Annotated in this window: 109 protein-coding genes, 1 tRNA gene and 1 other RNA gene; 38 read left to right on the top strand and 73 right to left on the bottom strand. The window is 50.3% G+C overall.

What is annotated here, in order from left to right; all coding sequences use genetic code 11:
• Positions 1 to 172 precede the first annotated feature (172 nt).
• The 8 genes from ABFD83_14100 (at position 173) to ABFD83_14065 (ending at position 9,016) form a co-directional block, all read left to right on the top strand.
• The gene (locus ABFD83_14100; GenBank protein MEN6358203.1) at positions 173 to 628 is read left to right on the top strand and encodes a DUF3788 domain-containing protein; all 456 of its coding nucleotides are present in this window, start codon (positions 173 to 175) and stop codon (positions 626 to 628) included.
• Positions 629 to 1,032: 404 nt separating this feature from the next.
• Complete coding sequence (gene purS / locus ABFD83_14095; GenBank protein ID MEN6358202.1) at positions 1,033 to 1,272, top strand: phosphoribosylformylglycinamidine synthase subunit PurS; 240 nt, start codon at positions 1,033 to 1,035, stop codon at positions 1,270 to 1,272.
• A 169-nt stretch (positions 1,273 to 1,441) separates the two neighbouring features.
• Complete coding sequence (purQ, locus tag ABFD83_14090) at positions 1,442 to 2,131, top strand: phosphoribosylformylglycinamidine synthase subunit PurQ (GenBank protein ID MEN6358201.1); 690 nt, start codon at positions 1,442 to 1,444, stop codon at positions 2,129 to 2,131.
• A gap of 127 nt (positions 2,132 to 2,258) precedes the next feature.
• Positions 2,259 to 4,490 (top strand): phosphoribosylformylglycinamidine synthase subunit PurL, encoded by a 2,232-nt coding sequence (purL, locus tag ABFD83_14085; protein MEN6358200.1) that lies wholly within the window; start codon positions 2,259 to 2,261, stop codon positions 4,488 to 4,490.
• Positions 4,491 to 4,590: 100 nt separating this feature from the next.
• On the top strand, positions 4,591 to 6,021 hold the full coding sequence (gene purF / locus ABFD83_14080; protein ID MEN6358199.1) for an amidophosphoribosyltransferase: 1,431 nt from the start codon (positions 4,591 to 4,593) through the stop codon (positions 6,019 to 6,021).
• Positions 6,022 to 6,413: 392 nt separating this feature from the next.
• Positions 6,414 to 7,451 carry a phosphoribosylformylglycinamidine cyclo-ligase gene (gene purM, locus ABFD83_14075; protein ID MEN6358198.1) on the top strand — a complete coding sequence of 346 codons (1,038 nt, stop codon included), beginning with the start codon at positions 6,414 to 6,416 and terminating at the stop codon, positions 7,449 to 7,451.
• Positions 7,448 to 8,110 (top strand): phosphoribosylglycinamide formyltransferase, encoded by a 663-nt coding sequence (gene purN / locus ABFD83_14070; GenBank protein MEN6358197.1) that lies wholly within the window; start codon positions 7,448 to 7,450, stop codon positions 8,108 to 8,110. The genes purM and purN overlap by 4 nt, the downstream gene beginning before the upstream one ends.
• 24 nt (positions 8,111 to 8,134) lie before the next feature.
• A complete protein-coding gene (locus ABFD83_14065) occupies positions 8,135 to 9,016 on the top strand; it encodes a diacylglycerol kinase family protein (protein ID MEN6358196.1) in 882 nt (293 codons plus the stop codon).
• A gap of 158 nt (positions 9,017 to 9,174) precedes the next feature.
• Here ABFD83_14065 and ABFD83_14060 read toward each other — a convergent pair whose 3' ends face one another.
• The 3 genes from ABFD83_14060 to ABFD83_14050 are packed head-to-tail and all read right to left on the bottom strand — an operon-like array spanning position 9,175 to position 10,969.
• Positions 9,175 to 9,483, bottom strand: a complete 309-nt coding sequence (locus tag ABFD83_14060; protein ID MEN6358195.1) for a cupin domain-containing protein — start codon at positions 9,481 to 9,483, stop codon at positions 9,175 to 9,177.
• A gap of 43 nt (positions 9,484 to 9,526) precedes the next feature.
• Positions 9,527 to 10,408 (bottom strand): M48 family metallopeptidase, encoded by an 882-nt coding sequence (locus tag ABFD83_14055; GenBank protein MEN6358194.1) that lies wholly within the window; start codon positions 10,406 to 10,408, stop codon positions 9,527 to 9,529.
• Between the two features lie 3 nt (positions 10,409 to 10,411).
• The gene (locus ABFD83_14050) at positions 10,412 to 10,969 is read right to left on the bottom strand and encodes a LemA family protein (protein ID MEN6358193.1); all 558 of its coding nucleotides are present in this window, start codon (positions 10,967 to 10,969) and stop codon (positions 10,412 to 10,414) included.
• 432 nt (positions 10,970 to 11,401) lie between these two features.
• On the opposite strand from ABFD83_14050, the gene ABFD83_14045 reads away from it, so the two are divergent.
• The 9 genes from ABFD83_14045 (at position 11,402) to dps (ending at position 21,749) form a co-directional block, all read left to right on the top strand.
• Positions 11,402 to 12,436 (top strand): D-cysteine desulfhydrase family protein, encoded by a 1,035-nt coding sequence (locus ABFD83_14045; protein MEN6358192.1) that lies wholly within the window; start codon positions 11,402 to 11,404, stop codon positions 12,434 to 12,436.
• Positions 12,437 to 12,477: 41 nt separating this feature from the next.
• On the top strand, positions 12,478 to 13,425 hold the full coding sequence (locus tag ABFD83_14040; protein MEN6358191.1) for a bifunctional methionine sulfoxide reductase B/A protein: 948 nt from the start codon (positions 12,478 to 12,480) through the stop codon (positions 13,423 to 13,425).
• A gap of 74 nt (positions 13,426 to 13,499) precedes the next feature.
• Complete coding sequence (locus tag ABFD83_14035) at positions 13,500 to 13,838, top strand: (2Fe-2S) ferredoxin domain-containing protein (protein MEN6358190.1); 339 nt, start codon at positions 13,500 to 13,502, stop codon at positions 13,836 to 13,838.
• 60 nt (positions 13,839 to 13,898) lie between these two features.
• On the top strand, positions 13,899 to 15,683 hold the full coding sequence (gene nuoF / locus ABFD83_14030; GenBank protein ID MEN6358189.1) for an NADH-quinone oxidoreductase subunit NuoF: 1,785 nt from the start codon (positions 13,899 to 13,901) through the stop codon (positions 15,681 to 15,683).
• A 138-nt stretch (positions 15,684 to 15,821) separates the two neighbouring features.
• On the top strand, positions 15,822 to 16,463 hold the full coding sequence (locus ABFD83_14025) for a transposase (protein MEN6358188.1): 642 nt from the start codon (positions 15,822 to 15,824) through the stop codon (positions 16,461 to 16,463).
• Positions 16,456 to 18,600 (top strand): glycoside hydrolase family 3 C-terminal domain-containing protein, encoded by a 2,145-nt coding sequence (locus ABFD83_14020; GenBank protein MEN6358187.1) that lies wholly within the window; start codon positions 16,456 to 16,458, stop codon positions 18,598 to 18,600. The genes ABFD83_14025 and ABFD83_14020 overlap by 8 nt, the downstream gene beginning before the upstream one ends.
• Before the next feature lie 10 nt (positions 18,601 to 18,610).
• Complete coding sequence (locus ABFD83_14015; GenBank protein MEN6358186.1) at positions 18,611 to 20,419, top strand: NADH-dependent [FeFe] hydrogenase, group A6; 1,809 nt, start codon at positions 18,611 to 18,613, stop codon at positions 20,417 to 20,419.
• A 156-nt stretch (positions 20,420 to 20,575) separates the two neighbouring features.
• A complete protein-coding gene (nuoE, locus tag ABFD83_14010; protein ID MEN6358185.1) occupies positions 20,576 to 21,061 on the top strand; it encodes an NADH-quinone oxidoreductase subunit NuoE in 486 nt (161 codons plus the stop codon).
• A gap of 136 nt (positions 21,062 to 21,197) precedes the next feature.
• Positions 21,198 to 21,749 (top strand): DNA protection during starvation protein, encoded by a 552-nt coding sequence (dps, locus tag ABFD83_14005; protein ID MEN6358184.1) that lies wholly within the window; start codon positions 21,198 to 21,200, stop codon positions 21,747 to 21,749.
• A gap of 25 nt (positions 21,750 to 21,774) precedes the next feature.
• On the opposite strand, the gene ABFD83_14000 is transcribed toward dps, so the two are convergent.
• Genes ABFD83_14000 through ABFD83_13990 form a run of 3 tightly spaced genes read right to left on the bottom strand, consistent with a single transcriptional unit; the run spans position 21,775 to position 26,458 of the window.
• Positions 21,775 to 22,164, bottom strand: a complete 390-nt coding sequence (locus ABFD83_14000) for a HEAT repeat domain-containing protein (GenBank protein MEN6358183.1) — start codon at positions 22,162 to 22,164, stop codon at positions 21,775 to 21,777.
• Positions 22,165 to 22,179: 15 nt separating this feature from the next.
• Positions 22,180 to 22,779 carry a TIGR00730 family Rossman fold protein gene (locus ABFD83_13995; GenBank protein MEN6358182.1) on the bottom strand — a complete coding sequence of 200 codons (600 nt, stop codon included), beginning with the start codon at positions 22,777 to 22,779 and terminating at the stop codon, positions 22,180 to 22,182.
• Between the two features lie 40 nt (positions 22,780 to 22,819).
• Positions 22,820 to 26,458 (bottom strand): S8 family serine peptidase, encoded by a 3,639-nt coding sequence (locus ABFD83_13990; GenBank protein MEN6358181.1) that lies wholly within the window; start codon positions 26,456 to 26,458, stop codon positions 22,820 to 22,822.
• A 204-nt stretch (positions 26,459 to 26,662) separates the two neighbouring features.
• Between ABFD83_13990 and ABFD83_13985 the strand changes: the two genes are divergently transcribed.
• The 7 genes from ABFD83_13985 to ABFD83_13955 all read left to right on the top strand — a co-directional run bounded on the left by ABFD83_13985 (position 26,663) and on the right by ABFD83_13955 (position 35,132).
• Positions 26,663 to 27,541 carry an HDOD domain-containing protein gene (locus tag ABFD83_13985; protein MEN6358180.1) on the top strand — a complete coding sequence of 293 codons (879 nt, stop codon included), beginning with the start codon at positions 26,663 to 26,665 and terminating at the stop codon, positions 27,539 to 27,541.
• 220 nt (positions 27,542 to 27,761) lie between these two features.
• Positions 27,762 to 28,910: an ankyrin repeat domain-containing protein gene (locus tag ABFD83_13980; protein ID MEN6358179.1), complete on the top strand. Its 1,149-nt coding sequence runs from the start codon at positions 27,762 to 27,764 to the stop codon at positions 28,908 to 28,910.
• A 185-nt stretch (positions 28,911 to 29,095) separates the two neighbouring features.
• Positions 29,096 to 29,716, top strand: coding sequence for a redox-sensing transcriptional repressor Rex (locus ABFD83_13975; protein ID MEN6358178.1), 621 nt, complete (start codon positions 29,096 to 29,098; stop codon positions 29,714 to 29,716).
• 76 nt (positions 29,717 to 29,792) lie between these two features.
• Positions 29,793 to 30,305, top strand: coding sequence for an NADH-quinone oxidoreductase subunit NuoE (gene nuoE / locus ABFD83_13970; GenBank protein MEN6358177.1), 513 nt, complete (start codon positions 29,793 to 29,795; stop codon positions 30,303 to 30,305).
• Complete coding sequence (nuoF, locus tag ABFD83_13965; protein MEN6358176.1) at positions 30,302 to 32,194, top strand: NADH-quinone oxidoreductase subunit NuoF; 1,893 nt, start codon at positions 30,302 to 30,304, stop codon at positions 32,192 to 32,194. The genes nuoE (ABFD83_13970) and nuoF (ABFD83_13965) overlap by 4 nt, the downstream gene beginning before the upstream one ends.
• An 86-nt stretch (positions 32,195 to 32,280) precedes the next feature.
• Positions 32,281 to 34,305 (top strand): [FeFe] hydrogenase, group A, encoded by a 2,025-nt coding sequence (locus tag ABFD83_13960; protein ID MEN6358175.1) that lies wholly within the window; start codon positions 32,281 to 32,283, stop codon positions 34,303 to 34,305.
• A gap of 287 nt (positions 34,306 to 34,592) precedes the next feature.
• Positions 34,593 to 35,132, top strand: a complete 540-nt coding sequence (locus ABFD83_13955; GenBank protein MEN6358174.1) for an isoprenylcysteine carboxylmethyltransferase family protein — start codon at positions 34,593 to 34,595, stop codon at positions 35,130 to 35,132.
• Positions 35,133 to 35,157: 25 nt separating this feature from the next.
• Here the strand turns inward: ABFD83_13955 and ABFD83_13950 are convergent, their stop codons facing one another.
• The 4 genes from ABFD83_13950 to ABFD83_13935 form a co-directional block, all read right to left on the bottom strand.
• On the bottom strand, positions 35,158 to 35,394 hold the full coding sequence (locus ABFD83_13950; GenBank protein ID MEN6358173.1) for a hypothetical protein: 237 nt from the start codon (positions 35,392 to 35,394) through the stop codon (positions 35,158 to 35,160).
• A gap of 144 nt (positions 35,395 to 35,538) precedes the next feature.
• Entirely contained in the window at positions 35,539 to 36,603 is a 1,065-nt protein-coding gene (locus ABFD83_13945) for an HD domain-containing protein (GenBank protein ID MEN6358172.1), read from the bottom strand.
• A 205-nt stretch (positions 36,604 to 36,808) separates the two neighbouring features.
• A complete protein-coding gene (locus tag ABFD83_13940; protein ID MEN6358171.1) occupies positions 36,809 to 37,015 on the bottom strand; it encodes a hypothetical protein in 207 nt (68 codons plus the stop codon).
• A 37-nt stretch (positions 37,016 to 37,052) separates the two neighbouring features.
• On the bottom strand, positions 37,053 to 37,910 hold the full coding sequence (locus ABFD83_13935) for a CPBP family intramembrane glutamic endopeptidase (protein ID MEN6358170.1): 858 nt from the start codon (positions 37,908 to 37,910) through the stop codon (positions 37,053 to 37,055).
• A 914-nt stretch (positions 37,911 to 38,824) separates the two neighbouring features.
• Here ABFD83_13935 and ABFD83_13930 point away from each other — a divergent pair.
• Both ABFD83_13930 and ABFD83_13925 read left to right on the top strand, forming a co-directional pair.
• A complete protein-coding gene (locus ABFD83_13930) occupies positions 38,825 to 43,123 on the top strand; it encodes a PQQ-binding-like beta-propeller repeat protein (GenBank protein MEN6358169.1) in 4,299 nt (1,432 codons plus the stop codon).
• Positions 43,124 to 43,142: 19 nt separating this feature from the next.
• Positions 43,143 to 43,694 carry a PEP-CTERM sorting domain-containing protein gene (locus ABFD83_13925; GenBank protein ID MEN6358168.1) on the top strand — a complete coding sequence of 184 codons (552 nt, stop codon included), beginning with the start codon at positions 43,143 to 43,145 and terminating at the stop codon, positions 43,692 to 43,694.
• An 85-nt stretch (positions 43,695 to 43,779) separates the two neighbouring features.
• On the opposite strand, the gene ABFD83_13920 is transcribed toward ABFD83_13925, so the two are convergent.
• From ABFD83_13920 to ABFD83_13785, 28 genes are all read right to left on the bottom strand, one after another.
• Entirely contained in the window at positions 43,780 to 44,337 is a 558-nt protein-coding gene (locus ABFD83_13920) for an N-acetylmuramoyl-L-alanine amidase (protein ID MEN6358167.1), read from the bottom strand.
• Positions 44,337 to 44,684, bottom strand: a complete 348-nt coding sequence (locus ABFD83_13915) for a hypothetical protein (protein ID MEN6358166.1) — start codon at positions 44,682 to 44,684, stop codon at positions 44,337 to 44,339. The genes ABFD83_13920 and ABFD83_13915 overlap by 1 nt, the downstream gene beginning before the upstream one ends.
• Positions 44,685 to 44,754: 70 nt before the next feature.
• Positions 44,755 to 45,030, bottom strand: a complete 276-nt coding sequence (locus ABFD83_13910; GenBank protein MEN6358165.1) for a hypothetical protein — start codon at positions 45,028 to 45,030, stop codon at positions 44,755 to 44,757.
• Between the two features lie 6 nt (positions 45,031 to 45,036).
• A complete protein-coding gene (locus ABFD83_13905) occupies positions 45,037 to 55,113 on the bottom strand; it encodes a strawberry notch-like NTP hydrolase domain-containing protein (GenBank protein MEN6358164.1) in 10,077 nt (3,358 codons plus the stop codon).
• Positions 55,113 to 56,693, bottom strand: a complete 1,581-nt coding sequence (locus tag ABFD83_13900) for a hypothetical protein (GenBank protein MEN6358163.1) — start codon at positions 56,691 to 56,693, stop codon at positions 55,113 to 55,115. The genes ABFD83_13905 and ABFD83_13900 overlap by 1 nt, the downstream gene beginning before the upstream one ends.
• Positions 56,693 to 58,126 carry a hypothetical protein gene (locus ABFD83_13895; GenBank protein ID MEN6358162.1) on the bottom strand — a complete coding sequence of 478 codons (1,434 nt, stop codon included), beginning with the start codon at positions 58,124 to 58,126 and terminating at the stop codon, positions 56,693 to 56,695. The genes ABFD83_13900 and ABFD83_13895 overlap by 1 nt, the downstream gene beginning before the upstream one ends.
• The gene (locus tag ABFD83_13890; protein ID MEN6358161.1) at positions 58,127 to 60,961 is read right to left on the bottom strand and encodes a hypothetical protein; all 2,835 of its coding nucleotides are present in this window, start codon (positions 60,959 to 60,961) and stop codon (positions 58,127 to 58,129) included.
• 92 nt (positions 60,962 to 61,053) lie between these two features.
• Positions 61,054 to 61,275, bottom strand: a complete 222-nt coding sequence (locus tag ABFD83_13885; protein ID MEN6358160.1) for a hypothetical protein — start codon at positions 61,273 to 61,275, stop codon at positions 61,054 to 61,056.
• Between the two features lie 9 nt (positions 61,276 to 61,284).
• On the bottom strand, positions 61,285 to 61,704 hold the full coding sequence (locus ABFD83_13880; protein MEN6358159.1) for a hypothetical protein: 420 nt from the start codon (positions 61,702 to 61,704) through the stop codon (positions 61,285 to 61,287).
• Positions 61,705 to 61,712: 8 nt separating this feature from the next.
• On the bottom strand, positions 61,713 to 62,438 hold the full coding sequence (locus ABFD83_13875) for a hypothetical protein (GenBank protein MEN6358158.1): 726 nt from the start codon (positions 62,436 to 62,438) through the stop codon (positions 61,713 to 61,715).
• Positions 62,435 to 62,584: a hypothetical protein gene (locus ABFD83_13870; protein ID MEN6358157.1), complete on the bottom strand. Its 150-nt coding sequence runs from the start codon at positions 62,582 to 62,584 to the stop codon at positions 62,435 to 62,437. Before ABFD83_13870 ends, ABFD83_13875 begins: the two co-directional genes overlap by 4 nt.
• A 127-nt stretch (positions 62,585 to 62,711) precedes the next feature.
• Positions 62,712 to 63,203: a hypothetical protein gene (locus tag ABFD83_13865; protein ID MEN6358156.1), complete on the bottom strand. Its 492-nt coding sequence runs from the start codon at positions 63,201 to 63,203 to the stop codon at positions 62,712 to 62,714.
• A 14-nt stretch (positions 63,204 to 63,217) separates the two neighbouring features.
• Entirely contained in the window at positions 63,218 to 64,243 is a 1,026-nt protein-coding gene (locus tag ABFD83_13860; protein ID MEN6358155.1) for a phage major capsid protein, read from the bottom strand.
• A gap of 36 nt (positions 64,244 to 64,279) precedes the next feature.
• Positions 64,280 to 65,119, bottom strand: a complete 840-nt coding sequence (locus tag ABFD83_13855; GenBank protein MEN6358154.1) for a hypothetical protein — start codon at positions 65,117 to 65,119, stop codon at positions 64,280 to 64,282.
• Positions 65,120 to 65,231: 112 nt separating this feature from the next.
• A complete protein-coding gene (locus ABFD83_13850) occupies positions 65,232 to 67,349 on the bottom strand; it encodes a hypothetical protein (GenBank protein MEN6358153.1) in 2,118 nt (705 codons plus the stop codon).
• Positions 67,349 to 67,603: a hypothetical protein gene (locus ABFD83_13845; GenBank protein ID MEN6358152.1), complete on the bottom strand. Its 255-nt coding sequence runs from the start codon at positions 67,601 to 67,603 to the stop codon at positions 67,349 to 67,351. The genes ABFD83_13850 and ABFD83_13845 overlap by 1 nt, the downstream gene beginning before the upstream one ends.
• A 66-nt stretch (positions 67,604 to 67,669) precedes the next feature.
• Positions 67,670 to 68,929 (bottom strand): phage terminase large subunit, encoded by a 1,260-nt coding sequence (locus ABFD83_13840; GenBank protein ID MEN6358151.1) that lies wholly within the window; start codon positions 68,927 to 68,929, stop codon positions 67,670 to 67,672.
• A 103-nt stretch (positions 68,930 to 69,032) separates the two neighbouring features.
• On the bottom strand, positions 69,033 to 69,494 hold the full coding sequence (locus ABFD83_13835) for a hypothetical protein (GenBank protein MEN6358150.1): 462 nt from the start codon (positions 69,492 to 69,494) through the stop codon (positions 69,033 to 69,035).
• A 628-nt stretch (positions 69,495 to 70,122) separates the two neighbouring features.
• A complete protein-coding gene (locus ABFD83_13830; GenBank protein MEN6358149.1) occupies positions 70,123 to 70,347 on the bottom strand; it encodes a hypothetical protein in 225 nt (74 codons plus the stop codon).
• A gap of 13 nt (positions 70,348 to 70,360) precedes the next feature.
• A complete protein-coding gene (locus ABFD83_13825) occupies positions 70,361 to 70,741 on the bottom strand; it encodes a VRR-NUC domain-containing protein (GenBank protein ID MEN6358148.1) in 381 nt (126 codons plus the stop codon).
• Positions 70,738 to 71,556, bottom strand: coding sequence for an AAA family ATPase (locus ABFD83_13820; protein ID MEN6358147.1), 819 nt, complete (start codon positions 71,554 to 71,556; stop codon positions 70,738 to 70,740). The genes ABFD83_13825 and ABFD83_13820 overlap by 4 nt, the downstream gene beginning before the upstream one ends.
• Positions 71,557 to 71,559: 3 nt before the next feature.
• Positions 71,560 to 72,297, bottom strand: coding sequence for a phage replisome organizer N-terminal domain-containing protein (locus ABFD83_13815; protein ID MEN6358146.1), 738 nt, complete (start codon positions 72,295 to 72,297; stop codon positions 71,560 to 71,562).
• A 287-nt stretch (positions 72,298 to 72,584) separates the two neighbouring features.
• Positions 72,585 to 72,938: a hypothetical protein gene (locus tag ABFD83_13810; GenBank protein MEN6358145.1), complete on the bottom strand. Its 354-nt coding sequence runs from the start codon at positions 72,936 to 72,938 to the stop codon at positions 72,585 to 72,587.
• The gene (locus tag ABFD83_13805) at positions 72,938 to 74,209 is read right to left on the bottom strand and encodes a hypothetical protein (GenBank protein MEN6358144.1); all 1,272 of its coding nucleotides are present in this window, start codon (positions 74,207 to 74,209) and stop codon (positions 72,938 to 72,940) included. Before ABFD83_13805 ends, ABFD83_13810 begins: the two co-directional genes overlap by 1 nt.
• A 65-nt stretch (positions 74,210 to 74,274) precedes the next feature.
• A complete protein-coding gene (locus ABFD83_13800) occupies positions 74,275 to 75,048 on the bottom strand; it encodes a Rad52/Rad22 family DNA repair protein (protein MEN6358143.1) in 774 nt (257 codons plus the stop codon).
• Positions 75,048 to 75,707, bottom strand: a complete 660-nt coding sequence (locus ABFD83_13795; protein ID MEN6358142.1) for a hypothetical protein — start codon at positions 75,705 to 75,707, stop codon at positions 75,048 to 75,050. Before ABFD83_13795 ends, ABFD83_13800 begins: the two co-directional genes overlap by 1 nt.
• 5 nt (positions 75,708 to 75,712) lie before the next feature.
• Positions 75,713 to 75,988, bottom strand: a complete 276-nt coding sequence (locus ABFD83_13790; protein ID MEN6358141.1) for a hypothetical protein — start codon at positions 75,986 to 75,988, stop codon at positions 75,713 to 75,715.
• A gap of 147 nt (positions 75,989 to 76,135) precedes the next feature.
• Positions 76,136 to 76,363, bottom strand: coding sequence for a hypothetical protein (locus ABFD83_13785; protein ID MEN6358140.1), 228 nt, complete (start codon positions 76,361 to 76,363; stop codon positions 76,136 to 76,138).
• A 128-nt stretch (positions 76,364 to 76,491) separates the two neighbouring features.
• On the opposite strand from ABFD83_13785, the gene ABFD83_13780 reads away from it, so the two are divergent.
• Positions 76,492 to 76,896: a hypothetical protein gene (locus tag ABFD83_13780; protein ID MEN6358139.1), complete on the top strand. Its 405-nt coding sequence runs from the start codon at positions 76,492 to 76,494 to the stop codon at positions 76,894 to 76,896.
• Positions 76,897 to 77,226: 330 nt separating this feature from the next.
• Positions 77,227 to 78,633: a recombinase family protein gene (locus ABFD83_13775; protein ID MEN6358138.1), complete on the top strand. Its 1,407-nt coding sequence runs from the start codon at positions 77,227 to 77,229 to the stop codon at positions 78,631 to 78,633.
• 44 nt (positions 78,634 to 78,677) lie between these two features.
• On the opposite strand, the gene ABFD83_13770 is transcribed toward ABFD83_13775, so the two are convergent.
• Together ABFD83_13770 and rnpB are read right to left on the bottom strand one after the other, a co-directional pair.
• A tRNA-Pro gene (locus ABFD83_13770) sits at positions 78,678 to 78,751 on the bottom strand.
• Positions 78,752 to 78,832: 81 nt separating this feature from the next.
• An RNA gene (gene rnpB, locus ABFD83_13765) (RNase P RNA component class A) lies at positions 78,833 to 79,216 on the bottom strand.
• A gap of 84 nt (positions 79,217 to 79,300) precedes the next feature.
• Here rnpB and larE point away from each other — a divergent pair.
• Genes larE through larC form a run of 3 tightly spaced genes read left to right on the top strand, consistent with a single transcriptional unit; the run spans position 79,301 to position 82,183 of the window.
• A complete protein-coding gene (larE, locus tag ABFD83_13760; GenBank protein MEN6358137.1) occupies positions 79,301 to 80,155 on the top strand; it encodes an ATP-dependent sacrificial sulfur transferase LarE in 855 nt (284 codons plus the stop codon).
• Positions 80,156 to 80,920, top strand: coding sequence for a nickel pincer cofactor biosynthesis protein LarB (gene larB / locus ABFD83_13755; protein MEN6358136.1), 765 nt, complete (start codon positions 80,156 to 80,158; stop codon positions 80,918 to 80,920). It abuts the gene before it with no gap.
• Positions 80,921 to 80,938: 18 nt separating this feature from the next.
• Complete coding sequence (larC, locus tag ABFD83_13750; GenBank protein MEN6358135.1) at positions 80,939 to 82,183, top strand: nickel pincer cofactor biosynthesis protein LarC; 1,245 nt, start codon at positions 80,939 to 80,941, stop codon at positions 82,181 to 82,183.
• A 77-nt stretch (positions 82,184 to 82,260) separates the two neighbouring features.
• Here larC and ABFD83_13745 read toward each other — a convergent pair whose 3' ends face one another.
• The gene (locus ABFD83_13745) at positions 82,261 to 83,184 is read right to left on the bottom strand and encodes a hypothetical protein (GenBank protein ID MEN6358134.1); all 924 of its coding nucleotides are present in this window, start codon (positions 83,182 to 83,184) and stop codon (positions 82,261 to 82,263) included.
• A gap of 137 nt (positions 83,185 to 83,321) precedes the next feature.
• On the opposite strand from ABFD83_13745, the gene ABFD83_13740 reads away from it, so the two are divergent.
• From ABFD83_13740 to ABFD83_13725, 4 genes are read left to right on the top strand one after another with little or no spacing between them, the layout of a single operon-like run.
• Positions 83,322 to 84,233, top strand: coding sequence for an ABC transporter ATP-binding protein (locus ABFD83_13740; protein MEN6358133.1), 912 nt, complete (start codon positions 83,322 to 83,324; stop codon positions 84,231 to 84,233).
• Between the two features lie 10 nt (positions 84,234 to 84,243).
• Positions 84,244 to 85,011 carry an ABC transporter permease subunit gene (locus tag ABFD83_13735; protein MEN6358132.1) on the top strand — a complete coding sequence of 256 codons (768 nt, stop codon included), beginning with the start codon at positions 84,244 to 84,246 and terminating at the stop codon, positions 85,009 to 85,011.
• Between the two features lie 2 nt (positions 85,012 to 85,013).
• Complete coding sequence (locus ABFD83_13730) at positions 85,014 to 85,223, top strand: hypothetical protein (protein ID MEN6358131.1); 210 nt, start codon at positions 85,014 to 85,016, stop codon at positions 85,221 to 85,223.
• Complete coding sequence (locus ABFD83_13725) at positions 85,220 to 85,789, top strand: hypothetical protein (protein ID MEN6358130.1); 570 nt, start codon at positions 85,220 to 85,222, stop codon at positions 85,787 to 85,789. The genes ABFD83_13730 and ABFD83_13725 overlap by 4 nt, the downstream gene beginning before the upstream one ends.
• Positions 85,790 to 85,878: 89 nt before the next feature.
• Here the strand turns inward: ABFD83_13725 and ABFD83_13720 are convergent, their stop codons facing one another.
• Together ABFD83_13720 and ABFD83_13715 are read right to left on the bottom strand one after the other, a co-directional pair.
• Positions 85,879 to 86,403: a hypothetical protein gene (locus ABFD83_13720; GenBank protein ID MEN6358129.1), complete on the bottom strand. Its 525-nt coding sequence runs from the start codon at positions 86,401 to 86,403 to the stop codon at positions 85,879 to 85,881.
• Between the two features lie 138 nt (positions 86,404 to 86,541).
• Positions 86,542 to 87,456 carry a hypothetical protein gene (locus ABFD83_13715; GenBank protein MEN6358128.1) on the bottom strand — a complete coding sequence of 305 codons (915 nt, stop codon included), beginning with the start codon at positions 87,454 to 87,456 and terminating at the stop codon, positions 86,542 to 86,544.
• A 198-nt stretch (positions 87,457 to 87,654) separates the two neighbouring features.
• On the opposite strand from ABFD83_13715, the gene ABFD83_13710 reads away from it, so the two are divergent.
• The 3 genes from ABFD83_13710 (at position 87,655) to ABFD83_13700 (ending at position 89,810) form a co-directional block, all read left to right on the top strand.
• Positions 87,655 to 88,287, top strand: a complete 633-nt coding sequence (locus ABFD83_13710; protein MEN6358127.1) for a peptidylprolyl isomerase — start codon at positions 87,655 to 87,657, stop codon at positions 88,285 to 88,287.
• Between the two features lie 116 nt (positions 88,288 to 88,403).
• On the top strand, positions 88,404 to 88,568 hold the full coding sequence (locus tag ABFD83_13705; protein ID MEN6358126.1) for a hypothetical protein: 165 nt from the start codon (positions 88,404 to 88,406) through the stop codon (positions 88,566 to 88,568).
• A 33-nt stretch (positions 88,569 to 88,601) separates the two neighbouring features.
• The gene (locus tag ABFD83_13700) at positions 88,602 to 89,810 is read left to right on the top strand and encodes a molybdopterin molybdotransferase MoeA (protein MEN6358125.1); all 1,209 of its coding nucleotides are present in this window, start codon (positions 88,602 to 88,604) and stop codon (positions 89,808 to 89,810) included.
• A gap of 72 nt (positions 89,811 to 89,882) precedes the next feature.
• Here the strand turns inward: ABFD83_13700 and ABFD83_13695 are convergent, their stop codons facing one another.
• The 30 genes from ABFD83_13695 to hydE form a co-directional block, all read right to left on the bottom strand.
• Positions 89,883 to 90,641: a FliA/WhiG family RNA polymerase sigma factor gene (locus tag ABFD83_13695; GenBank protein MEN6358124.1), complete on the bottom strand. Its 759-nt coding sequence runs from the start codon at positions 90,639 to 90,641 to the stop codon at positions 89,883 to 89,885.
• Positions 90,642 to 90,667: 26 nt separating this feature from the next.
• Complete coding sequence (locus ABFD83_13690; protein ID MEN6358123.1) at positions 90,668 to 90,898, bottom strand: hypothetical protein; 231 nt, start codon at positions 90,896 to 90,898, stop codon at positions 90,668 to 90,670.
• Position 90,899: 1 nt separating this feature from the next.
• A complete protein-coding gene (locus tag ABFD83_13685) occupies positions 90,900 to 91,769 on the bottom strand; it encodes a MinD/ParA family protein (protein MEN6358122.1) in 870 nt (289 codons plus the stop codon).
• Complete coding sequence (gene flhF / locus ABFD83_13680; GenBank protein ID MEN6358121.1) at positions 91,769 to 92,941, bottom strand: flagellar biosynthesis protein FlhF; 1,173 nt, start codon at positions 92,939 to 92,941, stop codon at positions 91,769 to 91,771. The genes ABFD83_13685 and flhF overlap by 1 nt, the downstream gene beginning before the upstream one ends.
• A complete protein-coding gene (gene flhA, locus ABFD83_13675) occupies positions 92,931 to 95,036 on the bottom strand; it encodes a flagellar biosynthesis protein FlhA (GenBank protein ID MEN6358120.1) in 2,106 nt (701 codons plus the stop codon). Before flhA ends, flhF begins: the two co-directional genes overlap by 11 nt.
• A 43-nt stretch (positions 95,037 to 95,079) precedes the next feature.
• Positions 95,080 to 96,141: a flagellar biosynthesis protein FlhB gene (gene flhB / locus ABFD83_13670; GenBank protein ID MEN6358119.1), complete on the bottom strand. Its 1,062-nt coding sequence runs from the start codon at positions 96,139 to 96,141 to the stop codon at positions 95,080 to 95,082.
• A gap of 3 nt (positions 96,142 to 96,144) precedes the next feature.
• Positions 96,145 to 96,921 carry a flagellar biosynthetic protein FliR gene (gene fliR / locus ABFD83_13665; GenBank protein MEN6358118.1) on the bottom strand — a complete coding sequence of 259 codons (777 nt, stop codon included), beginning with the start codon at positions 96,919 to 96,921 and terminating at the stop codon, positions 96,145 to 96,147.
• Between the two features lie 86 nt (positions 96,922 to 97,007).
• On the bottom strand, positions 97,008 to 97,277 hold the full coding sequence (gene fliQ, locus ABFD83_13660; protein ID MEN6358117.1) for a flagellar biosynthesis protein FliQ: 270 nt from the start codon (positions 97,275 to 97,277) through the stop codon (positions 97,008 to 97,010).
• A gap of 159 nt (positions 97,278 to 97,436) precedes the next feature.
• Entirely contained in the window at positions 97,437 to 98,165 is a 729-nt protein-coding gene (gene fliP / locus ABFD83_13655) for a flagellar type III secretion system pore protein FliP (GenBank protein MEN6358116.1), read from the bottom strand.
• A 142-nt stretch (positions 98,166 to 98,307) separates the two neighbouring features.
• The gene (gene fliO, locus ABFD83_13650; GenBank protein ID MEN6358115.1) at positions 98,308 to 98,997 is read right to left on the bottom strand and encodes a flagellar biosynthetic protein FliO; all 690 of its coding nucleotides are present in this window, start codon (positions 98,995 to 98,997) and stop codon (positions 98,308 to 98,310) included.
• Positions 98,966 to 99,475 carry a flagellar motor switch protein FliN gene (gene fliN, locus ABFD83_13645; protein MEN6358114.1) on the bottom strand — a complete coding sequence of 170 codons (510 nt, stop codon included), beginning with the start codon at positions 99,473 to 99,475 and terminating at the stop codon, positions 98,966 to 98,968. Before fliN ends, fliO begins: the two co-directional genes overlap by 32 nt.
• 24 nt (positions 99,476 to 99,499) lie before the next feature.
• Entirely contained in the window at positions 99,500 to 99,946 is a 447-nt protein-coding gene (locus tag ABFD83_13640) for a flagellar basal body-associated FliL family protein (GenBank protein MEN6358113.1), read from the bottom strand.
• A complete protein-coding gene (locus ABFD83_13635; protein MEN6358112.1) occupies positions 99,946 to 100,740 on the bottom strand; it encodes an OmpA family protein in 795 nt (264 codons plus the stop codon). The genes ABFD83_13640 and ABFD83_13635 overlap by 1 nt, the downstream gene beginning before the upstream one ends.
• Complete coding sequence (locus ABFD83_13630) at positions 100,737 to 101,540, bottom strand: flagellar motor protein (GenBank protein MEN6358111.1); 804 nt, start codon at positions 101,538 to 101,540, stop codon at positions 100,737 to 100,739. Before ABFD83_13630 ends, ABFD83_13635 begins: the two co-directional genes overlap by 4 nt.
• Entirely contained in the window at positions 101,531 to 101,794 is a 264-nt protein-coding gene (locus tag ABFD83_13625; protein ID MEN6358110.1) for a flagellar FlbD family protein, read from the bottom strand. Before ABFD83_13625 ends, ABFD83_13630 begins: the two co-directional genes overlap by 10 nt.
• Positions 101,795 to 101,857: 63 nt before the next feature.
• Entirely contained in the window at positions 101,858 to 103,129 is a 1,272-nt protein-coding gene (locus ABFD83_13620) for a flagellar hook protein FlgE (GenBank protein MEN6358109.1), read from the bottom strand.
• Positions 103,130 to 103,238: 109 nt separating this feature from the next.
• Positions 103,239 to 103,622 carry a TIGR02530 family flagellar biosynthesis protein gene (locus tag ABFD83_13615; GenBank protein MEN6358108.1) on the bottom strand — a complete coding sequence of 128 codons (384 nt, stop codon included), beginning with the start codon at positions 103,620 to 103,622 and terminating at the stop codon, positions 103,239 to 103,241.
• A gap of 86 nt (positions 103,623 to 103,708) precedes the next feature.
• Complete coding sequence (locus ABFD83_13610; protein ID MEN6358107.1) at positions 103,709 to 104,533, bottom strand: flagellar hook capping FlgD N-terminal domain-containing protein; 825 nt, start codon at positions 104,531 to 104,533, stop codon at positions 103,709 to 103,711.
• 11 nt (positions 104,534 to 104,544) lie between these two features.
• Positions 104,545 to 106,014, bottom strand: a complete 1,470-nt coding sequence (locus tag ABFD83_13605) for a flagellar hook-length control protein FliK (GenBank protein MEN6358106.1) — start codon at positions 106,012 to 106,014, stop codon at positions 104,545 to 104,547.
• 35 nt (positions 106,015 to 106,049) lie between these two features.
• Positions 106,050 to 106,655: a lytic transglycosylase domain-containing protein gene (locus ABFD83_13600; GenBank protein MEN6358105.1), complete on the bottom strand. Its 606-nt coding sequence runs from the start codon at positions 106,653 to 106,655 to the stop codon at positions 106,050 to 106,052.
• Complete coding sequence (gene fliJ / locus ABFD83_13595) at positions 106,656 to 107,099, bottom strand: flagellar export protein FliJ (protein MEN6358104.1); 444 nt, start codon at positions 107,097 to 107,099, stop codon at positions 106,656 to 106,658. It abuts the gene before it with no gap.
• Complete coding sequence (fliI, locus tag ABFD83_13590; GenBank protein MEN6358103.1) at positions 107,086 to 108,423, bottom strand: flagellar protein export ATPase FliI; 1,338 nt, start codon at positions 108,421 to 108,423, stop codon at positions 107,086 to 107,088. Before fliI ends, fliJ begins: the two co-directional genes overlap by 14 nt.
• Positions 108,392 to 109,078 (bottom strand): FliH/SctL family protein, encoded by a 687-nt coding sequence (locus ABFD83_13585; protein ID MEN6358102.1) that lies wholly within the window; start codon positions 109,076 to 109,078, stop codon positions 108,392 to 108,394. The genes fliI and ABFD83_13585 overlap by 32 nt, the downstream gene beginning before the upstream one ends.
• Positions 109,071 to 110,006: a FliG C-terminal domain-containing protein gene (locus ABFD83_13580; GenBank protein ID MEN6358101.1), complete on the bottom strand. Its 936-nt coding sequence runs from the start codon at positions 110,004 to 110,006 to the stop codon at positions 109,071 to 109,073. Before ABFD83_13580 ends, ABFD83_13585 begins: the two co-directional genes overlap by 8 nt.
• Positions 110,007 to 110,018: 12 nt before the next feature.
• Entirely contained in the window at positions 110,019 to 111,641 is a 1,623-nt protein-coding gene (gene fliF / locus ABFD83_13575) for a flagellar basal-body MS-ring/collar protein FliF (protein MEN6358100.1), read from the bottom strand.
• A gap of 112 nt (positions 111,642 to 111,753) precedes the next feature.
• Positions 111,754 to 112,134, bottom strand: coding sequence for a flagellar hook-basal body complex protein FliE (fliE, locus tag ABFD83_13570; GenBank protein ID MEN6358099.1), 381 nt, complete (start codon positions 112,132 to 112,134; stop codon positions 111,754 to 111,756).
• An 11-nt stretch (positions 112,135 to 112,145) separates the two neighbouring features.
• Positions 112,146 to 112,565, bottom strand: a complete 420-nt coding sequence (gene flgC / locus ABFD83_13565; GenBank protein ID MEN6358098.1) for a flagellar basal body rod protein FlgC — start codon at positions 112,563 to 112,565, stop codon at positions 112,146 to 112,148.
• Positions 112,566 to 112,568: 3 nt separating this feature from the next.
• Positions 112,569 to 112,952: a flagellar basal body rod protein FlgB gene (gene flgB / locus ABFD83_13560; protein ID MEN6358097.1), complete on the bottom strand. Its 384-nt coding sequence runs from the start codon at positions 112,950 to 112,952 to the stop codon at positions 112,569 to 112,571.
• 183 nt (positions 112,953 to 113,135) lie between these two features.
• Positions 113,136 to 113,819, bottom strand: coding sequence for a prepilin-type N-terminal cleavage/methylation domain-containing protein (locus ABFD83_13555; GenBank protein MEN6358096.1), 684 nt, complete (start codon positions 113,817 to 113,819; stop codon positions 113,136 to 113,138).
• 237 nt (positions 113,820 to 114,056) lie between these two features.
• Entirely contained in the window at positions 114,057 to 115,100 is a 1,044-nt protein-coding gene (gene hydE, locus ABFD83_13550; GenBank protein ID MEN6358095.1) for a [FeFe] hydrogenase H-cluster radical SAM maturase HydE, read from the bottom strand.
• Between the last annotated feature and the right edge of the window lie 243 nt (positions 115,101 to 115,343).

The following is a 115,343-nucleotide window of genomic DNA, read 5'->3' as shown; positions in this document are numbered from 1 at the left end:
TTTTCAAGCGGCGGACGGTTATGTAGTGTTGTAAATTCCAGAACCGCTGAATGGATGAATGAAATGAAACGCTGAAAATGACGCTTGTGCAAGGTTTCAGCGATTCAGCTTTTTCAGTGTCTCAGCGGTTCAAAAAGCAGATTTCTCGCATTCGCTCGAAATGACAGGATTAATGATGACCGAACAAGATGCGCGAATGATAAATCGAGATATCCAGCCTGACAACGCGTCTCTGGCTGATTGGATGGGCCAGGACGGCTATAAGCGCTGGGCAGAGTTGGTCGAGTATATCGAGGTCAACTATCCGGGTGTATTTGAACCGGACTGGCTCTTCGGCGGAAAGAAACACGGCTGGTGCCTGCGCTATAAGAAATCGAAGTCGTTTTGCACTCTCATTCCGGAAAAAGACCGGTTGGTGATCGTGATAGTATTCGGCGCGCAGGAACGAGCCAAGGTTGAGGAAACATTACTGGACTTGGTTTCGCACGCTCGCGAGGACTATGAGGCGGCAACCACTTATCACGACGGCAAATGGGTAGCGCTTACAATCGATAACGATGAAGTGTTTGATGATGTGAAGCGGTTTTTGTATATCAAGAGAAAACCAAAAGAACCGCTGATAAGATGAATTATATGAAACGCTGAAGATGACGCTGGTGCAAGGTTTCAGCGTCTCAGCGGTTCAAAAAGCAGATTCCTCGCACTCGCTCGGAATGACGGGGTGCGTGACGCTTTCTGATCGTTCGGGGTTTGAACCCCGGACGCAAGTCTCGCGGACTCAAGTCCGCAGCGCACATTTATATCTGGGGCTTAAGCCCCGGGAACGTTGGAACGGGATTCAAATCCCGTCCCGTCATAATTTCGCGTTTTCGCTCTTTCGTGTTTTCGCGATAAAGAAAGCTCTATTTACCCTCAAGGTAAGATACCTGGAGGGATAACATAAGTGTCGGGACTAAAGTCTCGGTACACTCTATAACTTTTTGACTTTCTAACTTTTGGACTTTTCGACTAACCTAACAACTGAGGAAATTAATGGCTAAAGTAAACGTATATGTAACTCTCAAGCCCGCCCTGCTGGATGCGCAGGGTAAGGTAGTCCAGGGCGCTCTCGAAAACCTTGGCTTCGACAAGGTGCAGAGTGTGCGCATGGGCAAATTCATCGAAATCGAGGTAGACGGCAACGGCAATCTCGAAAATGACGTAGAAGAGATGTGCAAAAAGCTTCTCGCAAACCCAAACACTGAGAATTATAGGTTCGAAATAGTCAAGTAGGGCCGAAGCATTTGCCGTTCAATTTCTGAAAAAGTGTTGAATCATAATCGCAAATGCTTCATCCGTAAGCGTGACGGGTTAGGCATTCGCGACAATAAATGATAGGCTGCAAAAACTTAAGGGGCGAATGCTTAACCCCTACAACAGACTAAATAAAGGCAGAAAACATATGAAATTCGGAGTAGTCATATTCCCCGGGTCCAACTGCGATCAGGACGCGTATTTCGCCGTGCGCGACGTCCTGAAACAGCCGGTGGAATACATCTGGCATCAGGAAACGGACCTCGACGGGTATGATTGCATTATCCTGCCCGGCGGGTTCTCATACGGCGATTATCTGCGCACCGGCGCAGTGGCGAAGTTCAGCCCCGTCATGAATGCCGTGAGCGAGCATGCGGCCAAAGGCGGACGATTGATCGGAATCTGCAACGGGTTCCAGATACTGTGCGAATCGGGCCTGCTCCCCGGCGCTCTGATCTCCAACAACGGCCTGCGCTTTATCTGCAAATACGTCAATGTGCGCGTAGCGAACAATAAGACGGACTTTACCAACCTTTGCACCGATGGGCAGGTCCTCTCGATCCCTATCGCCCATCATGGCGGCAATTATTACGCCGACCCCGAGACCATTAAGAAGATCGAGGACAACAATCAGGTCATCCTGCGCTATTGCGATGAGGCCGGAAATGTCACTGCAGAGGCTAACCCTAACGGATCGATCAACAACATCGCCGGGATCATCAACGAGAAGGGCAATGTCGCGGGTATGATGCCCCACCCCGAGCGCGCAGTCGAGAGCATTCTGGGAAGCGATGACGGGAAGCTGATTTTACAATCTATAGTGGAACGCTTGTCATAAGAACAGACTCATTCCCTCTCCTGGGGGAGAGGGTTAGGGTGAGGGCGCAGCCTGGCTGCGAAGAGTTGACTCCTCACCCCGGCCCACCCTATGGGAGAGGGGGAATTGCAGCGGAACAGAGGTAAAAATGCCTATAACAAACACAAAACCAATTGAGCCGTCCGTCTACCGTGAGATGGGGCTTAATGATGAAGAATACGGAAAAATAACCAAAGTGCTCGGGCGGCATCCGACATATACCGAAGTCGGAATGTATGCGGTTATGTGGAGCGAGCACTGCGGCTACAAATATTCTCGCCCGATCCTGCGATACTTCAGCAAATATAAAGAGGCTATCGACGGCGCGGGTCTTGAAAATGCAGGGATTATAGATATCGGCGGCGGATATGGTGTGTGCTTTAAGATCGAAAGCCACAACCACCCATCGGCGGTCGAGCCGTTCCAGGGCGCTGCGACAGGCGTCGGCGGAATTTTGCGCGATATCTTCACCATGGGTGCTCGGCCAATCGCATCTCTGAACTCACTGCGGTTCGGCAGCCTCGATGATGCGCGAACTCGCTATCTATTCGAGCATGTAGTCGGCGGGATAGCGTTCTACGGCAACTGCGTAGGCGTGCCGACAGTCGGCGGCGAGGTCTACTTCGAGGACTCTTATGCGGGCAATCCACTGCTTAACGCGATGGCAGTCGGCATTATGAAGCATGAAGATGTAGCTTATGCCCGCGCTGAGGGAGTCGGAAACCCTGTGCTCATTGTCGGATCGCGAACAGGACGAGACGGCATTCACGGCGCAACGTTTGCATCGGTCGAGCTTACTGAAGAGTCCGAGAGCCGGAAGTCCAATGTGCAGATGGGCGACCCGTTCACCGAAAAGCTGCTTATCGAGGCTACTCTCGAAGCTCTCAAAACGGGCTACATAACCGGAATCCAGGATATGGGCGCTGCTGGGATCACCTGCTCGACATGTGAGACCAGCGCCAAGGCCGACACCGGTATGACAATAGATGTCCGCAAAGTGCCTCTGCGCGAGACCGGCATGAGCGCGTATGAGATCATGCTCAGTGAATCACAGGAGCGCATGCTGGCGATTGTGAAGAAAGGCCATGAGAACGACGTCATGGCGATCTTCAAGAAGTGGGGGCTAAATGCGGTCGTGGTCGGTGAAGTCACTGGCGACGGTCTGGTCCATGTATATGACAATGGCGAGCTGGTAGCGCAGGTCCCCGCGAAGTCTCTCGCGGATGAGGCCCCGACCTATTATCTCAAAGCCGAAGAGCCTGCCTACCTGAAGGACGCTCAGAATTACGACCTCTCGAATATCCCGGAGCCGCAAGATTACACCGAGGCGCTCTTCAAACTGATCGAATCGCCGTCTATCTCCAGTAAAGAGTGGGTCTATCAGCAGTATGACCATATGGTCCAGACAAACACCGCCATATTGCCCGGATCGGACGCAGCAGTGCTCAGGATCAGAGAGACTCCAAAAGGCATAGCTGTAACGACTGACTGTAATGGACGATATGTCTATCTCGACCCGTACATGGGCGCGCAGATAGCAGTAGCCGAGGCGGCACGAAACCTGGCATGCTCAGGCGCAAGACCAATAGGCGCTACGGACTGTCTCAACTTCGGCAACCCCGAAAAGCCTGAGGCTTTCTGGCAGTTTGAGCGAGCAGTAAAGGGTCTGGCGGATGCATGCGATTTCTTCGGCGCGCCGGTAGTAAGCGGTAATGTCAGCTTCTATAATGAGACACCGGAAATGGCGATCTACCCTACCCCTGTTATCGGGCTGCTTGGCTTGATAGACGATGTCCAGAAGCGCTGCACGTCCGAGTTCAAGAATGATGGTGATGTAATCGCTTTGATATCGAATACATGTGAGAGCGAATCGCTGGGTGCAAGTGAGTATTTGAACACCATCCATGGACTAGCTGTGGGCAGGCCTCCGAAGCTCGATATGGAACGCGAGAAAAAAGTCCATGAAACGCTTATCAGGGCAATAGGCAGAGGACTTTTGAGTTCTGCGCACGACTGTTCGGATGGCGGCCTTGCGATTACCCTGGCTGAATCGTGTATAATGGGTAAGGTAGGGGCTGACATTTCCCTGCAGACAGATTGTAAACCATCGGAAGCGCTGTTTGCCGAGACTCAGTCGAGAGTAGTGGTTTCGCTTCAGGCTGGCAAGTTGGAAGACCTTACCAAGATCGCTAAAAGTCTGGAAGTCGAGTGCACCGTTATAGGCAAGGTCGGCGGTAAATCGCTCAAGATCGCTGTCAACAATAATTCGATAGTCGATGCATGTGCGGGCGAGATGGAATCGCGTTGGCGCTCGGTTATCGGCAAAAAGATGGAAAGCTGAAATCAGGTGACGGGTATTAGGTGTTAGGTGTCGGCTTTCCTTCCCTAATACCCATCACCCAACACCTATCACCTATCATAGCTCGATCAAAGGAAGTACGATGATCTACATAGACAGGCCCGAGATTGCGGAAGAATGCGGAGTATTTGGAATTTGCAGCGGCGGTGAGGATGTAGCAAGGCTTGCATTCTTCGGCATTTTCTCACTGCAGCACCGCGGTCAGGAGAGCGCGGGGATAGCTGCATCTGACGGCAAGTGTATCCGCATGCACCGCGATATGGGTCTTGTTACCCAGGTCTTCCACGAAGAAGCTCTCACCGCGCTCAAAGGGCACATTGCAATTGCCCATACCCGCTACTCCACAACCGGATCGAGCGTATTACGCAACGTACAGCCGATGCTCTGTGAATGTGACTTCGGCACCATAGCTCTTGCGCATAATGGCGACCTGGTGAATGCGGGTCCTCTGCGAGATGAACTGGAGGCATCGGGTATAAAACTCGAGACCACCAATGACAGCGAGGTTATCCTCAAGCTCATCGCAACATCCGGCGCAAGCACGATAGAAGACGCAATCAAATATGCCATGAGCAAGATACGCGGCGCATATGCTGTGGTAGTGCTCACTAAAGATAAGTTGATAGCTTTTAGAGACCCGTTCGGAATACGGCCTCTGAGCATTGGACGGCTGAACGGATCGCACTATGTAGTCGCATCAGAAACGTGCGCATTCAACACTATAGGCGCACAGTTCGTCCGCGAGGTCGAACCGGGTGAGTTGATTGTCATAGATGAGAACGGTCTTGCCGAATATCAGGCGATCCCGGTTGAAGGCCGCGCGCTGTGCATATTCGAATATGTCTACTTTGCCAGGCCGGACAGCCGCATGTATAACCGGACGATGCACGAAGCCCGCAGGAGGATGGGCCATGAGCTTGCAAAAGAGCATCCCTGCCCCGGCGCGCACATCGTATTTCCTATCCCGGACACGGGAATCCCCGCAGCAATCGGTCTTGCTGAAGCATCCAGAATCCCCTACGCAGAAGGCGTAATCAAGAACCGATACATTCACCGAACATTTATCCAGCCGGACCAGCGCATGCGCGAGATGGGCGTTAGAATGAAACTTTCGCCGCTTAAAGAGACGCTTGCCGGCAGGCGTGTGGTTATGGTGGAAGATACGATTGTTCGCGGCACAACCAGCGCCCCTACTATCAAGATGATACGCGAGGCCGGTGCAGTCGAGGTGCATGTACGCATCGCATGCCCGCCGATCAAATACCCATGTTTCTATGGGATCGACACGGCAAACCAGGACGAGCTAATCGCCTCAAGGCTCTCCATTGAACAGATCAGAAAACATATCGGCGCAGACAGCCTGGGATATCTAAGTCTTCCGGGGCTTGTGCGGGCAATAGGCGTAAAGAAAGACAAACTCTGCTGCGCATGCCTTGACGGCAAGTATCCCGTAGATGTCTCGAAAGAGGCTAAGATGAGCAAGTTTGTATTTGAAAAAACGCCAGCCCTATGATTTAGTATTTGATATTTTGTATTGAGTATTTCTCATCCGTTCGGGTGCTCCGTTCGGGCGCGATATCTGATCGTGCCCGCAGAGAAAACTGCGATGGTCCGGGATTTGAATCCCGGACTACTGTATCAGGGATTTTAATCCCTTGTATTTAGTCAGATAGCACAGGACTCAAGGACTAAAGTCCTACATACGTGCATCGGGGATTAAAATCCCCGACGATCAAAATCAGGATAATGTTCGATGGTCCGGGATTTGAATCCCGGACTACTGTATCAGGGATTTTAATCCCTTGCATTTAGTCAGATAGCACAAGACTCAAGGACTAAAGTCCTACATTCATGCGCGGGGATTCAAATCCCCAACGATCAAGATCAAGATAAGGAGGATTATTTATGGCCGACGGAAGCGCAACCTACAAAGCAGCAGGTGTGGATATAGAAGCAGGCGAAGAAGCCGTCTTTCGGATGAAGGAATACGTGCAATCGACCTATAACGAGAACGTGCTCACCAACATCGGCACGTTCGGTGGAATGTTCCGGCTCGACACAACCTCCATGGCCGAACCCGTGTTAGTATCGAGCATCGACGGCGTAGGCACCAAAGTCAAGATCGCCGCTATGATGGACAAATACGATACGGTGGGCCAGGACATTGTAAACCACTGCATCAATGACATACTCGTCCAGGGCGCCAAGCCGATGCTCTTTTTGGATTACTTCGCCACAAGCAAGCTTGACCCGAAGATAGTCGAGCAGGTAGTCAAGGGCATGTCGGACGCCTGCCGTGAAGCCGGGTGCGTGCTGATCGGCGGCGAGACTGCCGAAATGCCGGGCGTATATGTGCCGGGTGAGTTCGATATCGCAGGGTGCATCGTCGGAATAGTGGACCGGGCAAATGTTATTGACGGCTCGAGAGTCCAGCCGGGTGATGTGCTCATAGGGTTGGCGTCCTCTGGCCCGCATACCAACGGCTACTCTCTGATTCGCAAGATTCTCTTTGAAGATAATGACTATAAGGTAGACCAATATACTCCCGAGATCGGCGCGACCCTGGGTGATGTGCTGCTCGCCCCGCACAAGTGCTATCTCAAGCCCGTATCGGCTATAATGGCAAACCATCCGGTGCATGCGATGGTCCATATAACAGGCGGCGGGTTCTATGGAAATATCCCGCGCGTACTTCCGAGCGACTGCCAGGTGAGTATCGAGCGCCGCGCATGGGTCGTCCCACCGATCTTCCAGCTTATTGGGGACAAAGGCGGAATCGAGCCGATGGAGATGCACCGAACGTTCAACATGGGCGTCGGGATGGTGCTGATCGTACCGAAAGAACACGGAATTGAAGTTGTCCGACAGATGGAAGAGATGGGTGAGACCGCCTGGATAATCGGTAAGGTCTACAGGGGCGGCCGAGAGGTCAATGTGATATGACACGCATTGCAGTGATGGTCTCGGGCGCAGGGCGCGGGAGCAATATGCAAGCGATCATCGACGCATGCGCATCCGGTCAAATCGACGGCGAGGTTGCGGTCGTGATCGGTGTAAAAAACGATGCCCCCGCCATGGAGCGCGCTCGCAGCCAGTCCGTCAAGACAGTCTCAATCTCGCCAAAGGGCTTTGAGAATACGCAGGATTACGACGATGCCGTCCTCAAGACTCTGCAAGAAAACAGGATCGACCTGATCTGCCTTGCCGGGTATATGCGCATTCTGGGTCAGAACATAATCGACACCTATAGAAACGCAATTATGAACGTCCATCCGGCTCTGATACCATCATTCTGCGGCAAGGGAATGTATGGGCATCACGTCCATGAAGCAGTGATCGCGCGCGGAGTGAAGTACACCGGCGTAACGGTGCATTTCGTGGACGAAGACTACGACTCAGGGCCGATAATCGCGCAGACAGTCGTCCCCGTTGAGCAGGACGATACCCCGGATACAGTCGCGGCCCGTGTGCTCGAAAAAGAGCACGAGACCTACGCCTATGCGGTCTCACTGTTTGCTCAGGGCAGGCTGCGGGTAGTTAATCGTAAGGTTATTTTATCACCTGAAGAAAGCTCGACGGGAGCCTCGCCCTCCCCCAAGTGATCTGCGCCCTATAGAGGTGTAATCATGCGCTCACTGCTCATTATCAATCCCATATCAGGTCAGGGAAAAGCGGCAAGAGAGAAGAGAAAACTGCTGGATTATGCATCAGCAGCCGCTCATATGCGCACTGTGATCACCTCAGGGCCTGATGATGCAGCCGAAACCGCTCAGAAAGCCGCGCATGACGGCTACGACCTCATCATAGCTGCGGGCGGTGACGGCACGATCAATCAGGTCATAAACGGCATAGGCGATATAGGCATTCCACTTGGAATCGTGCCTCTGGGTACAGGTAATGTCCTCGCTCACGATCTCGGCATCCCTATTCACAACACCGAGAAAGCCCTTGAGATCATCCGCAGAGGTAAGACTCGAAGGGTGGATGTAGCCAAGACAAACACCAGGCGATTCATACTGATGGCCGGGCTCGGGTTCGATGCGGCGGTTATCGACTCTGTCTCGCCCAAAGTGAAGGACGTATTCGGCACCATGGCCTATGCCCCGGCGATCATAGAGCAGCTTGTTAAGTTCACCCCAGCGCGGTTTCGCCTTACTTTCAACGATAAATCGGTATATGAGACCGAGGCATACGCTGTAATAGCAGCCAACTGCGGCACCTACGCCTACAATTTCAAGATCGCCCGGCAGGCAATCTTTGACGACGGCCTGCTGGATATTATGGTATTTGAAGCTGGAGCGCTGACAGCTATCAACCTGGTAGGCCAAGCTCTGGACACTATATTTCAGGGCACCATCGCCCACCCCAGCACATCGTATTTCAGAGCGGCTAAAGTGCGGGTTGAATCCGAGCCGAGCGTGCGGATGCAGCTTGATGGCGACTTGCACGGTGAGAGTGGCGTGGATATAGAAGTTGTGCCTAAGGCTTTGAGTTTGATTGTGCCTTAGTTTAGGTTGGCGGTCGGCAGTTGACAGTTGGCGGTTCAGGCGATTTCGGAATTTCCGGGTTGGGTTGGAGACTTGGCTTATGTATTAAACAGTTGTCTTCCAACCCTCAAATCCCGAAAGACCAAAACCCTAAAATCACGACACACCAAACCAACCTGCTATGCGCCGAACAGAGTCAGCAAGAATGCCATATCTGATTTTGCGGTCAGTGCGTGCACCAGCCCGGCCTCCATGAAAAACCAGTCACCGGCATTAACGCTGTGCCACTCTTCTCCAAGCATAAACTCGCCTTCGCCCTTCAGGATCATAACCGCTGCATCCCGAGAGGAAGTATGGCCGGATATTTTCCCGCCTTTAGGGAGCATGAACAGATCAGCCTCGCCGGATGTGCTCTCATGTATGGTCTTGCTTAATATGCCTTCGCTGGGGAATTCAATCAGATCATTGAGATGCTTTATACGTTCCATTTCATCCTCCCTGTTGCATTTCTTGGACAGCATCACTACCACATCACATCGCCCGCAGCCGCGCTATTCTGTCCTCAATAGGCGGGTGGGTGTCGAAACTAAACAGGCTCCCGATGCCTTTGAACGGGTTAGCGATGAACAGATGCGCAGTGGCTTTGTTTGCTGCTCCAAGCACATTAGGGTCATTGGCTATCTTTTCGAGCGCGCTAGCCAGGCCGTCGGGATATCGGGTAAGCATAGCGCCGCTGGCATCGGCCAGATACTCTCTGCGCCGCGAGATCATTGCCTGGACAAGCGCCGCCGCTATTGGAGCCAGAATAGCCAGAAGAATACCTATGAAGTAGAAAATGATCTGAGCCTGGCCGCCCTCGTCATCACGGTCCCTGCTGCCAAAGCCGAACCGACCGGTCCACCAGAACCAGTGCGCCATCATCGCGACGGCCCCGACCAGCACAGCCACCAGAGCCATGAACCGAATGTCGTAGTTCTTGATATGCGACATCTCGTGTGCGAGCACGCCTTCGAGCTCGACACGGTCCATAGTGTTAAGCAGGCCTGTCGTGACGCAGATAACGCCGTGCTCTGGGTCTCTGCCTGTGGCAAACGCATTGGGAGCCGGATCATCCATAACATATGTCTTGGGAACGGGAAGGCCGGCCGCCAAGGCCAGTCCCTCGACCACATTCACATAGTGTGGAAACTCTTCCTTAGTGGCCTCCATGGCGCGCGTGGAGGCGATTACGATCTTATCCGAGTAATAGTAGCTGCCTATGCTGGTAGCAAACGCGAATGCGACGGCTAAAAAAAGCGCCATCGGGCTGCCATAGGCCAGGTAAAAGCCGTATCCTATCGCTCCAATCAGGATAATAAAAGCTATAATCAGAATGCGCGAGCGCCAGATGTTTCCACTGATCTGTTCATACATGACTTACGAAAAATCCACCTTTACATTTTCTCTGGCTGCATCGTCCATCGGGAAATACTCGTGCTCGCTGAAGCCGAAGCTCGACGCGATCATATTGGACGGGAAACTCTGTATGAGAGTGTTGTATGTCATTACCTGATCGTTATAAAACTGCCTCGCATAAGCGATCTTGCTCTCAGTGCCCGAGAGTTCCTCCTGAAGCATCATAAAGTTCTGGTTCGCCTTGAGATCGGGATACGCCTCGGCAACAGCGAACAGACTCTTCAACGCGCCGGTGATCTGGTTTTCAGCCGCACCCTGCTCTTTAGGCGAGCTCGCGTTCATACCTGCACTGCGCGCCTCGGTCACTTTCTCAAAGACCTCGCTCTCGTGCTTGGCGTAGCCTTTCACCGTCTCGACCAGGTTCGGGATCAGATCGTATCTGCGTTTGAGCTGAACATCTATCTGCGACCATGCGTTCTGAATGCGATTGCGCAGCCCTACGAGTTGGTTATATTTGACAATTACCCATAATAGCGCCAGGACAGCTATCCCGAGCACCACCATCATTGCAATTCCCATATCCATTCGCCCACCGCCTTTGACGTAATAGTTTGCCTGCTATTCCATATATTCTACGCACATACACCTATTCCTTTGTTCCCGACAATCGCTAGAGAGTCTAAAAGTTGGAAAGTTGGAAACGAGATATTTGAACCGCTGAGACGCTGAATGAATCGAGGCGCTGAAAATAGAATATTGCATTAGACCATTTATACAAAAACACCTGCTATTATTGAGTATGGTTCACAGCAGATTCTTCGCATACGCTCAGAATGACTGGTTATATAAACGTCTTCCGGGTTTATGGATGGTTATCGCAATCTGAAATTGCGGAGATTTTGTTTCGGTCGCGATCGGATATCGCGCCCGAACGTTGGATTTAATGACAGTGGGTTTTCAATAATCAATATAAAATACTCATTACTAAATTGAAGGGGGTATACTATATCTATGAAACTGGATGCCATACCTAGAATACCGCTCACAGCTCTTCCGACACCGCTCGACGACGCACCGCGTCTGGCTAAAAAGATCGGCCTGCGAAAGCTCCTGATCAAACGGGACGACTGCACCACACTTGCCGGAGGCGGCAACAAAGCCAGAAAGCTCGAATACCTGATGGCGGACGCCGTCATTAAGGAATGCGATGTCGTGATGACGGACGGCGGGCCGCAGTCCAATCACGCACGTATGACCGCCGGAGCTGTGTGCAGAGTGGGCATAGACGATTGCATTCTCTTTATCGGCGGGCCCCGGTTCGACAGGTTCCAGGGCAACCTCCTGCTCGATATAGTGTTCGGCGCGCAGATAAGGTTTATGGAAGACGCCACAGTGCGCGAGATGGAGGATGCAATGGCCTCTGAGGCCAGGAGCCTTAAACTCCATGGCAGAAAGCCATACGTGATCCCTATAGGCGGAGCCACCCCACTGGGCGCACTTGGATATGTTCAGGCGATCCGTGAACTTGCAGACCAGCTGTCCTGCGAAGACAAAGCGCCGCTGATTGTGGTCGCGGTCGGCTCGGCAGGAACCCTTGCAGGCTGTGCGCTCGGCATAAGACTATTTCTGCCGAAAGCTGATCTGCTGGGAATAAGCGTTGCAGGCGGAGTAAAGACCTCCTGCAGGATCGCTGCTGAGGACGCAAACGGCTCGGCGGCTCTAATAGGCGTTAATGAGCATTTCGAGCCGGAAGATATGCATATAAACGACGAATATTACGGCGAACGCTACGGAGTGCCGTCAGAAGCGGGCAACAAGGCCATACTAGCGGCGGCGCAGACAGAAGGACTGATACTCGATCCGGTTTACACAGGCAAAGCAATGTCGGGACTGATCGGGCTTGCTCAGTTGGGCAAGATCGACCCGGATCGGACGGTCGTGTTCATCCATACGGGCGGCTCACCCGGTCTGATGGCCTTCGAAGACCAGTTCAGAAACCAGGCAAAATTCAAAAGTATTGACTTTCACAAACGGGGCGAAGAGTAATTTCAAATATTGGGTATTTCAATTGCGCGGAGGACAGTGCGATGAACCCATGCGATGAAGAACTCATAGATATTATTAACTACTCGACAGGCCGGGTGGAGAAGGTCAATAGAATCTGCCGCACCAATGAGCAATGGCAGGAAATGCTCACACCCGAGCAATATGAAGTAACCCGTCTCAAAGGCACAGAAACGCCCTTTACCGGAACCTGCTCAATGCCTGCCGAAGGCCAAATCGGAGTCTATCAGTGCATTTGCTGCGGCACCGACCTCTTCAAAAGTGTGCACAAATTCGAGTCCGGCACAGGCTGGCCGAGCTTTTGGGACCCGATATCCGACATCAATATAACCACACAACCCGATGACAGCCTCGGTCGGCACCGGACGGAGGTGCTCTGTGCACGATGCGGCGCTCACCTGGGGCATGTTTTTGATGACGGTCCCCCACCCACCGGAAAACGATACTGCATAAACGCAGTGGCAATCAAGCTCGCTGAGGCAGATAAAGAATCCAAATATGAGAAAGCCGTTTTTGCGGCGGGATGCTTTTGGGGTGTCGAGTCTGCTTTTCGGGAGATGCTGGGTAAGGGTGTGGTCTCAACAAAAGTCGGTTACACGGGCGGGCACACTGAGAATCCGACTTATGAAGACGTGTGCTCAAATACGACCGGACACGCAGAGTCCGTTGAGATAACCTTTGATCCTTCGAAAATCAGCTACAGAGAGCTGCTGGGCACATTTTGGAGCATTCACGATCCCACCACACCAAACAGGCAGGGACCCGATGTCGGATCGCAGTATAGATCGGTAATTTTCTACAACAGCCCTGAGCAGAAAAGTGAGGCTGAAGATTCAAAATCTCATCTGGAAAAGTCGGGCAGGTTAAAGCGCCCGGTTGTAACCGAGATTATTCCCATGGGCGTTTTCTATCCCGCGGAGGACTACCATCAGCAATATCACGAAAAGCACGGCTGCGCATCGTGCTCTTAACAATTCTCCAACTTCCTAGCCCTGAGAATTGCAGGAATTTGACTGTTTGCGGACAAAGTATGCAGGGGAACGATATGAAACCAACAGCAATGCTCGACAAGTTAAAAGACAAAATCCCATCAAAAAAAGAGGGACAATACAGAGTCCGTGTGGGCATGGCTACTTGCGGCATCTCTGCTGGAGCCGATCTCGTCCATGACGAGTTTATCAGGGTCTTGGATGAAATCGGACTTGACAATGTCGACGTGATCCCGACCGGATGCGTCGGCAGATGCGACCTGGAACCTATGGCCGAGGTCACGCGTGGTGATGAACCGCCTGTTTTATATATCAGGCTGGACAAAGACAAGGTCAAGAGAATTGTTGAGGAGCACCTGGCTGGTGGAAATGTAATAACTGAGTTCACAGGGTAATCAATGTCGATAAACCTCTCCTATCACCTGTCACCCGACACCTGTTTGTAAGGAGCAGCTATGAAGCGCACTATAGTCGTATGTTCGGGCACTGCATGCGTCGATCCGGGAGGAAAAAGGATCGAACCGGAACTCAAGCGCATTATTAAAGAGAAGAATGCGCAGGACCTGGTTGAGATCGAAGAAGCCGTATCATATGGGCTGTGCAAGAACTGCCCCATTATTGTTGTCGAGCCGGATGGCGTCTACTACGAAAAGATCGACTCCGCGAAGATTGAAAAGATCGTAGAGGAACACATTATCGGCGGCAGGCCTGTTGAAGAATTCAAAGCCCATGAGTGGGTGGACACATCACACATTCGCATGCTCGGCAGCGTAGACTTCTTCGGCAAACAGCTTCGAATCACCCTGCGAAACTGCGGCATCATAGACCCTGAGTCATTCGATGATTATCTGACAATGCGCGGATATGAGGCTCTGGCGAAAGTGCTCGAAAGTATGACAGCCGAGCAAGTGATAGACGAAGTATCCAAATCCGGCCTGCGCGGACGGGGCGGCGCAGGTTATCCGACCGGGCTCAAATGGAAACAGGCTACCGAGTTCGCATCGGACAGGCGTTTCGTGATCTGCAATGCGGACGAAGGTGACCCAGGTGCGTTTATGGACCGCAGCGCAATCGAGGGTGACCCTTTCTGCCTCCTTGAAGGCATGACTATCGGCGGCTACGCTATCGGCTCGAGTCAGGGATTCATATACGTGCGCGCAGAGTATCCCCTTGCAATTAAACGCCTCACTTATGCAATCGATGAAGCCAGAAAGCGCGGACTGCTCGGCAAAAACATATTCGGCACCGACTTCAGCTTCGATATAGACATCCGGCTGGGAGCCGGAGCTTATGTTTGCGGTGAGGAGACGGCGCTCATTGCATCAATAGAGGGTAGGCGCGGAATGCCTCGGCCACGACCACCCTACCCAGCCGAATGCGGGCTTTGGGGACATCCCACACTAATCAACAACGTCGAGACATGGGCAAATGTGCCTGCCGTAATCCTTAATGGCGCGGACTGGTTCACAAACCTGGGGACCGAAAAGAGCAAGGGCACTAAAGTCTTTGCACTCGCGGGCAAGATCAAAAACACAGGTCTGGTGGAAGTGCCGATGGGCACTACGCTCCGCGAGATCATCTACGATATCGGCGGCGGGATCAGAGGCGATAAAAAGTTCAAAGCCGTGCAGACAGGCGGGCCGTCCGGCGGATGCATCTCCGAGCAGTATCTCGACACGCCGATAGATTATGAGTCTCTGGCAAAAGCCGGTTCTATCATGGGTTCCGGCGGTATGATCGTGATGGACGAGGACACGTGCATGGTGGACGTGGCTAAGTTTTTCCTTACATTCACGGAGGATGAGTCATGCGGCAAATGCACGCCATGCCGCGAGGGGACCAAACGCATGCTTGAGATCCTCACGCGAATAACCGAAGGAAACGGCGTGCCCGAAGATCTCGAAAAGCTCGAACACCTGGGCAAAGTGGTAAAGCGCGCATCGCTCTGCGGGCTGGGTCAAAACGCTCCGAACCCGATCCTCTCGACCCTGCATAACTTCCGTGATGAATACGAGGCGCATATTGTTGAAAAACGCTGCCCAGCCGGAGTCTGCTCGGCTCTGATGAATTATTATATCGACCCGGACATTTGCGTCGGCTGCACGCTGTGCGCCAAAGTCTGTCCCGTAAAGTGCATCTCAGGTGAGCCAAAAAAGACACATCACATAGACACCAGCATCTGCATCAAATGCGGCGAGTGCAAGAGAAGATGCCCCGTGAAGGCTATTTATAGGAAATAAGTGGAGAGTGGAGTGTGGAGAGCAAGGAAACTACGATATCTTCGAAGCTCAGCGTTCGGGCGCGATATCCGATCGCGACCGAAACAGAATGCCAGGATTTCTGATCCGTCATCTATAAGCGACATGTAAGGAAATCAAATGAAGCGCCATTGGATAGTCGAAGATAACTACCCATATTTTGTAACCGGCAGTGTGGTGAAGTGGCTTCCGATTTTCGTTACACCCAGTATATGCGACATCCTGACAGACAGCCTCAGGTATTGTCGCGATACAAGAGGATTACGATTACATGCTTATGTGATCATGCCGACACACTATCATATGATCGTATCAAGTGAACAGGACCTTTCCGGCATAATCCGAGATTTCAAACGATTTACATCCGGTCAAATAGCCAAAGCATTTGAAAACATTCAGAATCCGCCGTTTGAGAACGTGTTCAGGTTCTGTGGAAAACAAAACAGACCGCCTACCGAGCATAAGGTCTGGCAGGATGGAAGTCACCCGAAACTTATAAAGACAGAGCCGTTTTTCAAACAAAAGCTGGATTATCTGCATGCAAATCCTTATCGCAAAGGACTTGTAACTGATCCTTTACCTGGACATATTCAAGCATTCGTTATTATGCCGAAACCGGTGACGGACCGATTGAAGTTAATGGGCTGGAATGGTAGGCATCAGATATGCCGAGATTCTGTTTCGGGTGCGATCAGATATCGCACCCGATCATGGGCTATCCGCTCTCAGCTATTTTTACGAAGGAGTAGATTTCTTGTCTGAAGATATCACATATATAAATACCGATCTGCCCGCACATGAGCGCGCTCGCGACCTAGTATCAAGGATGACTCTTGAAGAGAAGGTCCCTCAGTTAATGCATGACGCACCGGCAATAGAAAGGCTGGGCGTGCCCGCATATAACTGGTGGAACGAGTGCCTGCATGGCGTTGGTCGCGCTGGCACGGCGACAGTCTTCCCACAGGCAATCGGCATGGCTGCAACATGGGACCCTGAGCTTATCCATGAGGTCGCCACGGCTATATCTGACGAAGCCCGAGCCAAGCACCATGAGGCGCTTCGGCAGGGCGAGCACGGCATGTATCAGGGTCTCACGTTCTGGTCGCCCAATATAAACATATTCAGAGACCCACGCTGGGGTCGCGGGCATGAGACATACGGTGAAGACCCATATCTTACCGGCAGGATGGGAGTAGCGTTCGTTAAAGGACTTCAGGGTGACGACCCCAAGTATCTCAAGCTCGTCGCGACACCAAAGCACTTCGCGGCTCACAGCGGACCCGAGGCTCTCAGGCACGAGTTCAACGTCAATATAAGCAAGAAGGATTTGTATGAGACTTACCTGCCGGCATTCAGGGAGTGTGTAATCGAGGGCAAGGCTGAGTCTGTGATGGGAGCGTATAACAGCCTCTACGGCGACCCGTGCAATGCAAACAGGCTACTGCTTCAGGATATACTGCGCAACGAGTGGGGGTTCGACGGATATATCGTCTCGGACTGCGGCGCCATACAGGACATACATCAGAGCTATAAAATAACAAACTGCACCGCCGAATCTGCCGCCGTTAGTGTCAAAAATGGATGTGACCTCGAGTGCGGGTGCGTATACGCAAGCCTGATCAATGCAGTTGAAAAGGGGCTCATTACTGAAAAACAAATCGATATTGCACTCATCAGGCTTTTCACTGCCAGATTCAAGCTCGGTATGTTCGACCCGCCGGAGAGTGTGCTTTATGCTTCGATCCCGTATGAGACAGTCGATAGTGATGAGAACCGCGAGTTGGCGCGTGAGACAGCCAGACAGTCCATAGTCCTGCTCAAGAACAACTCACGGCTGCTCCCGCTGAGAAAAGACCTCAAGACAATAGCTGTAATCGGACCAAATGCCGATGCGCTGGATGCACTGTTGGGAAATTATAACGGCACACCGTCAAAGTGGGTCACACCACTGCAGGGGATCAGGTCGGCGGTGTCGATTGGCACAAGAATACTCTACTCAAAAGGGTGCGAGTTGGTAGAGAACGACCCGGCCTGCCTGCCTGCCAGAAAGCTCTTCGGTGAAGCGGTAGCTGCCGCGCAGCGCTCGGATGTTGTAATTATGTGCCTCGGCCTGACTCCACTTCTGGAGGGCGAGGCGGGCGACGCATTCAACTCCGATGCCAGCGGCGACAGGCTCCGCATAGAGCTTCCCGAAATCCAGGAAGTGCTGCTTAAGACAGTAACCGCTGTCGGTAAGCCAGTAGTGCTGGTCCTATTGAACGGCGGCGCGCTTGCCATAAACTGGGCGCAGGACAATGTGGATTCGATAGTCGAGGCTTGGTATCCGGGTGAGGAGGGCGGAAGCGCAATAGCCGATATTCTCTTTGGTGACTACAACCCATCGGGACGGCTGCCCGTGACATTCTATAAATCGCTTGACGACGTCCCTGACTTTGCGAACTACGATATGGAAGGCAGGACCTATCGCTATTTCAGAGGTAAGCCGCTGTATCCCTTTGGGTTCGGCCTGAGCTATACACACTTCAAGTATACGGACCTGACTATCAGCCAGAGCATAAAATCCGGCGATGACCTGATTGTGTACGTCAAGGTGACAAATACAGGCGATTGTATGGGTAATGAAGTAGCGCAGGTCTACTTATCCAGTCTCGAAGAGCAGCGTGATGTGCCGATTCGGAAACTGGTGGGTATTCAAAGAGTAACACTCAGCCCGAGTGAAACTAAAGATATCAGGTTTACCTTAATGCCAAATCTGTTATCGAGCGTCGATAACGGCGGCAATCTCGTGCAAAGGCCGGGGAAATATAAGATAACTGTTGGAGGATCACAGGGAGACAGCCGTAGTATTGCACTTGGAGCAGGAAATGTCCTTGAGTGCGAGTTTGAGCTGTCCGGTTAAAGGAGCGGCGATGACAACTACAGCAGTAAAGACAGTAACCCTTAACATAGACAACCAGCAGGTCACCGTCCCCGAGGGAACGACTGTCATGCAGGCTGCAGAAAAGCTGGCGATACGCATTCCACACCTGTGCTATCACCCGCGTCTGCATCTGGAGGGTTCATGCCGCGTGTGCCTGGTCGAGATAGAGGGGATGAACAGGCCGCAGGCATCATGCACCTTTCCCGTCTCCGAAGGGATGGTCGTGTATACCAACAGCCCCGAAATACGCGACACACGCAAGACTATAGTCGAACTGCTCCTAGCTAATCACCCCATGGACTGCCAGACCTGCGAGCGCGACGGCAACTGCGAACTTCAATACCTCGCCTACTCCTCCGGCGTGCGCGAGAGACACTATGAAGGTGAGAGGAAACACTATGAGAACGATTTTTCCTCACCGTCCGTTATCCGCGACCCGGACAAGTGCATCCTCTGCGGAAGATGCGTGCGGGTATGCGCCGAGGTGCAGGGAGTGTCGGCGCTCGGTTATATCAATCGAGGGTTCAAGACAGTCGTCACGCCGGCCTATAATGATCCTTTCACTGAAAGCGTGTGCGTGACCTGTGGGCAATGTATAAACGTATGCCCTGTCGCCGCGTTCCTGGAAAAGGACTATACCAAAGATGTGGTCAAGGCTATTGAGGACCCTGATCTCCATGTAATAGTCCAGCTTGCCCCGAGTGTGCGCGCATCCATCGGCGAAGGGTTCAATCTGCCTCCGGGAACTCCGATGACAGGCAAAGCAGTAGCCGCGCTCAGGCGGCTCGGGTTCGATGAAGTCTTCGATACCCAGATGGGCGCTGACATGACGATCATGGAAGAAGCGACAGAGTTCGTCAAGCGCTTCAAAGAAGGCGGCAAGCTGCCGCTTATTACAAGCTGCTCATCGGCGTGGATGAAGTTTGCGGAGCATTTCTACCCAGATCTGCTCGATAATATATCCACAGCCAAATCTCCGATGAGTATCCTTGGCACTCTGATCAAGACTTATTACGCCGAAAAGAAAGGCATACCGCCTGAGAAAATATTCAACGTTGGGGCTATGTGCTGCACGGCTAAGAAGTTTGAAGCTTGGCGGCCCGAGCAGAGAATTGAGGTCGACGGCCAACTCGTGCCGTCTATCGACCGTGTAATCACCACACGCGAGCTTGTATGGCTTATCAAAAACGCTGGTCTTGAGTTCAACAATCTGCCGGACGAGGATTTCGACCCTGTGCTGGGAATATCCACCGGCGCTGGAGCTCTCTTTGGAGCAACCGGAGGTCTGGCTGAAGCAGTCTACCGCACGGCATATTGGATGCTCACTGGTAAAGATTTGGAGCAGGTCGTTGTCGAGGAAGTGAGGAGTGTAGCCGAGGGCGTCAAGCGCTGGGTCGCCAGAATCGGCGATTACAAGTTCAACTTCGGGGTGGCCCATGGCCTTACCAATGCTCATACACTGCTCAGGATGGTCCGGCGAGGCGAGGGTGATTTCCACTTCATCGAGATAATGGGCTGCCCGGGCGGGTGTATCGGCGGCGGCGGCCAGCCTTATGCAAGGGCGGGAGAAGGGGTTCCGCTTGATGTCGAGAATCTCAAAAAACGCGCGGAGGCGCTTCGTGCTATAGACGCAGGCAAAAAGCTCAAGCGATCTTACGAAAACCCTGATGTGCAATATATCTACGAGCACTATCTGGGGCAACCTTTAAGTGAAAAGGCTCACAAGTTGCTTCACACTCACTATCAGCCGCGCCTGCCGCACGGTGTCTGGAACCCGGATGTGCTAAGGACGGATTGATTTATAGGTTGCGAGTTTATGAGTTGTGAGTTGTGAGTTGCGAGTTATGGGTTGCGAGGCAATTATCGGATATTAATCCACAACCATGTATAAGAGACTTTCCGAATATACTCTAAAGGGAGGGCGAGGCTCCTGCCGAGCCTTTGAATAACAGATATGGCGTGCACCTGCTGCGAAGATAAATTTAACGAACTCACTGATTATATAAAGTCAGTCTATAACCCGGAACACCCACAGTCGGCGCTGATTGCAATCCTCCATCACGCCCAGGGCATGTACGGCTACCTAAGCAAAGAAGTGATGGAACATATCGCTCAAATGACCGAGGTTCCGGCTGCCGAGATATACGGTGTGGCTACATTCTACAGCTTCTTCAAGCACGTCCCCCAAGGCAAGCACCGCATATCGGTGTGTATGGGAACTGCATGCTACATACGCGGCGGCGCAAAGATACTCGAAACAATCGAAAACCTGCTCGATATAAAGCCGGGTGAAACGACAGAAGACATGCTTTTCACACTCGGCGAGACACGCTGCATCGGCGCATGCGGGCTTGCGCCTGTTATGATGATAGACGATAAAGTATATGGACGAGTAGAACCTGAGAAGCTGAAGGAGATATTGGCGGAATACAAAAAATAGTGAGATGGTCGAGTTTGATGTTGGGCGGCTCGGAAAAACTGTCGTGCCGCTATATTTTGCGTGCTGTCGAGGTGCCGAATACGAAGCAAAAGGGTATAGACTGCCAGTGCATAACGCACGTAGGGGAGGCGCTTACATGGCACGAGTAGCTAGAGAAGTGGTTGAAAAAGCAGGCATAAATGTCGATCAGGTGGTGGACCTGCTGGTAAAAAACGCGGCCGCCGAACTGACGACCTATTACTATTACACAATCCTGAGAGCCAACCTGATCGGAATCAACGGGGAGACTGTCAAGGAGATTGCGGAGATAGCCCGCATTGAGGACCGCAATCACTTCGAGGCCATTGTGCCCCGCATATACGAACTCGGCGGCAGCCTGCCTGATGATATGAAGGCATTTCACGATATTTCTGCCTGTCCGCCTGCGCATTTGCCTGATGACAAGACCGACATCAACGCAATCCTGCATGTGCTGGTAGGAGCAGAAAGGTGCGCAGTAAAGGGCTACAGCCATATCTGCAATCTCACAGCCGGTAAAGATCACCGCACCTATGACCTGTCTCTGGCGATCCTCAATGAAGAGATTGAGCATGAGTCATGGTTCTCGGAGTTCCTGGGCGAAGGACCGTCAGGACACTTTATGCGCAGGGGAGAAACGTCGCCATTTGTGAGCAAGTTTTTGAGGTAATGTTCAACATAGTTAGATTTAGGTGCTACTTGTTAGGCTCTTTTATCTGATCAATCGCTTCCTGGACCCATTCTCTGAATTCACTAGTTGAGTGTTCAGACTTGAGAGCATCTTCCATAATTTGGATTGATTGTGGGCAGGCAAGCATAACCAGACCATCCAGGCAGGCTTTCCAAACTGCAGGTTCGGGATCTTGCAAGCCGGATGCAAAGAACGGAATGCTCGCTGTAAGACGGAATTGGCTGATAATATGAACCAATTGTGCTCTGAGCTCAGGATTGATTTCTTGTGTATATGCATCCTGAAGCATTGGAACGATTGAGGCGTCCGCTTCAATCAGACTGAAATATGCATTTTCCGCATCGCCGTTATGCATTTCATTGAGATAGTACCTGACATACTCTTCTAGATTCATATAACCTCATATCCTTTACCACTTAGTCCCCAGCGCCATTGGCTCATAGCTTTCTATATGAGCCATCGCATCGGAAACATCCGGCGAGAAGTGATAGAGCTCGCGATAGTTGGGCTTGGCGAAGTGATGGTTATAAATGTGCTCGAACATAGCGTTGAGGCCATCATAGAAGCCGTTTGTGTTGAGGAATATAATCGGTTTGTTGAGCATTCTGAGCTGCTTGAGGGTGATCACTTCCAGCATCTCTTCGAGTGTGCCGAACCCGCCGGGCAGCGCGATAAATGCGTCCGCTCGGGCTTCCATTGCCCCTTTGCGATCTCGCATGTCTTTTGTGACCACAAGCTCATCGCAGCTTTCGTAGCAGATACCGGGCAATCGCAAAAACTCAGGGATCACCCCGACGACATGACCGCCGCACTTGTGCACAGACCTGGCGACGGCTCCCATCAGCCCGATCTCACCGCCGCCGAATATCAGGCTGTAGCCCGCGTCTGCTATTTTCGCGCCAAGCTCCTCGGCAACCGAGAAAAAATCGGACGAAACTGCATTGCTGGATGCGCAGTAGACACAAATAGACTTTGATAACACACTCTTGCATTCACTCTGTTCAATCATAAACTCATTTTATGCGCGCCGGCACCAAATTGCAAGAATGTTACTCAACCGATGTTGCCTGAATGACTCGTTCGCCGTCTATCAGGGCAAGTTTGCCTGTCACGGTGACCGTATCTCCCTCGCTCACTGCTGCGGTCGAGTCTACACGTATTCCGACCGGAATGTCCGCATTCTGAACGTAAAAGAAACCGTCGAACACGCCGGAGACAATTACGCCCTTGAGTGTGATTTGAAGCCCCAGTGGAAGCGACTTGGCATAGATGACGCGTTCCAAGCTATTGAGACTGACATAAAACGTTACGTTTTGGTCAACACCGGCTGAAACGCTTACCATCTCCGATTCGGGATCAAACGACCATGGCTGAAGTTCCGGCAGCAGGGTATGAGTCCCGATACTTACCTGGCCGAAATCGAACGTGCCGTCACCGGATGTCTTGACGGTCAGATCATCGGGATTGAGGTTGATCACAGCATTCTCCAGCCCATTTCCTACTATCTCGGCCTCGTATTTATCTATCTTGAACCCGTAATATTCGTTGCCCGAATCACTCGTGAGCATCACCTTTGCAACATGACCGTCAATCCATGGAGTCCAAAGATCGGTATAATCTGCAGTATATATTTCGATGATTTCACCGCTGCCGTCCATGATATAAACATAGTCCCAGGCAGGCTCAGTGGTTAGCCGTGCAAAGTGCAGCCGCATGCGGGTGGCGGACTCAGCCGCATCTATCTGCCATGTGTTCTCGTAATTCGGATCATATGGATGCGGCGATTCCACGTCTATCGACCGGACTTCAGAGGTTACAATTTGCACCCGGCCGCTGATTGAGCCCGGTGGGAAGGCGGTAAAGTCCACACCCGATGTGGCGCCGTCAGCCGGGATATTTACTGTCTTTGAATTTGGAGTGAAAGTCCACTTACTCTTTGACGGAGTGACCGTATACGTCCCTGCTGGAATCTGATTAAAGCTGTAGGAGCCGTCTGAGAGAGTGGCTGCCGTATATCCGCCCGGATCGAGTATGATATTCGCTCCCTGAAGGCCGCCCTGACCGACCAGATCGGTCTCGTAGCCGTCGACATAAAAGCCATAGCCCGTGTTGCCGGTCTCATTTGTCAGGATTCTAATCTTAATAATGTTTCCAGCGACCCATGGACTCCAAATATCCTCGGCCTTGCCAGTATATGTGGCGGATACGTTGTCATTACTGTCAAGGACGGTAATCTCGTCACCATCGGAGAGCAGATCGATCTCAGCAAAATGCACTCGAACGTTCGATACACCCTCATGAGCTGTAATTGTATAGGTCCGATCATAATTATTGAGATATGGGTGCGGCGATTCGACAATATAGCTTATTACACCCCCCACCGCGCTTGTCACGGTGCCAGACATGCTGCCCGGCTTACCCTGGCCTACAAAATCCACGTTCTCGACAGGCTCGTCCGTGATTTGCACGACTTTGCCTCTGGGGGTAAATGTCCAACCCTGCATACCGACCTGGACCGAATATGTGCCCGACCCAACGCGGGTCAAGTATTTCCCGTTTTGGTTGGTGACCAATCGCTTGGTGCCCGCAGTCGACATGACCGTTACACTTGCGCCCTGCACAACCGCTCCGGTGGAGGATGTGACGGAGCCTGAAATATAGGTGCTCGGCATGCCGCCCGAGACCACTAATGCGTAGTCCTGCGGCCCCATGGGCACGTTATAACCGCTCACTCGGACTTTGTATGTTCCGGTTTCGGGTGAAGCTATCAAAATCTGCTCCACATTATTTAAGCGGTCAATATCCTGATAGACAACGCCTTTTGGAGAGGTAACGATAAGATCAAGATCGTTTACAAGCTCAATTGCGGCATGCACCGCCCCGGGATAATCCGTCCACACCAGTGTAACCTTCAGCGGCACGGAGTTGTCGATCACATTGTATTGATAATCGCGATAGCCGCCTGTAGAAAGGCCTGAGGTCTCATCGGCGAATTCGGTCACAATAGGAAGATCGGCATCGAGAGGGTTTTTGACATTCATGCGTCCCCAGCCCTGGACATAATCCGGCACGCCGCTTACTTCTTGATATTGCGCGCTGCCGTACTGGCCGGGAGTGATGTCTACCGCGCCGCTTATGAGAGTCGCTTTCACCAGCGCGGCGCTGGGAGTGGTGCCCTTCACCTGCCTATAGTACTGCCGTATCAACGCCGCCGCGCCGGAGACATGCGGCGCGGACATACTGGTGCCGCCGTTATACGTATAGTTAGAATCATACGCGCCCCACCCTGTCGATGCGCTTGAAATATGAGACCGGCTGGATATGATATTCGTGCCTGGAGCGCAGACATCCGGCTTGATCCGACCGTCGTCTGTCGGCCCTCTTCCGCTGAAAGCGGCCATACCGCCCGCATTATTACTCATCAGATCGTATTTGATCGGCGAGACAGGATAGCTGGAACCCCATGCGACACCATAGCCCATCTGATAACCGCCGGTAGTGCGCAGGTTCTCGGTTGCGCCGACCGATATGCAGTTCTTGGCGGTCGATGGAGCATATAGACTATCTAGATCGACTTCCCCATCTTTGTTCAGGTCTTCGCCTTCATTGCCGACCGCAAAGACAACCGTGAAGTCTTTGTGATCCCAGACAAACTGATCCACTTCATTTGAATAAGTGGTGTACTGGCCGTCAGCAGCGCTGCCCCAACTGTTGTTGTGCACCCGAGCGCCATCGTCATACGCAGGCTGAAACAGATCGGCAAGGTCGAGAGGTGGAAATACGTATGAACCGTCATCGCCTATGGACTGAAACAAAAGATCGGCTTCAGGAGCCACACCTGCAAAAGAACCGTTATAGTCATGCAAGGCAGGGTCGCTGCCGGAAAGCGCACCACTGCCCAGGATAGTGCCTGTGACATGTGTGCCGTGGCCGACAAGGTCCGACCAGTCATCCGTCCTGCGCAGAGCATATGTCTTGTTTATACGTCCGGCAAAGTCTGATGAAATGGTGGCTAAGCTGCCCGTATCAAGCCCGGTATCCGCCACGCCTATAGTCTCGCCCGATCCATAGAGGCCAATATCAGACCGGACCTCGGGCACGCCTGATATCTCACAAGCAATATTGTTACACAGCCTCGGCTGGACATAAGGCTCTATCCACGAGATGGCACCTGTTTCTGCCAGCTCTGAAAGCTGCGAGCCGGCAGCCAGGACACGGCACATCCGGCCTGAGGTGTCTATTTTATTGACTTTCGCCTTTGACAGCGCATAATCACAGCTTGCGCCTGGAAACAGTGTAACCACAAACTGACCCTTGCTGGTGGTATCCGACAAGTCTTCACTCGATTTATACTCAGGCTTGAATGGACCGACCCACTTTACAGACTGAAGACTCTTGATTGAGCCCAGCTTTGAGCGATCCATACGAACAAGATACGCAAAGTCGGGCAGATATTCCAGTATTTGCGCACCGGCGTCGATCAGTGACTCTCTGTATGTATCCCGGATCGGACCGCCAAAGAGCACGATAAAATAGCCGGTGCCCTCAATCTGCTCTCCAGGCTCGGCTGATAGCGATTTTGGCTCATCAGTATTGATGGTCCCGCTTTTGAGATAGATGCTGCCTGCCGATGCGGACTGCACCAAGACCGCGCAGGCCAGCGCTATATAGACGAGTTTCGGTTTCAAATATTTCGACCCCCTTGAGGATTGTGGGAGCCGAGGATTTTGATCTGCGCAAGCACATCCGCATTTACCCAATCTCGTCTGCAACAAAACGCGAGCATGCCGATATCAAACGCAATACCCGGTAATAATCCGGTGTAAGAATATGTCCGGTTGACGGAAAATTATATATACCTATCCGACACGACGCAATACACGGAGGTAAACTTGTTCCACCGATCATCCGACCGAATAGATTTACCGAGCCTGCCTGCCGCTCTTAAACGCATAATAGACATCACAAGAAGCGATGATGTGGATGCGGACAACCTGGCGCGCGTTGTGATGTTGGACCAGTCACTGGCATGCAAGGTGCTGCGGCTTGCCAACTCGGCATATTTCTGCCGGAGAGACAAGGCCGAGACAGTCACCGATGCAATTCTCACACTGGGATTCGGCTATGTCCGCAATCTGGCCGCATCCGCCTCCGTGCTGGACGTTCTATTCCCAAGCTATGCGTTTCCAGGGTTCAACTGGCAGAATTTCTGGCGGCATTCAGTCACGACAGCCATCGCGTCGGAATCTTTCTACTCATTCGCAACAGGATGCAAAAGAAAATCGGAGGAGGCGGCGTTTGTCGCGGGGCTGATGCACGACATCGGCAAACTGGTTATCGCGCGAGCGCTGCCGTTCAGGTTCAGAGAGATCGTTGAAAACTGCCGGGAGCGCAGAATTGAAATGCTTGAAGCCGAGACCAAGGCATTGTGCACCAATCATGTATTTATAGGTAAGCAGTTGGCTGCATCATGGCAGCTTTCTGATAAGCTTATTGCAGGAATTGCCTGTCACCACAATGATGACTCCTCGGATTATCCCGAACTGACATCGGCTGTCCGTGCCGCAAACATGCTTGCAAAACGCATAGAAGACAGTTACCTGATCGGCATACATCCAAATATAAGCCTGAACAATATTGGAAAAGCTGCCGGACTTGATGCGCAGTCGGTCAATTTCGTTATTGACGAAGTGCGCATCGGGCTGAAACGTTGCGGCGAAATACTCTCCTGGGGCAAGGATATGCCCTATGAAATGCCTCACGCTGCTTAAAATGCAGCCTGCAGCGCATGAAATTTCACTGATTTTTCGTTTGACTAAGCACGCGCACGAGGGGCATAATATAATTACATTAGTAGTCATCCTGCGCCGACTGAAGCCCCAAGTGTCCTAAGGGACACTTTGTGTTTTTGTGGCCATAGCTGTTGTCGCTTGGATAAGCAACTCTTTTTTTTAATGTGTGCAATTAAATTCAGCGGAGAAACATTAGTAAATGCTTCGATATGCCTGTCTAGCGCTCTGTGTTTTAATCTGTTCACCTGTGTTGGCCGGTGAGATACATAAGGCAGCCGCGCGGGGTGACCTGGCCAGAGTGCAGGAATTGGTAAATGCCGACCCCGCGTTGGTCAATTCGCAGGACATATCCGGCGCAACCCCGCTTCACTGGGCGGTAGATCGCAACCAGCGCACAATGGCGGACCTGTTGATAGCGCTCGGAGCAAATATTAATGCAAAGAAGAAGAATGGTGTTACACCAACACACATCGCAGCAGGTGAAGGACGCATCGAAATCCTTGAACTTCTCCTCTCGCGCAATGCAGATGTCAATGTAAAAGACAACTACGGCCGAACCCCTATATCTATTGCTCGTTATCGCAAAAAAGCAGGCGCCGTAAGGATTCTTCTCGCCCATGCAGAGCCGGGGACTGCCGCAGTCAGAGAAAATGAGACATCCTGCAAGTCGGTAAGTTATTCAAGGGCGTTTGTGCGCGGGCATGCCGTCAATGTTATCTACATCAATATGGACGATCCATCAGTGCATATCAGTGCAGCCATTGCAAAAAACGGGGTCGGCAGAGGTGAATCGTTCAGATCATTCATGCACCGTCTGAAGCCTACGGCAGCCATCAACGGCACGTTCTTCTGCAACCGCAGTCTGAAACCAATAGGCGATATAGTGATCGGCGGCAATACGGCGCATTTTGGCGGGATGGGCACGGGGCTTTGCATCACATCGGATAACAAAGTGACGTTTGTCCCCACAATACGTAATCGCCATACCGACTGGAGCAGGTTTGAAACCGTCATGGCGTGCGGCCCGCGTCTTCTCACTGACGGAAACATTACACTCGACCCATACGGCGAAGGTTTCAGGGACTCGCACGTTCTGGGAAGCGCGCGAAGGACGGCTGTCGGCCTCACCGGCAAAAACAGACTCATATTCGTGAGCACATCCTCTGCATGCTCACTGTATACGCTGGCATCCATCATGAGCGATCTTGGCTGCACGGACGCGCTTAACTTTGACGGCGGGTCGTCATCGGCAATGCACTACCGTGGAAAAAACATATCATCTCCTAGTAGATCACTCACGAACGTGCTGTATGTCTACGAGCATGGCCGGAACACCGCATCCAAATAGCTCGCACTCCAATCGCAACAAAGTTTCCTTGCTAACGATTAAATGTGAACGCTTACTTAAGCTTATAGGTTATTTTCATTAAATAAGAAATCCGGCTAAGATATCTGTTGACGAATGGCAGTACGAATGGTAGGATATAATCGTTAGTGGAATAACAATTCCCATTGTGTGGAAAATTGGAGGCAATGGTGCCCAAAGCAGTCATTCTGAGATTCGAAAGCTATCTGACATACCTTGGACAACTTAAAAGCGAAGGGAAAAAGACGGCAACGAGCGAAGAACTGGCGAGGCTTTTTGGAATATCCAGTTCAAGAGTCAGGCAGGACCTGGTGGCGCTCGGCGCGGTCGGCAGGCCCAGGTCAGGCTATGATATCGAAACGCTGGAACGCACGATAATCGCGGCTCTGGATGTCGACAACGTCAAAAAGATCGCACTGGTCGGGTTCGGTAACCTGGGACGCGCGTTGGCGGGCAGCGAAGTGTGGAGCCAGGGCGGCTTCCAGCTAAAAGCAATTTTTGATGTGAACCCTGAAGTCATAGGGACTGAAGCCCATGGCATTAAGGTCCGCAATATAACTGAGCTATTCGGCGTAATTAAGAGTGAGATGATTGAAGCAGCATGTATTACAGTGCCTGCTTCGGCTGCGCAGAGCGCGGCCAATCTGCTCGTGACGGCAGGCATCAGAGGCATATGGAACTTCTCGCCTATCGAGATTGACGTGCCGTCGGATGTGATTGTCGAAAACATGCGCCTGGAACAGGGGCTTATGACGCTCTCATTTCGCATGAGAACGATGAAAAAGTAGGTAATAGGCAACAGGGCAACAGTCTTGTTGCCTATTATCTGTTGTCTATTGTCTGAATTATTACGGGGGTAGTATAGTGGCACAAGCAGTCACGCATGAAAAACCAAAAAGCGCTGACAGAAGCTTTCAGCGCGTGCTCGATATCATCGAGGAATGCGGCACAAAAGAATCCTCGCTGATACCGATCCTGCAGAAGGTTCAGGATGAATACCGATACCTGCCTGAGGAAATTCTGGCCTTTATCGCAACAGCGTTGGATGTGCCGCCGGCGACAGTCTTCGGCGTAGCTACATTTTATGCGCAGTTTTCGCTGGAGCCGAAGGGCAAGTATTTGATTAGAGTCTGCGATGGAACAGCTTGCCATGTGCGCGGCAACAAGACCATCATTGACGCCATCCGAAACAAAATCGGCCTTAAAGATGGCCAGAGAACGACCAAGGATATGCGCTATACACTTGAGACAGTGAGCTGCCTCGGCGCATGCGGGCTTGCGCCCGCCGTGGTCATTAACGATAAAATTTACGGCCACATGACCCCCGATAAGGTTGTCGCCGCGATTGATGAATTGGAGAAGGAGGCAGCCCGTTGAGCACAATAGGAATTATCAGTTCTCCACAGGACCTTACCAAGATCAAAGCCGATGTTCAGGCCGCAATTGCCGCGGAGAAGATCAGGCTGACACTCTGCTGCGGCAACGGCTGCGTTGCAAGCGGCGCTCGTGAAGTGTTTGAAGCTCTTAATGCAGAGCTTGAACGCAAGAACGTGCCTCTAAAGATCGATATTCTCGAAGAAAAGAAAGATGGTGTGCGCCTTTCTGCAAGCGGCTGTCAGGGACTCTGTCAGCACGGTCCGATCCTTAAAATCGAGCCTTACAATTACCTATACATGAAACTCAAGCCCGAAGACGCGGCTGAGATAGTCGAAGAGACAGTCCTCAATGGCCGCGTAATCGACAGGCTCCTTCTCAAGGATGACGCGACCGGCAAGAGCTATAAGACCCGGGAAGATATCCCGTTCTATAAGCACCAGACCAACATTCTCCTTTCCGACTGCGGCACCATCGACCCGAAAGATATTCGCCAGTATATAGCCCGGGACGGCTACAAGGCTGCAAGTGAAGTTATCTTCTCGATGACTCCTGAAGACGTCTGCCGAGAAGTGCTGGACTCCGGCTTGAGAGGACGCGGCGGCGCAGGATTCCCGACCGGTCGCAAGTGGACTCTCACTGCAGCCGTTCAGGGTGAAAAGAAATATGTTGTCTGCAACGGTGACGAGGGCGACCCCGGCGCATTCATGGACGGCGCTGTGATGGAAGGCAATCCCCATGCGATACTCGAAGGAATGCTGATCGCGGGTTACGCCATAGGGGCGGATGAAGGCTATATCTATGTTCGAGCCGAGTATCCCCTCGCAATTAAGAGCCTGAGGCGAGCGATCGAGCAAGCTACCGAGGCGGGAATACTGGGCAAGAACGTGATGGGAAGCCCCTTCTCATTCGACATTCATATCAAAGAGGGCGCCGGAGCATTCGTCTGCGGCGAGGAGACCGCTCTGATCGCCTCGATTGAGGGTCAAAGAGGTATGCCAAGGCCCAAGCCGCCGTTCCCGGCACAGTCGGGTCTGTGGGGAAAGCCTACGGTTATCAATAATGTTGAGACCTATGCCAACGTCTCAAAAATCATCCTCCATGGAGCGGAGTGGTTCAGAAGTTTCGGAGTTGAGAAGTCTCCGGGGACCAAGACGTTCTCCATTACGGGCGAGGTCACCAATACGGGTCTTATCGAGGTTCCGCTCGGAACAACTATCAGGCAGGTCGTGTATGATATCGGCGGCGGTATCCGCACACCCGGCCACGAGTTCAAGGCCGTGCAGATCGGCGGACCGTCCGGCGCATGCCTGACCAAGGAGCACCTCGATCTGCCGCTGGATTATGACAGTCTCCGCGCGGCGGGAGCAATGGTCGGCAGCGGCGGACTTGTAATCCTCGACGAGGGCACATGCATGGTGGAGGTCGCGCGTTACTTCATGACCTTTACCCAGAGCGAGTCGTGCGGAAAGTGCGTCCTGTGTCGCGAGGGAACCAAGCGGATGCTCGAGATCCTTAAAAAGATCGTCAGAGGCGAAGGCACACTTGAAGATATCGACTTGCTTGAAGAGCTTGCGCTTACAGTCAGGGACGGCGCGCTTTGCGGACTCGGTAAAACGGCTCCGAACCCGGTCCTTTCGACCCTGAAGCACTTCCGTGACGAATATATCGCCCACGTGGTGGACAAGGTCTGCCCGGCGGGTCAATGCCATGCATTCAAGACATACACGATCACAACCGAAAAATGCAAGGGCTGCGGGCTGTGCGCAAAGAAGTGCCCGGTCGGCGCGATATCCGGCGAGATCAAGAGCCCATTCGTGATCGACGCGGCAAAGTGCATCAAGTGCGGCGTGTGCGCGGATGTGTGCAAATTCGGAGCGGTAACTTTGTAGGTGTTAGGTATTAGGTGTTGGGTATTAGTAGCTGTTCGCCAACACCTATCACCCATCACCTAACACCCAAAGTGAGGGATTAGATAATGGATAAAAATTATATAACAGTTGATGGAACCAGGGTCGAACTGACCGGTGAAAAGAACCTGCTTGAAGTAATACGCAAAGCGGGAATCGATCTGCCGACATTTTGCTACCACTCTGAGCTGTCGGTATACGGCGCGTGCAGGATGTGCATCTGCGAGATAGAAGGCAGAGGGCTTCAGCCCACCTGCTCCACCCCGCCTGAGCCGGGTATGGTAGTTCGTACAAACACTGTAAGGACAATGCGCATCCGCAAGATGGCGCTCGAGCTGCTGCTGGCTAACCATCACGGCAACTGCCAGACGTGCGACAAGAACACCAACTGCCGTCTGCAGTCGCTGGCCGAGAGGCTGGGTGTCAAGGACGTGCGCTTCCCCACAAGTTCCAAAATGGAGCCTGTGGACATGTCCAACAAATCGCTGGTCAGAGACCCCAATAAGTGCATTCTCTGCGGAGACTGTGTAAGAATGTGCAAGGAAGTGCAGGGGATCGGTGTTCTGGACTTTGTGGGACGCGGATCGTCTGTGAAGGTCAGCCCGGCGTTCGGTAAGTGCCTCAATGAGGTCGAGTGCGTTTACTGCGGCCAGTGCTCAACTGTTTGCCCGACAGGCGCTCTGACTGTAAAGAGCGAAGTGGACAAGGTCTGGAAAGCTATCTATGACCCCGACAAGGTCGTGGTCGTGCAGATTGCGCCTGCGGTAAGGACTGCTGTCGGCGAAGCGTTCGGCGTGTTGGACGGCGAACTTGCCATGGGAAAGACTTCCGCCGCGCTGCGCAAGGTCGGCTTTTCGCGCATATACGACACATCATTTGCAGCGGACCTTACCACTATGGAAGAAGGCACCGAGTTTTTGAAGAGGCTCGAAACAGGAGAGAAGCTGCCGCAGTTCACAAGCTGCTGCCCGGCATGGGTGAAGTTTGTTGAGCAGTTCTATCCTGAGTTTGTAGGCAATTTGTCAAGCTGCAAGAGCCCACAGCAGATGTTCGGCTCGCTCGCAAAGAAGTATCTGCCGCAGGACCTGGAGGTCAAGCCGGAGAACTTGATAGTCGTCTCCGTGATGCCGTGCACAGCCAAGAAGTTCGAGGCGTCACGGCCTGAGTTCAGCCACGACGGCGTACCCGATGTGGACGTTGTCTTGACCACTCAAGAGATCGTAAAAATGATCAGCCAGGCGGGCATTGTCTTCAGCGAGATTCCGCCGGAGTCTATGGATATGCCGTTCGGGTTCAAGACCGGCGCTGGCATCATCTTTGGAGCCAGCGGCGGCGTGGCCGAAGCTGTTCTGAGACTTGCGACCGCTCAAGAGGGTCAGCCTAATCGGAGTTATGAGTTCTACCAGGTGCGCGGCCTTGACGGAGTGAAAGAGACCGAGGTCAGCATTAATGGTGAGACAGTGCGGTTGGCGGTAGTCAACGGCCTGGCAAACACTCGCGACTTGCTCGAAAAGATCAAGAGCGGCGAGGCGAAGTACGATATAGTCGAAGTGATGAGCTGCCGCGGCGGGTGTATCGGCGGAGCTGGGCAGCCTCTGCCAAATGATATGGATGCTCGTGAGCGGCGCAAGAATGCGCTGTATGACTGCGACCGCGTCCAGACATTGCATAATGCAAAGGACAACCCGTTTGTGCAGGAAGCATATCGCAACTGGCTGAAAGAGCCTAACAGCACTGCGGCGCATCATCTGCTGCACACTCAGTATAAGCACCGCAAACGGCTCACCGGTGAGGTTATTGACGTGCAGGAAGGCGGCGCGGCTGATAAAGTTAGCGTGAGCGTCTGCATAGGCACATGCTGCTACGCAAACGGTTCATACGACACCATGCGCAAGCTTATGGACCTGGCTGAAAAGAAGGGCATAAGCGATAAGATAGACTTCAAGGCCAGCTTCTGCTTTGAGAACTGCGATAAGGGCCCGAATGTGGAAGTCAACGGCAAGGTGCATGGGCATGTTACGCCGGATAAGGTGGAAGACTTCGTTGAGAAGATAATCGTGCCTGCTATAGATGGCACTGTGGCGAAAGTCTAAGCAATTTACGCTTAGTAAATTGCACGATTGCTTGTGGTTTTTGTGGCGCAAAAACTATAGCGTTGTGCAAGCGACTTACCGTGAATCACTTAGCACAGTTTTTGCTGTGTCTTGTTTTGGGCCGGGGAGAGATTTCCCCGGCCCATCTTCATGTTTGGCTACTTGTAATTACAGGGTAATCTTAAAGGCGGGGTAATCAATCAAACCAGGAATGACTTCCAATGACTGTGATTACAAGAAATGTGCGGCGGCGGGCGTGCCATTCTATTTCAAGCAGGTGACTTGCAATGACTGTGAGTACAAGAAAGGCCATCTTCGGCATAGCATTTTCCCTGGTATTGATTGGCGCGGTAGTTCCGGCAGCGTATTGGTATATAGCGCAGGCGATTGACCGATCTCTGGGCTTGGAACATCTGAGCGACAGTCCTGTTTTGTTTATATTGGCGGCGTTTTCATTCCTGGCAGGCTTGTTCTGGGTCTTATGGGCATATACATATCTGTTGTTTGTGGGCAAGGGACTGCCGCTGGAAGCATTCGGAACAGCGCTTCACCCAACCCAAGTCCTGGTGACAACCGGCCCGTATGCTTATACCAGAAATCCAAGTATAATCGGGCTGATTTTTCTGCTGCTTGGTGTGGGGCTTCTTCAGAGGTCTATATCGGGTTTGGTCATGCTGCCGGCGGCAGTAGCGATCATAATACCATATTTGATAATTTTCGAGGAAAGAGCGCTTGCAGCAAGGTTCGGCGATGAATATGCCCATTACAGGAACGCCGTTCCCCTACTATTCCCCCGGTTTATCCCATACGCCAAAGCCCAAATATAAAATATAAAATATAAAATACTAAATGTCAGAACTCTCCTTTCCAGGCTTCCGGGCATGGATCGGAGCCGTATTTATCATATACTATGCATCTTATGCCTTCGCGCTTGCAGTCATTTGCCCTGTTGCATCCGACCGGAAGCAGATTCGCCTCTGAGCGAACGTAGTCAGGCATAGTGGCAGTCACGCGTATGACATCCAACCTGACCATACTCGAGCGTATCTGACAGTATTCGTATGTCTGTTTCTTATCGTATTTCTCCATATGACATGCACACTATATCATTACATGCAATCAAGATCAAAGCTGCATAAACATCAAATGTGTATTTGCCCAAAAATGGAGGAAGAGCGGCTGTTAAGCTCGCTCTTCCTTTCACCCTCTCCCTCTTCCTCGATACAAACTTGTCTATTCGTCCGCAAACGGATCGTAATCAACGTCCGCGGCAAAGCTCTCCATATCAGCCGCATCACCATTCGGCAGGACCGCTTCTTCCGGCTGCCCCGTATCTTCTAAGAGGCCGGTGCAACTTGGCAGGCCTTTGAATATCGGTCTGTCCAGCAAAAAGTGACGCTCAGTAAAAAGTCCGCCGTTATCAGAGTTGTGTATGGCCTCATCGAATATAGCCAGCTTTGCGTCAAGGTCGTCAGCAGTGTGGAGCATAACCGCTTCGATGCTCTTGGGCTGCTTGGGCGAGCCCCACTCCTTTTCCCCGTGATGAGAAAGTATCATATGCTGGAGCGCAAGGCTCATTGTCGGATCGAAACCATCGATCTTGTCCGCTGCTTCCTTCACCATCATCGCTCCGCCCACAACATGCCCCACCAGATGCCCCGCGTCAGAAAACTTGATCGAGCTTGACCAGAGATACTCATCTATCTTGCCGATATCGTGCAGAGCTGCGGCAGTCAGCAGCAGCTCACGGTCGGTATTGGGATAGAGGTCGGAAAGAGCGGCGCACGTTCGGACGACGTTGAGCGTGTGTTCAAGAAGTCCGCCAATATATGCATGATGAATCTTTTTTGCGGCGGGAGCCTGCCTGAACTTGACCGCATACTCGCTGTTTGAAAAGAACCCATCGAGCAGGGTGCGTAGTTTGGGATTTGTCACCTGCTCCAAAATGGCTGTAAGCTCAGTCATCATTTTATCGGGGTCGCGTTGTGAACTTCGTAGGAAGTCCGAAGGGTCAATAGCCTCGCCCCAGCGCTGAAAAGACTCTATTACAAGCTGAGGATGGTCATTGTAGCTCTTAACGGCTGCCTGGACCTGTACATAATCATCCTCGCTGATACGCGCAATTTCGGATTCTGTGGCGTCCCATTTGACGCTGTCCACCGTGCCGGTCTTATCAGCAAGGGTCATTTTGAGGAACTGCGAACCGGTGCGTGTGCTTGCAACCGACTTGGTAACTACCAGGAATACTTCTTCGATCCTGGCACCCTCTCGAAGATTTACAACGTAGAGCTTCTTCACAAAAGTATTTTAGCCCCAAGAAAACCGGTTGTCAAGAGAAAACAGACTCAGATATAATACCCAAGCCAATGCCCATGACCATTTCGCAGAGAAAAATCGGAGACGACCTGGTAATGGACTTGCCCGGTTTCTCAAGATCGCCTGAAGCTATATACGCCAAACGCAAACAGGTTGCGCAAGCGATTATGACCGCACGAAAAATCTCTCAGCTAAGATAATTGTGCGAGCGTTTTTTCTGGTCTCTGAGACACTCTTCTCTGGTTATCTCTCTCTCCTGCTTATTGACGAATGAAGATATGCTCGCTCCATGAATTGCGCAGTGTGCCTCGTTACCTTCACATTTGCATGCGCCGCTCATGAGTTCGCACCACTGAGTCCGTGACTCCGGCAGCCAGTATTCACAACGTTCCAAGGCAGCAAACCTCCGATATTTCGGCAGGTTATAACACTCATTGCATAGGCGCAACGATCAATAGTCCAATCGCCGCCACGACCAGCGCAAGTGTTCCCAGCAGGCCGGCATCGAGCGAATATAATCCGCCTGTTAGCCAAGAAGGGCCGGATATGTCGCTTACTACGACCCCGCGTTCGTATGAGCGGCCGGAACAGGGAAGACCGAATATCGGCCCGGATGCCACGTTCCAGCCGAAGTGCAAACCGATAGGAAGCCAGAGTGTTCCCGTATGGAATCTACAAAATGCCAGGATGAGACCAAAGATAAATGCGTTGAGAGTGAACAACGCCGGCATGCTCTTGTGTTTGAACAGGTGAGCGACTGCGAATATGAATGACGATATCGCGATTGCTACTTCCAGTCCCCACGCATTATAGAGCAGATAGAATACGTAACCCCGAAAAATGATCTCTTCAAAAATTGCCGCGCTCATAAAGTCGATCAAACCGCCCAAAAACAGTGGCAGGCAGGCAATACAGTCATCAGATAATATGGAAGGCCTTACATTGACATATCCAAACAGCAGCCCGATCAGATATTCCAGAACCACACATCCCAGCGCGATACCGGCTCCGTAGGCCAAGTGCGTCAAAGAACCTCCGTCGTATACCAGACCCAGAGACGCAATGGACTGCTTGTCTACAATCATGATGAATGCAAGGGTAATGGCAACGGAAGTGCCCATTGGGATGCATGCTATCAGCACTCCCAACAAGGTGCGAGAGAAAGATGACATTTGAGATTGTGCCACCTGCTCATTCATCTTCCAGTAAAAACGGTGTGACAACTCGAGTGCCAGACCGATACAGAAGAGATAGACTGCAAGTTTCGCGCAGGTTTCAAAAAGCGGCATATCTGGAATACTCCGGGCCGATCAATCTATGCGTGAACTACCATTTTGTATATTCCACACTCCGACCCGCCCATGAAGTATTCTTTTGAGCTAGATATCATGCGAGGTAATCGACGATCACTTAAAGCGCGAAAAACCCCGCCGGAATCCCGACAGGGCAAAATCGCATAGAGAACGTTTGGTCGGGGAGACAGGACTATCGTCCTGGCTAAGCCCCCTTGCAATTCTAATACTGTGGTGATGCAAGTGATCGATCATATCCACTCAATCACCTGTGGCTCACCACAGTGAAAAAGCATCAACACAGATTACCATATAGGTCAAACGTTCTGAGTCTCACCTATCAGTAACCAGCAGGCAGAACAACCAAGAACATTAGCAAGCACTAGTATTTCGAGGTCGGATACAATTCGTCGTCCATCTTCAATACGGTAAATTTCACGCCGGTCAGGAATCCAACATCCATTTGTAATCTGTGCTATTCTGGCACAAAGATTGTCCTGTGTAAGGTGTAGATCAGCTCTTCGCTCCCTTACGCGTTGCCCTACTTGGTTAACTTTTTGCTCTTCAGTTCTAAGACGAGGAAAACCCCGAGGCATAGTATTCTGCCACCTGATTTATCAGCTAGAAAAATAATGGCAGAAAAAAGCGGTTGTGATGCTCCTACATGAGAGCATCTTGTGATATACTGCAATATGCTCTTGCGTAAAACAGTAAGTGCTACTATGGATTGTAAAGCAAGGAGGTGCTCAGTATAGTACATATTGGACTATATATCACATGTTCTTGTCCACAACAGTGTATTCATCAATTGGTTAGATTTCTAGTAAATATATCGTTGACGTTTTGAGTTTTGCATGTTACATTACGAATGCCTGCTAACAGAACGGGGCTACCACATATGGAGGAAGAAAATGGAAGTTGGTAGTTGTGTTAAGAAGTATGCAGTGGTAATCTCCGTAATAACAATCCTCATAGCCACCCTTGGCAATCAGTTACAAGCTTCTCAACTCCCCTGGGAAACCGAAAACAGTGTAAAAAATGCTCTCTCACAACAAGATGGACAAAGCATTGTCTGTGAAGCTACTGTTGCCCGGATTGCAGCTCGCAATAATCCGGATTATTTTGTAATTCAAGATGATTATTCCGGCAATAGACTGGTGGTGCTATGCCACCCGCCTGAAGACCTTTCAGTTGGTAAGGCCGTATATGTTGAAGGCACAATCGGCACACTTACAGCCAATGGCGAGCGCTATGTCTATGATCCGACTGTATATGGATACATTAAAGATGGAGAACTTCAACACTGGACTCCATTCTTTGGGTTTGCTCCAACTGATAATAAGCAAGAGCTGACCTTCCCCACCGATCCTATTCCACCATCCGATCCGAGTCTTGCCGACGACGGTCTGGGTATAGCAGGCGAGGTTACGGCCGACACTACTTACAGAATTTCAAAGTTCGATACTGTCGCTTCGCTGCGCGCAACTTCTCCGCCAATACTGACTCCAGTTAAAATAACTTGCAAGCCGGTTACGAATGTAGGCGAGAATTACATATACGTTGGAGATGACAACTCAAGTGCAGTTGTAAGGGTATACACAAACGTAATAGTTAAGCCAACAGACAGAGTAATTGAGTTGACCGGCACGGTACACACCGAAAACGGCGCACTTGTCATCTATGCAGATAGTGGTCCCGATCCATATTTCGATCCTCAGGGTTCAAATGGAAGTGTTTCCGTAGCCAGCACCGGCACTGTAGCATATGCAGGCACTCTGAATGATGCGAATGATACGACAAATGCAGGTGGCATTAGTGTTATGAGCACCAGTTCAACACCCGTTGACGGTGATTGGGTCTATCTGACCGGGCAAATCGTCACCTATATGGGACGGTACTACTCGTATAATCAATCCACCTGGATTGATGTCTTCAATATCCAAGGCCTCGACTGCTTGCCAGGAATTCGTGTGTGGAGAACTTCATCATCCGGCTTATCTAGTATATGTGCAATTGTAGATGTCATGGCACAGGTAAATACTATGGACGGCCAGAGGATACTTGGCCTGTACAACACGAGTGATGACAGCAGTTCCATTGAATGTAAAAATCTTGACCAGACAGGCACTGTGAACATTTCTCCTCTCGGCATGAATAATCGTGCCCTCGGCGGCAGTCCACTAGGCAGTAATCCCGGCATTTCGAACGCATACGGACCCTATAACATTGGCAGTTATGTTACTGTTTGGGGCAAGGTGCTTGAGATCGGCGACAACTATTATCTTGACCAAAGCAATACTACACCTTACATGCGCATTGATGATGGGTCAAACCTGGCTACAGGCAATTCTTCATATGGCACATATGGCGAAAAGGGTGTTACAGTTTTTGCAGATACAGGTTATGGAATAAGCACCGGTGACTGCGTATCAATCACTGGAGTGTGTTCGGTATGGAAACCCGAGAATTCCTCAACCTCGTATCCCTGCATTTGGTCATCGGATTCACCGGTCTCTTCGTATGCGATGTCGGCAATAACAGATGCAGGAACCGGAACAATATCAGGCAATGTAAAGCTGTACGATATGCCGGAGAGCCAAGCAATCGTTACGGTATATTGTTCCGACGGGCAGATACAAAAACTCGCCATCACACGCCAGTCCGATAATTCGGGAAGTAATAGTTATTCGTTTACTGTGACTAAATATTCCGAGTATCCCAAATATATGGTCTCAGCGGAGTGTGATGGTTACAAGACTCGGACCTACACGAATATCGAGCCTGACACCACTCGGAATCTGTATCTGACCAAACTCAGAAAGATATACTTAAGGGCAAACAGCACATCTATTGTAGGATGCTCCGGAACCACAAATGTCACGGCAACTGTGGTAGATTCCGGCCATAACCCGGTTGCAGGAGTGCAGGTCAGGTTCAGAACAGATAAAGGATCGTTCTCAGACAGCTCTGTAATTCATGAGTCTCCGTCTGCTGCAACGGATTCAAGCGGACAAGTCACTGTGCCATTCTATAGTGTGGCCTCAGAGTATGGAGATGCTACTGTTGAAGCCACCGATGATAGCGCCCCTTTAACCGGAGATGTGCTCACAGATGACACCTACAAATACGATTGGGAACAAGTAAGCAATCAATACGGTCAACCAATATATATAACGATCAACCAGCCGAGCGCCAGTCTTGAGCTTACGGCTGACCCGACGGCGATCAGTCCATGTGGCGGCGATATGTCAGAAATAACAGCAACGTTGAAAGCTTGTGGAGACAACGGACTCGATGGGATAGATGTTAGGTTCTACACTGATAAAGGTGTTTTTAGTGAGACCGGAACTACAGAGGCAACTGTCAGAACCAGTAATGGTGGTATTGCGACCGTCCACCTCGATGCATCTTCTGCTAGTTTAGGAAAAGTAACAATTAATGCATATGCCATGGATAATCCACAGAAAAATGCCACAGTTTATGTGTCAATAATAAATGATATCCTTAGGTTGACTGCCGATCCATACTCTGTCTTGCCGACTGACAGCAACTCCACAATAACTGCAAAGTTAATAAAGCCGGACGGCACACCTATTGAAGGAACAAGTATTTCGTTTACTAAAACTGCCGGGAATTTGAGTGTTACCACCGGCACAACAAATTCAAATGGAGAGGTAACTACAACTCTAAGCGGTGTCTCCCAGGGCAGTTTCGCTGTTGTCGAGGCTACCACAACGAATAGATGTGCAGGTACGTTTGCGCAGCGCTGCCAGGTTGACTTCCTGCTGTCCGAAGCCGATGACTGGCCGATGTTCATGCACGATACAAGGCATCAAGGATATGCATTAACAGGAGATAGTTGTTCCATCACCAGTTTTGGCAGCCCCGTGTGGACCAAACCTATTGACACAGCAACAAGCTCTGTCGCACGGAGTGACTGGGCTACTTCTGGCCATCCCAATCCGGGGATGTCGTCGTTTTTCATATGGGATACATATGTTTTCGAACATCCATATATCGATTCCAGCCCGGTGCAAGCAGCAGGCTGTCCTGTTATCGTCGGCGCATGGTTTGGAGGCACAGATAGTTACCTTAGTGGATCGTGTGGGTATATTGCAGCGTTCAATACCACCACAGGCGATCTACAATGGGACTATCCGGCAGGCGCATACAGTAATGCCATTCTCAGACTGTCTGGAGGTATCGCATCGACACCCGCGGTGGCGACAGTGGGCGATCAGAAGTATGTATACTTCGGCTGCATGGACGGCAATGTCTATTGCTTAAATGCAATTACCGGAGCATATGTATGGAGTCATCAAACCACAAGGCGCGATGGTACAACAGCAGCCAGGATTATTCAATCGCCTGTAGTTTGCAATGGCGTAGTCTACATAGGCAACGAGAGCGCAAAAGTATATGCGCTTAATGCCAGTAATGGAAACGAGGTTTGGACTTCACCATTCGAGATACCGACTTCTGAACTCATTTACTACGACACAGACGACATTTATGACATAACCGGGGTCAGCAGCATAGCTGTTGCCAATATAGGAGGTGCAGATCGATTATACTTCGGCAGTGATGCTGGTTATCTCTACTGCGTTGATGCATCTACAAAGACTCAGGTCTGGTCATACAGGCCGGACAGGTATGGCTGCATAGAATCTTCTCCGACCATCTATGCGGGCAATGTATATTTTGGAATTACATTCTACACAGGGAAAAACTTATATGCCGCAAATGCTTCTACCGGGGAACCGGTATGGTCTGTAGGCCTTGACGGTGGTTATGGTGAAGAAGTGAGAGCGACATGTGCAGCAATGGACAACGGCATATTTGTAGGTGAAGATACGGGCAACTATTTTTACCGTGTCAACGCCCAGACAGGCGCGAAAGAGCCGATGAATTTGAATAACCCGCTTGATGCGTATTATGGCAATTACTTTGTAGGTTCAGCAGCTTTCACATCGGCGGGTTACGGTATTGTCGGGAATGACAACGGCAAACTGTATGCAATAGATAAAGATGATATGAATAAGTTGGCGGAATGCAATACAGCTCAAAACAATACGTCCACGAACAGTTTTGTGTGCTCATCACCAGCTATTTCTTATGCTGCAGAATCCGGCTATAAGTGGATATATGTTGTCTCCAGGGCTGGGAATGGCAGAGGTACATTATATGCATTCAAGCAAGCAAAAAATTGATGAAAGGAACCAGTAAGCAATGAAAATCAAACATTATAGATGGCTATCTGCATTGTTTTTGCTATTTGTTTTTGCTGCTGCTGTTCATGCTGACACACCTCTTGTTAGTGGTAAGGTAGTGATAGAAGGTGACGTTACACGATATATCTACACTGTGACGAACACCTTGACAACAAGCAAATATATCTGTGGGTTTGGGGACATGATTCTACCAGATGGAACTCTGTCAGTAGGCCATAGCGAACCAACCGGTTGGGGTTTTTGGTATGATAAGGCAGAAAATACAGCTTGGGCTGAATTTTTCTGGGATACGTACACATATACAAGAGACTTATCAATAAAACCAGGCGAATCGGCAGTATTTGAAATATATACATCCGTGCCAGTAGTCACACAATGGATAACAAGCTGGACAGTTGCCATTGAGCCTGTAGAAGGTCGCACCTATACATATGGTGATGGCACACCCTTGCCAGTACCTGCACCTGTTCCCGAACCATCTTCTATCCTCGCACTACTTACTGGCTTAACCAGCCTTGGCGGATTCGCATTGAAACGAAGAACGCGTTAGCAGCTGAAATAAGTGGAGGTCGGAGCCATTGTGCTCTGGCCTCCTGATTTTTCTTACTGCAGTCCCCCACCCATCAAAAAATCGCCTACATCACAATTGCCTGCGCAAGAGCCTGCGCAAGCTGTTCGCGCCAGACCTTACTCTTCTGCAGATCGGAGTCGTGTTTGTTAGACACAAACCCGACTTCCAGTAAAACCGCAGGCATATGCCTGCAAGTTCCACGCAGCACAGCCAGCTTAGAATGCTGAGACTTGCTGTCTATCTTTACGCCGCGACTTTCAAGCCCCTCCTGCATGCAGGCAGCAAGCATCTCACGCCCGACGCCGATGGAGCTGTTTTTGAAGTCTCCCACAGGCACATAGAAGCATTCTGCCCCATCAGCCTTGTTATCACTCGAGGCGTTGCAGTGAATCGCTACAAACAGGTCACAACCCGCATTTACAGCGATAGCGGCGCGAGTCTCCAAAGCGACTTTCTTATCACCCGTGCGCGTGAACACAGTCTCAACACCATGCTCACGCAGATGGTGCCCCAGTCTACCGGCGAACTCAAGCACCCAGGCATCCTCTGCAATGCCGTTGCCACTCGTGCCGTTGTCCTGCCCGCCATGTCCGGCATCAATGCAGACCTTTCGCGGTTTCATTAGTTTGCCCCCGTAGTTGTTCCTGTAGCGGGAGTGCTTGTAGTGCCGCTCGTAGTCGAGTGCTTGAACCTACCGGCTAGATTCTCCGCGTCGACAATAGCGTCAATGGAATCGGAAGCAAACCGTAGTATCAGGTCGTCAGGAAGATCGATGTTAAATGCACCTTCACCGGTTACAATCGCGATCTTTATAAGAGACATTACGGACTGCTTTTTGTTTGCGCCGGGCAGACCGGGTGTCTCATAGGTCTTGACCAGATCACGGATAGGCTCTATCAGACCGAGGAGCAGGCGCATGGTCACGAGTGACTTAACGATATTGGCGGCTTTAGAGAAGATAGAAAACATAGTAATAACCTTTCCCGAATGTGCTTTCGGAAAAGGTTATAGATCACATGATGAGAAGTTGGCAAGGGGATTAGTGTATAGCCTTTTGCAAAAGTATAAACACCAACGCTATCACGCCGCCGGTAAAAGCCGATATGATTGCCTGCTGCAGAAATACGCCGGGCGCATCGATACGTTTCCATATACGATCAAGTGTCTGTTTTATGCCCCCTATTTCTTCTTTTATATTTGAGATTGCCTCATCTTCACGGATGCACTTCTCCGGCACATGCCCGTTGAGGCGAGTTTCTATTGCAGTCACGCGCCCATTCAGTTCGGCAATCTTAATTTCATCTGCCTGAGTCACTTTTCGCTACCCCCTAGTCTCAATCTTGCTACGGGTGTGCTGCAAATTGTTGTAGTATCTAATAGCCATCTTGAGCTTCTTTCGCTGAGCTTTATTCAGAGAGTGTATAAATGCTTTGCGCAGGTCCGGCTTTGTCTCTGCCTGCACTTCTGCAGTCGGATCATATTCTTGCGGTTTACCCGACCCCAAGCCATACAGAGGATCATTCATTTTGAAGCTCTGCTCGATCCCCCTGTCTGTTCCACCCAGCTTGAAATACTGTTTGTAGAACTTCCGTGCGGACTTAATATCGCCCCAACGCAGAGCACGTTTGTAATTCCACAGTGCGGTAGACTTGGGATTGTCATTGCCGCCTCTATCCCCACCCTTGCCGTGCTTCTTCAGAAAGCCAGTTTTCTCTCCCAGAATGTCATAGTATGCCGACTGTTCAGGGTCAGAGACGTCCGCAAAGTAGCGTTCGGCATTCTCACGCGTCGGTCTGCTCGGCTTGCCCGTGAGCTTGCGGTATTCGTCACCAAGTGAGACTGAATCAGCCAGATATTCCCCACGGTCCTTGTAGGACTGTGGATTGAAAATATCAGGATAGAGCTTTTCCTTTGTGCTCAATTCCGTATATGTCTTGACCCAAGGGTTTATCGCCTGAGCCATCTTGTTGACCGGCTTCTTAGCATCATCGGAAAAAATCTCCATAATGGACTTGTCTCCATTGAGATACGCCTGTATGTCGCTTGGAGCAGTGTCTGCACCGAACCACTCGGTGAAGTCATTCACAGCGCCCAGGCGAGAGAGATATAAGATATCGCCGGTCTTGGCGTCACGTCCGAAGATCAGATGAGGCTTTGACTTTATATCATCGGGCAATTCATCTTCTTCTTTGCTGAAATGCAGATAGTTCCAGGCAGACAGGATAGACCACAGCGCGCTTGCCAGAATGCCGAACTTGGCCAGGCGCAGCGCAGTAAATACAGCCTTGGTAAACCCTGCGCGAGCTTTTGCGCCAGGCGCGTCTTCCAGCGTGTTTCTGAACATCCGCACAGTCCGCCCAAAGTTGACCTCCTGCCAACTCCAGAACGGAGCCACATACTTCCGAATACTTCTGCCAAGTTGTGATATCTCATCATACGCACCAAGCAGTTCATTCGACAGCTTATATGCCTTATCACGCGGGTCATGAAGCCCCTCTACTTCCGTGCGCTTACTGCCGCCGTGGTTCTTCAACGTGCCGTTATTGACTTCATCCAGGTATTCGAGATAAGCGGCATACCTCAACAGCGATTCGCGAAAGTCAGTCGCGAGTCTTGCCGTTCGCCAATACTTCAGGAACAGCTCTTTTGGAATGCCCAACACTCCAGCATTCTTGTTCAGCAATTTGGAGAAGATGGCCAAGTCGTTTAGCTCACCCATCTCCTGAGCCTGCAAAAGACCCTGCTCACCCCCACGGTCCATCCAATCCTTGAGTGTCCCTTGCGGGAGTCGAGAGGTTCGATACATCTGGTATAGCTCCCGTGCAGATTGCGGCACATACTTAAGTATGCCGGGGTTCATCATTATGACAGGTTCAATATCACCACTGAGGTTACGCAGGTTGTATTTGATAGCTCTTTCCGGGTTGAGTAATTGATATTGTTTCCACAGGTTCAGGGGCTTACCTGCCACAAAATCAAGAACCGGATCATCAGTGCGTGTACGCGGCAGATTCTCCAGGGTAGCTGTTATGCCCTCCGGCAATACCCACTCACGCCGCTTGCCGCCCAAAACCAATACATTGCGCAACTTGTCTAGCGGAACATCGCCCAATTCCATAACGCCTTCAAAGATTTTCCCGGCCAGTTGTTCAGAACTGCTCTCTGTCTGATAGAACACATTTCCCCTATCGGGCTGGAAGATAGCATAGCCTTGGCCACCAGGCGCAGGAACTTCGGAGACCAGGTCGCGCCAATCCAGGTATTCATCACCCAAGGCTGCTTTAATGTATTGCTTCTTCTCACGTATGCCGTGAAAGAACATCGCAGCTTTACCCGATCCGGGTTCACCGCCGTGTTCCTGAAGCAGATAATTCATATATTGCATCAGTCTATTGTGTGCCCACTCAGGCAATTCTATGCGATCAGCAGGAGTCCAATCTTCACCCATCACAGACTTGATTGAGCGGTTGTGCAGGTAATTATCGACCAGTTCGTTAAGCAAGTCCTCATACTCACCTGCCCGACCGGCAGGAAGGTCATCATTGAGCGCCATCTTTTGCAGTCCGTCTATGGCAGCCGACTGCTTCCAGTTCAGCATTCGGCGCATAGCCTCTTCTGCAGTGTATTTATGGCCGCTTGTGTTGTCCTCAGATTCCGTCAGCTCTTTGGCGACATCTTCAAAATGAGGCAGTATGGCCGAAACGTTCCGGTGAGCAGCTTCCAGCTTCAGGTCTTCCTTTATATCATAGTTATCTTGAATCCGCTTCAGAGCCTTGGCTATCTGAGTATCGTATAGCATCTGGGAAAGGACTTCCCATTCCGACTGTACATAGTTATAACTGATATCCAGGTTGCTACCTTTGCGAGCCTTGAGAAACCCACGGCCTTTCTTCACTCCGACGCGCTTACCAGTGCCCATCGTTCCAGCGTATTTCAGGTTCATCTTGTCGAGAACCATATGCCGGAAGTAGTCCTGCCGCTTGAGGTTTTTCGACGGATCATAGCCAACGGCTTTATTAGCGGCTATGTAACCCTGTGTGACTTGCTCCAGCACGCTACGTCTGACCGAAAGCGCATCCTCAATCTTGCTGTTCCCGTTAATGGCTTCATCCACTCGTTTAAGCTCAGCGTCAGCAGTATCAGCATCCCAGCCTCCAGGCAATTGCATGCCTTCAGCTGCCGTTTCAGCGAAATCAGCCAGGACGATCCGGCGATTGAACAGGTCGAACGCAGCAGGATCATATTCAAGATCGATCAGGATTCCGTGGATAAGTCTAACAGCTTCAGAGTTTTGCACGCTCTTTTGATGACCAAGCACACGCAGCGCTTCATTCGCCTCAGCATAGAAGCCGGTTCGCGGGATATCTTTGTATGTCCTGGTAGCAAGTGCAGGTAATCCGTGGAAACATTCTACAATCTTGCTCAGGAAACCCTTGGAGGTTATAGGCTTGCTATTCTCTTTCCAGTTAGATTCCAGGTCGGGGTTATCAAACTCGAAAGACCCTTCAGTCTTGCTTTCAGGTGATTGAGCAGTGCTGCCATTAATGTATTTGACCGACAATGACGGAGTAGGCAAATCCACTTCCGACACTCGGGAGTTGACACGAGACGCTATATCTGTGCTGATAGACTTCGGCAATTCCACCACCGGGTATTTATCCAATAGATTAGCCATTGCGTCAGCGGACGGCACAAACAAACGCTTGTCATATACACCAACGGATACAATGCCCATATCAGTCAACCGACTCTGTGTCGCAGAATCAGTGACCAGACCGCCATTATACTTGATCTCGATTCCAGGTGAACCACGGAAGATTCCCTGCACAAGACTGAGCTTGCCTGCCAGATGGATAGTATCATTGGCATTCATCGACAATGCACCGTTGTAGACTGATCCCGGATCACCGGCATCAGCCTGAGTGACTACCCCCAGTTCCCGAAGTGTCTGCATTACATTGTCACCGGTAAGCATAGTACCGACAATCCGTTCGCCGCCGTCGAGTGGAACCCTCACGATGGTTTTTGCATTGCCGAGTCTATCATATATAGGCAGAGTCAAACCTGCAATAATGTGATACGGTTCCTGCCGGGTCGCAGGCATTTCATCAAGTTGTTTTTGCCACAGCTCCTCTGCTTTATCTTGCTTAACAGGTGACCAGTTCTCTACATAAGCCTTTACACTCAAAACGCGGGAACGGCCATTCGGCCCACGAACCAGATACTTACGCTGTGTCTCCGTAGTCCCAGGCACTGGGACATCGAGCCAATAGCACATCCCCACGCGGCCCTTGGTGTTAACTCGCCAAGATGCTTGACCGTTTGCAAGAAGGTCTCGCCACTCTCTCTGACATTCGGCAAACGACACACGCTTGTTTTTGACGGTAGCGTTCAGGTGATAGTATTTGGTCTGTGCGCCGCTGGTGGGATCAGTGCGTATGACCTGCTCAGATACTTTCTTGATCTTCTCAGCCTTAATGTCTTGGACCGTCTGGTCATATGTTCCGGCCAACTTTGCCGCATTTATCTGATCTACAAACGACATCTCAAACGCTCTATATAAGTCATTCTGCTCGTTGACCGGCAGAACCATCATACGGTTAAAGAACTGCTTGAGTAGCCCTGTCGGGGACGTAGGCCACTTCTCCGGGTTATCGCTAATCCCCATCTTCTTAAGTGTATCATTCGGCAATGAGGCAAGCGCAGCACGAGCGGCCATCATACCTTCGCGACTGTTGAAGTCATACTTGGCAAGTTCCCCCGCGCCAGCCGACGACCTGTCACCACGCTGCAGAGCGCCGAGCATAGAGAGTTTGGAAGCCAGGGACGAGAGGAACCGCTTATACCCCGCAATATCCACGCCCATAAGCAATATCTCAGGGCCGATGACCTCATCCGATCTATGTGTCCGGCCGAATCCCTGCAGTGTGCCTTTAGTCTGCCATCCAATATCGAAGACGATGTGTAACCTCTGCTTTTGATTCTTCATCTTGCGGCCCGCATGAAGGTCGATACCCTGCTCACCTGCGCGGGTATATATGGCAATCTTGCGCTTGCCTTCTTGGAAGTCTTTAAGTTCCTGGTTGCGGTTCGTCTGTGAATGATGTTCCAGGTTCAAAGCGCCGGTCTTGCGGTTACGGATAAGCCTTTGACTACGCCCAGATATTTCCGCCACATTGTCAGCACCGAAGTAGTCTATAATCATATCCAGAGGATTGCCCGGCACGCTCAGTGAGTCGAGTCCGCCAAGTAACTGCTTACGCAACCGTATTTTCTCCGGATCAATGACCGGTTCCCACTCTTTCTTACCATACTTGTCCACCGCTGTCGAGCCGTCCGGCTTTTTCCATACTGGCACATTCTCTGTCTTGCCGGTAAGCGGATCAGTCATAGGCTGAGTGAGTTGAACTGGGAATCCCGATTTAACCAAATTGAAAAGGCTGTCAGAGCTTGCAAAGTCTATATCCTCAAGTTCCTGGCCAGCCTTAAGACCTTCGGACACTTTCTCGATAGTCTCACCCTCGTGAGTGGAATCGATCGATATAACAGGGGCCTTACCCTCTCTCATGGCGTTTTCTATCGTTTCGATAAGGGTGGGCACCTGGAAGCCGGTCAACATAGACTTAAAGAACTTCTGGTGAACTCCCCAATATTGCGACATAAAAGTGCGAGTCTCACGGCTGTCGAGTTTCTTTTCTTTTACAAGGTTTTGAACGAACCCCAATGCCTTTGACCAAGTGTCAGCCGCTTCATTGTATTGCCGGATCATCTCTGGAGTCGGTTTTACTACCAATTCACCATAACTCAATGGCTTGCCATCAGGATGCTCGAACGCCAGCACACGGGAAACATATGTGCCCATCTGCTTCATTTCACGCGCCACAAGCTCCATAGCACCAATACCACCGGCGTCAATCGTGCCGGAGAACTGGTCAAATGTCTTAAAAGCCGTATCCGAACCCCACAAGCCCAAACGCACAGCATAACCCAGGTCGGTTATATCGTCAGCGCTGGTGGCAGTCATATACGTGACGCGGGCATTGGGTAACTTGTTCTGTATATCAATGACCGATTCTCCGATGTGGCTCGACTTTTGCAACGCATTATTCGTTACAGCATTTGCAGCCTTATGAGCTTCATCGAAGATGATAACAGGGTCACCCTTGCCCTGCTCCAGCCACTCCAATATCTGCGTAAACCTCGTAGGCGACGTCCGTTTATTCGCAAACGTGGAGTATGAACAGACGACAACGCCTTCGGGGAAATCTATCTGAGTGCCAGCCTTAAAGTCGCTGATCTTCTTGGCAGGGATTGTGTCCTTTCCGGCCACTGCCGTCAGGTCGCGGACGCCAGCGTCATATAGTTCATTGTGGTTCGCGGATAGCCACAGAATACGCCTGTGCCCAGCATACCAATTGTTCGTGATAATGCCAGCAGACTCACGCCCCTTGCCGACACCAGTTCCATCGCCAATGAAGAAACCTCTGCGGGAACCATCCGGCAGTAACTGGTTGTGGCAAAAGTCAGCCAGAACGACCAATTCAAGCTGAGTGTCGGAAAGTCGGGAAGCTCCCTTCTTGATTATCTCTCGCGGGAAGTGAATGTATGAGTTTACTTTCTCATCATCCAGATTCACAAGCGGAGTCTTAACGCCGCCCATAGAACCTGTCTCGACAAGTTTGGATGGATGCGGATTGCCGTTGCCTATCTCGGCCTTGTAGGTCTGGAATGTATCGTTGTTCTCAACGACGGAGTTGTCGCCGCCAGTCTGTCGAGTTACGTGTTCTTCGACATTTACATCTGGCTGCGTGCCAGTTCTATCGCCAGATCTCTCAACGTCACCATTGCTTCGTCCCCCGACATTGCCAGAAGATCCTTCGGTTGATACCCCTCGTCCTGAAGTGCTTTCGTGATTTCCGTTGTTGCCCTTACCGGGTCTTTCTCGCTCGACCACATCAGATATATGTTGTTTGCCAGATCGTCCGGAAACCACTGTTCCTGAACCATTGCTTCCTGCCACTCCTTGAACGCCAGATTCACCCAGATCAGACTTCCCTGGAAGTAATATTCCATCCAGTGATTTTTGCTCAGTATTTCGTATGCAACTTTGTTTAGGGGCAGTTGGTTGGCTTCCTGCAACCTCTTTAGGTGTAGATCCGCTTTCGCTACTGCTTGTTTCAGTGACTTCCGGTCCATTCTTACCTAACTCCTTAAGCCTATCGGCTACATCCTGAACGCTCAGGGGTTCGTCAGAGAACAATTGTGGATCAGTCTCTTTATACCCTGAAGGCTCAGTATTGTCAAACACGAGTATTCTGTTGTCGAATGTCGTGCCATATTTTGAGTATGCAGACCCGTCAACAAGTAGGTTTGCTCTGTAAGCATATCGCTTGCTCATATCATCAAACCACTTGTGGAAGGTCGGAGTGTTATCGCCCATACCACGACCCACAATAGCGACCAGGCGGCCGCCAGGTTTCAGCATATCAAGAGCAGCTTCAACGTGCTTCGCACCGAATGCTGTTTTGTGCGCCTTAACCCTGCCACCAGTGGCAGAGAAAGGCGGATTCATTAAGACCACATCATATTTTTCCGGCGACAAGGCGTTCAGGATTTCCGCATCCTGCCGTGTAACAGGATAATTCTGAGCAGCAAGAAGCCCGGCACGCACGTTGCCACCCTCACCTGGGTATTCGTTTGTTGTAACCTTCGCGCCACCAATTCGCAGGAAATTAGCCAGGTTTCCAGTTCCAGCAGACGGTTCGAGCGCCGTTTTTCCGTTGATATCCCCCAACGCCTTAGCAGCGGCAAATGCCTCTGCCGGTGGAGTGCTGAACTGCTGCAACTCCACTTGTGTTTCTGTCCTATCGTTTGCTGTTTGGGTAGGCAGTTTGGATTGCAGATGTTCGAGCCAGGTCACAGCCTTCTCGTGTGGCCAACTCATGATATCAGGAGCATTCTCCCGAATATGAGCATTGACTGCGGCCTCAAGAGCATCGGCCTTGTCGCGTGCATTGTATGTTCCCGCAGCCTCAGTGCCACCGAACGTGTCATCGGCCATAGAAGTCAGTTCGCGCCAGTCGATGGGCTTATCCTCATGAAGTCTAGTGGTAAGCCGGTTAGCTAGGTCGACGTGTTTTTCCACACCAGGAATCGGCTTTACTTGCCCTGGTGCTTGAAGCATTCCACCTGCTGGAGTAGTCTCTCCGCTTGGAACTTGCTCAAGTTCGGCTTGCTCAGGTTCTTGACCGAGTGAATGACCACCTTGTAACCTTTCGGTGTTTTGCGTATCATTTGTAACCTCCGATTCCGGTGTAACTGCCGAAGTTTGCTTTATCGTGGCAACAGGAGCTGTGGGTTCTGCTCCCTTGGTATTTATCTTAAGGCCAAGTGCTCTAGACAACACTTTCGCCTCTTCTACAGTCATGAAGTCGGATGTAGGTTCCCCAGGTCTACGCCAACCCGTGACTTCGTTTCCATAACGACGATTATCGAACGCCGGTATCTTGGGAGCATTCTTTTGTATGATATCGCCTATCTGCTCTTTGGTCATGCCAAGCGAATCGGCGACCTCATTCCAGTCATAACCTTTCAGGCGGGTCTTCCCTATCACGCCGGTCGAATCATTCTTAGAGAAAACCGGCACATCTGACTTGCTGGGAGCGCCGAACTGGTAGGCCTGTCGATTCTGCTCTTTGACATCCTCAGCAGCCTGCTTGATTGCATCCTGTTGTGCCTGCTCAGCATCCAACGCTTGCAACTTTTGCACTACAGGATGCGCCTGCATCTGTTCAACCATATTCTCCATGTTGTTTCGGTTCTCATAAAAGGCATCATACTTAGCCTTGAATGCCTGCTGTTGTTCCGGTGTCATTTCGGGATAGTGGGTAGACTCTTCCAGCAGCGCAGGCTCAGCATCATAATACTTCTGCAGCTTGGCGTTTGTAGCATCCCAGACGCGACGGACTTCATGACTTACTTCTTGGAACTTCGCAGGGTCAGCATTAGCCTCATCAAGTTTGTTGAACCAGTTAGAAAGTATATTTATCCTACGATCAGTCGGAGACTGAGGAACTTCCTGCGCGGCGGGCTCAGGAGCTGGGGTGACTTCCTGCTGATGCACGGGAACGCCGTCAAACTGATCCGCAGGAATATTGACGTATGTTCCTCGCTCAGTTTTTGCGATAACATCCTTGCCGACAACCTTTGTAGGCTCGACAATACCCAGTGTAGGAGACACATGAGGTGTGCCAGTTTCCACCTGCTCAGGAGCGGTATTGGCTTCTGGTTCCGCGCTCTCTGGAATTTTGGTAACTGCTTCCCGCGATTTGGACATCTCACCAAGCCGATTGATGATCTTTCCAAATACATTAGTTTTCTGATCTTCGGGCAGGTTCTTGTATTCGTGAATACGATTAAGGCCCTCATTGAAACGCTCGGCGGATGCTACGTTATCACCTTGTTCAGCCTTTATAACCGCGTCAGATAGAATCGCTCGTGTTTTGGCATCAGATATTTTCTTAGGCGCATTCTCGATACTTTCCAATATAGGCCGGAGTATAGCATGACCGGCAGCACCCATAAGAGCGCCGCCACCAACTATCTGAGGCTGTGCTTTAATCCACTCTCTCGGATGTTCTATGGCATCAGGGATGCTGGCCGCTTCACTGGCGACAGCACCTTCTATACCACCTTGAACCGCTCTCACACCAGTCTTGGCAGCAAGCCGGGCGACGGGATTACTTACACCCTTTTCGATTGTGCCTATGACAGCTTCTCCGGCTTTGCCTACCGCTGGAACCAAGTTTAAGCCTGGAATGCCCAATATGCCCTGAATCAGAACATCACGGCTGGACGGCTCTGCAAGCATCTGCGCACCTTGTATATATTGCGAAAGATATTGTTTCGATTCATCATCAAGATTTGCTGCGGCGATCTTTGCATCTACTTCGTCAGGATGCTGCATAAGCCTATCGCCGATCTTGCCGATTTGTGTTTTCTGGCTTTCTCCGAGTGTACTTTTTGGCACGGGCACGACATCTGGCATTGCTTCACGAACAGCAGTTTGTGTGGGCGTTTCAACGACTCTCAAGGGTCGTGTGTCCTTACCGAGTATCTTGTCAGCCTTTGCTTCAGTTGCCTGGTCTAAACGTTGCTCGAACTTGGATGGCTTCTTGGATCGTGCATTCTTATGAACAGTCTCCGCATTCGCAATAATACGCATCGAACGTTCATTTGGATCATATATATGAGAAGCAGAACCGTTCCCGACTGCTTGCCAGTTGGTGGATGAGCCGCCTTTCTCCTGTATCGCTCTGGCTCGTGCCCTTTTAACAAGTCCTCCATCATCATTAGAAGCTGTTTGCTTGCGTGCTTTTGCCCGACTTAATAGACTCATTACCGACCTCGCTTGGCTGACTGATACACTGCATAAACGGCTTTTTTGTTCCAACCCGGATGCTCTGCCTGGACGTCAGACCAGAACTCGCCCCACGTATATGATGGATTCGCCTGTAGTGCGGATTTTATCTCATTCACTGGTCTCTGGGTTCTAAATGAAGTGGACACGGAAGACACAGACTTGCCACCATACTTGGCATTTACAGCCATAACAGCCTTCCGACCTGCAGGAGTGACGTAGTTTCCTGCTTTACCATGCTTAATCTGTCCTCTGCTCATCATCACGCCGATATTATTTAGCACCTCTTGCGGAGCGGCGTTGATAGATGCGCTGCTGAAGCCATATCTTTGAGCCATACCTCTGTCTTTTGCGGACATCTTAGACGCGGATGATCCGCCAACGCCGCTTTTGCTGCCGTTTCCACTCCGGCTGTCACCACTGCCACGTGCAGCCCTCGCCGCCGCCCGATCAGCCGCAGCATTTGCCCTATCGCTTGCAGCCATCGCAAGTGTCATAGCCTGCTCAGTCTTATCCTGGGATAACTGCGCAGCAGAAGAAAGCCCAGGAAACTTGTTTACCTTAAGGATAGGATCACTATACCATTCATCCTTTGAAACCTTACCCTGCATAGCCTGTTGTCGCATTTGACGATAATACTTGCGAGCATCTTTCTTATCCTCTGCCGAAAACTTGTTGACTTGGTTCGTCACAGACGGCTTCGGTTTGAGTAAAAACAGTTCGTCAGGTGTCTGAATATCAGGATGATTCTTACTCCACCAGCCGACAGCATCTTTGTTGGACATCGTGCCATTTACGATAGCACTTCCCAGCATTTTTCTATCTGCCGTCACAGTCTTGGAATTGCTCAATGGAGTGAACAATGTAGACAACGTGTCAGACGATACCGTTGCATCTGATGGCTGTTGACCTACCTCTTCAGTGCTACCGGCCACAGCAGACGTAGGAGCGGCCTGATTGTCTTGCATCGATCCGGTATCCAAACCGCCCAGATAGTTCGAGCTAAGATATGCAGGATATTGGGGAGTGGAAACCTGCGTACCAGGTGCAGCGGCACTCGCCGGAGCCTGTTGTGTAGAAGCATTGGCAAGATCACTCGCAGTTGCTGGATTTTGCTGTGACTGAGGAACGCTTGGCATCATCTGCCCGCCCAGGAACTGTTGAAGCCGATCATTGCCATATGTCTTTGCCAGGAAGACTTTTGTTTGATCAGCACAATACCCAGCCTGCTTCAACTTCATCACATCGTTGAGCATAGCATCGGGAACAAGATCACGTATCTGACGTTGAGGCAGACCTACTTCTGCCGCGCCTGCGTTATATTGCTGAAGTGCTGTCTGCTGCTGCTCGGGCGTCGTGGAGAGTTGCCAATTGACGTCATCAAAGTTGGCAGCAAGATCGGACAGGTCTTTCTTCTTGCGTTCCGTAATCGTATAGTCCCGGTCTTCCTTATCCTCTTTGTCTTGACGTTTCTGCCGACGACCCTGATTGAGAGCATCATAATAGTTGCCGACTCCCTGAAGGAGTCCTGCCGTTATAGATAATCCGGTGTTGCTCATTATGACTTTGCCCCCTTGTATGCTCCATAAGCTGTTCCGGCAGCACTCAACAGGGCAGCCCACAAGTTATTCTTGTTGGCACTATTCTGCGATGCAATCTGTGAAGCCTGGTTATTATTAGATATGACACCGTTCTCAGCATTTATAAGTGGTGTCAGGTCAGCAGCCTCACCTAATCGGTTAGTATCGCTGCTGAGCCAATTGAGCGCATTCCACATATTCTGAGTCTTTTCGTTGTGCAGGTCGGACGCTATTGCTTCATCGCTCAACCAACGGGAATCCTTTGCACTCTGATCCTCGTTGAACCAATCCCGGTTCTGACCGGTAGTATTGTTTACATCGTTCCAATACTCTCTATTGAGATCAGATTGTGACTGGTCTTGTGTTTTGCGATCCTGATTCTCAGCAAGATTAGCCTCCTGCTGTTTGAGCATTCTATCGATTGCCTCTTGGCGCAGGTTCGTATCCTGCGTATCAAGAGAATTGGCATAGTTCTCCTGTGCTTCCCGATTCTTCGAAGCCAAGTCCTGAGCAAGCTCATAACGGTTCATTTGAGCAGTATCTGCGGCCTCAGCGTTAGACGTTCGCTCAGATCGTGCATTCGCAGCGGCATTTATACCGGCAAGGACACCTTCAGCACCCTGTTCCGCGCCTGTAGAACGTTGCCAGTTGCGAAGCCCTATCTTTGCACTATTGCTGATATTTGAGCCTGTAAGACCTCTGCGAGCTGCATCAGCGTCCAGCTCTGCTTGCTGATCTGCTACTTCCTTATTCAGGTCAGTGTCATTGATTTGGTTATAAGCCCTGACAACTTTGGACTCTATCTGGTCAGGGTCTGGAGTGTCATTCAGCACACCAAGTAAAGTATCAGCACTCGGCATACCGGATGAGTCATACGTGGCAACCTGCCCGAGCTTCCCTAAGTTGGTATTAGCCGATGAAGTTGGAGTCGCAGTGGCTTTCGACAGGTCGGTAGTTGTATCTATTCGTGGACTAAGTGTGTAGTCTGACTTCGTAGGATTAACCAAGGAACCCTCATAGGTTTTCAGCTCTGGACGAGTCGACAGCACTTCGTCAGAAGTAGGCACATACAACGTAGCAGGCGCACTGCCGTTTGTATTGGAGCTATCCCCGTTCACATAGCCAAGTAGATCACTCGCGACCGCACCTAACTGGTTATTGCGTATGTTGTATAGATTGGAATAGCCCTGCTTGTTGTCAGCCATCTGAGTGACATAGCCTTGCAGCACTGCATTGGGATCAGTGCTGCTTGAAGTAGTCCCACCGGAACCACTTGAACTAAGAGCAGATAGTGTTCCAGCAGCAAGACCCGCCTTAGTCAGAAGAGGATTGCCCGTAGCAATACCGGCGACTGTAAGCACTGGACTCGCAATTTTCTTTACAGTGTTCTTGATGCTTCCCCACAATCCCATCTACTTCACCCCCGTTCCGTCACCGTGTGGATCTGCGCATTCGACATTGCACATATCTATCTGAAAAGGCCAGACAGCAGTATCCGATGTGATCTTAAGCGCCGGGTTTACTGCGTCCATAGGAACTTCAACCTTTATTAAAACCCGATCAGTTCCTTTTGGCACGGTAACAGTTTTTGATGAAGTGCTGCTTGCATTATCACCTAAAGTCGTAATAGTCAGATCAACGTCACTGGCAGTTGCAGGACGCACGAACATCCGCACCAAGCGCATATGCTTAACGTCTACAATCTCATCTGCAGATGACTCCAGAGAAAGTCGACCAGTCTTGTATTCTATACTCTGCGCGGTAGCTGAGGCAAAGAGATCATAAACATTGCCATTTGCGTCTGAAACCAGCACATTGCGAGTAGGGTCGTTGCTTGGCACGAATATATCAAGGTAATTGCCGGGAACACTTGTCCAGGTGCCTTTGGCGACGTTAAACATATAGAATGTATCGGGGTCTGAACCCTCAGTTTCAGTTCCAAGGAAGAGATACCAGCCGTTCCAATATGCGCACTTCCACCTCTTGAGTGTATCCGCACCTACCGGCAGTCCATGACTCCATCGACGACCCTCCACCGCGTTCGGAGCATTGCTGCCTGAGGCCATCACAAATACGTGATGATCCGAGCCGAACACGATCATACCACCGGCATTCATTGCAAAATCTTGTGATATTCCACCTTCGGCAAAGGCCGGTTCGCGGTCAAAATCATCCAGATTGACACCGAACCATCTGACAGCACGATTACGGAGCAGAAGCAGGAGATCACTACCCTTGATACCTGTTGTCTCATATGCGCCATCTTCCGGCACGATAGCCACAATAGGGTCGTGAGTGCCGGAGCCTATCGGCACACGCAAACCGATATTCGTATTGATAGTCGATGAAGATGTTGCGCTCCATTGCTCGGTAGGAAAATACTCGTAATAACCCAGCGTAGACGCCACCAGGTCAGCGCCATCGAAACCATACAGCCGGTCATTGAAATATATCAGATTGGATATCGCACCAGGTCGGGAACGCAGATCTGAGTCACTACCTAATGGATTGCCAGAATCCGCAGTGACACCGGTGTCTGTCCAGTTCGCAGGCAGCGTCAAAGCGGTGTAGATATCTGCTCGCGCAATCTTGTTTACGAGCTTCGGCGTATCGAATCCAGAGCCTGAGTTGTCATCATACGACCTGTATATCTTAAGCCAATCAACATCCTTTTCCGGCACAGTGGTCGACCATCCACTGACCTGAATACTGGCTGCTGCAGAGAGAGTGACAATATTGCTAATTGCGACAAGTCCACTGTAGCCTGTCATATCACTACCATATTCAGCTACATACTCATATTTACCTGCGGGCAGCGTCCCGGTCGTAGCGCTCGATGCAGCGGTCAGATCAGGCATTTCCGGCATTCCGACACGATGCGTGCGGACTATGACATACGGCAATTGAGTAGCATAGTATATACCATCTGCATGCCCCTTGCCGGTAGTATCATAGCCAGTCTCCAGGGTAAAGCTTTCATAATAAACACTCTTGATAACTCGACCATTCTTTAAGTCCCATACCCACCTAGACAGAGTGGTATTCCATGTCGCAAAATAGATTGTGTCGCCAGCACGAATACCTGCATTCTGTGGAGTTATGGTTATATACCATCCATAGGCTTTATCTTGCGATGGTATAGTCAGCGTAACAGTGGTGCTGGTTGATTGAGCACGACCTGCATCATAAAAAAAGCCACTCCATCGAATAGGATAGTCTTCTGATGCCACATGCATAGGCGTGCAATATAGGTTATTGCCTACCTGTTGAAACTGTTCGGGTTCACCCAAGTATGTTCGTAAATCCAAATATACGCTGTCCGATCCTGAGTATGCCCGTCCCAACAGTGGTTTCCATGTGATCGGAGTCTCAGCATCTTGATACCGGGGAAGTTCGTGAGCATACTGATCAAGAAATCCATCAGGAACAAGTGTCGTATAGCAGGACGCAGTGCCCATAAGACCGAGAAAGCCACCATAGTAATCAGCCTTCCCTAATTTAGTTGTGGCATTTACTGAAACGCCTGCGAGTATATCAAGCGTGCCAGTATTCACCACAGCAACTGCTTCTCCATCAACATACAAAACCGGATACTGTCCATTTGTCCAAGTTATTTGCACCAAGTGCCAAGCAGACGTTAATGTAGATGCAGCAGTCGCATAAGTATTGTATGTGACTGCAGTTCCGGAACTATTCTTCCCTGAGATATAAGCGTAAACTCGTCCGCTCAGCAGTGCCAGAAATATCTGAAGACCAGTGTCCCTGATCAGCACAATGTTGACACCAACGCCACTAGCCAGCACAGAATGATCAGGTTTCACCCACACGCTGAAACACATAATGCCAACACAAGAAGAAGCGTCAGCAGCATTTGTTTCGATGAAACTATTGCCATCGAAGAAACGGACATTGCCATTTCTGTTGAGCTTATATGGAGCAGTGCCGTGATTCTCGCCAATTGGAAGATTGATACCATAACCGGACGATATCTCATTGGAGTCGAGCATATCGAATTCCCAGTCCATATTTGACAGTAATTTTCTGCGCCAAGACCGTTGTGTGCCGACCCAGAGACTACCGCCGCGCTTGCCGACCAGGACTGTATCACCGTTTGGTGTTACGTAGTCGCGGAGTGTGATAAAGCCCTCTGCCACGTCTCCGCTCAGAGGATTGTCGGACGCGAATGGTATCATCTCAGGCGCCTTCATCACCTGTAGGTTACCGGCAGAATGATCTAGCCCAGACATGCTGATAGCCTCACTCTTGTCTGTGAACAAGAGTGAGGGATCAACCTGCCCGCCCGAAAAATCTATGTTGGGGAAATGCATGACGCCAGCCTTTAGAGTATGCCCGCCTGTTTCCAAGCATCGAAGAACCGTTTGTAGCCCTTGGTAGTGCCATCGCCATTGTCGTCGGCGGCGCAGAGCTGAGCGTAACTGCCGTCTGTGGAGCCAAAGAATGACTCGAATGTAGCCACATCTACAGACTGGTACTCATCGAGCCTGATAACCCCATCGGATATCAACCCGGCATTCGTTAAATTAGCAATCAACTGTTCCATTGTGTCCTCCTATCCGATCAAAGCAAATCTTAGCCAGACACATGCAGATGAGCCGCCGCCATTTGTGACCTTTATTCGCATCCCCCAGCCTACATACCAGGGTGTGGTGCTGATAGTGCTCTTCCAGGTATCTGCATCGTTAAAGAGAGTAACCGTGGTTTCGGTGGCGTCATAATTGCCTGCGCCGTCGCCGCGTACCATTTTGCATGTCGTTGATGTGCCGTTTGAGGACTTTCCAAAAAACGCTGGCGTTTTAGCCCATCCAAGGTCACCGGATATATCGATAGTTACATATGCGCCAGCGGCAATCCAATTGCCATTGCCGCCATTGTCACCATCAATGATCAGACCATAGTCTTTCCATTTACTGGCAACACGCTGAGAGCCTTCACCATCGAGGATACGATTAAGATTTTCATTCAAACCCATAAGTTTATCTATCCTCCTGCCTGTGTTATTGTCTGTGCAGCAACAGGCATAGCGCGTTGCGTTCCTGCTTCACGTGCTACTTCCACGTCTGCACTGCCAGGCCCATGTATACGGTCACGAGCATCGGCAATGCCAGCTTGCCATATCGGGTATAATTGCGATGCACGAATAGCATTTGTGTTAGATGGGTCACGCACAGTGACCAGGATTGATGCATAGACTGCAAGCAGCGAATGGTCAAGTTCCTCAATATCCGGCTCAGTGTCCTCCGTGAATGAGGAAATGTCAGGCGTTTCGTAACCTTCTATATAGATATCACTAGCCGCACTTGGCTTTGGAAACAACCTGAAAGACTTATTGCTGTATTTGAGCCAATTAGTAGGTGTGCCATTTGCAGCAAAACGCCAGTTGGAATTGTAAGCATCCAACCGTGACTCTGTGACCGGATATATAGTCACTGAATTGAATGCAACATATATCAAATTGAAAATGCGGCCACCAGCACCACTCGTGCCGAAGTCGCTGTTTTTATAGATATCCGTGCCGACCACAGCAGCCTTGGTATAATTGACCTTGAAACACTCTGTCTCTTTCGCATATTGCTTATACGCGAGGTCGAGATAGTCGTAAATAGAGAACGAACCGAGCGGATCGGACGAAGTATCTTTGAGCCAAGTGCCACTGAGTTCATCTAGGTGCGAGCGCACAAGTTTGGCCAAGTCTTTCTTTGTCACTTCTTTGCCTCTGTCTTTCTGTGCTTGCTTTGCTTCAGCCCTTGACTCTCGATATTCTCAGGTGCAGCCTTGTCTTTATCACGCTCACCAGGATTGGCATAACCCGGTACAGCACGCAGGCTCTTAGGGATATAATCAGCAGCCACAGAACGCCCACGATCCGGGACAGGTTTAAAATTATCAGGAGCATACATAACAATCACCTTAATGCTGCCGGTAGTGGAAAGGAGAATGGAACCACTACCAGCAGCCCGACCGATCAATCAGAAGAAACTAAGTTGCGGCTATCTGAACCGGTTCACCAAAAAGATAAATCGCCTTGAGCGCAGCATTAGCAGTAGTGTAGGCTTCGCCCGATATAGCGGCACTGCCTACAGTTCTTGCAGCTCCGTCATAAGTAAACGAAGTCGCGCCATTCAGCAGTTCGAGCAGTTTGCCTGCCGCTGAAATATCAGCACTGCCTGTGACCAAGCCATAAGCATCGCCCGTGACCTGGAACGCATACCAGCCCGCAGTCGTAAGCGCATCGAGCGCCACAGCAGGCCTCTGTGGAACTGCAGAGGTTGTAATAGCAGCCACTTTCGGACCAATGTTATCCGATCCATCGACACCATAGCCGATCACGACCGGCTGACCCTTTGCAATAGACGCGGGAGCAGAACCGTCCCAATACGCAACAATGTATTCCTCACCCTTGCGCCCGGTTATGACCTGTCCTGCGTCATCGGCAGTATAATCGTAACTAACACGTCTAATAGACTCCAATATCATTCACCCCCTTAGCTCGTCGGAGCAGTCTTGTTAGCGATCTTGACCTGCTTGTTCGGCATGGTGCAGGTCATCTGGCCTTCCCAAATCTGAAGGATTCGATCCGCGTCTACGTTCTCCATCTCGTGACGGCCCTTAGTTATAAACTTCTTCGCACACAAGCTGTCAGGTCTGAGCTTGATATACTTGGTGTTCAGAATGTAGGTCGACTCACCGGCCAGAGAGGCATACTCGGAGTGAATATCGGAGTTAGATGGCCCAGGGCAGTGACCATCCCAGACCACGACGGTATTCTTATACATCAGGTTCCTGAAACCAGCCTCAGCAAGTTTCGGGTCTTCGTAACGCTCATTCTTCAGGAGCAAAGCGTTATACCAGTTGAATATTGCGCCGGTGCAAAGAATCAAGTCCGGCTGATCCTGCGGATCACCCTTGCAGGCTTTCAAATACGCATTGTCCCAACTCTCCGTCTTGCCGTCGAGTGTCCACGCCTCTGTAGTATCGAAAACATTGGCGCGCCAATAAGCGTTCTCGGGCTTGCTGCGGTCAATACCGGGAACCTGCTGTTCAGGATTTGGTAACGGATAGATATTGGAGTCCGAGCAGATTGCATCAAGGCCCTGCATCATCAGCGGATCAGTGCCATTACTATAGCAAGCGCAACCAACCTTATACTTCATTGTTCGAGTGAAGTTGTTGATCAGGCTCTGAGAATAATCGACTATGCGACTCTCGCCCCTGTTCCGGCGCTCATCATATCCATAAATAGGCAAACCACCATCGAGCGTAGCCCACGGCCACGCAACCTGCCTGAACGGGTCCTGCTCAGTAAGTGGTATCTGAGACTTAGGATTTCTCCAGTCAACGGAGTCATTCATAGAGATTTCAACATCCTCAACTATGTTGATACCTCCATCGACCGCAGAAACGCGATCATGCTCCATAAGCCAGAGATAGAGCACAACACTGCTCCAAATCTGACCATACAATTTGCGACCATACTTGTTGAGAGTGGTCGCTAAAACAGACTTCAACATAGACGTATACCTCACTTAACTGCTGTGGGTATTGCTCTACCGCTTTCTACCTTTGACCTCACGTATGCTGGACACTATCGCATCATGCAAGGATGCAGGTTCTTCCTCCGCACCCTTAGTACCACGACCGGGAGACGCACTGTGTGCGCTGCCTCCGAGACGTTCTTTGCGCTGTCGTGTGCGATTGCCGGAAGCAGCGTTGAGCTTAGCGTCAACAATCCGATCATAGAAGATATCACGGAATGCGATTCTGGTCGCCTGATCAATACTCATCTTTCCGAATGCAGCCGTGCTGTTCAAAAGCTTCTGCTTGTCGGACTGGTCCAGTTCGATTCCTGCTTCCTTAGCGAGTTTGGCCGTCACATTCTCGAACTGAGATAGAGCACGATCAACCTGCACCTGCTGCTGCATCTGCTCAATGGCTTCGACTCTTTGCTTCAGATCACTATTCTCTCTCAAAAGCTTAGTGTTTGCCTGTCGCAGCAAGTCCTCGCCATCGCCAAGAGGCTCCATACCTTCCAACTGAGAAAGGATATCATCCTCCCGATCTTGCTTCTGTTCCTGTGGCTTTTGCCCGGTCAACTTAGTTACGGCATCGAGCAATTTCCCGTGAGATTCCCTAAGCTGCTTGTTATCGTCAAGCAGTTCCTTAAATCGCGGATACGGAATCTCTTTAGGTGTGCGATTAGAGGCTAAATCGTCCTGGTTGTTGTTAACGCCCGTTTGGTCACCCTCGGCGGCAGAGTCTGCCAGGTCTTCTTCCTCTTCCTCATCCTCATCGGACGGCGGCTCCGAATCATAATCCTCACCAGTGTAGTCTTCTTCGTCATCTACATCCTCGGGATCGTCATTTAACGCCCGTTCATCTTCGTCCATTTGTCCCTCCAGACAAAAAGTTGAGGTGTCAGGGAGTCACTTGGACTCCCATACGCAGCCGCGTTTACGGCTATCTTGACACCCAATGCAAGCACACTCTAACAAGACTTTATTACTGCTCATGAGAAGTTGGCAATACCCCTGAAGAAAGATTTTGCAATTCTTCAGGCGGTATCTTGGCGATAATACCAGCAAGAGTCTTGAGGGTTTCATTTCGTTGAGCTTCTTGACGCAGCATAGCCTCATCAGCCTGCTGCTGCTGCTGATTCTGAACAGCCGCAGCTTGTATTTGCACCTGCTGTTGCGCCTGCGCTTGTTTGGCAAGCTGTATCTGCTGCAACTGCTCAGGGGTTGGGTCGGGAGTTATCCACGCGGTTATATCTCGCTCGTCAAATGCCTTGAGCAGCGACCTGAGAGCTGTTTTGAGGTTAACGATGGGCTGGCCGGTATCAGGATCAGCCATCTGTGCATAGCCTGCGATAATCTGCAGCAACTTCATTCTAAGCTGTTGCTCGTAGGTCTTATTCTTCGGCCCCTCGCTGTCTGCGTTGATCTTGACCGAGTATGTGGAGTTATCCGGCATTGGAAGCAAGACGGACTCAGGATCACGACCACGCAGGTCGGCATTGTTGACCTGCCCCCATACGCGTTGACCATCAGGCGCATTGTATTTGAATGCCCGAGTCCGGTCACCGAATGTCATATACAAAGACAGAAGACACCGTGCTATATCCTCTCTGTATTCGCGATATCGCTCAGCATCACCACTCGCCCGCGCGCCACCTGCCTGCTGCATAGCATCCACTTCACGAGCCAACATATCTTTCTGCGGAATGATATTCTCTTCAAATGGAGATACGCCCAACTGCCTGCCTATCTCAACAGGAATATCCTCCAGATTCTTGTAGATGTCTACAGATATTTGAGTATGTGGAAACGGCACAATCTGGTTGATAAGGCCGGGGTCGACGGGAATCATAGCGCCATCGACACCCTGTTCCAATTTCTTGATATCCGGAGTTTCCAGCGTGCCCTTAGGATACATATACTGCCGTGGACTCTTGCGCCTTATCTCATTGCAGGTATTCCAGCTCTCGTCATATGCAAGCTGAAGGTCGGCCACCTGGTCTATAGGTGAATCGGGGTAGAAACAGTCATTATCTGTAACCAGGCCGGATGGGTAAACGCGGAATGGATACGGGTTGTCACCGAAGATAGGACGCTCATCATCATCGGCGTAAGGATTGAGCTCACAGAACAGAGGCAGTTCGTGCTCATTGCACATAATTACGTGTATGAACTCGTCTATACCATCACCGTTGTAGTCAAAGAACATATAGCAGTCATAGAGCCGCACAAGGGCTGCATCATCACGTACGACTGTTGTAATCGACTCAGCGCTGTATGTTTCTTCGTCATCATCACGGATGCTGTAAACTGTCCCTTTCAAGTCCTTGGTGTGCTGCAGGCGCTTGTTTGCCTTGAGACGCCCGACATACTCATACCGAATACGTATAGCATATCTCGCGTCGTGTAAATCCCAGCAGGTGCAGTTAGGATCAACCAGAAGTTGGCGTGGGCTGAAACGCTCCACGAAAGGATCATCCTTGAGCGGATTCCCCCATATCTCCTGATCCTCTTGTAGCTGCTGTTGTCTTGCCGCCTGCTCTGCCTGCGCCTCAGTCTCATACTCGCGCACAGGCGGCGGTAGCATTTCCTTGGTATCAGGATCGATAACCAGCGGCACTGCATCAGGTGATAGAGTGGCTTCGCCGCGCTCGCCGGTAAGCTGCTCACCATCACGCTCCCACGCCCAGCCGACTTCCACCACTCCAAAGCCGTATATCTCACTATCCCAGGACGCACGATCACATGGCACATCTATGCTCTGGATTTCCCAGGTGTTCTGTAGCAGAGCGGTAGCCGAATCCTCAACTGACTCAAGCTGTTCTGAGCGCGCCTCAATGAAGAAAGAGGTGTCACCCATCGTAAGCACATCGTGCTTGGCGCGCAACTTAGGAAGTATCTGATTACTTGACCTGCGCGGGGTTCCGGCCTTGTTTGTGCGATGCGCCCAGTAGCGGCCTCTCAGAATCGCCATCCATCGAGCCGGGTCATCGCGGAAGTCGCTGCCCGAGTCAGAGTTAGCCCACACAGTATCCCGGTAGTCTTTCGCCGCTGCGATACGAGCTTTAATTACAGAGCACTGTTCCTCGCTCAGCTTCAGCATTACACCCACCTCGATGCTACCGGCTGAGCGCCGCGCTCTTCCCACGTTCTTTTCTGAATATCATCAGTAGGTGTAACCGGAGCGTGCTCACTACCGGCACGCATGTTGATAGGCACGTAGATATTACGCGTCGGGGTGAATACTCGCTTGAGCACACGCCCGCACTCGCACTGCTGAGAATCCCGCAGCGCAGCGGGGACATTCCTGCGCTCGAACGTCTTTTTGCACTTGCTGCAATAATAGACAAATGTCATTACTCCTCCTGCTGAGTGTGCTTGCAGGAGAATTGCCGATTCCGTTTACGAATCACGTAAATGGAATTAATAGCCTCTCATCTCTTCCAGTATCGCCGAAGCAGACAGCGGATCGACTTTCTCTATAACTCTTCTATCCGGCCTCGGCCTGGACTGCACGCCGTAACGGGTAGCTTCCGCCGCGTGGTCTTCACCATCTCCGTCCATGTCTTCGACCTTGTGCTCATCGTAAATCTGAGCAGGAACAGTGCGCCACCACTCGGGACAGGTGTCCACACAGACATGCAGTTTCGCTCGCTTTCGCTCCAGGTCATTGGGATCACCTAACCACTCACGCATATTGCGCCACCCCTCGATTCGGTTGTTATCTGCAGCTACAACCGGGACGCCATTTTGCGCTAAAACCTCAGAACCGACTACACCCGTGCCCTTGGACTTTGCAAAAATATCAGGACTGACCACGGTGTAGCGTATCTCCTCATCGGTCATTTCCTTGATCTTTTCAGCGAGATCGGAATACTTATAGCCGGAGCCATACAGCTCTTTATAAAGCCACAAATCGCCATCGAAGTCCACACGCACCCAGTAGACAGCCGAAGGTGCAGACTCACCATAGTCCATACACCTGAACGTCCAGCCTGCGGGAAGATCTTCGATATGAAACCCGTGTATATCGCGTCTAAGCTCGTGGAAATACTGGCCTGCGAAAATATCCCAGTCGCCATCGAGCCACGCCCGGCGCAGGTTTTCATCTGCTATGCCTTCCAGGTTTGCGACATACTCCGGGTCATTCTTCATTAGAGCCGGATTGTCATAGACCTTGGCAGGAACAAACACATATTGTTCAGGCTTCTCACGCTTGCTGAAATTGCGGTCTATCCACAGGCGCTTGACCCACATATGACCTATGCCGCCGGGGTTGCCGGACATCAGCATCATTGTCTTGACACCGACTTTGACAGACCTCAGTGAAGCACGCAGGCAGTTGAACCAGAACTCCTGCCACTGGGTAAGCTCGTCTATAGCTATGAAATCATATTCATTACCTTGGTATCGAAGAACATCTGAATCAGTCTTACAATATCCCAGAATAAGCCGTGAGCCGTTGAACAGGTAAAGCGTATGTTCCTGGTTGTTATAGCGATACGCCCACTTGGGCAGCTTCGCAAGCAGCGGGAATATATGGTTTTGCTTCAGTTCTTCGTATGTGCGGCGGACGATAAGGCCGACAGTGCCGGGGAACATAAGCAGAAGCATTAACATGCAGTAGCGAATAGCCCAGCTCTTGCCGCCGCCACGAGCGCCACCATAAAATGGAAACCGCACACCTGATAAAACGTGGTTGATGAATCGGGACTGTCGTTCGTTTGGTTTCCCTAAGTTATCAAGAATACACTGGTTTTTCTTGCGGTCGCTGAGGCGAAGACCTCTACTGCTCGCTGATAGCCAGGAGTTCTTCGAACCTTGCTTGGACTTTTTCGCATAGCCCTGTAGATACCTCCGCACCATACTCATCGTCTAAGACCTCACGCACTGCCTGCCCGTGCTTATTGATCAGTGATTCAGCAGCTTCAACAGTCACCTGCTCTGACACCTGCTGCACGGGCCTGCCGCATACCCTGTCCATCAGGTAAATGATTGCCTTGAGGTTAGGGAGTGTCTTATACACCTTGTGGAATTGCGGATGCTCGTAATAGACACCGTTAGCCAGCTCCAGACCCAGGGAGATAAGGTCAGGAATGTGCGGATCGATAAGACCTTGCGCCTGAGACGCATAATGCTCTGAAGCAGCTTGTTTGGCGTGCTCTTTAGGCTGCCCACGTCCGGTACGGCCAATATCCGGCTGTCTTTTCTTGCGTCCTGCGCCTGGACGCGCTCCACCACGCGGCACTTTGAAAACCTCAATGCGTTTGAATTATTGAGCTGTTTGAAAAACGCAAAGTTTTTCAAAGAAATCAATTGATCAAACGCAGGGTAGAACACGCGGGCAGAAGTTGGCAAGAGGGGAATGATACAGGAGAGCTAGTGGAGAACGCTGATAGCGGGTGAAGTATCAGAAAACTCGCCTGATAACTCCACCGACTGACTGTAACCCCATCACTGTAAACTGACGACCCATATCTGAGAACTCCCAGATACCACACGGCATCATATGATTCACTCTCAGCAATTACAGCCTAGCTGAAGATGTCTTCAGACACTGCAATCTGAGACGTATGTGAAGATACAGTCTCCGAGACTGCAGCGAGTACTTTTTTTGCCTTATGATTTTGTCAGCCTTTCAATGACCTGTTAGACACATATCACTGTGCAGGCGCAACCAGTGAACATCAGGCGAAGACTACTTAATGATGAATTTAATCAGCACAAGCAGGAGTATAAAAATCAGATGATTTGAAATATGTATTCTAATCGTCATCGTTTCACACCGCCTTTCACCTGTATTCCCGCTATCAACTATAGTATTATATCACTAGATGTGCGAATCCGATCAAACTGCCAAGTAACAATGTGCAACGTCAGTTGCGCCCCACGATAAGCCTGCCGGTCGGCCCAAGGTTATACTCTCGCCCCTGCAAATCAGTCACATACGGCAGAGTGCCCGGCTGTTTTGGCGGATGCAAAACCAGACCATCACTAACCTGCCTATCAACGATTATCTGCTCACGAACGCGCAGCGCATCGAGTAGCGTGCCCCGTATCTCCCGCCTTTGACGTTCTACCGCCCTGCTGTATGTTGTCATCCCCGTTTCCCTCCTACAAACAAACTCTTTGAATCTCGGCCCAATCCTCTTGTCTCTCGGCATACCATACATAGACCTCGACCTTGCCGGTATACACTAAGTCGAGTAACCAGAAATACTGCTCGGGTGTGAGGTTGCGCTTTTTTGTCTTTAGCTCAGCCACCACTATGCGATCACTTCGCACGAAGAAACAGTCAGGGAAACCACGTTCAGACCTGCGTGAGTCGTGAGTATGATAAGTTCGCCACCCGCAATTGCGAAAGAGATTGCTCACATTCGCTTGAAACACAGTTTCCCGTTTCTCGTCTACAGCCGGAGTGAACCTATCCGGCAGCCTGCCAGTCCGCAGGAATTCACGATACTGGTCTACAGTCCAATGAACACTACCATTCATGCCGCCGCTCTATTTCTGCGATTCGGCCCGAAAACCGTGATTTCATCTACAGACCCTTCGAGCCAGCTTGCTATCGACTCGCCGAACAGAGATTCGTAATCGTAGCGCTTACCGTCCTGCCCAACCGGCCCGTGACGCAGCGGTATCATGCTCGAACAAAACAGCTTCGGATGTCCTTCGTCACAGATTTGCTTGAGCACGCGAGTCATAGCGTTGACTATTCCCTCGCTCTTGACGTGCAGGATTTTATGCAGATCACCGAGCAGGAGAATGTTACAGTTGCGCATACACATCTCCAGGTCAGTAACATCGTTGTCACCATCGCCATACCACTCCTGTTTGAAGAGTTTTTCGAGGTTTAGCGAATAGAAATATCGCACGTCATAGACTGCTGTCTTTTCGAGCACATCACGAACGATGCAGTGCAGGAAGAAGTCCTTGCCGACCCCAGGCCGACCTACGAACATCAAGCCGCGCTGGATATCAGGAAATTGCTCAGACCTGCTATGAGCTTCGCGCAGCGCAGTCGTCTGCGAGTCTTTTTCCTCTGCAGTCCCGGCGCGTCTGAATGTTTCCCACGTATCTTCCCACTGATCACCCCTGAGACCGCAATTGTCGTGAGCACGCTGTCTGTATTGCTCAAGCATATGTTCTGACTGCTTGAGTTTAGTGCGATCCTCTTCAGCCTGCCGCGCCTCATCACTCCGGTTCAGAACAGCTTCTATTCTTGGCTTTAGATGCTCAGGCACGTGCCGCAGCATCCAATCGTTAAACTCTTCCTGTGTAAAATTAGCAGAGTGTGTTATAACTTCCATCGCCTATATCCCCAAGTCCCTGAAACCGCCTGCGACAACTGCGGGAGGCTTCTTCTGAAATCGATCAATCAGCGCATCCTGAATCGCCCAGACCGGGTTAGGCGGTGGTGGGGAAAGTGACTTTAGCTCAGCTACAATTTCGAGCATAACATCAGCGCCATAAGCATCAGTCCATTCGTGGATTTTGTCTCTGGCGTTTGCTGTCATGGTTCCGACCATCAAGTCATCGGCAGCGCGTATGACGCGTGTGCGTGGTGTGATTTCTTCTTTCTCTTCTTTATTCTGTTTCTGTATCTGTTTCTGTATCTGGGGCGTTTCATCAGGTGTTTCAGTAGCAGCCTCGGAACGTTTCTGTAACTGACTTGAAACGTTACAATTTGAGCGTGATTTGCGGTGTTTTCGGACTCTTTGTGTGCTGGAGTCGTATTCTCGTTGACGCAAATCCCATCCGACGACTCCCAGACTTTTGCGAGTTACTTTCAGTAACTTACAATCAATAAATGTATCTATTACGTGATTGGCGGTATTTGCATCTACTCGGAGAACGGCGGCTATATCCGGTATCTCCAGCGGGGTAGATTCGGTATACATCAGCCAACCACGTTTAGGGCTTTTGTTTGCTGTTATGAGGATCAGTGCCCAGTATCCAAGCGCTTCGGGGTAGGATATATTCAGAAGACGCGCAGCGCGACCAACCTTTTTACTACTCTCTGCTTCGTTATAAAACCTAAACCAATCCATCCATGTTACTTCCCTACAATAACTACTACATAGGTTTGAAGTGAGGCCGGGCCGGAAACCCAGCCCCACGATCCTGGTTACAGTATCCCTTGCAACCATTCGTTTCCGACCACCATATGACCGCCAATGACCGTATTAACGTCTCGCTTATCCGGCATAATCACCGCCAGCATATGTGCCGGTGAAGCTTGAAGTTGCCGCTGCCTGCAGGCTTGGCACTGCGTGTGACCGGTGAACTCTGGTATCCGTTTCCCGCAAGTTTCACAGCGTGTCATTGAACCACTTCCTTACCGTGCCATACCCGTTAGCGCTTCAGGTATCATCCTGTGAAGCATATGCTGTATTCCGTCGAGCTTTTGCATGTGAGCTTCCGCTACATCAAATAACTCACGCAAGAATATATCATTAGCACTCATCCCAGGTTCAATGTGCAATTGAGTAACTGTGAAAGGCGGCGTATGCTCACCATCAGTAATCGCTACTCCAATTCCAGGCCTATCCTTATCGCCAGCCAAAACAACAGCCACATTCTTGTTCGCATAATCATTTGCTACCAATGCTCCCGCAATACTCCACAAACCGGACACGAAAGGACGATCTTGCATCAGCATTTCATCCTGCTTAAGTTCTATCGATATCATTATGCTGCCTCCTGAACCTTTGCCGCCTCTGCAGGTGATAGTGTGCAATACTGCACCAACTGCGATCTGTTAATCACGATAGGTGTGGCTGTTTCGCCGCCATTCGGATACCAGAGATCGACTTTGTTGTCGTCAGTATGCGGCCATAGGTGGTATGCCTGCGAAGCCTGCACGTGTCTCACAAGTTCACCGTCGTGAATCGGGCGATACATAGAATTAATGGCGTCGCATGTTATATCTATAACGCCTTTATCATGAGCTACTAACCAGCCGGTTTCAGTCTCTTCCTTTACAATAAGTAGGGCTGTTCCAGTTTGGGGATCATCCCTTGTTATGATTGCGCCAACACCGATCTTGTCGGACGCCGGAAAAGACTTCACTATTGGTTCAGTTGAAACTACTGTGGGTTCGACGGGTTTGGATTCGGCAAGTTCCTGGTTGTATGAGTCTTCCAGACGATATGTCAACCTCTCGTTTGCTTCCTTACGAGTCAGGTGCAGAATTGCATCAGGGTTTTCCATAAACACAATATCAACCACATTACCAGCCTGCCACTCATCGCGTATTTCGTCCGGGCTCACAACTTTAACGATCTTGAATGAATCACTGCCAGGCTCGATATATCGCAGGTAATCACCAAACTGCAGAGTAGAGAAAAGGTCCGGCATGTCGGATTCTGCAGGCGTATCAAGACTTGCGCAGTGATCTCTGACATCTTCACTGTTAAGACGGTCCTCTGTTGTTTTAGACACCGCCTGTATTTGTTCGATGCACCATTCTTCCGAGAGACGGGGTATCATCAGCACATCGAATGCGAGGTCTATAAGCTCATCGCCGGTAATATCTCGTTCACCTACGCTCAAGTGCGGGGTTTCACCATTCTTGTAAGAAACCCAGCCGACGCCCTCTATATCTCCACTGCGCGCTTCATCACCCCACAACTGAGCGATTGCGTCAGCGACTTCGACACGTGTGCGAGCTTTTGAGCATAGATCAGTAATGAAGTCTGTGGAGCCTAAGCCAGCATACAGTGCTTGATACATAGCCCGCCGCCCAACGGCTACGGGGCTTGGCATCGCCTGTCCGAACGGCAATTCGGGTTCCTCGTCAGAGTCAGACAAGCCCAAATGGAAGTCCAACACGCAGGGCTGTTCCTGCAAGAGCTTTAACTCACCAACAGATTTGGATAGTAGTTCCTGATCGTTACTGCTGAAGATCACCTTAACCGGCTTTCCTGCGTCAGCTACGATCCTTTCTAGTGTAGCTTGCATTTCTTTATCCTCCTTGAATGAAGGCCGCCCGGCATCCGACCAGGCGGCACTACAAATACGATGGTTTATGCCGCGCGTTTGAGCTTTTGCGCAGCATTGTATAGTTTGGAAAACTCGGAGACGGTAAGGGCTTCGGATTTAGAAAGCCTGCCGATTGTATCTCTCTGGAAGTCTTTCCAGGCAGCCACATCACCGCCGAACTGTTTAGCCCATATGTCGTTGATCGTTGCCGCCTGCTGTGTGGTGACATGCGGGTCATTGGTCACAGTGGATTGATGTTTCGGAGATGTCTGAGGTTTGGTTGCGCCCTTTCTGTTGCCGTCGAGCACTTCCTGCATCGGATTTTTCGGTATGGCCTTGCCCTGCGCAACTGCATCGGCGACGTTTTTCATATATGCGTCCAGTTTCCAAGGCTCATCAAAGTAAAATCCCCTCCCACTTTGTCCGCGTTGGCCGGGCCAGTAGGTCTTAGGCATATCATAGAGGTACCGGCCGACACCGAACATGACTGCGCAGCGCTTGAACGCGTCAGACACAGCGGACTTGTATATCTCATCCTCATCGGACGCCTGTCCTGCATCGCGCCGGGTCTTGCCCGCAACCGTCATAATGCCTTTCACTGTCAGCTTTTTCTCTTCTTCATGAACGACTTCCCAATCAAACTCCCAGTCACCGGGAGCAACATCATCAAGTCTTGCCTGCGCAGTCCGTGAGTCCATATATGTAAGCACCAGAGCGGCACTACCGTCTTTTGTCACGCTGCCGGGTTTCATTGATAGACCCTCTTTTGGCAGTGGCGCGCACAGACGTTTCACCATCTCGTCAGTAAGACCGGCCATTACGCCACCTCCACAAGCTGAGAATCATTTGCAAGGGGAAACATCACAGTTTCAGGGATTTGATCCGGAGCTAACACAACAACCTTTACCGGCTCATCGAAGTCAACAGCACAAAAGCGCTGTGCTGAATTTCCAGATTCGACAATGAGGTCAAGAGCAACAATACCCCGATCACCGGTATGAAAACCTCTGATAATGCCGCCCTGCGCCGGATGATTGACAAGTTTCCGGCCATCTGACCGATTGTAGAAATATGCGCGTTCACAGGTGCACAGCCCGCTAGACTCATAGCTTTCGGCATAGCCGCCGATGCACTGCTGGAACTCGGAGCCGGTTTCATCCAAAGTATTGATCAGGCGGCCGCCTAAACCCCGGCGGATTCCCTCACGCGGCTTACCGCATACGGGACAAGTGCTCTCAGCACGAATCTGTTTGTTATAGGCAGATAACCTCTGTAATACTTGACCGGCACTTTGGTTGCTTGCAACTGTTGCTTGTGGTATTATCTCTCTGGATACTTTCAATTCAGTGTTCACGACTGGGCCGACTGCCATCAACGGTCGGCTCTGTCGGCCATATTGTTCATCCTCAGCAGGCACATTAACCCCGCTGAGATCATCCAGATATTGCTGTTCGGCTGATCTTAGAACGTCAATCATTTTGTTCACATCCCCCTCGTAGTATTTGTATTGCTCGTATTTGATCCCAGGCTATCTGTGCACACAGCACTTCCAGCCTGACTAGATGCTGAAATGCTATCTCTCCCACTTGCCTTGCCTCCGACAGTTCCCACCACCCCTACTGCACATGCCAATGCGAAAAGCGCAGCGGCAATGCCTACCACGCCGACAAGCTCTTTCCAGTCCACCGCACTCAAATACCAGGCTGCCTTTTTGCGCATTCGCTGGGCGCGTGACATACGGTGATTGAAGTCAAACACGTTTGCACACCTCACTTTCTACTCGTGTTGAGAATCCCATCCTTTTTCAAGCGCAACCCAATTTGCTTCAAAACCGCACAGGTTGCTTTATACACAGTAGGATCAACTTCTTTTTGTGCTGTATGCACGGTCATGTCAGTACCTCACTTACGCTATAGGCCGATCTATCGCGATTGTTACCTTGTCAATGGCAATATACCGGCCTGTATCTTTATCAAGAATAGCTCTATCATTGACCCAGTTATAAACGTGAGATGCACTATGAAATTTAAGATCAGAAGCCACGTGATCCCATGTCCACCCCTTGAGCCGACGATTGTTGATTTTGTTGATCACTCGCCTATCTTCGGCTGTGATTGCTTTGTGTAATCTCAAAACCCTCTCCAAAACGTCTACTGTAGTAGACACCTTTATTTATACCACCATCTACTACTGTAGTCAATGGTTTTTGTAAAATTTTTCTAAGCTTCCCATGCAGAAAATATTGTTGTATACTGTAGTCAATGGCACGGCTTAGTGAAGACTGGAAAAACTGCATAAATGATCTTTTGAGGGAATTCGGATGTGCAAGTGGCTGGTCAGCAGAGGAATTCACTCAGGGAGCGCTATCGCATGGCTACATATCTCGTATGATGCAGAAAGGTGTCATACCGCAGTGGGATAGCGCAGTTAAATTCCTGAGCTACTTCAGATCAACAGATCATGGTAAAGCACTGACGTGTAGCTGCTTGCGCGCTGCCAACTATCCTATACCAACTGAATGGCAGGAAAAACTTGATATTGACACTCGCTATGCTCGGGCGTGGCTGATTTTGGAGCCATCAACAAAGAACTTATCAGAAACTCGTATAGAAAAAATCAAAGCATCGCTAAGGCAGGTGATAGAGGAACAAGACAACATCATATAACACAAATTCCAGTAATCAGAGGGAGGTTGTGTTATGCTTCATCATTCACTTCATCGTTGTCATATAGAAGTGCGCGCTATAGATTTGGGAGAGGGAGTGCGCTGCGCTTATCTGCCTGATAACAAGACCATTGTTTTGAACTCGCGTCTATCGAGTAAGGAGCAAGCCCATGAATTACGCAGGCAAGCGTGGAATCGTCTATTATTTCCCCACTGGCGACACCCCGGCGATGTTCCAACAAAAATCAAAATATAAAAGTGTGAGGCAATCCTGGCCTTGCCCCCATTACGTTTATGAAGCATTATACTAACATTTCTAGGAGAATACATAATGATACCTGCAGCAGCATATCTTCGCTGCTCGACAGACAAGCAGGAAGACAGTCCTGAAACTCAACTCGGAATCTTGATGGAGTTTGCATCATGTGAGGGGTATAAAATTGTAGCTGTCTATTCAGACGAAGCCGTTTCGGGTGGTAAATCGATAACCACACGGAACGGCTTCAAAAATTTGCTTGCCGAGCGGAAGCCCAAGGGATTTGATACCGTACTACTCGTACGGCTTGACCGACTTTCTAGAAATATGCTGGACTTTATGCAATTTGAAGAAGCAGCGCATAAGCACAAACTTAAAATTGTTTATGCCACGGAGCGTTATACAGAAGATTCTTCAGGTTGGTTGCTCAAACACATCAATGTATTGTTCGCTCACCATTCACGCACCCTTACAGGAGAACGAACTAAAGAAAAGTGCCGCCAGCTTGCCGCACACGGAATCTGGCCATCTGGATATCCACCACTAGGGTTCGCGTATGATAAGAAGACGAAAATCCTCAGTGTCGATGAAGCACGAGGCAGTGACGCTGTAGCAGTATTTAAGACATTTATCGAATCAAACGGCAACAAGAGCCTCACAGCGTCAAGGCTTAATTCGCGTGGAATCCGAACTGCAAAAGGTAATCTCTGGCGCGATGACGGTGTAACATTCCTGGTTACGAATCCCATCTATAGGGGTAGAATACACTACGCCGACATTGATCTGCAGTCCGATAATGTTCCTATCGTTGTACCACCGGAACTCGTTACACACGCCGATCTACTGCTGGGCACAAAACGACGAAGGCAGGCTCGCAAAAGCCCAAATGTTTATACATACACAAGCGTATTGACTTGCGCTCAGTGCGGATGTGGTTACAAGGTTCATGAGGCTCGTAACCGCTATGAGATGTATATTTGCAGGGGTAAAGCAGAAAGTGGAATATGCAGAGACAGCAAGCGCCTTAGCAGCAACTGGCTCAATAAGCTAGTTCCAATTGGCTTAACTAAAGCGCTGGAAGCACACTTGTCTAAATTCGATATATCGAAGGATGATCAGCCCGAAAGAAATAATGATAACCGTATACGATCACTACGCGAATGCAAAAAGCGCAAGCAAGAGATGTATGCTTGTGGCATCATAGAAACGATTGACGAGTTGAAGTCGCAACTGGCTGAGATTGACAAAGAAATAGCTGAATTGTCTACAGCTCCACAAATCACGCCGTTCAACCGAGAGGACCTGATTGAGCTGTCTGTGCATATCAAGGATTATTGGGGTAGAATGTCTACAGATGAACGCAGATCATTGTTACTAACGATGTGCCCTGAGATTTATGTACACTCATCAGAGCCACGGTGGATACGGCTTGAGACACGGCTATCTATAGACTCTATAACAATAGACGAGTCAGACCTGTAAAATACTCTGACCCCCCACGGTATTTCTACCGCAGGGGGTCGTAGTCGGGGAGACAGGATTCGAACCTGCGACCCCCTGAACCCCATTCAGGTGCGCTACCAAGCTGCGCTACTCCCCGACGCTTGGTTCAGGACTTTCAATATACTACTTCCAGCCGAGAGTTGTCAAGCACAAATGAGCACATAGAAACCCACTGGAATGCGTGAGCGAGTCTGTAAGCCGGGTTCTGTCTAGTGTGATCATCTATCTATGCACGCGCATTGCTGCGTGGCTTTAGCGGCGACACCCGGGAGGTCAGCGGGCAGCCTCAGCCCTCCCCTATTCGGCCTTGCTCCAGGTGGGGTTTACCAAGCCTCCGCCTCACGACGAAGCTGGTGGTCTCTTACACCACCGTTTCAGCTTTCCTTCCCTGAGATGGTCCGGGGTCTAGACCCCGGACCATCTCAGGGAAGGGTTTTCTTTTCTGTGGCACTTTCCTTATCCCGACGCACGGGACAGTTGCCGTTGGCAACCACCTTGCCCTGTGGAGCCCGGACTTTCCTCCCCAAGCCAATCGGCTCGAAGCGATCACCCGACTCGCTCGATTTCATGTTATCACCCATGCGGGTATGTTTCAAGCCGGCGCTATAACTAATTAAATAATAGGATACAGGCATGATTACCGCGAATGGAATCATTCTATCTTTTGACAGCCGCAGCCACTTTCGCTATAGTTAAACTTGTGGCAGGTTATAAAAGACTAAAAGGCCTCCTTATAGATATGGAGAGCGTAATTATAGGATACTCCGGTGGGGTGGACAGCACACTGCTTGCAAAGGCCGCAACCGACGCCCTTGGCAAAAAAGCAGTATGCGTGCTGATTGAGTCATGCTTTGTCCCATCGTCCGAAATAGAGGACGCAATCAGTCAGGCTAAAGAGCTTGGTTTCAACCTGGTCAAAATGAGCGTAGATGTGCTCTCACTGGATAATGTGCCGAACAACACACCAGACAGATGTTATCACTGCAAAAAAGCTCTCTTCTCCAGATTGACCGATATTGCAAAGGAGCGGAACATCAAATATGTCCTTGATGGCTCAAATATGGATGATGAATCCGACTCTAGACCCGGCTTGAAGGCAACACGTGAGCTTGGCGTGCGAAGCCCGTTCAAAGAAATAGGTCTTACAAAAGAACACATCCGCGCTATATCACGAGACATCGGCCTCTGCACATGGAACAAGCCGTCATACGCATGCCTTGCATCCCGCGTGCCTTATGGATCTCGCCTGACTGCAGAGCTTTTATATCGGATAGAGAGAGCTGAGGCTGTGCTGAAGGAACTCGGGTTCGGCCAGTTTCGTGTTCGAGACCACGGCGACACCGCGCGCATAGAGCTTATGCCTATCGAGATGGAAAAGATGATAGGCCACTTTGTTCGCGACTGCGTAGTGCGGGAGTTCAAAAGCCTGGGGTATAAATATGTCACGCTCGACCTTATTGGATACCGGATGGGAAGCATGAACGAGGTTATCACTTTTTAGATGGATACAGGACTGCTCAAAAATCTACTTGAGATGGTAAAGAACGGAAGCATGGAAGTTGATGATGCGATGGATCACCTTCGCTCGCTCCCATATGAAGACATAGGCTTTGCCAAGCTCGATAACCACCGAAACCTGCGCAATGGCTTTCCGGAAGTGGTCTTCTGCCAGGGCAAAACCACGGAGCAGGTTGTAGAGATCATGCAACATCTTTGTAAGGGCAATAAGTGCATTCTCGGCACACGCGCAAGCGCAGAGGTTTATGAGGCCGTGAGAACCGAGATTCCGTATTCGAGTTATAACAAATTGGCACGAGTAATTACAATCGGTAAGCCGGCTCGGTCCGAAGACGAGCTTGCCCAGGATGAGAAATATGTTATGATCGTCTGCGGCGGCACAGCCGATATATCCGTGGCGGAAGAAGCGGCAGTCACTGCAAGAGTGCTCGGCAGCCACGTGGAGAAATCCTATGACGTAGGTATCGCCGGATTACATAGGTTGCTAGATCAAAAAGAGACCTTACTCGGCGCAAATGTGATTATAGCAGTGGCCGGTATGGAAGGCGCTCTGGCAAGCGTGGTAGGTGGTATGGTCAACAGGCCGGTCATCGCCGTGCCGACAAGCATCGGTTACGGCGCCAGCTTCGGGGGTCTGGCTGCTCTGCTGTCAATGCTCAATTCTTGCGCAGTAGGGGTAAGCGTGGTGAACATAGATAACGGCTTTGGCGCGGGCTATCTCGCGCACATGATCAATAAGCCACGATAGAAGGGAAAGCACACAGGGATGCGCATAGCATATTTCGATTGTTTTGCAGGTATCAGCGGCGATATGACGCTTGGAGCGCTTGTAGATGCTGGCGCTGATTTCGATAAGCTCAAGCTCGAGTTGGCAAAGCTCAGTGTTGAAGATTACGAGCTGATCCTAAGCAATGTTGTGCGCCAAGGTATCTCTGCTACTGATATTCAAGTCCAACTGCATAACGGTCATGATCATCATAACGGTCACCAGCATGGACGCAGCTTCACTGATATCAAACATCTCATAGAGCAAAGCAGCCTGAATAATAGCATCAAACTCAAATCTATCGCTATCTTCAAGAGGCTCGGTGAAGCAGAGGCTAAAATTCATGGCAAGGGCTTAGAGGAGATTCACTTCCATGAGGTCGGTGCTGTAGACTCGATTGTAGACATAGTCGGGGCTTGCATATGTCTCGATCTGCTCGGAATAGATAAGGTTTACGCCAGTCCAATCCCCACATTCTATGGCACAGTTAAAATCGCCCATGGCACGTTTCCCCTACCCGCTCCGGCGACCGCTGAGATCTTGAAAGACGTCCCCTGGCGCGAACTAGGAATTGAGGGTGAGATAGTAACCCCGACCGGTGCAGCTATATTAGCCGAGCTTGCGGAAGGCTTTGGCCCAATGCCAGCTACGACTTTGAAGGCCACCGGTTATGGAGCAGGCAAAAAAGACTTCGGTATTCCAAATGTCCTGAGAGTGATGATCGGAGAGAATGACGAGGCGGAGTCTCAGTATAAGGGTTTCCCGAAACAACAAAATGATGAGCACAAGTGCTGCAAGCACAGTGAAGTCGCCATACTCGAATCAAATATAGACGACATAGAACCGCAAATCTATGAAGTGGTGATGGAAAGACTCTTCGCAGCGGGCGCGCTGGATGTCTATATGACGCCTATCCAGATGAAGAAGAACCGTCCGGCAGTCCTCTTATCGATCATCTGCGACCCCGAGGACATCGCGGTAATGGGCGATATTATCTTTGAGGAGACCTCCACAATTGGTATCAGGATCGACAAGCGCTCACGCATGTGCCTGCCGCGCGAGTCTATCACTATCGATACTAAATTCGGGCAGATCAGGATCAAAGTCGCGCGCAAGAATGACAAGATCACGAATGCCCAGCCCGAATATGAAGACTGTAAAGCGGCAGCAGCCCAGCACAAAGTACCTGTCAAGCTTGTCAGAGATACTGCCATAGCAGAATTTTATAATAAGCCCTGCGACTAAAGCGACACACTAGTCGGCGCAGGCCGACTTCGTATAGTTGTTGCCGTGGTTTCACCCGCAGGGCAAAACAACGTGATCTAGTCAGATGTCTTCTCGATATAAGGCATAATAGCCTTGTCGAACGATTCCTCACTGTCCCCGGCATCTACACCCTTAAATAGATGCCACTTCTCCACATGCGTAACCGCTTCGTCCGGCCCAATCACTGCAAGCGGTGCAAGAGTCTCCACCTCGATGAAGCTTCCCGCACAATACGTCTCAAAGTTGCAGCCGTAATCGGGATATTCGACATCCTCGAAATACTGGAACCGCTTTACAAATAACGTATCCTCGATGTGATAACCGGCCCACCCCAGCTTCACGGCTGCGCCGATCTTCTGCGGCTCAGGGTATCTTTCATCGGTCTGAAGCCGCACATATTTTTTTCCAAAGGTCCATCTTGGGTCGGTCATGTCTGTAAAATGCCACATCACCATCGGCCGTGATGGCAGCAGATAGTCGTCATGAGAAATAAACGGCTCCTGAGGGAAGAAGCAGAAGCCTCCACCTCTCATTACGGACGGGTTCCATGGAGCAAGTTCCACCGGCCAGAGACCTTTGTTTGTCAGCTTGGATGTGATTGTCACACGTGAGCCGTCTTGGTCGAGTTTGATCAACATCTCCTTTTGAATCTTGGGACTAGGCTCCACCGGCTGGATAAGCCGCACGCTGTCATTGCCGATCACCTCACACTCGACGGGGTCATTGTCCGGGCTATATGTCCTGGGGAGCACCTCCGGCGCATGCCAGAGTCTGCTGCCGCCCCTCGAATACCAGGTCCCCAGATCCGATTCGACTCTCTTGTCGGGACCAAGCTCAGCGAGGATGTTCTCGCCGCCAATAAAACGATAACATGCAATGCGCGGCCCCACATCCGTGGTTGCAAACAGCTCAACGTTCCCATTGGAAAGCCTGTAACAGCCGCCATAGCCGGGATACGAAGTCTTCTCTATTTTCACCATATAAATCTTCCTCCGAAGTCGATTACCAACGTGCGCATTCGACATTTGATTACCCAATCCCTTCTGAAGATGTTGGTGAGCTTGTCCGATAATTTGATTTGGAAACAAATTTCTCCGTTGCAAGGAAGATGGACCAAATGCAGCCGATAAGAGCACAAGACCTAACCAAAATCTACAACCTCGGCAACAAAAGCCGCACAAAAACAGCAGTTGACTCACTAGAAATTGAAGTTCCCGAAGGGGCAATCTTCGGGTTTCTCGGACCCAATGGCGCGGGAAAAACGACGACCATAAAGATGGTCCTCGATTTTGTCAGGCCAACACGGGGAAGCGCAAGCATCTTCGGCAAACCGACAAACGATCCGGCAACTCGAAGTATGATAGGGTATCTGCCAGAACAGCCATACTTTCACAAGTTCCTCAAGCCAATAGAGGTGCTTACGATGCATGCCGGACTGGCCGGAGTAGACCGGCGCAGTGCAAAGAAACTCTCAATGGCCTGTCTAGAGCGCGCGGGCATTGCCGAATACGCCGAAATCCCGATCTCCAAACTCTCAAAGGGGCTAACACAAAGAGTCGGGTTGGCGCAGGCTATAGTCGGCGAGCCTAAACTGCTGATACTCGACGAGCCGACCTCAGGGCTGGACCCAATAGGCCGCCGCTGCGTACGTGATCTACTGATTGAACTCAGAAACGAGGGCAAGACCATTTTCTTAAGCTCACATCTTTTGAGTGAGATAGAGAATGTGTGCGACATAGTCGCGGTCATGAAATCCGGCAAATTGGTAGCTCTCGGCGCTCCCGACTGTGTTCGCAGTTCCAATTCGCAGGTGCTTATACAGACCGAACCAATTGATGAGCAGACGCGCGACAGGCTCAGGTTTATCGGTGTATCTGTGGAACGAAGCAGGGATGACGCATTGTTAAAGATTGATCCTAAAAGCTTATACGATGTTATGCATGTCCTGGAAGACCAGAATATTTCAGTCAACAGGATCGATACACAGCGCGAATCTCTTGAGGAAGCATTTTTGCGGCTTGCCGCATGAGGATAAAGAAATGAGAAAAATCTGGATTATTGCAAAAATGACCCTGCTGGAAAACAGCCGCAAGCAGATATTTCACGTGCTCTGCCTGCTGATGCTCGCTGTTATCGCCGGGTCGACTCTCCTGTCGATTTTCACTGAGGGGACCAAACTGAAGATCCTAAAAGACTTATGTATGAGCTGCATACTCTTCGGAGGAGCTGCGCTGGCAATCGCACTCGGCTCTACCGGCATTCCAAACGATGTGGAACAGCGCACACTCCAGCCAATTGCCGCACGCCCGGTAAGCCGTGCGCAGTATGTAGCAGGAAAGTTTGTCGGCACATTCCTGACGGTGGCGATGGGAGTTATGGCGATGGCTCTGGTGTTTGCCGTGCTGATCTACTCATATCAGCGCAGTATTGACACGTTCTTGCCCTTGGCAACCGGATTCGCGCTATTGGAAGTTGCAATCATAGCCGCCATAGCCACATCGCTCTCGACTGTGGCAAGCCCTGCGGTCACATCGCTGGTCAGCTTCTTGATATATGTATGCGGGTCGGTCAAGATAGGCTACTTTGGAGGAATGATAGAACGGACCGGCAGCACATTCGTGAGGATATTTTATTCGGGAATATATCATATACTGCCGAACCTGGAGTGCTTCAATCTAAAAACCGCACTCGTGCACAATGATTCGATCCCGGTTGCATATTTGCTGCAGGTCGCCATATACGGTGTATGCTATGCGGCATTTGTGCTCGCGCTCGGCACATTTAATTTCTCCCGCAAGGAGATATAGTGATGAAATACCTGAAATACATCATTGTCTGCATTATCTCTATATTGTCCATTCCGGCAATGGCTGATGGCGGCCCGGAAGAACTCGGTCATCACTGGCAATCACACGCATACATCGGCGAAATCCATTTTCAACTTATAGTGATGGCTGCTCTGACTCTTGCCATAATCGCTACAAGCATAGTAATGCGAAAGAGGAGAGCATGCCGATGAAGCGCAAACTGATTATGGCCGGGCTAATGGCGCTGCTTTTTTCGGGAACATGCATAATCGAAAATGACGCCGTCTCAAGCAGGCCAAGAACGGATATGGACTCAAACACATCATCCGTGTATATGCTTGCCGGTGAGTTTCGCACTGTTTTTGCGAATTTGTTGTGGATCAAAGCGGAGCAGTATCATCATGAATACATTGCGCGCGGCAAAGACTGGACAAAAGATGATGAGTTACTGGGCCTGATCAGGCTGATAACCAAGCTTGATCCACATTTTCCTGAAGCTTATGCAGTAGGAACATATCTCTATGCGGACGGGCGCAAAGACAATCGCGAGGCGATGAAATATCTTCTTGAAGGCATATACAATAATCCCAAAGAATGGGACCTCCACCAGATTGCTGCAATTATGTATGCGCGCAAAGTTCACAACTACGAACGCGCGATATATCATGCAAAACTGGCATTGAAGTATTGCGATGATGACTTCTATCGAAAATCAAATAGAAGACTGCTCAAAACCATAGAGCAAGCCACGAGGCAGGCAAAGAAAAGCAATACATAAAATCAAAATCTCCTGGCAAGGTGCAAGTTGGATTTGCACTTTGCCAGGAGATTCTCAGCCTGGGCGAGAGAAGTTCCCAGACTTTTTATTTATTGTTGAGCAGTCTGCACATCAGTCCGCTGTTCGCATTGAAGGAATATCACATCAAATTTGTCCAAAAACTTGCCTCTTGAGTTTTCTTCCAAAAGCAGCTTTGCATCCTCATCCGCTATTATGGGATCAGAGTCAGCCTTTCCGTCAACACGAAGCGCTTTGACAATCATCGGGTTTGATCCGCAACGATCATTTTTCTTTGCATCTTCCATTGATTTCACATAAACTACGATGCCGTGATCTTCCAGGAAATCCATATCGAACTTGACAGTGCCCCACACTTCAGTCCCGTCCGACTGTCGAATCTTGGGGCTCATACACCTCTTTAGAGTCATGCCACTGGCATCTATTATCAGTGAAGTATACGGTCTTCCCGGCTCAGAGGGCTTTGCAAGTTCGACCTTGGCGCTTTCGGTCGTGATGCTTGCAGCAGTGCCATCCTGCTCACCATCCGCCCACACCGGTAAAGCCGACGGCACGATCAAGAGAACGCAAAATACACACAGTCCAAATTTAGCCATGGCCTCTACTCCCCACATCAGAACCCGGCAGCGTCCCTGATCCTCGCAAGTTAGCCGGGTCTACTACTAACCTGTTGTTCCGCGCTTACAAACAATTCCAAACTCGTATGAATGCGGGGTTTTATCATATGACACAAGTCACAATCTGCCGTCTTCCACAATAATAACATTGAGTTTGTCCATGAATCCGCATTTGGCATTTTCAGCCATCAGCGCTTGAGCATCCGCGTCCGATATAACGGGATCGGAGTTGAAACGGCCGCCCGCTTTACCAATAGCCCTTATGATCAACGGATTCGAGCCACACCGCGAATTTTTCATGGCCTCTGCTATCGAAGTCGCATACGATGCGATTCCATGTTCAAGAACGAAGTCCTGGTCCACTTTAACAGTGCCCCACACCTCCGAGCCATCCGCTCTGCGGATCTTTGGGCTCATGCATCGGTCAAGCTTATAGCCAATTGTGTTGAAAATCACGGACGTATATGGCTCAGCATCGACCGACGGCTTCACCGAAGTTGGAGCATCGGCATCTGCGGCCTTGATATCGGCGGCAAGAGACACTTTCACGCCATCGGGCTTTGGCTCCTGATTCAAAGCCTGGCTTAAAAGCACGGAGCCCGGAGCGCTCTGCCCATACATTGGAGCGCGAACGGTCACTATTACCATCGTATCGCCTTCAATCTTCTCCTTGCGCTCATCTACCACCTCAACATTCCTGACATACCCCTCGATCCTCTGCCGAATGACCGCATCTTCCATGTAGTCTTTGCCGATGGCCTCAAAACTTATGGTTGTACCCTCAATAGCGGCCAGCAGGTTTGCTATCGCCTGCATCCTGGCATAACCCTTCGCCTTGAGGTATGCTTTAGCCCTGTTAGGCTCTTCCTTGATCGATGGAATGACGCCCTCACCAGTGGCAGTGTAGATCAGATCGGTCCAGTCAATCTGGGACTTGCCGCTTACCCTCTGAACGCTGGATTCGCAGAATACCTGTGAAGCCATTGCAGCGCACAGCACCATGCAGATTATTATCACTTGTATGCTTTTCATATCCTTGTCCTCCTCGTATGAGGTTCATAAATCAAACCACTTACAGGTACTTTAGACTGAAACACGAGTTCATCATTGCCCATTTAATTGCAAAGCCGCCAAATAAGGGCACACTTTCGGGCTGCGCTGCGTATAATCTACCGAGCGCAAATATCTGCATGGTATAATTTAATACAAAATACGAGGTTTTCTATTGCAATGAAAAAATGGATTGTTGTCATAGCACTGCTTGCAGCTATGATTATCTCTTACAACTGGCTCTCCAGCAATCAAATCGAACCAACGCGGGAAGAGGCAGTAAAACCACCGCCGAAGACTCCCCAGAATAAGGCTACTATGGCCGCTGGTCGCGTCGTCGAACTCCATACTACCAAAGGCGAGATCGATTTCGTTCTGTTCGACAAGGACTGCCCGAAGTCGTCAAAGAGAGTTGCCGATCTTGCGGAGAAAGGCTCCTATAACGGTGTCAAATTCGAGCGTGTCGAGCCGGGAATACTGATCCAAACCGGACTGGCTAAAACGAAAAAGCCGCTGAAGACTATACCAAGAGAGTTTGCCGATGGGCTTATCAATACCAAAGGAGCAATTGGTATGGCTCGAAAAGAGGCTGTCAACAGCGCCATCAGCGTGTTCTATATACTAATCGAGCCCCTGCCACAGTTGGATTATGAGTACACTGTGTTCGGCAGATTGATTCGTGGAATGGACGTTGTTACTTCCATTAAAAAGGGCGACACAATCAAAAGCGCAAAAGTCCGTCCAATTACGGATGCCGATCGAAAGCAATTCTCAAGGGTGCTGAAGATCGAGTCAGAGAGGCGAGTTAATTAACAGATTTCTTCAGTGTTAAAAATCGTGAAGGTTAATCGCATATACATTGGGGAATTATCAATATGCGGCACAGTTTGTACCGCTAATCCAAAACAAGTGGATAAGGAGGATCACTTGTGGAAGAGATAATTGGACAGAAATTTATTATTACCATTGGCTGGTCTCCCGAGTCGGGAGAGCGTGTCACCGAAGGTGACGTAAAAGAAGCAATCGAGGAACTGGTTTTAGATCTGGACGAAGATGCCGTGGTCGAGGTTGAGGAAAGCATCGGGCAAGATTAGTCCGAGACGCAAAGCCGTCGCGGAGGCTATAGAGTGATTGAGTCAAAAATAACGCACGGCAACGTGCTCGAGCTTGAACGTGCTCGCATTTGTGTGCTCGAATCTATTAACGAAACAGGAACTGAACAGACCGGCATCATTAATACGTTCGGCAGAACGCTCGCTGAACCGATAATGCGTGGTGCGATTCGGAGTGTCTGTGATATTGCCTTGACCGATGGATATGCAGCACATTCATCGGACACCATCGGTGCAAGTGATAAACACCCGTGCAGCCTTGGTATCCTCGCAGAATCGATTTCTCCAGAAAAAGTATTGGAACCGGGCACAGCTATAGTTGTGCATACCGGTGACTGCCTGCCCACAGGCGCGGACACGGTGGTGCCGTCAGAAAAGACATACAGACCGGATGGCGGGCCCGAAGTACTGATCCTTGCTGAGGTCAAACCAGCCTGCAACGTTCAATCAACACAAGCACATGATCAACAAGACACTGTCATGATCACCAAAGGCACTGTCATCGGTCCTGGTGAGATGTCGCTTTTGGCGCATCTCGGCAAACCGGGCATATGCGTCAGGCGCAAACCACGAGTAGCAATTATAACCACTGGAGCAGATGTCGTGGAGATCGTCGAGAAAATTAAGCCGGGTATGACAAGAAACAAGGCTCGCTACGAAATAGTCGGCATGATCATGGAGGCGGGATGTGATTTGGGACGGCTGATTCATGTCAGAGACGGAAGAATCGGCATTGAAAAGGCTATATCTGAGAGTCTGGATTCTGAAATAATAGTTGTCTCGCTCGGCGACAAAGACAAGCACGAAATTGCTGTGAACGCTCTTGCGAATCTGGGTGATGTTCGATTTGCCGGTATTCATATTTCACCTGGGCTGGCCACAGCATTCGGAATGGTCGAAGGCCGACCTGTTTTCATCACATCCGGCTCATATGCATTGGAATCATTTGAAGCTCTAGTCAGGCCGGCCTTACAAAAATCGCTCGGCCGCGCTGAGATTGACAGGAGAATTGTCAGCGCGACACTCGGCGAGCCGCTGCGTCTAGTCCCAGGCAGCACTCATTACATTCGCTCCAATACAATCTACAAAAACGGATGCTATGAAACGCATCCGATAACCTCCGGCAGGGTGCAGCAAAACAATTGCATAAACTCAATTGCAATTGCCACTCCAGAAATCAGCTCACTGAAGCGAGGCGACAAGGTCAACATTATAATGCTTTAACATAAAGAAAAGCTGCCGGATGAAAATCCATCCGGCAGCATCAAGCTCCTCTTTTCCTCCATATCGGCTAAACTAAGCAGCCATTGCAAAGCATGCCGATGTTCTTGACAGTTTGCCCGAAAGTCTCAGCACGGCCTTTGTATGAATCTGGCACACACGCGATTCGGTTACTCCGAGCACTGCGGCAATTTCTTTCTGGGTCAGATTTTCGTAGTAATAAAGAGCTACAACCTGCTTCTCCCGCTCCGGAAGCTCATCTATCGACTTAACAAGAAGCCTCTTTTGATCAGCGCGCTCCGCGCATGATGCAGGGTCATCAAATTCACTATCGCCTCTGGCAAGGATATCACCACCGCTGGCGATCATTTCGTCGAGCGAGAGCAAAGCCGATTGACCGACATCAGCAAGCATCTTCTCAAGCTCCGTAACTTCGATCTCAAGATACTGGGAAACCTCAGAATCAGTTGGCGGGCGCTTGTACTGCATTTCTAGCCGGGCATACGCGTCACGAAGAATTGTCTCATTTCTTCGCACAGACCTGGGGGTCCAGTCCAAGCTTCTGATGATATCGATCACTTCGCCCCGGATTCGAGTCAGCGCATAGGTCTCAAATTTGACATTGCGCTCGGGGTCGAACTTCTCGATTGCGTCAATTAGCCCAATGACTGCATGACCGATCAGGTCATCATAGCCCAATGCGCCCGAAGGCGACAGGTTGAGACGGTCTACGGCGTATTTCGCCAGGTAGGCGTACTCGGTGATGAGGCCGTCCCTTGCCTGTTCACTTCCATTTTGTTTGTACTCCCGCCACAGCTTCTCTCGCTGAACCATGGTCAATCAACCTCTCTGATTACTTCTTATGACTCTTGTGACTCAGCATCTTCTTCTTGCTGAGTTGAGCTTTTCAACACTGCCACCAGCATACCGCCTAGCTGGCCCAAGACAATCCAACAAACAAAGAATGCACCTATGGACTTTATAACAATCCATATCAGATCCTCACCGGCCAGCCACAACACCATGCCGACACTGAGGAACACAACCAGCCCGATCAGCAGGCTTATCAGCTTCCACACGGACTGGATCATCCTACACCCCTACCAGTTCCATTTCCATAGGAGCCGATATAAACTCGCGCCTGCGAATCCTGTCGTCCAACTTGATCGCCATCTTCCTTAGCCAAGGCCCAACCGCACACTGCGGTGATGAGAGCACTAGAGGCTTCTGCGTGCGGATCGCCCACCCTACAGTGCCGTCACTGGGCAGATATTCATATCTCTGAAAGCTCCTGCCAAGAAATCGCTCACATACATTCTTCAATCCGTCGGCGACTGCGCTCGCTTGCGCGGGAGATGCGCAGCAGTTGGCGACAAGCGTAATTTGAGCATCGGGAAGCCTGGAAACCAGCACTTTCATCGCAGCATACGAATCGGTAATGGATGTCGGCTCAGGCGTGGTCACTACCATTACCTCATCCGCAAATGCTAAGATTGAGGAGACTGACTCGCTGATTCCGGGTGAAGTGTCTATTATGACTATCTCACCGTCAGTGGCCGTCCTGAGAACGAAATCAATCAGGCTGACTCCTGCCTGCCCATCAAGGTTCGCCATATCCTCCAAACCCGATCCCGACGAAAGCAGTTTCAAACCCTCGGGGCCGTCACTCCATGCGTCGGACGCATCGACTTTGCCGCGAAGCACATCATTGAGAGTATATTTCGGTGCAATACCCAGCAGCACTTCGGCGTTGGACAAACCGAAATCTGCATCCACCAGCCGCACACGTCTTCCTGAACGAGCAAGCAGCAGCGCAAGATTTACAGCAATGCTGGTCTTACCTACCCCACCCTTACCGCTTGTTACGGCTATAGTATAGAGCTTTGGTGGCCGTAAATTTGACCCGCAGCACATAACCCTGTCTCGAACAAGCTCCCTTAAAGCCTCGGCCTGATCAAGCATCAAACAACCTCCAACACTACTCGGGCAATCTTGCCCGCATCGGCAAAATCTATGTCCTGTGGGACATTCTGCCCCGCCGTGAGGCATGAAATACCAAGCCCAGTCCGCAGAGGCAGATTAACTACACACCCTCTGCTGGGCGATTCATCCAGCTTTGTGATTATAAGTCTGGTAGGCGAGAGGACCTTGAACTTTTCCACTGCCTCTTGCTGAATCTCAGGCGCCAGCGACGCTGCTATAACAAGATGCGTCTCGGTCGGCGATGCGGCATCCACAAATGCTTTTAGTTCCTGAAGATGCTCGTCACTGCGCTGGCTTCGCCCGACCGTGTCGATAAGCACAACGTCTTTGTCCTGGTGCTTGGCAACATCGGCAGTCACTTCTTCAGGTGAAAGAGCAATTTCCAATGGCACGCCCATAATTCTGGCATAAGTGCGTAGCTGCTCCACAGCGCCGATTCTGTATGTATCTGCCGTAACCAGCGCGACTTTCTTGCCTTGCTCCAGAGAGAACTTTGCGGCAAGTTTCGCCAGTGTGGTGGTTTTCCCCACACCGGTCGGCCCGACGACTGCGATCACCTGACGTCTATCAAGCACCAGCGGTGTTGCAAATCCCTGCATCTTTGCAGCAAGCATAGAGGCAAGCTGAGTAGGGTCCTCTATTGAAAGCAGATCGGAAAGCACTCCTCGCGCTATCCCCTCATCTACTCCACATCTGATTAGAAGAGGTTTATCCTGGCTTATGGATGGGCTTTGAATCGACTGCCCTGCCAGAAGCCTTTCCACAACTGCGCTGAGTTCTTTTAGTTCAGAGCGAAGTTGACCAATCTCAGACCCACCGTCTGTTGCGACGGCTGTTGTGCCATAGAGCTTTGCGGCTAGCGGTGCTGCAGACGGGATTGTTTGTGGAGCCTGCATTACAGGCTTCGGCTCAGCCGCTTCGCCTTGGAATCGAGGCATCTGCATATCCGTACTCTCTGCTCTCTGCTCTCCACTCTCCGCTATATCTTCAATGGCGGCCATAAGCTCCACTTTTCCATGTCCACCCAGGCCAAGCAGCCCTCCGGCCTTTACATGCTTGGTATTGAGCACCACCGCATCCTCGCCAAGTTCCATCTTGGCAAGTACGAGCGCTTCCTGCATCGTCGGAGCCTCAAAGGTCTTAATTCGCATTTTTAAGCTTCACCATTCCTATAGAGTCAACATTGATATCAGGTGCGATCTCCGCATATGAGAGAACCGTAAGATTGGAGAATGATTGCTCAACCAGTCCCCGCAAGTGCATCCTCGTCCTTGGGGAGCACAGTGCAATGGGAGTAAATCCCCGCTCAGTCAGGTTCTCTACCTGAACACGTATAGCAGATAGCAATTCCTGTACCAGGCTTGGATCCAGAATCAACCGTGCTCCAAGCTCGGTCTGCCTGATGTTATCAGTGATTATCTGCTCCACACTCGGATGCAGGCCAAACACGGAAATCTTGCCGTCCGGACCCTGATGCTGCCTGCAGATCGCAAGCGCAAGACGCTGGCGCGTGTATTCCGTCAGAATATCAGTATCTTTGGTGGCTCCCGCAAAGTCGGCCAGTGATTCGAGTATGGCAACGATATCGCGAATTGAGACTCGCTCAGCGAGCAGGTTCTGCAATACTTTCTGAACATCGCCAACACCCATGACTTCTGGTATAAGCTCACTCACCACAGTCGGAGCCTCTTCTTTAGCGGCGTCAATCAACTGCTGTGTCTCCTGCCTGGTGAGCAGTTGCGCAGCATGCTTGCGGACAAGTTCGGTAAGATGCGTGACTAGAACAGTCGTCGGATCGACAACAGTGTATCCCGCAACTTCAGCAAACATCTTCTGAGACTCCGATATCCAGGTGGCTGGAAGATTGAACGCAGGTTCGACCGTATCTATCCCGTTGAGCTTCTCAGTAGCCCCACCCGGGTTCATGGCGAGATATTGATTGAGGAAAACCTCCCCACGCGCAATTTCAGTGCCGCGTAGTTTTAGTACATACTCGTTGGCACCGAGCTGGACATTATCACGAACCCTAATAGCCGGAACCAGAACGCCCATGTCCATAACTGCCTGCTTGCGAATCATAGTGATGCGGTCAAGCAGTTCACCGCCCTGTTTGGGATCGGCAAGCGGGATCAGGCCGTAACCGACTTCCAAAGCCAAAGGATCGACACCAATCAGATCGGTCATCGACTCAGGGTTAGTGGGCGCTGGAGCAGCCGCTTTCAATGCCTTTGCCTTAGCCGCATCAATGGCAGTCTGCTTCTCATTCTGAGCCAGGAAATAGGCGACCAATCCGGCAAGCCCGGCAGCCGAAAGCAGTGGAATTTTAGGCATTCCCGGCACGATCACAAGCACACCAAAAACAGTGGCCGTTATTGCGATAGCTTTAGGTCTGGAGAATATCTGGGTCATAAGTTCCAAGCCAAGACTCTTCTCAGAACCGTTCTTAGTTACCATCAAACCTGTAGCAGTAGAGATGAGCAACGCAGGAATCTGAGTGACCAGACCTTCACCAACGGTCAGCAGCGTATAAGTCTGCAGAGCCTGCATTATGTCCATCCCGTGCTGGGCGATACCCACGGCAAACCCACCGAGGATGTTCACGATGATCATTATTATAGCCGCAATAGCATCACCACGCACAAATTTGGTGGCGCCGTCCATGGCTCCGTAGAAATCGGCTTCGCGCCCCACATTTTTTCGTCGACGCTGTGCTTCTTTTTCATCAATGATTCCAGCGTTGAGATCGGCGTCAATTGCCATCTGCTTGCCGGGCATAGCGTCCAACGTAAACCTCGCGGCGACTTCAGCGACACGTCCCGCACCATTTGTGATAACCACAAACTGAATTATGATCAAGATTATGAAAACAACTATACCGACAACGTAGTTACCGCCGACCACGACCGAACCAAATGCGGATATAACAGCACCGGCATCAGCATGCAGCAGAATAAGCCTGGTTGCGGATATGTTTAGAGATAATCTGAAAAGCGTCGTCATCAGCAGCAGCGATGGAAACGAGCTGAATTGCAAAGGCTCAGAGGTATACATCGAGACGAGTAGAATTGAGAGCGCAAGTGCAATATTCGCGCAAAGCAGCATGTCCAATACCCAGTGCGGCAGCGGCAGGATCATCATTCCGACGATCATAACCGCCACGCCCGCAATCATCACATCACTGTGACGACTCATCGCACCAAGCGGCGAGGAAGACTTATCCTGTTGTTGTGGAACTGCTACAGCCATTATTCACCTTAATAAGTCAGTCGGAAAGCGCTCAACTTTTTGACTATCTAGCCAGCTTCTTGCTGAGTTTGTATACATAAGCAAGAATCTCAGCCACTGCCTGGTAGAGTTCGGCTGGAATCTCGTCACCGATCTCAACCGAAGCATACAGCGCTCGGGCCAACTGGACATTTTCAACAATGGGAACATTGTTTTCGCCTGCAATTTCCTTGATCCGCTTAGCAATAAGGTCTTGGCCCTTGGCCACGACAATCGGCGCAGAGCCCCTCTCCGAATCATACTTAAGAGCAACCGCAAAATGCGTCGGGTTGGTAACGACAACATCCGCTTTAGGCACCTCGCGCATCATTCTCCGCTGAGACATCTGGCGCTGCTTTTGACGGATCTTGCTCTTAATCAGCGGGTCTCCTTCAGACCGTTTTAAGTCTTCCTTGACTTCCTGCTTAGTCATTTTTATGCTCTTTTCGAGCTGATGACGCTGGAACATATAGTCAAGCGCGGCGATGATAAACAGTGCAATCGCCGCTCGAAGAAGCACCTGCCATACGAGTTGTCCGATAACAGAACAAGTTGTAAAATATCCGGCGCCAGTCAAACTTGCGATCTCTGTATATTTGTCTCGAATAAATGAGAAAACAATATATCCTATAATTGCAATCTTTGCTACAGACTTTGCCAGTTCTACCCCGGCCTGCATCGAAAACATTCGGGTTATACCGGAGAGCGGGTTCAGCCTCTCAGCCTTGAACTGCAGCGCTTTGCCTGATATAGTCAGCCCAACCTGTAGTACATTCGCCACAAATCCGATAACGGCCACACCTAATACCAAAGGAGCAATCGCCGGGCCTATTGCCAGCAATAACCGTACCACCCGTGAGCTGACGTCGCCAATCACGAGATCATGTGTCGGAAAACGAGTAAATGATTCAACTGCCACGCCGCGAAGTCTGTCGACGACCATAGGACCGGTCACGCGCAAGATAATCAGCGACGTAAGTAAGATTAATGCCGAGTTTAGCTCCACACTGCGCGCAACGCGTCCCTCTTCACGAGCTTCTTGCCGCCTACGGGGGGTCGCCGACTCGGTTTTGTCCTCAAGTCCCATCCGCTATACCTTCAAATGCTTCAGCAGAGCGATAATGTCGCCATGCATTCCACTAAACAAACCGACCATTACACCCACCGCTATCGGCAGCACAGCCATCATTGCAACAAGGCCAACAGTAAGCTTTGCCGGGAAGCCCACGACAAATACATTGAGTTGGGGAACGGTGCGGGCAAGAATACCCAGTGCGACATCAGTGAGGAAGATTGCCCCAACAACCGGAGCCGCTATCCTCAAAGCAGCAAGGAAGATCGTTCCGAATATTTGCATCATACCGGCACCAGTCTCCGGTGAAAAACCCATTTGGCCTAGAGGCAGTATCGCAAAACTATCCGCAAGGCCCCTTATCATTATGTGATGTCCGTTCACCGCAAGAAAAACAAGTGTGGCTGCCAGGTTTTGAAGCTGGCCGAGCACAGCGTTCTGCTCTTTGGTCATCGGGTCAACTACTTGCGCAAATCCAAAACCCATCGAAAGGTCGATATAGGCTCCGGCCATCTGAATCGCTGCAAACATCAATGAAGCTAGAAAGCCCATCAACACTCCGATCATAGCCTCCTTTATAATCGCAAAAAAGAACGGCAGCAGATCGAATGATGCGCTCCAGGGCTGCGCCATCGGCAAAAACACAAATGTAAGCGCCAGCGCGATGCAGATACGCACCATCGGCGCCACATTCGTATTGCCGAATATGGGCGCTGACGTGAATATACCACCCACTCGCGCAAGCACAAGCAGAAAGGTCAATATTTGAGCTATACCAAATCCGAGGATATCCATAATTATTGAGTCACAACGTCACTGCGTCGTGCGTCATAACGTCGAGATTAGACGTGGAACGTTATGACATTTAGACGCAAAGACGGTCAGTGCACCAGATTGGGAAGACTGACGAATAGTTTAGTTGTGAAAGACACCATGCTCCTGAGCATCCATGGCCCAAAGACCACAAGCGCAGTCACGACAGCAAGTATCTTCGGCACAAATGTAAGTGTCATCTCTTGAATCTGAGTAGCAGCCTGAAACACGCTCACCACCAGACCTACAACCATTCCCAGACCCAAAGCCGGCGCGCATATCATAAGCGCTATCATAACCGCGCGCTGTGCTAGATCAAGAACTCCGGCATCAGTCATTTACTTACTCCGTTGTGAGTTATTAGTTGTGCATTACGAATTGCACCAGACGTGGTTATAGCAATTTTCGGGCCAGGGTGTCTTGGGGCAGCTATAAGGCGTACAGTAAAAAGTCCGGGCCTAGACCCGGACCATCAAAAACAAGATATAAAAAACGAGCTAGTGGAAACTCAGAGCAAGCGAGCGAACTATGAGGTGCCAGCCGTCTACAAGCACGAACAGCAGTATCTTAAAAGGCAGTGATATCATTACCGGCGGCAGCATCATCATACCCATCGACATCAGAGTCACGGAGACAACCATGTCGATTACCAAGAATGGGATAAAGATTACGAAACCGATGGTAAAAGCTGTCTTGAGTTCGCTGATTAGAAATGCAGGAATGAGCACATGCATCTGCAGATCGTCTTTAGTATGCGGTCTTGGCGACTTCGACAGGTTAATAAACAAGCCAATATCCTTTGGACGGGTCTGCTTCAGCATAAAGTCCTTAATAGGGCCTGTGGCATTGCTTGTCGCCTTATCAAACGATATCTTATGATTCATATATGGCTGAAGCGCGGTTGTATTAACTTGCTGCCACACAGGAGCCATAGTAAAGAATGTCAGAAATAATGCAAGGCCGACCAGAACCGAGTTGGGCGGGACTTGAGCAGAGCCTATTGCACTGCGTGTAAATGAGAGCACGATAATAATCCGTGTGAATGATGTCAGCATGATCAGCAGCGCAGGAGCAAGGGATAGAATGGTCAATATAAACAGTATCTGCAGACTACTAGATACCTCTTCGGGGCTTTTTGCGCTTCCCACACCTATGTCTATCTTTGGCACAGGTGTTCCGCTTTGAGCAAAGCAGGGCGCACTAGCGAATACAAGGCACGCAACCATCAATACAAATAACACAACGATCGCTTGCTCATTTCGAGCGATGCGGGATATTTGCCTTTTTATATCCTTAACAGCAGATTCCTTGTTGTTCCTCCTCGGAATGACGGCTGTAATACGTTTTGCTATTTGTGTAGAGCGAAACTCAGACATCCCTAAAAGTCCTTCGGAAGCATCCTACTTCCCTCACCTTGTCTTGCAGAAACGAACTGGATTCCCTCAGCATTTGAGCGACGGTTTTTGCGCTCTCAGTCGTGTCTGTCTTGTTGCCAAGAAACATCGATAGCTGTTCCTTAAACCCGCCTGCCGGCTCGCCGCCGGTGGGGACATTTGCATCAGTCTCAGTAACTTCTTCGGGGTCAAGCTCCGCAACCAGACTGATCTGGTTTGCGGTCGATGCCACCAGAAGTCTCTTAGAGCCGACCGCCACAAGATGAAGTGACTTGTTCGCTCCGAGTGCGGAATGCTCGATGACCCTTATCCGTCCCTGACTTGCACCCATTGTTGACTTGAAGTTCGTAAACTTCTTCAAGACAACGACTGTCCCATAGGCCAGAGCCAGCACCAATGCCAGCTTGAAGATGAAACTCAAGGCCGTAACATAAACAGGAGCCTCTTTTTCATCCGAAGGTTCCTTGTTCGCCGATTCCAGCGACGCAAGAAAGTCCTGCTCTCCACTATTTGCTTTCGCGACTGTCGTTTGAGACGAGCTCTTGTCTGACTTCTTCACATCAGGCTTAGAAGCCACGCAAGGCACAGCTACTGCAAGCAGCATGATCACAGCAAGAACTATGCCAGCTATTTTAAGCAGCCTTAGCATTGATATGCCTTTCATTTGCCCCGACAATCTCGGTTATCCTTACACCGAAGTTCTCATCTATCACAACGACTTCTCCGCGCGCAACAGTCTTGTTGTTAATGACAACCTCGACCGGCTCGCCGGCATGCTTGTCCAGTTCAACAACCCTGCCCGGACCCAACGCCAATATTTCACGCACCGATAGTGTCGATCTGCCTAGTTCGACAGCCACATTAAGCCGGACATCCATTATCAATTCAACACCATTTCGGGGTTCGGGACCCGAAACAGAAGCCACCGGCGCAAAAGCTGCGGCACGCACTGCCGGCTCAGGCGCGGAACTGACCGTTATCACCGGCTCCGCCGCTGCAGCAGGCGCTGCTTCCACCTTTTCAGGCTCCGGCGCTGCAGATGATGCATCCGCTGCCTGTTCACCATCTGCTTGAGCATTGGCTTGTGCAGCGCCACTTATTAAAGCCTCTATTTCGGCTTGAGAAATTACTTCGTCTCCCATATCTTCACCTCCTGAGCTATATGCCTACTGCATTGCGAATTCATTAAAATATACTTCCACGGCCTTGCCTTCTTCGAGGCGTTCGTTGACAGCCGCGATTATATCTTTCTTCAGTTTTTCCTTGCCATTCGGCTGAGATAATTGAGCAAATGTCTTGCTGCTGAGCACTTCTATGACAGCGTCTCTGATGCGAGCGTCAGCTCCGCCTGATTCGCCTTCTCCACCACCACTAGCCTTCGCTCCCTCTACTGCAAGAACCACGGTCGTTTTCAGATACCTTACCTGCGATGTATCGGCAAGATTGACGACAAAGTCCCCAAGCTCCATTTCAGTTGTTGGGAGTTTCACTGCTTTTGCATCTTTCGCGTCCCCTTTGGATTTGAACGCCATGAACCCGATTCCGCCCAAAACGACAACAACCCCCAATGCAATGATCATTATCGTTTTGCCCATGCCTGTTTTGTTCATCATCAATCTAAGCTCCTTTGTATAACCGAATCCTCAGGATTGCTGATCCTTCTAGGACTCTCCTTTGCTTCCTTGCCATATATAGTATCGGGACGCAAGATCACTATCTCGACCCTTCTATTCTTTCGTCTGTTTGCATCAGTATCATTCATCGCCACCGGCCTGACATCTCCGTATCCTGCGGCGGCAAATCTCCATGACTGCAATTTTTTGCGCTCCACAAGATATCTCAAGACATTTGTCGCCCTCGCTGTTGAGAGTTCCCAGTTGCTGGGATATCTTGATGATCTGGTCGGCAAATTGCATGTATGCCCTTCTATCTGAACAAGGTTATCAGTTTGCGTTAGCGTGCCGGCGATTTTATCGAGCAGCGGGTAGGCATTTTCACGTATTGTCGCACTGCCTGACTTAAACAATAAGGCATCGCTACCTATCGTAATTACTATGCCTCTTTGGTCTTCACCAATTGCGACTGTATTATCACCCGATGTGTTCTCGATAAAATTCACCAACGGTTTTAGGACTCTCCATGACACACCTGCAGTATCCCCCTGAACTGCCGATGGTTTTGGACCAAACATTCCACTTGCTCCAAGCGGCGATTTGCCTTGACCATTTATCATCCCGCCAAACCCTGAACGTATCGAAAATGCTGCTTCTCGGAATTTGGACAAGTTGAGCACGGACATCGAATACATCATAATGAAAAACGCCATCAGCAGCGTGATCATATCTGCATATGTCAGCAGCCAGCGTTCGGAACTGCCATGCTCTTCATTTTCCGACTTTCTCCTCATGCCGCCATCTTTTCCCGACCACGTTCGACTTTTGCCTTCTCCCTTTCTGCTCTCATAGCGGGCGGAAGGTAAGCCATCATTCGGGTCTCAACAATTCTGGGATTGTCTCCCGCCTGAATAGACATAACGCCTTCGATGATCATCTCATAAGCAAGCACTTCATCGGCCGTCCTGGATTTAAGTTTACTTGCAATCGGCAAATATACCAGGTTGGCAAAAGCAACACCATATAGTGTTGCAACAAATGCCGCTGCTATGGCATGCCCCATTTTCCCTGGTTCATTGAGCTTGGCCAGCATGCTTATCAAACCCATAACCGTTCCGATGATACCAAGGGTCGGCGAGAACCCTCCAAGAGTTGAAAATATTGTTTCACCCATCTTATGCCGGTCTTGCATAGCAACTATCTCGGTCTCAAGAATCTCGCGCACCATAACGCTTGGAGTTCCGTCAACAACCAGCTCGACGCCTTTACGCAAAAACCTGTTGTTTATTTTTTCGGCAGCTTCCTCCAGCGCCAATACCCCTTCACGTCTCGCAATCTTTGCAAACCCGACCATAAGGTCTATAACCTCGGTCTGATTCAAATTTGTGCTTACAAATACATTCTTCAAAATGGAGGGTATTGTTGAAAGAATCTTTACGCTTGAACCGATAGTGGTCGCGCCGATAGTGCCACAAACCACAAGCACAAGCGCTGGAAGATTAAACAGATCTTTTACAGATCCGCCTTCCATGTTCAAGCTTAAAAATAGTGCACCCCATGCCAGCGCGAGGCCAGCGACAGTCGCTAGGTCCATCTCTCATAACCTTTCACATCTGCTCTGAGCAAGCTGTTGCCCTTGTTACCCTTTGCGCCAAAGACTCTATGGTTCTTAGCTATCAGTCGCCGGTAAAAAACAACCTTTGAGACAACATCTTCAACCGCTTCACGCACCATGATTTTCTTGCCGGTTGTCAAAGTAACCAGGGTATCAGGTGTGCGCTCCACGGACTCAATCAGGTCCGCATTCACGATTACATCTGCGTCGTTATAGAGCGTTAGCTTAATCATATCTATTTCCTCATAGCTTCCCTCCAAGCTAGATACCTGGAGGGAAGCTAATGACTAATCAATTTACCTCTTCAAAGATACGAGTTCCTGAAGGACCTCGTCAGAAGTCGTTATAATACGGGAGTTTGCCTGAAAACCACGCTGAGCAGTAATCATGTTGGCAAACTCATTCGCAAGATCAACATTAGAGGCTTCAAGATAACCTGAGGATACGGTCCCAATGCCGTTTGTACCCGGAACACCAATTATCGCATTGCCTGAGTTGGGACTTTCCATCACCAGGTTGTTGCCGACTCTGTCCAGACCAGCGGGATTATTGAACCCAGCCAAAGCAATCTGGCCAAGGGTTCTGGAAGAGCCATTGGTAAATGTGCCGACTATTGTGCCGCTGGAATCAATACCGTATGACTCCAGAGTACCTAAAGCAAGACCGTCTTGATAGGACATGTTGACACTACTTGTGGTGGCATCTAGCTGGCTGAGATCACCAACATTGATTGAAGCCACAAGCGGATCTTTAGACCCGTCTGGTGTTGCCAAAGTCATGGACAGATTAATAGTATCAAGTGTGCTATAGCCCTTGTCATCAAATGCTATATTGCCACTGGTTATAGTGCCGGTCACATCAGGACTGGTTACCTCATATCCCCAAGTAGAGGGCTTGACAGCAGGAGTTACTGTTTCATCAACAGGCAACTTTTTGAACTTAACATGAACCTGGTGCGTTACACCCAATGAGTCGTAGACATCAAACTGCATTTTGTATTCAGTATTGTCTGCAGCCGATGCATCGAGATTACCGGCAAGAGTAACCTTTGATGTCTGTTGAGCAAGTGATAGCCCACCGACCGGAATTTTAATACCGGAATCGCTGGCTACTGCCTTCGAGGTATCGAGCACACCGGTGTTCAGGTCGGCCTGCCAGCCCAGGACTTTCATTCCTGAGGAAGAAGAAACCAGGTTATACTGAGAATCGAGGGCAAAGCTGCCATCACGTGTATAGGCAACAGAATCACTGTTACCCAACACGAAATAGCCATTGCCATCAACAGCAAGGTCGGTGTCTTTGCCTGTGGCTGTCTTATTGCCCTGGCTATTGTCTATATTTATTGTGCCGACTGCGACACCTAGTCCGACTTGAGATGGGTTTATACCACCGTTATCGCTTGTAGGCGCACTGGCGCCTTTTATTGTTTGTGTAAGCGTCTCTTGAAAAGATATGCTTTCTGCCTTGTAGGCAGTCGTGTTAACGTTTGCAATATTGTTACCAATGACATCAAGCTGTGTTTTGAACGCCTTCATGCCAGTGATGCCACTATACATTGCCTGAATCATTTTTATTTGACCTCCCAATTTCAAATGGGCTGCTTCAATAGGTCGGCAGCCCCGCACTTCCTCATCAGAGGTCCAGTGCTAATATATCAGATACTGAGATCTAAAAGTCTCAGACTATTACCGCGCTCTCAATTCCGGTAAAGACTGCGTCTTTCGCATTGTCCGAATCGACTGCAGTAATCACGGTTCTATTTCGAGCGCTGACGACAAAGGCGAGATTGTCCATCAAAACAAGCGACTTATCCGCGCCTTTCGCCTGAATTCGGTCCATACCGGATTCAAGCCTTGCCTGCTCATTTTCACCAAACTCAACATTTCGCTCAGCAAACCTTTTCTGAGCATGAGCAGACAATTTGATCCCTGTCTGTTTCGATAGCTCGGTCTGCAGTTGCGACTGGAAAGACTTGTCCCCCTGAATAGACCTCCCGGAGGTTTGCCTTGCCGACGCACTGTTTACACCAGCTATATTTGTGTTTAGCCTGACTGGAGACATCCTGTCTCTCCTTTCAGATAGATTGACACTCGGAACCATATCAGCAATTTCCGTACCTGCCTAATGGCTGCCGTTTGATTGTCAGCCTATGACTCGTTCTTTGCATATACTTTGACCACATCGGCCAGATCAACTTTAGTGGTCCCGATCAGCAATTGCACTTTTCCATCGCTGTCTTTCATCACACTCGACGGCACACCGGTAAGTGTCTTGTTTGAATCTGATGGATCGGTGTATACGACATTTTTGCCGACCATCGCTGCTGCAATAGTAGCAGCCTGATCTGATTCAATGTCATCAGCGCTCTGGTGAACGCCTGCCACGTTGCTCAACGACACCGAATCCGAACCTATATTAAGCGTTGGCCAACCGTTTTCATACGATACACTATCCACTTTCCCAGTGGCATATTCGCCGGAAGTGGTATAGTAATCGACAGTTTGCCCTATAAGCTGAAGCGCATACTGGGACTTTTGCCCCACCCCAAGCGATGAGTCTGTGTAAATCTGCTCAATTGCATCCAAACCCACCGTATCTGAGCCGATTTTGAGCTTTGCTGTGCCGTCTTCGAACACAACTCCGCTGACTGTGCCTGTCAGGGTGGCAGTCGCATCGTCCGGTGATTGGTAAGTGACAGTCTTACCCACAAGGCTCAGAGCTTGATTTGAGCTATAAGACGTGTTCATAGAATCCAGAGCGGAATTCATCTGCTGCATTTGTTCCAGCGATGAGAACTGCGCAAGCTGTGCGACATATTCCGTGTTGTCCATAGGACTTAGCGGATCCTGATTCTGCATCTCTGTCATCAATAGCTTCAAAAAAGCATTTTGATCAAGCGTCTTTTGCGTAGTGCTTGTTGTAGTACCCGAGCTTGTGCTCGAAGTACCTGATACTGCACTGGTTGTTGACATTTCATTACCTCCTACGCCAACCAACTGTATGTTGTGGTTTCACCACCTGTAGCTAAGGTCGGCATATTTGCTGCTGCCAGATTACCATTTGCATCCTGCGAACCTGAATAGTGTCGGCTTTGGCTGCCTGATTGCTGCTGCGCGTTGCCATTTGTTGAGTCCTGCATCAGCGATCCAAATGATGTGCCCGAAGTTACCGACACCGAGTCCATCTTCAGCCCAGCATCTGAGAAAGCTTGATTGAGTGCAGGCAAATGAGCCTGTAACAATCCACGTACCTGATCACCGCTGGTTTGAATTTGCGTGGTCAGTCCCTGCTCGGCCTGAGTAATCTGCACACGAAGAGCGCCGAGTTCAGGCGGCGAGAGCTTGACCACCAGATCGTTTTGCTGCGGCAGCTTGATCAGCTTAACATCACGGACAATCTGATCGATTATTCGTGTATGCAACGGCTGATCGGCATTTGTCGTGGCCTGCGTCGGTTGAGCCTGCGTGGTCTGCTTCACTGTTGTATCTGAAAGTGTCTGACCTGTAAACAACGCCGTCAGATTGTTCTGCGAACCTGATGTATCGGCATTGACACCGCTTTTTTCCGTTGATGCGACCTGACTGACAGCATCACTGATCAGAGTATTTGCAGATTCAGCTTGGCCGCTCACGGGACTCATAACCTGTGGCTTGATAGTAAACTCACGCGACGGCTCCGCGGATGCGGTCACTTCGATCCTTGTCTGAGACGAAGCATCGAGAGAAACCTTGTTATCCGTGGCTGATTGATTGCCATCCGGCATTTTCATTGATGTATCAACCGTTTTCGCGCTCTGATTTGTGTTTGCAGATTCTGATGTCGCATTGACTTCAACCATCTTGACATCCGGACCAACACGCATTGTCTGTGTGTTCTTCATCGCACCTTCGACAAGCCTAGTTCCATCATTGGCCTGATTGCCCATCATATCTACAACAGGCTGCTTATCGGCTTCCTTGCCCGAAACGGCGTTTGTGCCATCGACTATCGCTTGTAGAGCCTCACTCGGTCCCTGCAACACTTCTTCGGCTTGCGATACCGGAGTTTGGATCGTCGTTTTAGAATCATTCTTAACATCCGCCGCAACTTCGGTTATTGCCATATCCGAAGCGCTCACATCAGTCTTTTGAACCGTTTGCGGAATCGATTGTTGAACCGGAGCATTAACAACAGCCATCAACTGTGCCGCAATCTGCGCATCGGCTACGTCAGCTTGCTTGCCGTCAGTAAGTTCTACTGCTTGTGAATCAGCCTGCTTATCATCATTTTGCTCAGTTGCCTGACTCTCAGTTTGCTTGGCATCTTTTGCCTGAACCTGTTTATCTTCCTTGATTGTGCTGCTGAGAACATCGGAAAACAGTGAGCCATCTTTTCCTGTGTTTCCGCTTCCCTGCCCGGCTGTATTCACCGTTCCAGTGCTCTGAGGAGCAATTGCAGTTATTGCGTCTGTCATTATTTGTTCACCTCCTTTCTTCTTAGGATGTTATCTCACTGCGACGAATAATCGTCGCGGTATGAGAGCACTTTGTGCACATAGTTTTGTGTCTCGCGGTAAGGCGGTACTCCGCCATATTTTGCAACAGCACCCGGACCGGCATTGTAGGCCGCAAGAGCTAGCTCCTCACTGCCGAACCTATTTATTTGCTGCTTCAGATACTTCGCCCCCGCATCAATGTTTTGCTTAGGATCAAACGGGTCCGAGCAACCCAGCGCCTTGGCTGTTGACGGCATCAACTGCATCAACCCTTGCGCTCCTACGCTTGAAACAGCGTTTGACCTAAACCCGCTTTCAGCTCGGATCACACCCTTAAGAAGTGCCGGATCGACACCATATTTGGATGCGGCTGTATCAATTATGTTTTGATATGACGAGATATCGCAGACTGAGTTTTTGCCGACTTTTTGCGCCTGCTTAACCAGATAGCTCGGAAAATATGGCTGGACCGATGCCGACTGCGACGCCGATTGTGTCTGAGATGGCGCAGACGCAGTTGAATGGGGAGCAATAGTAACCTCCCCACTAGCCCGCGCGCTTTGAAAACGCGACTTTATCTCCTCAACGCGTGCCATGACGGCCGTCACATTTTCCAGCATTTACATTCCTCTTGCATATCTTACCGAAGCCATCTCATCAAGCTCATTTTGCTCCGCTCTGGCGATATCCATCAGATATTCGTGCTCCTGCTTATCGCGCAGAGCCTCCAGCACCTGACGCTCCTGCATTGCGTTCACAAGTTCTTTGCGCTTCGCTTCCACTCTCTCTCGCACAGCTTCCAGAGTCAGCTTCTGAACATTAATATCGTCGCGAGTAGTCTTCGCATACTCGTCAAGGCGGCAAAGCTCCTCAGCAGGGGCATTTCTACCCAGTGCCTCTTCAACATCCAGCCATGCCGTATCTAATCGACAACAAAGAGCATTCAGGCGCTCGAGTTCGTTGGCCTCTTCACGCCTCAACTCACCCAGTTGTGCAAGAAGTTGCTCTTCACGCGATTTACGCCGGTCGAGCAGTGTTTGCAGCCTGAACTTAAACCGCTTCATTGTCTCCAAACATCCTGCTCAAGGTCGCTACCGTTGTATCGAAATCGCTAGGCTCATCAACAGCCTGCTTTAAGAATGCATTAGCGTCATCGATCTTGCTCAAAGCGTAATCGATACCTGCATTGCTGCCGTGAGCATAAGCGCCTATATTAATCAAATCCTCGCTCGATTTGTATGTAGCCAATGTGTCTCTGAGCTTGCCCGCATTTTTTCTGTGCTCTTTGGTCGTCACATCAGGCATAACTCGGCTCACACTCGAAAGAACGTCTATAGCCGGGTAATGATTCTTTGCTGCAAGAGCGCGGCTGAGAACGATATGGCCGTCTAGTATACCTCGGACAGTATCGGCGACAGGTTCGTTCATATCGTCACCCTCGACCAGTACGGTATATAATCCGGTTATCGAGCCTTTTTCGGATGTCCCTGCTCTTTCCAAAAGCTGAGGCAGAGTCGCAAAAACTGACGGCGTATAGCCGCGGGTAGTCGGAGGTTCTCCCGAAGCAAGCCCGATCTCTCGCTGCGCCCAAGCAACACGCGTAACTGAATCCATCATCAGCAAAACGTCCAGACCGCAATCTCTGAAATACTCAGCGATTCCTGTGGCTACCTGTGCGCCTCGCAAACGCACGACCGGAACCTGGTCGGAAGTCGCGACAATCACAATGCTGCGCGCCAAACCCTCTTCCCCAAGGTCCTTTTCAAGAAAGTCGCGCACTTCACGGCCTCGTTCGCCGATCAGCGCTATAACGTTGACATCCGCTGAAGTATTTCGGGCTATCATGCCCATAAGAGTGCTCTTGCCGACGCCGCTTCCCGCAAAAATTCCAATTCTCTGTCCTTTGCCGATAGTCAGCAGGCCGTCGATAGTGCGCACGCCAAATGTCAACGGGCTCGATATTCTTCGACGTGAGAGCGGATGCGGAGGTTGGCATGCGGCCGTAACTTCAGCTTCCTTGACGATTCCGCCCTTGCCGTCCAGCGGCCTACCAAGACCATCCAGCACTCTGCCAAGAAGCTCTCGCCCGACCGCCACACGCAAAGACGACCCCATGGCTATCACGGGGCTTCCGGGCCGAATATCGCTTACGATTCCAAAAGGCATCAGCAGAGTCCTTGACTCTCTGAACCCGACAACTTCGGCAAGCACAGGCGGTTCGCTGCGAGAATTGTGAATCTCACATATCTCGCCAACCCCGCATGTCGGCCCACACGACTCGACGAGCACACCGATAACCTGTGATACTCGGCCGTTTTGCTGAACAGTATCCAAGGCGCCAATCGCTCGGCTATATTTAGTCAGATCCGGGACATTGGCCACGGCCATCTTCGTAAGTCTCTCCCAATTTCTTATTAATCCGGTCCAGCTGGTTTTCGACTGTTGCGTCAAAATCGCCGGATGAAGTCTCAATAACGCAGCCGCCGGGCGATACTCGACGGTCGTCTATAATACTGATTGATTTCAGGCCATCAGCCAAACTCAACAGCTCATCTCGTTTTGCTCTTACTTCTTCGAGTTCGGCAACGCTCACTCTTATCCGCACGTCAGATGTATCTCTTAATCTGCGCAGACAAGATTTGATTACTCGAAGCACGACTTTAGGATCGGTTTTTATTTCATGCCTAACTATCTTCTCGACAGATGCGACGCATAGCTTTAGCACATCAGGCTCAATGGCACCCAATATGGCTTGCCTATCTTCGACCAGCGCCTGTATATCCGATTCCAAGCGCTCCATCAGATTCTGAAAGCGCTCATTGCCTTCACTCAGACCGATCTTATATCCCTGCGCTTGCGCCTCTTCCCTGATAGATTCTGCTTCAGCTTGTGCTCGACATACTATTGCGTCAGCCTCGCGAATCGCATCTGCAACAGGATCTATTTTCTCTCCAGGTTGAGGCTCAGGTATATCCAGATGCTGTAATTTCACCGGCCCAGCAAGTACACATGAGTTCTTGTCATACTTGATAACGCTAGTCAACAGAAACCTCCAGAGATGAAACCGACAAGTCCGAACCTGTTTCATTCTTTATCCGCTGCATCACATTGACAAAGCGCTCCTGCGCAAACTCAATCTCCCTCAAACGTGCTTGAAGCGGAGAAACAAGTTCACGGTGAATGGTCAAGGCCAGGTCTTCCGGCGCATTTCTTACAATCACCGATTTGAGGTCATCACTGGCAACCCTCAGTGCAAGATACAAATCTTCTCTGTCTATCTCTGATATAAATTTGCGCACCTCGGAATCCGTAAAGCTCACAAGAGCCTCAGGAGATGCAAAATCGTCATTTCCAACAAACATCCCTTTTGGCTCAGGTTTGGAAACCACACCCACAATTGACTCTCTCACACGCTCTTTAGCATTTCCCAATAAGCCCAACAATGTCTCGCGGGCTGCTGTTTGTGCGCGCCCGGACGTTCCGGCAAACCGTTTGCGCATAGCCTCGTCTACTGCCTCAACAACCTCACGTGATGGCGGCCTCATGCCTATCAACCGGCTGGTCGCTTGATTTCGCAGACCTTCGCCGAGATTTGAAAGCACTAATGCCGCCGCTTGAGGAGCCAGATGCGCCAACACAAGCGCTACATTTTGCGGTCTTTCTGACCCAAGCAATAAAGCAACATCGCAAGGATCGAGTTTCTCCAGCCACTTCAGTGGTTCGTCCGAACCTACAGCATCTTTTTCGATTTCAGCCTGATGCCCGCTCTTTATGTAACAACTCACCTCTTCAAAAACCACCTGCCGAATTACATCATCAACATGTCGAAGCCCGGCGATGTGCGCACCCAGCAACTCACGTTCAGATGCGTCCAGATGCTCAAACACCTTAGCTGATCTTGATGCTCCAAGCGACATCAACAGCACGGAAGCTTTATCAATACCTGTTAAATCATGCGTTTTGAGTGCCATCTTCTTCTCCGTTTACGACTCTGCCATCCAGTTTCTGACCAGTCTGGCCAGGTCTTCAGGGCTTGACTGCGTTATCTCCGGCGGCAGTGTGTTTTTCTGTGGCTGATCAGTGCTAAATCCATCTGCTGGCTGCTTCAACGGCGGCGTCTGTGCAAACGCCTGATTGCCAGCCGTATCTAATAATTTTGCGGGATTTGGCACAAGAGTGGAACCAGCATCAAGACCTGGTTCTTGCGCTGCATCCACCGGCAACTCTGCTGCCGGCACTTGGACCTTTATCTGCTTGATTATCATTCTCAAGAACACCAGGAACACTATCAGAAGCAGGGCTGCGCCGGCATTCTTGACAATTGTCTGAATTAGCTCGGCTCTCGACTCCTTTGCCATCTCAGCATCGACCGCTTTTGCCGATGCCGTGTCAAATCCTACCCTCTGAACCGTAACCTGGTCACCACGTTTTGCATCAATACCTGAAGCTGCAATTACAGCCTCCCTAATGGCCTCGACCTTGACAGGCTCAACCTTGTCATCAACAAGCACGGCAACCGACAGCCTTTGCAGCTTGCCCGGCGCATTCACGGTTTCTTGAATTCGCTTTGTAACCTGATATTGCGCTGTAGACTGTGTCCGTCGATAACTGTCCTTTGCTGAGCCGGAGGCATTCGTGACAGGCACACCGCCCGGAGGCAACACACCGCCGGCATATGTCTCACTGGTCTTGTCCTCAGACAAGAGCACACCCTTCGCTTCCCCATTTGCACCTTGTGCGGGTGTGGCAGGATCATACTCTTCCGATTTGGTCTGAGTCTGGTCAAAACTCATATCTGCGCTTACTCTGACAACCGCCTTGTCTGCACCTACTATCTTCGCGAGCATACTCTGCAGATTTTGAGACAATTCGGACTCATACTGACGCTTCATCTTGGTCTGGCTTGCCGTCATAAGACCACTGCCGCCTGCACCGGCACCTTCGGAAAGCACATTGCCGTCCGTGTCGAGCACAGTGACATTGGTCGGAGTCAAGCCTTCAACCGCAGATGAAACGAGATGCACGACTCCCCCCACCTGCTCGTCACTCAGCGGCATTCCTCTGCGGAGCTTGAGCACGACTGAAGCTTTGGCCGGTTCCTGCTCGGATGAGTATATCTTCTGTTCAGGCATACTCAGCAAGACCTTGGCATCCATAACAGGCGCGAGATGGCACAAAGTACGCGTAAGCGTTCCCGTCACGGCTCTTTGATAGGTCACTTTCTCGGTAAATTCGGTCATGCCAAAGTTTGTCTTATCAAAAAGCTCAAAGCCTACGTTTCCACCTTGAGGAAGTCCCTGGGTTGCGAGTTGGAGGCGCAGATCGTAAACCTTATTCTCAGGCACTTCGATAGTGGTTCCATCGCCAGAGAGCTTATATGAAATCTTTTGCTCTTCAAGCTTTTGAACTATTGCGCCTGCATCTTCCTGAGCAAGGCTCGAAAACAGCACAGACATCCGCGGTTTTGTGGCGGCTATGCCGACAAAGAGCATCAAAGCAATAGCCAAAACCCCAAAAGCCGTGACAACAACGCGCTGTGTCACGGTGAGCTCGCTCCACATTTTTGCTAAAGCCGCTAATGGGCCGAATTTTGTTATCTGATCCATACAACCCCCAACTGATTTGATATTTGGTATTTTGTATTGATTATTTTGTTGACATACAGATGCCATGTTTCACGGCACAAATACTCAATACGCAATACTCAATATCAAATCCCTAGACTTGCATCCTCATAATCTCTTGGTAGGCATCAATGACCTTGTTTCTTACCTGCACTGTAAACTCGAATGCCAGTTTGGCCTTTTGCATCGCGATCATTGCCTCATGGACATTTTCGATATCTCCTGACGCCAGCTTCTCTGCCAAATCATCTGCCTGGCTTTGCAGGTTATTGACTTCCTTGACACCCTTTTTGACAAGTTCTGACACTGAGGTGTCGTTCTTGTCCTGCGCATCATCGAGCTCATCGATACTGACATTCAATGCCTTGCTAAAACTGCCATTGTCTGAACCGTTAACCGTAGAATTTGCCGATGGGGAATTCACACTGGTTAGCGGACTGATCGGCCCGGGAAAATTGACTGGTGAGATTCTCATTTATATTCTCCCTAGGCCTTTCCGATATCTATCGCCGATGATGTCATCTGCTTTGCGGCATTCAGGGCTGTCACGTTGGCCTCATATGCGCGTGTGGCAGATATCATATCAACCATCTCTTCCACTACATTCACATTAGGCATACGCACATATCCGTTTGCGTCAGCATCAGGATGTCCGGGGTCATATACTGTGCGATAGTCGGTCGGACTCTCCTGAACGCTGTCAACTTTCACACCAGACGGAACTACTTGGTTGCCCACAGCATCGTCATAGACAGCCTTAAATGTAACCGTCTGTCTGCGATATGGCCCACCCTCTTCAGTTCGTGTTGAATCTGCGTTAGCGATATTGTTTGCAATGGCGTCCATTCGTGTACGCTGGGCAAATATCCCCGATGCGCTTATATCAAATGCGGAATTATGTCCCATGTCTTACTTGCCCTCCTTTATTGCAGTGCGTAGAAGTGCAATTTTATCTTCAAGTAAGGTAGTTGCAGCTCTGTAGGTGCCCTGAGTTTTCGCCAGATCGGCAATTTCACCGTCGATGTTGACGTTATTGCCGTCCGGTTTCGCGGGACTCACAACGTCTGTGCGGCGGACCGGTTCAAGTTCACGCAGGCTCTTTCGCTGATCGTGACCATCTTTGAGGTCCATAACCCTCTTAAGCTCGGTCTCAAAATCTACGTAGCTGCGCTTATAACCCGGTGTTTCGACATTTGCAATGTTATTTGCAATTGTCTTTTGCCGAGCAGCCGAGGCGTCGAGTGACTTTGAAAGCACTGTTGACGCAATATCTGAAAAGAACTCTGATGACAATGGAGTCCCCCCTTTCTTGCAGGAGCAACTGATAGCAATTTGTGTGCCAGCAAATTTGAGGGTTACGTGTTATGAGTTGTGAGCACAAGAAACTGTATCCGAAATTATGGATACACACAAAAAAATTGAGGCCGCCATTTTGTGGCAGCCTCATTAAAAACCCGTATGTATTGTATAGGTGGACTAATAACCTGGATTAGCTTTCCAAATACAATCCGCATTACTAGCCAAGCCCTTTGCTTTTTCCGAATTCAAGTATTTTTCGGTTTCAAATTTCACATGACCATCTACCCAGCCAACATTTGTTCCATCAAGATGAACTTTGCTGAAATCATCAGAGTGATCGGGATCCCACCATGAGCAGTAGCTGTCATTATTACTCTTTTCCTGAACCAACATGACAATCCTTGAAGCACGACCTGCCGTAGCCGGCTCGAGTTTTCTGCGTGTACTACCATAAAGACTCGCAATTGAAGGATTCATAGAATAGGACAGCGGATAATTTGTTCTAGAATCCGATGGACACTTAAAAATGCGAGCATTCCTAACGTATTGGAATACAGGCGACTGGTCTACGTGCCACTGGCTTGGTTGGGCACACACAGTTGCTCCTGCCCAGTCATGCTCATTCGGAAAGCAGAACGGCATGTAGCCATTGTTGTCATCGCAATACATACGCACACCTACTACCAACTGCTTCATATTGCTGCAGCACTGTGCCTGTCTACCTTTTTCTTTTGCATTAGTGATGACCGGAAACAGAATCGCGGCAAGTATTGCAATAATGGCAATTACCACCAGCAACTCAATTAATGTAAACCCTCTTCTTTTCATATTAAGCAACCTTTCTTTACTAGTTGCCCGCATTGATGAGCCGCCTGCCAGCACTCAAACTACACCCCAAAAACAGGGGAACAAAAGGATTTTACAGCAAATTGATGTATGCGCACATTTACAGATGCTACATCTTTTACTATTGTGAGTATAGCTGAGTTTTGACAGCTTGTCAAGAGTGGTTAACCATTTTGTGTGCACGCAAAATTCAACTTGCAACTGCAGACTTTACGCACGGTTCTAACGGGGAAGCGATAATTCTTACTTGAATCAGATATTTTTGCGTGAGTGGCCGTGATCAGTGGAAACGGTGCGCCCTATAGCCTGGATTCTCAGACGCATGCAGGAGTGGCACTGCTCCGGGTCTTCGGATATACAGCGCTTGTTGGGGTATATTTCATAATTCTCGCGGTATTTGAGAGGAGTGTAGTTTGGCATCACAACGTCCGCCCCTGCTTCTAGAGCCATCTCGCGGCCCATTTCTTCGATTGAGCCGATAGCAGTTGTAGCAGGCAGCAGAGCATTACGAGTTACGATCCTGGCGAGCGCGACCATTTTCAAAGTCATTTCGACCGTCCCGCCGGGTTCATTTGCATATGGAGTCTGGGGGTGTGATATGAATGGACCTATGCCAATCATATCGGGTTGGAATTTTTTGAAAAACTCGATATCATCCGCCAGATGCTCGATAGTCTGGCCAGGAGCGCCGACCATGCACCCCACCCCGACTTGGTATCCCAGTTCGCGCAGTGATTGAATGCATCGCATACGGTTATCATAATCGCTGTCCGGATGGAGTTGCTTATACAGCTCTCGATTTGCAGCCTCGTGCCTGAGCAGATATCTGTCGGCTCCTGCTTCTTTCCAGAGTTTATAGTCTTCATAAGGCCGCTCGCCAACACTCAGAGTGATTGCCATATCGGCTGAAGACTTGATCCGGCGCACGATATCGGCCATTATCTCACCGGTATAATATGGGTCCTCACCTGATTGAAGGACTATAGTTTTCAGCCCCTTGGCACCTAATTTTGCAGCTAGGTCAACAATCTCATCCGGGGACATTCTGTACCGGGTGACTTTTTTATTTGGTGAGCGAAGCCCGCAATAATTGCATTGACGCGCGCATATATTTGAAAACTCCACCAGTGCCCTGATCTGAACAGCATCACCACAGCACGACTTGCGGACACTATCGGCGGCTTTAAGAATGCCATCGACATCCTGCTTGTTGTCCAGGTTTAGCAGATAAACTATATCATCTCTGGACAAGTCTCCGGATCCTATACACTTGTCTATAATTGCATCCAAACTCATTTAAGCACCCATGGAGCTGTTATTTTCACAATTATATTTTACTTGTTTTGTGCAGCTAAGTCGAGAGGAAGGGTGCGTGTCAAATTCACGGATTATTAATCGCGAAAGAGCGAAACTTCCGAAAGCACGAAATAGGATATGGTCTTAATATAGAAGCAAACCATAAATTGCATTGGAATTCATTTCACTCGCTGATCCTTTCGCGTTTTCGCCCTTTCGTGTTTTCGCGATTAGAGCAACCTG

The sequence above is a fragment of the Armatimonadota bacterium genome (assembly GCA_039679645.1).
Lineage (GTDB): Bacteria > Armatimonadota > UBA5829 > UBA5829 > UBA5829 > UBA5829.
Note: the sequence above shows the minus strand (reverse complement) of the source record. Positions and strands in the feature narration are given on the sequence as shown.

What these genes read in the sequence shown, in the direction of transcription:
- purN (MEN6358197.1), top strand. Translation starts at nt 7,448, where the DNA reads ATGACACGCATTGCAGTGATGGTCTCGGGCGCAGGGCGCGGGAGCAAT.
- ABFD83_13890 (MEN6358161.1), bottom strand. Translation starts at nt 60,961, where the DNA reads ATGTCTGGGCTAGATCATTCTGCCGGTAACCTACAGGTGATGAAGGCG.
- nuoE (MEN6358185.1), top strand. Translation starts at nt 20,576, where the DNA reads ATGGCGTGCACCTGCTGCGAAGATAAATTTAACGAACTCACTGATTAT.
- ABFD83_13800 (MEN6358143.1), bottom strand. Translation starts at nt 75,048, where the DNA reads ATGGCCGGTCTTACTGACGAGATGGTGAAACGTCTGTGCGCGCCACTG.
- hydE (MEN6358095.1), bottom strand. Translation starts at nt 115,100, where the DNA reads ATGAGTTTGGATGCAATTATAGACAAGTGTATAGGATCCGGAGACTTG.
- ABFD83_13885 (MEN6358160.1), bottom strand. Translation starts at nt 61,275, where the DNA reads ATGGAACAGTTGATTGCTAATTTAACGAATGCCGGGTTGATATCCGAT.
- ABFD83_13730 (MEN6358131.1), top strand. Translation starts at nt 85,014, where the DNA reads ATGAAATACCTGAAATACATCATTGTCTGCATTATCTCTATATTGTCC.
- fliO (MEN6358115.1), bottom strand. Translation starts at nt 98,997, where the DNA reads ATGAAAGGCATATCAATGCTAAGGCTGCTTAAAATAGCTGGCATAGTT.
- ABFD83_13795 (MEN6358142.1), bottom strand. Translation starts at nt 75,707, where the DNA reads ATGATTGACGTTCTAAGATCAGCCGAACAGCAATATCTGGATGATCTC.
- fliN (MEN6358114.1), bottom strand. Translation starts at nt 99,475, where the DNA reads ATGGGAGACGAAGTAATTTCTCAAGCCGAAATAGAGGCTTTAATAAGT.
- ABFD83_13690 (MEN6358123.1), bottom strand. Translation starts at nt 90,898, where the DNA reads ATGATCCAGTCCGTGTGGAAGCTGATAAGCCTGCTGATCGGGCTGGTT.
- purL (MEN6358200.1), top strand. Translation starts at nt 2,259, where the DNA reads ATGCCTATAACAAACACAAAACCAATTGAGCCGTCCGTCTACCGTGAG.
- flhA (MEN6358120.1), bottom strand. Translation starts at nt 95,036, where the DNA reads ATGGCTGTAGCAGTTCCACAACAACAGGATAAGTCTTCCTCGCCGCTT.
- ABFD83_13845 (MEN6358152.1), bottom strand. Translation starts at nt 67,603, where the DNA reads ATGACATTTGTCTATTATTGCAGCAAGTGCAAAAAGACGTTCGAGCGC.
- ABFD83_13900 (MEN6358163.1), bottom strand. Translation starts at nt 56,693, where the DNA reads ATGAGCAACACCGGATTATCTATAACGGCAGGACTCCTTCAGGGAGTC.
- ABFD83_13950 (MEN6358173.1), bottom strand. Translation starts at nt 35,394, where the DNA reads ATGGAGAAATACGATAAGAAACAGACATACGAATACTGTCAGATACGC.
- ABFD83_14060 (MEN6358195.1), bottom strand. Translation starts at nt 9,483, where the DNA reads ATGGAACGTATAAAGCATCTCAATGATCTGATTGAATTCCCCAGCGAA.
- ABFD83_14025 (MEN6358188.1), top strand. Translation starts at nt 15,822, where the DNA reads ATGAAGCGCCATTGGATAGTCGAAGATAACTACCCATATTTTGTAACC.
- ABFD83_13740 (MEN6358133.1), top strand. Translation starts at nt 83,322, where the DNA reads ATGCAGCCGATAAGAGCACAAGACCTAACCAAAATCTACAACCTCGGC.
- ABFD83_13915 (MEN6358166.1), bottom strand. Translation starts at nt 44,684, where the DNA reads ATGTTTTCTATCTTCTCTAAAGCCGCCAATATCGTTAAGTCACTCGTG.
- ABFD83_13905 (MEN6358164.1), bottom strand. Translation starts at nt 55,113, where the DNA reads ATGAGTCTATTAAGTCGGGCAAAAGCACGCAAGCAAACAGCTTCTAAT.
- ABFD83_13825 (MEN6358148.1), bottom strand. Translation starts at nt 70,741, where the DNA reads ATGAATGGTAGTGTTCATTGGACTGTAGACCAGTATCGTGAATTCCTG.
- ABFD83_13955 (MEN6358174.1), top strand. Translation starts at nt 34,593, where the DNA reads ATGACTGTGAGTACAAGAAAGGCCATCTTCGGCATAGCATTTTCCCTG.
- fliE (MEN6358099.1), bottom strand. Translation starts at nt 112,134, where the DNA reads ATGAGAATCTCACCAGTCAATTTTCCCGGGCCGATCAGTCCGCTAACC.
- ABFD83_14040 (MEN6358191.1), top strand. Translation starts at nt 12,478, where the DNA reads ATGAACCCATGCGATGAAGAACTCATAGATATTATTAACTACTCGACA.
- ABFD83_13725 (MEN6358130.1), top strand. Translation starts at nt 85,220, where the DNA reads ATGAAGCGCAAACTGATTATGGCCGGGCTAATGGCGCTGCTTTTTTCG.
- ABFD83_13860 (MEN6358155.1), bottom strand. Translation starts at nt 64,243, where the DNA reads ATGTTGAAGTCTGTTTTAGCGACCACTCTCAACAAGTATGGTCGCAAA.
- ABFD83_13815 (MEN6358146.1), bottom strand. Translation starts at nt 72,297, where the DNA reads ATGGATTGGTTTAGGTTTTATAACGAAGCAGAGAGTAGTAAAAAGGTT.
- ABFD83_13720 (MEN6358129.1), bottom strand. Translation starts at nt 86,403, where the DNA reads ATGGCTAAATTTGGACTGTGTGTATTTTGCGTTCTCTTGATCGTGCCG.
- ABFD83_13935 (MEN6358170.1), bottom strand. Translation starts at nt 37,910, where the DNA reads ATGCCGCTTTTTGAAACCTGCGCGAAACTTGCAGTCTATCTCTTCTGT.
- ABFD83_13810 (MEN6358145.1), bottom strand. Translation starts at nt 72,938, where the DNA reads ATGATATCGATAGAACTTAAGCAGGATGAAATGCTGATGCAAGATCGT.
- larC (MEN6358135.1), top strand. Translation starts at nt 80,939, where the DNA reads ATGCGCATAGCATATTTCGATTGTTTTGCAGGTATCAGCGGCGATATG.
- ABFD83_14015 (MEN6358186.1), top strand. Translation starts at nt 18,611, where the DNA reads ATGACAACTACAGCAGTAAAGACAGTAACCCTTAACATAGACAACCAG.
- ABFD83_13930 (MEN6358169.1), top strand. Translation starts at nt 38,825, where the DNA reads ATGGAAGTTGGTAGTTGTGTTAAGAAGTATGCAGTGGTAATCTCCGTA.
- ABFD83_13630 (MEN6358111.1), bottom strand. Translation starts at nt 101,540, where the DNA reads ATGGACCTAGCGACTGTCGCTGGCCTCGCGCTGGCATGGGGTGCACTA.
- ABFD83_13780 (MEN6358139.1), top strand. Translation starts at nt 76,492, where the DNA reads ATGGCACGGCTTAGTGAAGACTGGAAAAACTGCATAAATGATCTTTTG.
- flhF (MEN6358121.1), bottom strand. Translation starts at nt 92,941, where the DNA reads ATGCGAATTAAGACCTTTGAGGCTCCGACGATGCAGGAAGCGCTCGTA.
- ABFD83_13975 (MEN6358178.1), top strand. Translation starts at nt 29,096, where the DNA reads ATGGTGCCCAAAGCAGTCATTCTGAGATTCGAAAGCTATCTGACATAC.
- ABFD83_13850 (MEN6358153.1), bottom strand. Translation starts at nt 67,349, where the DNA reads ATGCTGAAGCTGAGCGAGGAACAGTGCTCTGTAATTAAAGCTCGTATC.
- ABFD83_13605 (MEN6358106.1), bottom strand. Translation starts at nt 106,014, where the DNA reads ATGACAGACGCAATAACTGCAATTGCTCCTCAGAGCACTGGAACGGTG.
- ABFD83_14000 (MEN6358183.1), bottom strand. Translation starts at nt 22,164, where the DNA reads ATGAATCTAGAAGAGTATGTCAGGTACTATCTCAATGAAATGCATAAC.
- ABFD83_13600 (MEN6358105.1), bottom strand. Translation starts at nt 106,655, where the DNA reads ATGCTGGAAAATGTGACGGCCGTCATGGCACGCGTTGAGGAGATAAAG.
- ABFD83_13695 (MEN6358124.1), bottom strand. Translation starts at nt 90,641, where the DNA reads ATGGTTCAGCGAGAGAAGCTGTGGCGGGAGTACAAACAAAATGGAAGT.
- ABFD83_13775 (MEN6358138.1), top strand. Translation starts at nt 77,227, where the DNA reads ATGATACCTGCAGCAGCATATCTTCGCTGCTCGACAGACAAGCAGGAA.
- purF (MEN6358199.1), top strand. Translation starts at nt 4,591, where the DNA reads ATGATCTACATAGACAGGCCCGAGATTGCGGAAGAATGCGGAGTATTT.
- dps (MEN6358184.1), top strand. Translation starts at nt 21,198, where the DNA reads ATGGCACGAGTAGCTAGAGAAGTGGTTGAAAAAGCAGGCATAAATGTC.
- fliJ (MEN6358104.1), bottom strand. Translation starts at nt 107,099, where the DNA reads ATGAAGCGGTTTAAGTTCAGGCTGCAAACACTGCTCGACCGGCGTAAA.
- ABFD83_14045 (MEN6358192.1), top strand. Translation starts at nt 11,402, where the DNA reads ATGAAACTGGATGCCATACCTAGAATACCGCTCACAGCTCTTCCGACA.
- ABFD83_13615 (MEN6358108.1), bottom strand. Translation starts at nt 103,622, where the DNA reads ATGTCTCCAGTCAGGCTAAACACAAATATAGCTGGTGTAAACAGTGCG.
- fliI (MEN6358103.1), bottom strand. Translation starts at nt 108,423, where the DNA reads ATGGCCGTGGCCAATGTCCCGGATCTGACTAAATATAGCCGAGCGATT.
- ABFD83_13625 (MEN6358110.1), bottom strand. Translation starts at nt 101,794, where the DNA reads ATGATTAAGCTAACGCTCTATAACGACGCAGATGTAATCGTGAATGCG.
- ABFD83_13830 (MEN6358149.1), bottom strand. Translation starts at nt 70,347, where the DNA reads ATGACAACATACAGCAGGGCGGTAGAACGTCAAAGGCGGGAGATACGG.
- ABFD83_13895 (MEN6358162.1), bottom strand. Translation starts at nt 58,126, where the DNA reads ATGGGATTGTGGGGAAGCATCAAGAACACTGTAAAGAAAATTGCGAGT.
- ABFD83_14065 (MEN6358196.1), top strand. Translation starts at nt 8,135, where the DNA reads ATGCGCTCACTGCTCATTATCAATCCCATATCAGGTCAGGGAAAAGCG.
- ABFD83_13855 (MEN6358154.1), bottom strand. Translation starts at nt 65,119, where the DNA reads ATGGACGAAGATGAACGGGCGTTAAATGACGATCCCGAGGATGTAGAT.
- larB (MEN6358136.1), top strand. Translation starts at nt 80,156, where the DNA reads ATGGATACAGGACTGCTCAAAAATCTACTTGAGATGGTAAAGAACGGA.
- ABFD83_13805 (MEN6358144.1), bottom strand. Translation starts at nt 74,209, where the DNA reads ATGCAAGCTACACTAGAAAGGATCGTAGCTGACGCAGGAAAGCCGGTT.
- ABFD83_13710 (MEN6358127.1), top strand. Translation starts at nt 87,655, where the DNA reads ATGAAAAAATGGATTGTTGTCATAGCACTGCTTGCAGCTATGATTATC.
- ABFD83_13960 (MEN6358175.1), top strand. Translation starts at nt 32,281, where the DNA reads ATGGATAAAAATTATATAACAGTTGATGGAACCAGGGTCGAACTGACC.
- ABFD83_13925 (MEN6358168.1), top strand. Translation starts at nt 43,143, where the DNA reads ATGAAAATCAAACATTATAGATGGCTATCTGCATTGTTTTTGCTATTT.
- ABFD83_13995 (MEN6358182.1), bottom strand. Translation starts at nt 22,779, where the DNA reads ATGATTGAACAGAGTGAATGCAAGAGTGTGTTATCAAAGTCTATTTGT.
- nuoF (MEN6358189.1), top strand. Translation starts at nt 13,899, where the DNA reads ATGAAGCGCACTATAGTCGTATGTTCGGGCACTGCATGCGTCGATCCG.
- ABFD83_13820 (MEN6358147.1), bottom strand. Translation starts at nt 71,556, where the DNA reads ATGGAAGTTATAACACACTCTGCTAATTTTACACAGGAAGAGTTTAAC.
- ABFD83_13880 (MEN6358159.1), bottom strand. Translation starts at nt 61,704, where the DNA reads ATGGGTTTGAATGAAAATCTTAATCGTATCCTCGATGGTGAAGGCTCT.
- fliP (MEN6358116.1), bottom strand. Translation starts at nt 98,165, where the DNA reads ATGGTTGCGTGCCTTGTATTCGCTAGTGCGCCCTGCTTTGCTCAAAGC.
- ABFD83_13920 (MEN6358167.1), bottom strand. Translation starts at nt 44,337, where the DNA reads ATGAAACCGCGAAAGGTCTGCATTGATGCCGGACATGGCGGGCAGGAC.
- ABFD83_13620 (MEN6358109.1), bottom strand. Translation starts at nt 103,129, where the DNA reads ATGATTCAGGCAATGTATAGTGGCATCACTGGCATGAAGGCGTTCAAA.
- ABFD83_13735 (MEN6358132.1), top strand. Translation starts at nt 84,244, where the DNA reads ATGAGAAAAATCTGGATTATTGCAAAAATGACCCTGCTGGAAAACAGC.
- ABFD83_14035 (MEN6358190.1), top strand. Translation starts at nt 13,500, where the DNA reads ATGAAACCAACAGCAATGCTCGACAAGTTAAAAGACAAAATCCCATCA.
- ABFD83_13980 (MEN6358179.1), top strand. Translation starts at nt 27,762, where the DNA reads ATGCTTCGATATGCCTGTCTAGCGCTCTGTGTTTTAATCTGTTCACCT.
- ABFD83_13610 (MEN6358107.1), bottom strand. Translation starts at nt 104,533, where the DNA reads ATGTCAACAACCAGTGCAGTATCAGGTACTTCGAGCACAAGCTCGGGT.
- fliR (MEN6358118.1), bottom strand. Translation starts at nt 96,921, where the DNA reads ATGGATATCCTCGGATTTGGTATAGCTCAAATATTGACCTTTCTGCTT.
- ABFD83_13745 (MEN6358134.1), bottom strand. Translation starts at nt 83,184, where the DNA reads ATGGTGAAAATAGAGAAGACTTCGTATCCCGGCTATGGCGGCTGTTAC.
- purM (MEN6358198.1), top strand. Translation starts at nt 6,414, where the DNA reads ATGGCCGACGGAAGCGCAACCTACAAAGCAGCAGGTGTGGATATAGAA.
- larE (MEN6358137.1), top strand. Translation starts at nt 79,301, where the DNA reads ATGGAATCATTCTATCTTTTGACAGCCGCAGCCACTTTCGCTATAGTT.
- ABFD83_13640 (MEN6358113.1), bottom strand. Translation starts at nt 99,946, where the DNA reads ATGATGAACAAAACAGGCATGGGCAAAACGATAATGATCATTGCATTG.
- ABFD83_14100 (MEN6358203.1), top strand. Translation starts at nt 173, where the DNA reads ATGATGACCGAACAAGATGCGCGAATGATAAATCGAGATATCCAGCCT.
- ABFD83_14055 (MEN6358194.1), bottom strand. Translation starts at nt 10,408, where the DNA reads ATGTATGAACAGATCAGTGGAAACATCTGGCGCTCGCGCATTCTGATT.
- purQ (MEN6358201.1), top strand. Translation starts at nt 1,442, where the DNA reads ATGAAATTCGGAGTAGTCATATTCCCCGGGTCCAACTGCGATCAGGAC.
- ABFD83_13715 (MEN6358128.1), bottom strand. Translation starts at nt 87,456, where the DNA reads ATGAAAAGCATACAAGTGATAATAATCTGCATGGTGCTGTGCGCTGCA.
- flgC (MEN6358098.1), bottom strand. Translation starts at nt 112,565, where the DNA reads ATGGGACATAATTCCGCATTTGATATAAGCGCATCGGGGATATTTGCC.
- flhB (MEN6358119.1), bottom strand. Translation starts at nt 96,141, where the DNA reads ATGGGACTTGAGGACAAAACCGAGTCGGCGACCCCCCGTAGGCGGCAA.
- ABFD83_13635 (MEN6358112.1), bottom strand. Translation starts at nt 100,740, where the DNA reads ATGAGGAGAAAGTCGGAAAATGAAGAGCATGGCAGTTCCGAACGCTGG.
- ABFD83_13685 (MEN6358122.1), bottom strand. Translation starts at nt 91,769, where the DNA reads ATGCTTGATCAGGCCGAGGCTTTAAGGGAGCTTGTTCGAGACAGGGTT.
- ABFD83_13555 (MEN6358096.1), bottom strand. Translation starts at nt 113,819, where the DNA reads ATGCGGGCAACTAGTAAAGAAAGGTTGCTTAATATGAAAAGAAGAGGG.
- fliF (MEN6358100.1), bottom strand. Translation starts at nt 111,641, where the DNA reads ATGGATCAGATAACAAAATTCGGCCCATTAGCGGCTTTAGCAAAAATG.
- fliQ (MEN6358117.1), bottom strand. Translation starts at nt 97,277, where the DNA reads ATGACTGATGCCGGAGTTCTTGATCTAGCACAGCGCGCGGTTATGATA.
- ABFD83_13580 (MEN6358101.1), bottom strand. Translation starts at nt 110,006, where the DNA reads ATGGCACTCAAAACGCATGATTTAACAGGTATTGATAAAGCTTCCGTG.
- purS (MEN6358202.1), top strand. Translation starts at nt 1,033, where the DNA reads ATGGCTAAAGTAAACGTATATGTAACTCTCAAGCCCGCCCTGCTGGAT.
- ABFD83_14050 (MEN6358193.1), bottom strand. Translation starts at nt 10,969, where the DNA reads ATGGGAATTGCAATGATGGTGGTGCTCGGGATAGCTGTCCTGGCGCTA.